This window comes from Pseudomonas saxonica (genome assembly GCF_007858365.1).
Taxonomy (GTDB): Bacteria; Pseudomonadota; Gammaproteobacteria; order Pseudomonadales; family Pseudomonadaceae; genus Aquipseudomonas; species Aquipseudomonas saxonica.
Genome location: NZ_VFIO01000004.1, coordinates 169,242 through 284,054 on the forward strand (window position 1 = coordinate 169,242; position 114,813 = coordinate 284,054).

Here is a 114,813-nt window from a genome sequence, read left to right on the forward strand (position 1 = left end):
CAATATGAAACCGACCGCACCAACTTCACTTCGCGCGGGTTCGACATCAACAACTTCGAATACGATGGCATAGGCGCGCCCTTCAGCGCCGGGTTGCTGAGTGGCGACCTGGACATGGCCGAATATCAACAGGTCGACATTCTCCACGGCGCCAACGGCTTGATGAGCGGCACGGGCAACCCCTCCGCCACGGTCAACTTTATCCGCAAGCGACCCACCTACACCCCGCAAGCCCAGGTAAAAGTCTCTGCAGGATCGTGGGATACACGCCGTATTGACCTCGACGTGTCCGGGCCTTTGACCGACAGCGGCAATGTACGCGGGCGTTTTATCTACGCCAACGAAACGGGCAACTCTTACCTCGACCGCTACTCACGCGAGAAAAACGTGCTGAGCGGCATGTTGGCGTTTGATCTGTCCGACGCGGACACCCTCACCGTCGGTCTATCAGACAGCAAGAGCAACTCCAATGGCAGCAGTTGGGGCGGGCTACCCTTGACCGATTACCAGGGCAACCTGATCCACTACAGCCGACGCGGCTCCAACGTGGGGCAGAACTGGAGCTACTGGGACGTGCATACCCTGCGCGCGTTCGCTGAACTGACCCACGACTTCGGCAATGGCTGGAAGAGCAAGCTGAACGTCACCGCAGTCGATCAGCGCCAGTCGGCCAATATGTATTATCTGATGGCGAACGATGAGAGCCAGCCTTGGCTGGCTGACCCAAGCCACACCAACGCCGATGAAAAACAACTGCTGGGTGAAGCTCAACTCAGCGGCCCCTTCAGTCTGGGCGGTCGCGAGCATGAGTTGACGCTAGGCGTGGATTACGGACGTTCGCGTCATAAAGAGCGTGGCTACTACAACAGTGTTGACGAGTTTATGCCGGCTGATCTGGGCCAGACCCTTAGCGGTAACGTGCCCAAGCCCGATTTGTCGTACACCGACGACGACACAAAAATGGCCAACTTCACCGACCGCCAAAAAAGTGTCTATGCCGGGGCGCGCTTCAACCTGACGGACCAACTGCACTGGATTGCCGGGGCGCGCATGCTCAGTGTCGACAGCGATGGCACCGATTACGGCCCGCCCCGTGATGTGCGTATTCACGGCAAAGTCACGCCCTACACCGGGCTGGTCTACGACCTCAACGATCAGTACTCCGTCTACGCCAGCTACACCAAAATCTTCAACCCGCAGTACGTGATAGACGCGCAGAGCAAAGTGCTGGCGCCGCTGGAAGGCAAAAGCTACGAAGTCGGGGTTAAAGGCAGCTTGCTGGATGAGCAACTGGACGTCTCGGCGGCGGTATTCAAAACCGACCAACGCAATGTCGCCGAAGCCACAGGTGAAATGATCGGTACCCAGTCGGTCTACCAAAGCGAGAACTTCAAAAGCCGCGGCATTGAATTGGAAGCCAGCGGCCAGTTGGCGCCGGGATTACAGGTACAAGGCGGTTACAGCTATGTCCACATTGAAGACCCGGATGGCGAAAAAGCCCGTCAATACGTACCGACGCACACCGTGCGTACCAGTTTGACCTATCAATTACCGGACATGCCCAAAGCCAAAATTGGCACCCGTGTGGCCTGGCAGAGCGCGATTCAAGTGGACAGTGACAGCCGCATTCGCCAGAACGCTTACGCGCTGGTTGATGTGATGGCCAGCTACGACATCGACTCGCATTGGAGCACGGCGCTGAACCTGAACAACGTCAGCAATCGCAAATACCTGATGAGCCTGTACAGCGGCGGTTCGGGTTTCTATGGCCCGTCGCGCAACGTCACAGCGTCGCTGAGTTACAACTTCTGACCTCAGCCTTGTGGTCATGGGGGAACGCATTACTCGTAGCCGCTGACGAGTAATGCGAGGCTGCGTTCGGCGGCGCAGCCGTCGTGAAACCTTTCAATTTGGAATGTCAGATACATCACGTTCATAGACCTTGCGGCGATTGCATCGTCGCACGCAGCCACGCGTTGCTCGTCAGATACTTCGAGGCTCAGGGCTCTTATGCAATCGCGGAATAAACAAATGAATAAATATGATTTATAGATATATAAATCACCTGCTATGTTCTCCTCACAGAAGCGAAAACGCTGACAGCAATTTGCACTAATTCACTCAAGGAATTGCCTAGATGCTGGTTGTGACACTCGGAGGAAGCCCCAGCCAACGATCCCGCTCCGGGGTGTTGCTGGATCGCGCTAAAAGCTGGCTCAACCAGCAAGGCGTCGAAGTAGTGAGTTATCAAGTTCGTGACTTCCCGGCTGAAGATTTACTGCATGCCCGCTTTGACAGCCCCCACATCATCGACCTGTTGCAGCAGATCGAAAATGCAGATGGTTTGGTGATCGCCACACCGGTCTACAAAGCCTCATTTAGCGGCGCCCTCAAAACGGTTCTCGACTTGCTGCCCGAGCGCGCACTGAGTCACAAGGTCGTCTTACCCATCGCCACCGGCGGTAGCATTGCCCACATGCTGGCCGTGGATTACGCACTCAAACCCGTGCTGTCTGCGCTCAAAGCCCAGGAAATGCTGCACGGCATCTTTGCCGAAGACAGTCAGATTGCCTACGGCGAGGGCAGCGCCCAAGCCCAGTTGGTGCCGGTGCTGGAACAACGGCTGAACGAGTCCCTGGAGCACTTTTACAGCGCGCTGGCCCGCCGTCCAAAACCGCTGGACCCGAACATTCTCAACGAACGTCTGATCACGTCTCGCTGGAGCATCTGAACGAAACACCCTCACCTTACTGAACCGCTAACGGCTCGGCAGGTGCTACCCGAATCTCGAATAACAAAAGGAGAGCGCCATGCGCCCTGTCATTTTGCGTCGTGGTCTGGTCGCCCTGTTAGTGGCGGCAGTGTCCCTCGGCGTTACCCTGCAAGCTCAAGCTGACACCGTACGCATCGGTTATCAAAAATACGGCACGCTGTTGTTGCTCAAGACTAAAGGCACGCTGGAAAAGCGTCTGGCCGAGCAAGGCGTGGACGTGCAATGGACCGAGTTTCCCGGCGGCCCGCAACTGCTTGAAGGCTTGAACGTAGGGTCTATCGACTTCGGCGTAACCGGCGAAACGCCGCCTGTATTTGCTCAGGCAGCCGGAGCTGATTTGCTTTACGTCGCTTATGAACCACCGGCTCCGACCAGCGAAGCGATTCTGGTGCCCAAGGATTCACCGATCACCTCGGTGAAAGACCTTAAAGGCAAAAAAGTAGTGCTCAATAAAGGCTCCAACGTGCACTACCTGTTGGTACGCGCCCTTGAGGACGCCGGCCTTAAATACACCGATATCCAGACAGTATTCCTGCCGCCTGCCGATGCCCGCGCAGCGTTTGAGCGGGGCAGTGTCGATGCTTGGGTGATCTGGGACCCGTACCAGGCCGCCGCGGAACAACAACTGCAAGCACGCACCCTGCGTGATGCCAGCGGCATTGCCGACAACCATCAGTTTTACCTGGCCACCAAACCCTTCGCCGAGCAGCACCCCAAGGTTATCGAAACCCTGGTCGACGAAGTGCGCAATGTCGGTGATTGGGCCAAAGCCCACCCTGAAGACGTGACGAAGCAAGTGGCGCCGATTCTCGGCCTGTCGCCTGAAATCACCCTGACAGCGGTAAAACGCCAAGGCTACGGCGCGCAATTTCTGACCCCTGAAGTGATCAACGCGCAGCAGAAAATCGCAGACACCTTTCACCAGCTCAAATTGATTCCAAAGCCGCTGGTGATTAAAGACGTGATCTGGACCCCTCCGGCCGCTGTGGCCACCGCTAACTAACGCTTGCAGAACCCCATTTAGGAGACCACTCCATGAGCCTCAATATTTTTTGGTTCCTGCCAACCCACGGTGACGGCCATTACCTTGGCACCAGCGAGGGTGCCCGCGCCGTAGACCACGGCTATCTGCAACAAGTAGCGCAAGCCGCAGATCGCCTGGGTTTTGGCGGGGTGCTGATTCCCACCGGTCGTTCGTGTGAAGATTCGTGGCTGGTAGCCGCCTCGCTGATCCCTGTGACTCAGCGCCTGAAATTTCTGGTGGCTCTGCGTCCAGGCATCGTTTCACCGACCGTTGCGGCCCGTCAGGCGGCGACACTGGATCGTCTGTCAGGCGGCCGCGCGCTGTTCAATCTGGTGACCGGCGGAGATCCGGAAGAACTGGCCGGCGATGGCTTGTTCCTCAGCCACGAAGAACGCTATCAAGCTTCGGTTGAGTTCACCCGTATCTGGCGCCGCGTGCTTGAAGGCGAAACCGTGGATTACGACGGTCAGCACATCAAGGTCAAAGGCGCCAAGTTGCTCTACCCACCGGTTCAGCAACCGCGCCCACCTCTGTACTTCGGCGGCTCGTCCGAAGCTGCGCAAGACCTGGCCGCCGAGCAAGTAGAAATGGTTCTGACCTGGGGCGAGCCACCTGCTGCCGTAGCCGAGAAGATCGAGCAAGTACGGGCCAAGGCCGCCAAACTGGGCCGCACCGTACGCTTCGGTATTCGCCTGCACGTGATCGTGCGTGAAACCAACGATGAAGCCTGGAAAGCCGCCGACAAGCTTATTTCGCATGTGGACGACGAGACTATCGCTCGCGCGCAGGCTTCACTGTCTCGCTTTGATTCAGTCGGTCAGCAGCGCATGGCCGCTCTGCACGGTGGCAGCCGCGACAACCTCGAAGTCAGCCCAAACCTGTGGGCAGGCGTGGGTCTGGTACGTGGCGGTGCCGGTACGGCGCTGGTTGGCGACGGCCCTACCGTGGCCGCGCGGGTCAAGGAATATGCGGATCTGGGCATCGACACGTTTATTTTCTCGGGCTATCCGCACCTGGAGGAATCCTACCGCGTGGCTGAACTGCTGTTCCCGCACCTTGATATCGAGCGCCCGGAGCTGCCGAAAAGTGCGGGTTACGTGAGCCCGTTCGGCGAAATGGTCGCCAACGATATTCTCCCCAAAGCTGCGTCGCAGAGCTGAGGCGGTCATGAGTACGGCGAAGGCGATCAGCCTTAATTCTATTGCTCACAAAGCAGCTCCCTGGGTATTGCCCGTGTTGCTGCTGGCGGTGTGGCAGTTGTCTGTGTCTGCGGGCTGGTTATCGACGCGCATCTTGCCGGCGCCCAGCGCCGTGTTTGCGGCAGGCGTCGAGCTGGTGCGCAGTGGCGAAATCTGGAAACACCTGGCCATCAGCGGCTGGCGAGCGGGTTTGGGCTTTGTAATCGGTGGCAGTATCGGTCTGGCCCTGGGCTTTATCACCGGCTTGTCGAAATGGGGCGAGCGCCTGCTCGACAGCTCGGTGCAAATGATCCGAAACGTTCCCCATTTGGCGCTGATTCCGCTGGTGATTCTGTGGTTTGGCATTGACGAGTCGGCGAAGATTTTTCTGGTGGCGCTGGGGACGTTGTTCCCCATCTACCTAAACACCTATCACGGCATTCGCAACGTCGACCCGGCACTGGTGGAAATGGCTCGCAGCTACGGGTTATCGGGTTTCAGCCTGTTCTGGCAAGTGATTCTGCCCGGAGCGCTGCCTTCGATTCTGGTTGGCGTGCGCTTTGCGTTGGGCTTCATGTGGTTAACGCTGATCGTGGCCGAAACTATTTCTGCCAGCTCAGGTATTGGCTATCTGGCGATGAACGCCCGGGAATTTTTGCAAACCGACGTCGTCGTGCTGGCAATTGTTTTGTATGCGGTGCTCGGCAAGTTGGCCGACAGCGCGGCCCGAGGTCTGGAACGCGTGTGGTTGCGCTGGCACCCGGCGTATCAAGTGGTTAAAGGCGGTGCAGCATGACAGCTCAACAACCTCCACACCTGCGCCAAGGTATCCCGCTGGTGGTGCAAGACCTGAAGAAGTCCTTTGGCGATCGTCAGGTCTTGAAAGGCATCGACCTGCACATCCCGGCGGGCCAGTTTGTCGCCATCGTCGGGCGCAGCGGTTGCGGTAAAAGCACCCTGATGCGTCTGCTGGCTGGCCTCGATCAACCTTCAGGCGGTGAGCTGCTGGCCGGCAAGGCGCCGTTGCAAGACGCTCGCGAAGACACGCGACTGATGTTTCAGGAAGCACGCTTGCTGCCCTGGAAGAAAGTCATCGACAACGTGGGCCTCGGACTCAAGGGCGAATGGCGGCCAAAAGCCCTCAAAGCGCTGGAAGAAGTAGGCCTGGCCGAGCGGGCGAATGAGTGGCCGGCAGCGTTATCGGGCGGGCAAAAACAGCGGGTGGCGTTGGCACGTGCCCTGATTCACCAACCCCGATTATTGCTGCTGGATGAACCGCTGGGTGCACTTGATGCGCTGACCCGAATTGAAATGCAGCACCTGATCGAACGCCTGTGGCGCCAGCATGGTTTCACCGTATTACTGGTGACCCACGACGTCAGTGAAGCGGTGGCCATTGCCGACCGCGTCATTTTGATCGAAGACGGCGAAGTGGGGCTGGACCTCACGGTTGAACTTCCGCGCCCCAGGGTGCGGGGCTCACATCGATTGGCCGCGCTGGAAACCGAAGTGCTGAACCGAGTACTCGCATTGCCTGGCTCGCCCCCTGAGCCAGAACCCGTTGCGCCGTTGCCCACGCAATTGCGCTGGGCGCAATAACCTCACTTTTCTATCCCAAGACAGGAATCGACACCATGACCATCAAAGCCATTAACGTTCGTAACCAGTTCAAAGGCCACATCAAGGAAATCGTGCTGGGCGACGTGTTATCAGAAATCGACGTACAAACAGCGTCCGGCATCGTCACCTCGGTGATTACCACCCGCTCGGTCAAAGAGCTGGAACTGGTGGTCGGCAGCGAAGTGATTGCTTTCGTCAAATCCACTGAAGTATCGATCGCCAAGCTCTAAACCGTGGCTTATCCCCAACCCCGAAAGGCGCGAGCCCTTCGGGGTTTTGAGGGCTCAGGGCCAGCGTTCAGTTCATGCCCGACTAAATAGCGCGGCCATTTCACGGAGCAGCACCTCGGCCTCAAGGACTTTATTGACCACCGCTTCACCCTCAGCGCGCGAAACGCCCAACCGGTCGAACAGGGCATCAGGCAAGGGCGCGCACGAGCCATGACCCATCCCCCGACTGCGCAGCAGCCCCAATGCAACACACACCAGATTAGGGTAGGGCGCATCATGACCCAGATAACCCGGGTCGTGCTGAAAGCGCACGGCAACGACCAATTCCTCCGGCATTCCCCAAAAGCGCATTAACCAGGCCCCCATCTGCTCGCGGCTGATGCCCAACAAGTGCTGCTCTATTTCGCTATGACTGGCGTGCGGATTGACCTCAAGGTGCCGGCAAATCAGTGAGAAGTGCGGCGGGAATACATGGGCCAGCAGCAAATAGCCAAAATTGTGCAGTAACCCCGCCAGGTAGGTCATGCCGACTTCCGGGCGTTGCTCCCGAGGCATGGCACGGGTCAGCCCTTCAATGACTGCGGCCGTGTAAATGGATTGCTGCCAGTAAGGCATGCTGGATTGCGGGTGATCTTTGGGTAAGCCCAAGCTCTTGTCCAACGACAAGCTCAACGCGAGGTTGACGACGACATCGACTCCCAACACACGAGAAATAGCGTCTTCCACCGAACGAATCTTGCTCTTCGGGGCGTAGTACGAAGATGACGCCCAGCTTAGAAGTTGCGCAGCTAAAGCCGGATCGGTTTCGACAACGCTCGTCACTTCGTCAATGGAGATGTCTGGATTGGCACGAAGCTGTATAAGCTTGCGGACGCTTTCCGCCAAAGGCGGTAACTCAATGGTGGCTTCAAGCCGCTGCTGAATGCGCCGCGTGGTGAACGCTTTAACCGCTCGGGTGATGGCTTCGCCATCGTCTACCGCCTGCTGAAGGCTGAGCCGGATAGCACTCAGCGGCTCCCCAAAACGGCCGACACTGGCTTTACTGAGCAAGCGCTTGAAGTCTTCAACTGTGATCTCCAGCAACAAGCCGGTTTCACCGCTGCTGATAAACAGCTGCGGTTGATGCAGGAGATGCTCTTCGTACAAGCAGGTGGAACCGGTCACTGTCGGCAGGCCCGGCAAGATGCGCAGTTGGTGCTTGGCGAGCAGCTCTGCAAGCCGGTCAGCTGCCACGGCCGTCATGTCTCGTCCAATCAAATCGGCGAGTCGATTGAGGTCGAGCAATTGGCTTTGGGCGAACATCACCATAAGCTCGCCGACCGAATCATGGAGCAATACCGTTTGCACCTTGCACGCCGGGTCAAGCCCAGGGTGGTCAATGACTTCCCGGTACGGGATGGACAACTCTGCTAACACCCGCTGTAGAGCGGGCGGCGTGCTCAAAGGGGTTGGCACGTCAGCGACGTCAGCTGTGGTTTGCATGGGGTCTTCTTAACTCAAAATGGTACAGCCATCACTGAATCGGCAGCGGGCTCATTTACTGAATGCTCATTTAAACTTGCCCGTATTGCTGACCATGGCGCAGCCAGCGGTCGAGCAGGGGACTGACATGGCTTGGCCAGCGTTCGAGCAAGGCCAGCGCCGCTTCGCGCACGGCCGGCAGCAGGTCGGCGTCACGCATCAAATCAGCCACTTTGAACTGCAACAGCCCGGTTTGCCGAGTGCCGAGCATCTCTCCGGGGCCGCGCAACTCCAGGTCTTTTTCTGCGATGACAAAACCATCATTGGTCTCGCGCATGATGCCCAAGCGTTGGCGCCCCACTTGCGACAGCGGCGGATGGTAGAGCAGCACACAGTGACTGGCTGCGCTGCCCCGGCCTACGCGCCCGCGTAATTGGTGCAATTGAGACAAGCCCAGGCGCTCGGGGTTTTCAATGATCATCAAACTGGCATTGGGAACGTCCACACCCACTTCAATCACCGTCGTGGCGACCAGCAATTGCAGTTCACCGGCCTTGAAGCGGGCCATGACCTCGGCTTTCTCGGCGGCCTTCATGCGTCCGTGGATCAAGCCCACACGCAGTTCGCCCAGCGCGCTGGTAAGGTCTTCAAACGTGGTTTCGGCGGCCTGGCAGGTCATCTCTTCGGATTCTTCGATCAGCGTGCACACCCAATAGGCCTGCCGCCCTTCAGCGCAGGCAGCACGCACCCGCTCAATCACTTCGACGCGCCGTGTGTCGACCACCAGCACGGTATTGACCGGCGTTCGTCCGGGCGGCAACTCATCGAGAATCGAAGTGTCCAGATCGGCGTAAGCACTCATGGCCAGCGTGCGAGGAATCGGCGTTGCAGTCATGATCAACTGGTGCGGGCACATCACCCCGCCCACACCTTTATTGCGCAGGGCCAGACGCTGCTGGACACCAAATCGGTGCTGCTCATCGATGATGACCAGTGCAAGGTTTTTGAACTGAACCTGATCTTGAAACAGCGCGTGGGTACCCACCACCATCGGTGCGCCGTTGGCGATTTGCTCCATGGCCGCCGTGCGCGCTTTGCCTTTGAGCTTGCCAGCCAGCCAGGCGACTTCGATGCCCAGCGGTTCCAGCCAGCGTTTAAAGCTGATGAAATGCTGCTCGGCGAGAATCTCGGTAGGGGCCATCAAGGCCACCTGATAACCCGCCTCCAAGGCTTGCAACGCTGCAAGCGCCGCCACCACCGTTTTACCGGCGCCGACGTCGCCCTGGATCAGGCGCAACATGGGTTCAGGCTGACAGAGATCGTAGGCGATTTCGTTGCCCACGCGAACTTGAGCCCCCGTGGGCGCAAAGCCTAGATTGGCGAGGAACTGAGCGGGCAGCTTTTTTGCCTTGGGCAGTACCGGCGCCTGCTGGGAACGCAGGCTCTCGCGCAGTCGTTGCTGAGAGAGCTGATGGGTCAGCAGTTCTTCAAACGCCAAACGGTGTTGCGCCCAGTGATGACCCAGTGCCAGCTCTTCCACATCGGCATCTGCCGGGGGCTGATGCAAATAGCGAATGGCTTCGTCCAGCGGGGCCAGTTGGTAGTCTTTAGCCAGTTCGGACGGCAGCCAATCGGGCAGGCTGCGAGGGCCCAGCATGGCCAGACTTTGCTGGCTGAGCTGACGCAGACGCTGCTGAGTCAGACCTTCGGTGGTCGGGTAAATGGGCGTTAGTGTGGTATCGACTGGCGGTGGCTCGTCACCGGTGATCGCGCGGTATTCAGGGTGATAGATTTCCAGACCTGAAGCACCCGGCCGTGCTTCGCCATAACAACGCACCTCAGTGCCACGTTTTAAACTTTCTTTTTGCGCGTTACTGAAGTGATAGAAACGCAGGCTCAAGCCGCCCGTGCCGTCATTAATGCGCACCAGCAAGCTGCGACGCTTGCCCATGACCACATCAGTGCCGATGACACGCCCCTCGACCACTGCATCCTGCCCCGGGCGCAAAGCGCCAATCGGCACGACGCGGGTGCGATCCTGATAGCGCAGGGGTAAATGAAACAATACGTCCTGCACGGTTTCGAGACCGACCTTGGCCAGCTTCTCGGCCATAGCCTCGCCCACGCCCTTGAGCGCGGTGACTGACACGTTCGACAACTCGGACATCGCCGCCGCTCTTAGGTCGCGGCAGGTGGCTTGGCCACCGAGCACAGACGGATGGAGTCAGCGAGGATTTCAATCGCCTTGGGCCGCGGAAAGCTGGCGCGCCAGGCAATCGCCACCGTGCGAAACGGCACCGGCGGGGTCAGCGGACGCACGGCCAGCACGCCGGGAGCATAGTGGTGACTGTCGACAGCCGACAACGGCAGGATGGAAATACCCAGCCCTGAAGCCACCATATGGCGGATGGTTTCCAGCGAGCTGGACTCGACGGTGGTATGGCTGGCGCCGTCCTTGCCTTTGGGCAGGGTCGGGCAGGCTTCAAGTACCTGATCGCGGAAACAGTGCCCTTCACCCAGCAACAGCAAGCTCTTGTCATTCAACAGGCTGGCGTCAATGGTGTCGCGCTTGGTCCAAGGGTGTTCACTGGGCATCAGCACGTAGAACGGCTCATCGTATAGCGGCAGGGTCAGCACATCGGCTTCCTGGAACGGCAGGGCGATGATGATCGCGTCCAGTTCACCATTGCGCAGTTTGTCGCGCAGCACATGGGTGAAGTTTTCTTCGATATACAACGGCATCTGCGGGGCTACCCGGTGCAGTTGCGGAATCAGGTGCGGGAACAGATACGGGCCAACGGTGTAAATGGCGCCAACCTTGAGCGGAGCCGTCAGCTGGTTTTTGCCCGCTTGGGCAATCTCGCGAATGCCTTGGGCCTGTTCCAGTACTTTTTGCGCCTGGGCGACGATACCTTCGCCGACCGGCGTGAGGCGCACAGCACTTTTGCTGCGCTCAAAAATCAGCACACCGAGTTCGTCTTCCAGTTTTTTCACGCCCACCGACAGCGTCGGTTGGCTGACATGGCAGCGTTCGGCAGCGTGGCCGAAGTGTTGCTCTTGGGCGAGCGTCACGATGTAACGTAATTCTGTAAGCGTCATAGCGGGCGTCCCTGTGGTTGCGGGCCAAGAATAGCGGCTGCAATCGATAGACGCACGTTATCAGACATTGTCCTTACAGCTAAAGCGGCTAATGGCTGTAAGGCGTTTTATCTGTAGGCCAAAAGCATAAAGGGCACCCTAAGGTGCCCTTTATTCGGTTAACGCCGACGTTTATCGATGGAATAAACGAACGGAGCCACGATTTCGATGGTGCCGTTGGTCAGCATCTCAGGCGGCGGCTTGGGCAATGGCTGTGCCCGTCGGATCATTTCCAGGGTGGCCCGGTCCAGATCTGCGTTACCAGAACGTCCTACCAACTCGTAAGACAGCACCTTGCCTTCGGCGTCTACCACGAAGCGCAGACGGTTCAGACCTTCCTTGCCTCGCGACTGCGCGGCAGCCGGGTACTTTTTGTACTTGCCCAAATGCGCCAGCAACGTACCTTCCCAACTGGCTTTGGCGGCCAATTGTTGAGCCGACGGGCCAGGGGCCGGTGCGGCAGACTTCTCAGTCGGTGCTTTGGTCGGTGTCGCGTCGCTCGGTTTCTCTTCTGAAGGCTTTTCTTTAACCGGTTCGGTTTTTTCCACAGGTTTTGGCGGCTGAGGCTTCTGCTTGGGTTTAACCGGTTTGGGAACAGCAATCTTCGGCTTGGGCGCTTCCGCCAGCTTGGGGATCGGCAACTCTTCCACGGGGGCCGGCGGTTGTGGTGGGGTCACCACTTTCGGCGGCGCAGGCGGCGGCGGTGCTGGCAACGGTGCCAGATCAACCATCATCGCTTGCGGTGGGAGTTCGACAGTCCGCGGGGTGGACCATTGCAGGGCAAGAATCACTGCCACTGCATGGATCGCCAACACCGCGGCCAAGCTGATTGCGTAACGCGTCATCTTTTGGCGCGCTATGGTCATTTCTTGGCTGCCGTCTCAAGTCCGACCAGACCTACCTTCAAATAACCCGCTGCGCGCAATGCATCCATCACGCTCATCAAGTCACCGTAGTCCACACCCTTATCGGCCTGGAAGAAGATGGTCGTGTCTTTGTTGTTGTGCGTCCTGGCATCGAGGGTGGGGCCCAGCGCTTCAACCGTCACCGGGTCTTCACCCAGATACAGACGCTGGTCAGCCTTGACGCTCAGGAACACGGGCTTCTCGGGACGCGGCGCCGGCTTGGCCGTCGACGCAGGCAGATCAACCTTGATATCCACGGTGGCCAACGGTGCGGCCACCATGAAGATGATCAGCAGTACCAGCATCACGTCAATAAAAGGGGTGACGTTGATTTCATGGTTCTCGGCGAGATCGTCATCGCCTTCTTTTAAATGCAGGCCCATGGTCTATTACCCCACTTTGACCATGTGCGGTTGCGAGCTGCGCTCGGGCGGCAAGTGATCGAGATCACGGCTTACCAACAGCAGCACTTCTGCCGACGCATCAGCCACTTGAGCTTTGTAGCCCGTGATGGAGCGAGCGAACACGTTGTAAATCACTACCGCAGGAATCGCCGCAACCAGACCCAATGCAGTGGCCAGCAGGGCCTCGGCAATACCGGGCGCTACGACGGCCAGGTTGGTGGTTTGGGTTTTGGCGATACCGATAAAGCTGTTCATGATGCCCCACACCGTACCGAACAGACCGACGAACGGGGCTGTGGAGCCGATGGTAGCGAGGATGCCAGTGCCGCTGCTCATGTTGCGGCCACACGCGGCCACCAAGCGCTCAAGGCGGAAGCTGACCCGCTCTTTGATGCCTTCTTTTTCGCGGCTATTGGCCGACAGGCGCATCTCTTCGAGGGCATCCTGCACCAGCAAGTGGGCAAGCGTGCCTTCTTTACCGGCCGTCTCGCTGGCTTCTTTCAGGGTGCGGGCTTTTTTCAGATTAGCGATTTCGATGCGCAGACGGCGTTTGGCGCCCAGCACTTCGAAGCCTTTTGCAATCCAGATGGTCCAGGTAATGATCGAGGCGATGGCCAGGCCGATCATGACGATTTTGACGATGATGTCAGCGTTCTTGTACATGCCCCAAGGTGACAGGTCGTGGGCCATGCCCAGGCTATTGTCTTCTTCGGCGACGATCTGCGGCGCGTCATCGGCAGGCGCTACGGCGCCCTCGGCCAAAGCAGGATCAGTTGCACCCGGGGTTGCAACAGGCGCCGGAGCGACAGATTCAGTTGCGGGCTGAACGGCTGGAGTGGCAGGCTCGTCTGCAAAGGCCGCAGCAGGTGCCAGCAACAGGCTGAACATCAGCGCAGCTAGCCCACGCCAAAGGCGTGCCGGGCTTAACAGCGGGGTTGGCGAAGCGTTGGGATGATTGCGTGTCATGCTAGCCGGACCTGAGAAAAGTATGAAGGTTTTGCCCTACAACGCGTCTTAAGACCCAGGGCAATTGATGCGTTATTATTGCAAGTAATTCTTGTTAACAAAAGCAATAGCCACTGTTTTTTTCGTCTGTCACTACCTTGGTAGTGCCTATCCACGTAGTTTTGTAACAATTTGTTAGGAATTTTGAGATGTCCAAAGCCTCAGTTCTGATTGCCGGATGCGGCGATATCGGCAGCCGTTTGGCCACTCAACTGCTGGACAAAGGGTGGCAGGTCTATGGGCTTCGACGCTCGATTGAACGGTTGCCGGCAGGTGTCACAGGGATCGCCGGCGACCTGTTCAGTGCACAGTGCCCCGCTCAATGGCCTAAAGGTCAGATCGACTATGTGGTCTATAGCGCTGCCGCAACCGACCATGATGAGGCGGGTTATCAGGCCGCGTATGTCGACGGGTTGACGCACACATTGAGTTGGCTCAAACAAAACGGTCAGCAGCCAAAGCGCCTGTTGTTTGTCTCCAGCAGCGGCGTTTATGGCCAGAAAAATGGCGAATGGGTCGATGAAATGTCTCCCGCCCAAGCGACCAGCTATTCGGGCCGGATCATGTTAGAGGCCGAGCAAGTAGCGTTGAAGAGTGGCATTCCTGCCAGCACCGTACGTTTGACCGGTATCTACGGCCCCGGCCGTGAATGGATGCTGGGGCAGGTGCGCAAGGGCTATCGCGTGGCTGTCGATCCGCCGCTGTACGGCAACCGGATCCATGCCGATGATGCGGCCGGCTTACTGGCCTTCTTGCTTGATGCAGATTTGCAAGGCAAAACCCTGGACGACTGCTACATCGGCGTCGACAACGACCCGGCTCCGCTGGCAGAGGTGGTGGGATGGCTACGCGAGCGTCTGGGCGTGACGGCATGGGCAGAAGAAGCCAGCGTACGCAGGGCGGGCAGCAAGCGTTGCAGCAATGCCCGCGCCAAGGCATTGGGATGGGAGCCGCGGTACCCGAGCTATCGCGAAGGGTATGGGGAGATTTTGTCTAAATAAAGAAGCTGCAAGCTGCACGTTTGCAGCTTGACGCTTACAGCTGCTTTTCCAACAACCATTCCCGTTTGCCGGGATACAACTGGGGCATTTCGTCAGGCTTTGCGGAGTCCAGCGCCTGGAATATTTCCAGCTGGCGACCTTTGCGTACAAAGATGTGGGCCGCACCCACTTCGTCCTGTTGCAACCAGAGGCTGTCGAACTCGCCACTCATCGACGCGCAGTCGCCTGACAAACACAAGGCGTAAGCATTGGCATCGGGCAGACCTTTCACTTGGCCATCGGCCAAAAATGTCACTTGATTACCTTGGCCCTTACCGCTGATTACACGCCACTGGCCGCCCAGATAGGCCGTCTTGAGCGCATGCTCGAAATGCGTGCCCAAGGGCGCATCGCTTGCCAGATTAACGTTCGAACGCATGAATGATTGTCGAGGGTCGTCATCGCTGGCCGCTTGAATCAATTGGTTGCCGTTGATGCTCAAGTCGGTAGACGTACCGCCATAAAAGCCGACCTGCCAGACACCGTCTTTCTCAGGCATCAGCTTGCCTTCAACCCACTCGAATCCATTGGTGTAATTGGCTTTGGCTTTTTGGGCGTCGATCGCCCATTCAAGGTTTGGCCCGTTAGCCAGCAAGGCTTCACGCAAGTTGCCACCTTTGGCTGCTTCATCAATTGCGGCCTGGTTGATCCATACACCACTGATATCGCGAGAGGCGGGGTCGCTGGCACAGCCACCCAGAAAAATGGCAAGCAGTGACATAGCGAGCGCATTGCGCATGGTGGAATCCTTTTAAAGCGGGGGAAGCAGGGGGGTTGGCGCAGCAGGAAGGCGCTGCGCCGAGGGGGTGTTACTCAATAACCAGAATGGCGTCCATCTCAACCTGCGAACCTTTGGGCAGGGCAGCAACGCCAATGGCAGCACGGGCCGGGTAAGGCTGTTCAAAGTACTGACCCATGATTTCGTTGACCTTGGCGAAGTGGCTCAAGTCGGTCAGGAAGATGTTCAGTTTGACGATGTCTTTGAACGAACCACCTGCAGCCTCTGCCACGGACTTCAGGTTTTCGAACACCTGAATGGTCTGGGCTTCGAAACCTTCAACCAGTTCCATGGTTTTTGGGTCCAACGGGATCTGACCGGACATGTAGACAGTATTGCCAGCTTTGATCGCCTGAGAGTAAGTACCGATAGCAGCAGGTGCCTTGTCGCTGGTGATAACAGTCTTGGACATGGGTGACTCCTTGTAATGGGATGGCTACGCACGCATACGTGTGATGCGGATAACCCCGGTTAGGGCGCGCAGTTTTTTGATCACGCGGGCCAGGTGCACGCGATCGTGCACGCTGACCACCAGTTGGACCACGCTGATACGACCATCGCGTTCGTCCATGCTGATTTTTTCGATATTACCGTCTGCCGCATTGACGCTGCTGGCCAGCAGCGCAATCAGGCCGCGCTGGTGTTCCAGCTCGACGCGCAACTCGACGTTAAATTCGCCAGTAACGTCCTTGGCCCACGAGAGCTGGATGCACTTCTCGGGGTTATGCCGGATTTCACTGATATTGCGACAGTTGTCCAGGTGCACCACCATGCCCTTGCCCGCAGACAGGTGACCCACAATCGGGTCGCCGGGGATTGGCGTGCAACATTTCGCGTAACTGAGCACCAAGCCTTCTGTACCGCGAATCGCCAGCGGACCTTCAGGGCTTGGCAACTGGTCGCCTTCGCCCAGCAGGCGACGAGCGACGACATAGGCCATGCGGTTGCCCAGCCCGATGTCTTCGAGCAAGTCTTCGATCTGCTCCAGGCGGTATTCCTGAAGCATGGCCTGAATGCGCTCGGCCGGAATCTTGTCCAGTGCGCTGTTAAAGCCATTGAGCACTTTATTCAGCAGGCGTTCGCCCAAACTGACGGACTCGGAACGACGCTGCAATTTAAGCGCGTGGCGAATGTGCGTACGGGCCTTGCCGGTGACGACAAAGTTGAGCCAGGCCGGGTTGGGGCGGGCGCCGGGAGCGCTGACAATCTCGACCGTGGAGCCACTTTGCAGCGGCTCGGACAGCGGTGCGAGCCGACGATTGATACGGCAGGCAATGCAGCTATTACCGACGTCGGTGTGTACCGCGTAGGCAAAGTCGACCGCTGTGGAGCCTTTGGGCAGCTCCATGATTCGACCTTTGGGCGTGAACACATAGACCTCGTCCGGGAACAGGTCGATCTTCACGCTTTCGATAAATTCGAGGGAGTTGCCTGCGCGCTGCTGCATCTCCAGCACGCCTTTGACCCATTGCCGCGCCCGGGCGTGGGTGCCGGTGTGTTGCTCGTCGCCACTGGACTTGTACAGCCAGTGGGCGGCAATACCGTTGTTAGCCATTTCTTCCATTTCGCGGGTACGGATCTGAATTTCAATCGGTACGCCATGCATGCCAAACAGCGTGGTATGCAGCGATTGGTAGCCATTGGCTTTGGGGATGGCGATGTAGTCTTTGAAGCGCCCCGGCAAGGGTTTGTACAAATTATGTACAGCACCCAGCACGCGATAGCAGGTGTCTACCTTGTCGACGATGATCCGGAACGCGTACACGTCCATGATTTCGTTGAAGGCCCGACGCTTGCCACGCATTTTTTTGTAAATGCCGTAGATGTGTTTCTGACGACCGCTGACTTCGCCCTGAATGCCATCAACGGCCAAACAGTGGCTGAGCGACTCTTCAATTTTGTTGACGATTTCTTTGCGGTTGCCCCGAGCGCGTTTCACGGCTTGGGAGATGCGCGCGGAGCGCATCGGGTACATCGCTTTAAAGCCGAGGTCTTCGAATTCGATACGAATGCTGTGCATACCCAGCCGATTGGCAATGGGTGCGTAGATTTCCAGGGTTTCCTTGGCAATCCGCCGACGCTTTTCGCCGGACAACACTTCGAGGGTGCGCATGTTATGCAGGCGATCAGCCAGCTTCACCAAAATAACGCGGATATCCCGCGCCATGGCCATGGCCATTTTCTGGAAGTTTTCAGCTTGGGCTTCGGCCTTGGTTTCGAAGTTCATCTGAGTCAGCTTGCTGACTCCATCGACCAGTTCAGCGACAGTTTCGCCAAACTGCGAAACCAGTGCTTCCTTGGCAATGCCGGTGTCTTCGATCACATCGTGCAGCATGGCCGCCATCAAACTTTGATGGTCCATATGCATGTCGGCCAGAATATTGGCGACTGCCAGCGGATGTGTGACATAGGGTTCGCCGCTACGTCGGCGTTGGCCGTCGTGGGCTTGCTCGGCGTAGAAGTACGCTCGTCGGACCAGATTGACCTGATCCGCACTGAGGTAAGTCGACAAGCGATCGGCGAGGGCGTCTATGCTCGGCAAGAGGGAGCCTCCTGCCAAAACTGTGAACCCTTCGCCGTGCTACGTCGACCGGGCATAGGCTTAGTTCGCCTCGTTGGACTCGTCCTCGAACGCTGCGAACAGCGGTTCGTCTTCGACGATTTCAGCGTTGGCGATAAACTCGTAGCTCATCAGGCCTGCAGCGATTTCACGCAGGGCAACGACGGTAGGCTTGTCGTTTTCCCACTCAACCAAAGGCTCTTTACCGCCTGTGGCCAGTTGACGGGCACGCTTGGTAGAGAGCATGACCAGCTCAAAGCGGTTATCCACGTGTTCTAGACAGTCTTCAACGGTTACGCGGGCCATGGTCTTCCTCGTAGCAAATGCAATATGCGCGCTGCCCGGATGGGCGAGCGGACTGAACAGTTTAAAAAATCACCAGCCATTAGGGAAGCGCTGATTTTTCAAGCCACTCTTCAAAACCTCTGTAAGCGCCAATGTAAAGCCCTTGCAGGGGTTTTGGGAAGTGCTGATTAACCCAGCAGTTCAGCCAGTAATTTGCCGAAACGCTGCTGCTGACGTTTTTGCTGGAGCCGATTGGCGTGAAAAATGGCCTTCAGATCTTCAAGCGCCAGCGCAAAATCGTCATTAATGATCAGGTAGTCGTAGTCGACATAGTGGCTCATTTCACTCACGGCTTCACGCATGCGCCCGTCAATGATTTCGTCGCTGTCCTGCCCGCGGTTGTTCAGACGCTCGCGCAGCGCTTGCTGGCTCGGCGGCAGGATGAAGATCGAGCGTGCTTGCGGCATCAACTTGCGAACCTGCTCGGCGCCCTGCCAGTCGATTTCCAAAATGAGGTCGTGGCCTTCATCCAGCGTCTGTTGCAAGTAGCTCTGCGATGTACCGTAAAGGTTGCCGAAGACTTCAGCGCGCTCCAGGAAATCACCGTGCTCAATCATTTTCACGAACGCTTCGCGTGAGACGAAGTGATAGTTTTCGCCGTCGACCTCGCCCGGACGCATGGCCCGGGTGGTGTGTGATACGGAAACGCGAATCTGCGGCTCCAGGTCGATCAATGCTTTGACGAGGCTGGTCTTGCCTGCACCCGAGGGCGCAGAAACGATATAAAGGGTGCCAGTGCTGTGGGTCATGTCAGGGGGAGCCTTACTCAATATTCTGTACTTGTTCACGCATTTGCTCGATCAACACTTTGAGGTTGACCGCCGCTTGGGTGCTGCGCGGGTCGAATGCCTTTGAGCCCAGTGTATTGGCCTCACGGTTAAGCTCTTGCATCAGGAAGTCGAGACGTCGACCGGCAGCGCCCGCAGACTTGAGCACACGGCGCACCTCCAGGATATGGGTGCTCAACCGGTCAAGCTCTTCAGCGACATCGCTTTTTTGCGCGAGCAAAACCATTTCTTGCTCAAGGCGCTGGGGATCAAGCTCGGCTTTCATGTCAGCAAAGCGATCAAGCACCTTTTGACGCTGGGTAGCGAGCATCTGCGGCACTAATTCACGCAGGGTTTCGACATCGCTTTCAATCGCGGTCAAGCGGTCGCTGATCAAGCGCGCCAGTTCCGCGCCTTCGCGCTCACGGCCGTTTTTCAACTCTTGCAAACCTTGCTTGAACAACGCCAGCGCTAGAGTGTTGAGCGCTTGCGGGTCACTGGCATCCGCGACCAGTACACCGGGCCACGCCAGCACTTCGAGCGGGTTCAGTGCCGCAGGCTGTTTGATCAGGCCGGCGATGGTTTCAGCGGCGGCCACCAATTGCGCAGCACGCTCACGGTCGATCTGCAGCGGCTTGCCTGTCGTTTCCTCAGTGAAACGCAAGGTGCATTCCAGTTTTCCCCGAGAAATACCTTGGCGCAGCGCTTCACGCACTGCCCCTTCCAGGTCTCGAAACGATTCAGGCAAGCGCAGGTGCGGCTCCAGGTAGCGGCTGTTGACCGAGCGCAACTCCCAGCTCAAGGTGCCTTGAGTGCCGGCACTTTCGACGCGGGCAAAGGCGGTCATGCTATGCACCATGGACGGTACCTCGCGATTCAATGAATTAAGCCTGATGGCTATTAAGGCGGCGGATTGTAACGCAGTGCGACGGGCTGCCCCAAATGACGTCCGTCGCAAAGGTGCATCCATGATGAGTGCGCCCCACCGGGGCCGCGACAGGGTGGCTTTTAAGGGGCCAAGCTAGAGGTGCTTTGCCCAACCGCCAAGCCGGCGCGAATCGCTGCCAGTGCCGCCTGATAATAAGCCTTACCCTCGGGCGACTCGGCAAAGGTGACGAATTCTTCCAGCTCAGGGTCAGACAGATCGCGATACACATAGAGCAACGTGTTATCCAGTTCGCCGCCAATTTGCTCCATCAAGCGCTGACGCTGACCATTGAGCATGCCGGGTGCCAAACCACCCCCCAACAAACCCGGAATCATTGCACTCAAGCTGTCTGCTGCAACGCCTGCAATGGCCAAGGTAATTTCTGCACCCGCTTCGCGGGCCGGCAATGCCCGGGACAAACGATTAATCAGCAACTGACGAGTGGCACTGGCCTCAATGCGTGGCAAGCCTCTTGCGTGCTTGGCCAATTGGTCGGGACGCGTGGCGAGCAGCTCCGCCGCCACAATTTTGCGCCCCACGGGCGACTGAAAAAAGGTCAGCGCAGGGGCTGGATTGGGCAGGTTTTTGCGCATCTGCTCTTTGGCCCGCTTATCCATAGCGTCAGGGTCAAAGCGCTGGTTGCTGTTATTCATCAACGCCTGATAGACCGCAGGCGGCAACGTATTGCGGTAACGCTCCTGAGTGGCACTGAGCGCGTCATTGAAATGCGCGCGCTGTTCTGGCCAGCCAGCGACCTGAAACAGGTCATCGAGGCTGTCTGCCCATGCGGGTAACGTACACAACATCATTAAAACGAATAACAAACGGCGCATGGGGGACTCCTGTCAGCAAGGCGCTATTGTCCGGGTGTGGCGTAGGACTTGTCGAGAATCCTCTTTGCCAAGAAGTTTTAAATAATCGGTCGAATTATTTACACATTGCCAGCTAGACGGAGCTGTCAGATTTTAAGGGGTGTGGATATTATGCGCCGCATGCAAATACCCTCTGATCATCCGCTGTTGCTACGCATTGTCGACGACCTGTACGCGCAGGGATGGTCACAGCAAAACATTTTTCTGCCCGAGGCTTTGACCCTCGAACTGGCGGCTGAGTGCCACAAACGCTCTGCCGAAGGTGAGTTGACCCCGGCGGCGGTCGGGCGCGGTCTTACCCAAGAGGTCCGAGAGGGTATACGCGGCGACCATATTCAATGGCTGGAGCCGGGAGAGGCTCTAGCCTGCGACAGTTATTTAGGCTTGATGGAAAGCCTGCGAATCGCCATGAATCGCAGGCTTTTTTTGGGCCTTGAAGACTTCGAAAGTCACTTCGCGCTTTACCCGCCCGGTGCGTTTTACCTTAAACACCTTGACCGTTTTCGCGATGATGACCGGCGCATGGTGTCGGCCGTGGTGTACCTCAATCAAGCGTGGTTGCCCGAGCACGGCGGCCAGTTGCGCATGTACCTTGAAGACAACGTCGATTACGACGTACTGCCGACCGGCGGCTGTCTGGTGGTGTTTCTGTCAGGTGAAGTACCTCACGAAGTCATGCCCGCAACCCGTGATCGCCTGTCATTGACCGGCTGGTTTCGCCGCCGCGCCACGGAGGTAGTCATATGAGGGAAAAACTGTTGGTCAGCCGCTGCCTGCTGGGTCATCGCGTGCGCTACGACGGCGGCGCCAGCGGCCCATATGCACAGTTGGCGCTGTGGCAAGACCAAGGCCGGGTGATTGCAGTCTGTCCGGAAGTCGCAGGGGGGTTACCCACACCACGCGCGGCTGCAGAAATCCCCGGTGGTCAAGGCGCCCAAGTGCTAGAGGGCTTGGCACCCGTGATCACCACCGACGCAGAAGATGTCACCGCCGCCTTTGTGTCTGGCGCTCGGCAAGCCTTGGCGCTGGTAAAGCAACACGGCATTCGCATCGCGATCCTCAAGGCCAACAGTCCGTCTTGCGGCAATATTCTGACCTATGACGGCAGTTTTAGCGGGGTCAAAGTCCAAGGCCAGGGCGTAACGGCAGCGCTGCTGAGCCAAGCCGGTGTGCAGGTATTCAACGAATTGCAATTGGCAGAAGCCGCCCAAGCGTTAGCAACCCTTGAGTCGCTGGCGAAGGCTGCTACGAAGATTGAGTTCAGGTAACATTCGCTACCACTTTGCCCAGGGATATTACGATGACTGACAAGCCTAAAACGCAGCCTTCGGACACGGCTGAAAGTGCCGATTCAGCACTGCACCATATCGTTGATGGCTTTTTGCATTTTCATCACGAGATTTTTCCCGAGCAAGAAGCCTTCTTCAAGAAACTTGCCACGGCGCAAAATCCACGGGCGATGTTTATTGCCTGTGCCGATTCGCGCATCGTCCCCGAGCTGATCACTCAAAGTGCGCCGGGTGACCTGTTTGTCACCCGCAACGTCGGTAACGTCGTACCGCCCTACGGGCAGATGAACGGTGGTGTTTCCACCGCCATTGAATACGCAGTACTGGCGCTTGGCGTGCAGCACATCATCATCTGCGGGCATTCGGATTGCGGCGCAATGCGTGCGGTCTTGAACCCCGCCAGCCTGAAGAAGATGCCGACGGTTAAAGCCTGGTTACATCACGTAGAAGTGGCTAAAACCATGGTGCAGGAGAACTGCAACTGTGCCAATGAAGCCGAAAGCATGCACGTACTGACCGAAGAGAACGTGATTGCCCAGTTGCAGCACTTGCGCACACACCCGTCGGTGGCATCACGCATGGCCAACGGGCAGCTGTTCATTCACGGCTGGGTATACGACATCGAAACCAGCGAAATCAAAGCGTACGATGCCGACAAAGGGGCATTCCTGCCGCTGGATGGCACCAGTCCGATTCCGAGTGCAACGCCTAAAGCGCGGTTCTGACCCAACCGATCAAAGCGTCAGCCCAATGCCTAATTGCTTGGACATGCACGGCCATTGGCTCCATGCGGTGCCAGTGGCCGGGCTGACGAGTTTTTTACGGTAGGCTTCGACCGTTTCCAGTGCAAAGTTTTCGTCGTCGAGCATTTCATCGACCGCGTGGTGCACGGCTTCGTCCAGCTGATTGGCAAACGCTTCACCGATCAATTGATGGGCGATGATATTGGCCACGGTCGTGTCCAGTGGTATCAAAGGCTGGCCGAAATGCTTGATATAGACGTCATTGACCTCTTCGACAAGCCGATGTGCCAGATACGCTTCGTCCAGCAAAGCCTCTAGCCCTTCGTGCCCCTTAAGCAACTCTTGAGCATCGGTAAAATAGTGCTCGGCGATGCGCAATACCGGGGTGATTTGCGATTCAATACCCGCCTTCTGCGCCACATCATTGGCAGCATCCAGCAAATCGGGCACTTGTTCGATGTACGCGCTGACAAAACGCGTCATCACTTCATTTTTGTCGAATTCAGGCAGTTCAATCGCGGCATGAAGCTGCGGCAATTGCGTGGCCAAATGCTTGGCGAGCAGGCCCGTTGTTGCCTCATGTGTTTGGGCACACAAGATCTGCGCACGGATGGCGGCGGTGTTCATGGGAACTCCAGGGGAGAAACGCTAGACAGGGAATAACTTTAAAAGTAGCCCTTAAAACGCAAAGGATATTTTTCAGGGGCAGTATTGTTATTCATTTTGTGACGCGGGAGTGAGTGCCATTTGTCGATGGGACTGTAATTGATTCATTTAACCCTCCTCAGTGCAGGGTTTATGTCGCTGTCTATACTCGATTCTAGAAAACGTTTTTCGATGATGCCCGACTGCCCGAGCAGACGAGGCCAGGCGCTCAAACCGCCCCCTTGTATAAAGAGCTGGCACCCAGGCATAGACCGGCGCACTAACAAGAAAAACCAAGGGGAACACCGCGATGCGACATCCAAAACTATGGATGGGGCTGTTGTTGTGGTCAGTTTTCAACCCGGCACACGCTGCCTGGACGGTGAACATGTCACCGGGCGCGACCGAGGTCAGCCACGCCGTATTTGATTTGCACATGACCATCTTCTGGATCTGTGTGGTCATCGGCATCATTGTGTTTGGTGCAATGCTGTGGTCAATAATCGTTCACAGACGCTCCACCGGTCAGCAAGCGGCTACGTTTCATGAGAGCACCAAGGTCGAAATTCTCTGGACGGTCGTGCCTCTGATCATCCTTATCGTGATGGCCATCCCGGCAACCAGAACCCTGATCAACATTTACGACAACAGTGATTCGGATATCGACATCCAGATCACCGGTTATCAGTGGAAGTGGCATTACAAATACTTGGGCCAAGACGTCGAGTTCTTCAGCAATCTGGCCACCCCTGCTGATCAAATCCACAATCAGTCCCCCAAAAGCGAACATTACCTGCTTGAAGTCGATGAGCCGCTCGTGCTGCCCACAGGTGCCAAAATCCGGTTTCTGGTGACCTCTGCCGACGTGATCCACTCGTGGTGGGTACCGGCGTTTGCAGTCAAACGCGATGCCATTCCAGGGTTTATCAATGAGGCCTGGTCTCGCGTCGAAAAGCCCGGCCTCTATCGCGGTCAGTGCGCCGAATTGTGCGGCAAGGATCACGGCTTTATGCCCATCGTGGTGGACGTCAAAACCCGCCCGGACTACGACGCCTGGCTCGCCGAGCGTAAAGCCCAGGCGGCGCAGCTCAAGGAGTTGACCAGCAAAGAGTGGACCCTCGATGAACTGGTGGCCCGGGGGGACAAGGTTTATCACACCACCTGCACGGCCTGTCATCAGGCTGAAGGGCAGGGCCTGCCGCCGATGTTCCCCGCGCTCAAAGGCTCGCCCATTGCCACGGGCCCTAAAGAAGACCACCTGCACCGCGTGTACTTTGGCAAGCCGGGCACGGCGATGGCCGCTTTTGGCAAGCAACTCTCAGAAGTCGATATTGCCGCGGTGGTGACGTACGAACGCAACGCCTGGGGCAACAATAAAGGCGACATGGTGACCCCAAAAGACGTGCTGGCGCTCAAACAGGCGCAAGCCAAATGAGCCTGCGGGCGCGCAACAACCGATGGCCCTTTGCAGGAGTCAGGACATGAGTGCGGTTATCGACGATCACACAGCAGCTGACCACGCCCACGGCCCTGCAAAAGGCCTTATGCGCTGGGTGCTTACCACCAATCACAAAGACATCGGCACGCTGTACCTGTGGTTTAGCTTCTGCATGTTTTTGCTGGGTGGCTCGTTTGCCATGGTGATTCGTGCCGAGCTGTTCCAGCCAGGCTTACAAATTGTCGAGCCCGCGTTCTTCAATCAGATGACCACCATGCACGGCTTGATCATGGTGTTTGGCGCGGTGATGCCGGCGTTTGTCGGGCTGGCCAACTGGATGATCCCCTTGATGATCGGCGCACCCGACATGGCCCTGCCGAGGATGAACAACTTCAGCTTCTGGCTACTGCCTGCCGCCTTTTTCATGCTGATCTCGACGCTCTTTATGGCTGGAGGCGGGCCGAATTTTGGCTGGACCTTCTACGCGCCCTTATCCACCACTTACGCACCCGAAAGCGTGACTTATTTTATTTTTGCCATCCATTTGATGGGTATTAGCTCAATCATGGGTGCGATCAACGTCATTGCGACCATCCTCAACCTGCGCGCCCCTGGCATGACACTGATGAAAATGCCGCTGTTCGTCTGGACGTGGTTGATCACAGCTTTTTTGTTAATTGCCGTGATGCCGGTGCTGGCAGGCGTGGTGACCATGATGTTGATGGACATCCACTTCGGCACCAGTTTCTTTAGTGCTGCGGGTGGCGGTGACCCGGTGTTGTTCCAACATGTGTTCTGGTTTTTTGGTCATCCCGAGGTGTACATCATGATTCTGCCGGCGTTCGGGGCCATTAGCGCGATCATTCCAACCTTCTCGCGCAAACCGCTGTTCGGTTACACCTCAATGGTTTATGCCACGGCGAGCATTGCCTTTCTGTCGTTTATTGTTTGGGCGCACCATATGTTTGTGGTGGGCATTCCACTCGTCGGCGAGCTGTTTTTTATGTATGCCACGTTGCTGATCGCGGTGCCGACCGGGGTCAAGGTGTTCAACTGGGTCAGCACCATGTGGCAAGGCTCGCTGACGTTCGAAACACCTATGCTGTTCGCCGTAGCCTTTGTGATTTTATTCACAATCGGCGGTTTTTCCGGGTTGATGCTGGCCATCGCCCCGGCTGACTTTCAGTACCACGATACCTACTTCGTGGTGGCGCATTTCCACTACGTTCTGGTGCCCGGCGCCATCTTCGGGATCTTCGCCTCGACCTACTACTGGCTGCCGAAATGGACTGGTCACATGTATGACGAAACGCTGGGTAAGCTGCATTTCTGGCTGTCATTTGTGGGCATGAACCTGACCTTCTTCCCCATGCACTTTGTGGGTCTGGCGGGCATGCCGCGCCGGGTGCCGGACTACAACCTGCAATTTGCCGACTTCAACATGGTGTCGTCGATTGGCGGGTTTATGTTTGGGACGACGCAGCTGTTATTCCTGTTTATCGTCATCAAATGCATTCGCGGAGGCCCGAAAGCGCCCGCCAAACCGTGGGATGGTGCTGAAGGCCTGGAGTGGAGCGTGCCTTCGCCCGCGCCCTATCACACCTTTACGACACCGCCCCGGATTGATTGAACGCTAGGCTTAAAGGCCCCCTCACCCTAACCCTCTCCCGGAGGGAGAGGGGACTAAAAGCAAAGCAGATGTGCGCAATGCCACAGATCAAGCTCCCTCGCCCTCCGGGAGAGGGGACTGAAAGCAAAGCAGATGTGCGCAATGCCACAGATCAAGCTCCCTCGCCCTCCGGGAGAGGGGACTGAAAGCAAAGCAGATGTGTGCAATGCCACAGATCAAGCTCCCTCTCCCTCCGGGAGAGGGTTGGGGTGAGGGGCTTTTGGGAGTAGACCATGAACACGTCAGCACCGATCAAACGCCTGGTTCTACGCCTGTCACTCATGGTGGTGGTGATGTTTGCTTTTGGCTTTGCACTGGTGCCGATCTACGACGTGATGTGCAAGGCCTTCGGCATTAATGGCAAAACCGCGGGCCAATATGAAGGTGAGCAAGTCGTTGATTCAAGTCGTCAGGTACGGGTGCAGTTTTTAGCCACCAACAACATCAACATGGTGTGGGAGTTCTACCCCAAGAACGATCAATTAGTGACCAACCCCGGCGCGGTCAACGAGATGATCTTTGTCGCCTTCAACCCCTCTGACCACCCAATGAAAGCTCAGGCGGTACCCAGTATCTCGCCTGCCGAAGCGGCCCAATATTTTCACAAGACCGAATGCTTCTGCTTTACCCAGCAAACCCTGCAACCTGGCGAGCGGATCGAAATGCCCGTGCGTTTTATTGTCGACCGCGACATGCCCAAGGAAGTGAAGCATCTGACGCTGGCTTACACGCTGTTTGATATCACCGCTGCCCGATAGGAGAACGCGCCATGGCAAGTCACGATCACTACTACGTGCCAGCCCAAAGCAAGTGGCCCATCATCGCCACGCTGGGGTTGTTGGTCACGGTGTATGGCCTGGCGACGTGGTTTAACGACCTGAAAGCGGCGCGGCCCGAGTCCCACGGCCCATTGCTGTTTTTTATCGGCGGCCTGATGGTTGCCTTCATGCTATTTGGCTGGTTCGGCGCGGTGGTTAAAGAGAGCCGAGCCGGACTTTACAGCGCGCAATTGGATCGCTCGTTTCGATGGGGCATGACCTGGTTTATCTTTTCTGAAGTGATGTTCTTTGTGGCGTTCTTCGGCGCACTGTTTTATGTACGGCATTTTTCCGGCCCTTGGCTGGGAGGCGAAGGCAGCAAAGGGGTGGCCCACATCCTCTGGCCAAATTTTCAATTCACCTGGCCGCTGCTGCATACCCCCGACCCGGCACTTTACCCCCCGCCCAAAGGCACCATCAGCCCGTGGGGCTTGCCGTTGCTCAATACCGTGTTGCTGGTCACGTCCAGTATCACCCTCACGCTGGCCCATCACGCCCTGAATAAAGGTCAGCGCGAAAAGCTGAAATTCTGGCTCGGTGTAACGGTGTTGCTGGGTATCGGTTTTTTGGGCTTTCAGGCTGAGGAATATCTTCACGCTTACAAAGAACTGGGGCTGACGCTGGGCTCCGGTGTTTATGGCGCCACCTTCTTTATGCTCACCGGCTTTCACGGCGCACACGTCACCATCGGTGCCCTGATTTTGCTGGTGATGCTGATCCGCATCGCTCGCGGGCATTTCAATGCCGAGCACCAGTTCGGTTTTCAGGCGGCGACGTGGTACTGGCATTTTGTAGACGTGGTGTGGCTCGGGTTGTTTCTCTTTGTTTACGTGCTGTGAGCCGGGGTGGCCATGTCGCGCTTTCGCCCCGGTGTCATCCCCACGCTGGTCGTCATGGCGCTACTGCCCATATTGGTGTCTCTGGGCTTTTGGCAGCTAAGCCGTGCTGAGCAAAAACGTGTGCTGTTAACCCGCTATGCCGAACGCCAGCACGCCGCACCGCTGACAGTGGATCAAGTCATGGCCAACGCTGAGCCAGTGTTTCGACGGGTGCAGTTACGCGGGCATCTCGACGCCGAGCACAGCCTGTTGCTGGACAACCGGATACGCGACGGACAGCCCGGCGTAGAACTGCTGCAGCCGTTTCAAGACCAAGCCAGTGGTCAATGGGTCCTGCTCAATCGCGGCTGGCTACCCTGGCCCAGTCGCCGTACGCCTCCCGTGTTCAGCACGCCGCAAGACACTCTGGATGTTCTGGGCTGGGTGTATGAATCCCCAGGCGCTGTGTTCCAGTTACAGGCTGATCCGCTGGCCGCGCCGTGGCCACGTCTGATCACGGCGGTAACGCCCGCCGCACTCTGGGCCGAATTGGGCCGCGAAGGCTTTGCCGATGAAGTGCGTTTAGCGCCTGGCATTGGCGCTTATCAAGCCGACTGGCCTCTGATATCCACAGGCATGGGCCCGGAAAAACACACCGCCTATGCCGTGCAATGGTTCGCGATGGCGCTGGCTTTGCTGGCGCTATATGGGTACTTCGGTTGGCATCACGCGCAGGAGAAAACTCATGGCAAGCGCCATCAATCACTCTGATACCGCTCGCTCGCCCGACCCGATCAAACGGCGGCGGGGGCGTTTGCAACTGCTCCTGATTTTGCTGCTGACTCTGGGTCCAATGGTGCTGGCCACAAGTATGTACATGCTCAAATTCTGGGTACCCGAAAGTCGCAGCTATCACGGCGAAATGATTGGCAACGGGCAAGGACGCGCAGCGTTGGGCGTCACCAGCGATGAGCAGCGCTGGCAGTTATTGGTGACCGCCCCGCAAGGATGTGACGCGGATTGTCAGCAGTTGGTCTACCTGGCCCGCCAGCTTCAAATCGGCCTGGGCCGCGATGCCTCACGGGCGACCCATGCGCTGGCGGTGGGGCAGGCACTAGACGCTGCTTATGCCGCCCGGTTGCAACGTGAATACCCGCAACTACAGCGCTATACCCTGCACATGCCGACTTATACACAGGGCGCAGAAGGAAATGGCGCAGCGCAACTGTGGATCGTTGATCCGCATGGCAATCTGGTGTTGCGCTACGACCCTCAGGTCAAGGGCAAAGACGTGCTCACCGATCTGCGCCACCTGCTCAAGCTGTCCAATATCGGATAGGGAGGCCATGTCATGGCCAAAGCTGGATTTCGCCTTGCCCTGCTGGCCACTGTAGTGGCCATGATGGTCGTATTGCTCGGTGCCTACACGCGACTGACCCATTCAGGCTTGGGTTGTCCGGACTGGCCAGGCTGTTACGGATTTATCAGCGTGCCCAGCACGGACGCGCAATTAGCCCATGCCGAACTGCACTTTCCTGAAGCGCCGGTTGAGGCGGCAAAAGGGTGGAGCGAGATGGTTCATCGTTATTGCGCCGGCACCCTGGGATGCTTGATCCTGCTATTGGCAGTACGCGCCTGGAAGCAGCGAAAACGGCACGATCAGCCGCTCAAACTACCGCTGTTTATTCTGCTCGTGGTGATCATCCAGGCAGCATTTGGCATGTGGACCGTGACACTGAAATTATGGCCGCAAGTAGTCACAGCACATCTCATGGGAGGTTTTGCGACCTTGAGTCTGCTGTTTTTGCTGACGTTACGCTTGTCCGGGTGGTTGCCTGCTCTGGCCATACCAAGACGTTTGCAACGCTGGGCGACGGCGGGCCTGGTGCTGGTCATCATCCAAATTGCGCTGGGTGGCTGGGTCAGTTCCAACTATGCCGCCGTGGCTTGCGTCGACCTTCCTACATGCCATGGCCAGTGGTGGCCAGCCGCCGATTTCACCAATGGCTTCCACCTGACCCAACACATCGGCCCCAACTATCTGGGCGGTCAACTGGACAGCGAAGCACGCACTGCCATTCACCTCGCTCACCGACTCGGGGCGGTGCTGCTGACGCTGGTATTGCTAGGGTTGGCCTGGCAACTGCGCAAAGTCGGCATGCCACGATTGGCAGGGCTTGTGCTACTGGTGCTGGCTGTACAAATAAGCTTGGGCTTGAGCAATGTACTGTTCGGCCTGCCTTTGGGGTTGGCGGTGGCACACAACGCGGGTGGGGCCGCCTTGATGCTCACATTGGTGCTGGTCAACTACCACGCACGTACGGCGTTTGTCCGAGTCAGGGGCGGACACTTTCTGCAATGGGCATAGGTGCTGTACCGTTGCGCTTAATCGATGACTACCCAGTGTTGAACCTTATGACTAAAACGCAAAAAACTGTCTATATCCTCGTCGCGTTGGTGGCATTGGTCATGGGCCTGACGTTTAACAAAATGATGTCGAGTAAACAGCAAGGCGATAACACGTCGTTGATTGATGCTGGAATCATTTTGCTGCCGCAAAGCCGTCATTTGCCGGCGATCGAACTGACTAACCAGGACGGCCAGCCGGTGGCGATAAACGAGCTGAAAGACAAATGGAGCCTACTGTTTTTTGGCTACACCTTCTGCCCTGATATCTGCCCGACCACCCTTGCACAGCTGCGCCAGATCAAAAGCGAGCTGCCTGAGGCCGTGCGGGACAAAGTGCAGATTGTGCTGGTCAGCGTCGACCCTAACCGCGATACACCCAAGCAGCTCAAGCAATACTTGGGCTATTTCGATCCGCAGTTTGTGGGCCTGACACCAAGATCTATTGAGGAACTGCAAACCGTGGCGAATGCGCTGAGCATTCCGTTTATACCGGCGGACACCAGCAAACCGGGTTACACCGTTGATCACAGCGGCAATTTGGCGCTGATCGGGCCGGACGGCACACAGCGAGGGTTTATCCGCGCACCGCTCAACACACAGAAAATGGTCGACCAATTGCCGGAGTTGGTGAAGCGAAAATAAACGAGAGAACTGTAGTCGCTGCCGCAGGCAGCGACTACAAGGCAATGCTTAGAACGCGGGAACGATAGCGCCTTTGTATTTCTCGTTAATGAACGCTTTCACTTCCGGGCTGTGCAGTGCGGCAACCAGCTTTTTCATAGCATCCGAATCTTTGTCATCCGGGCGCGCCACCAGAATATTCACGTAAGGCGAATCGCTGCCTTCGATGACCAGCGCATCTTTCTTCGGATCAAGCTTGGCTTCCAGCGCGTAGTTGGTGTTGATCAGCGCCAGATCGACCTGGGTCAGCACGCGTGGGATGGTGGCCGCTTCCAGCTCGCGAAACTTCAGGTTTTTAGTGTTTGCATTGATGTCTTTGACGGTGGACAGGATATTGGTCGAGTCCTTGAGCTTGATCAGACCGGCTTTGTCCAGCAACAGCAAGGCACGACCGCCGTTGGTGGCGTCGTTCGGGATCACAACCGTGGCGCCGTCAGGCAGATCGTCCAGTTTCTTGTATTTGCTGGAGTAAGCACCCAGCGGCTCCAGGTGAACAGCTGCAACGCTGATCAGGTTTGTACCCTTGGCTTTGTTGAACTCGGTCAGGTACGGCTGGTGCTGGAAGAAGTTAGCGTCCAGACGCTTTTCGGCCACTTGTACGTTGGGCTGAATATAGTCGGTGAATACCTTAACTTTCAGGTCCACGCCTTCTTTGGCCAGCGCAGGTTTCACGAACTCCAGGATCTCAGCGTGAGGTACCGGGGAAGCGGCGACCGTCAGCGTGTCAGCAGCATGAACTGAAAACGCCGCAACAGCGGCCACAGCAGCAATTAACTTCTTCATTCAGCAACTCCTTATGAACACCTGATTTCAGGCGCCTGCCAGCACGGGGCTGGCGGTTACGTTTATTAACGATAGGTCGCGCTTATTTGCGCGAAAAGTGCACTACCAGTCGATCGCCAACGGTTTGCAGAATCTGCACCAGAATCAGCAGCAGCACTACCGTGACTATCATTACGTCAGTCTGGAAGCGTTGATAGCCGAAGCGAATGGCCAGATCACCCAGCCCCCCTGCGCCGACCGCGCCCGCCATGGCGGTGTAACCCACCAAGGTAATGGCCGTGACGGTAATCGCCGCATAAATGCCGGGGCGCGCTTCAGGCAACAAAGCACTGGTAATAATCTGACGCGTGCTCGCGCCCATAGCCTGCGTGGCTTCAATGATGCCGCGGTCCACTTCACGCAGTGCCGTCTCTACCAGACGGGCGAAGAAGGGTGTCGCGCCCACTACCAACGGTGGAATGGCACCGGCAACGCCCAGCGAGGTGCCGGTAATCAATATCGTCAGCGGGATCATCACAATCAGCAGGATGATGAACGGCAACGATCGCAGAATATTGACCATCAGCGACAGCACCGAATACACGGCCTTTTGCTCGAACAATTGGCGCGGGCTACACAGAAACAGCAGCACGCCCAGCGGCAGACCGAGCAGGATGGTGAACAGCAGCGAGCCGCCGAGCATCATCAAGGTGTCACCCGTGGCCAGCCAGATTGCAAGCCAGTCAATATTGGCGAAGAAGCTCAATAGGGATTCCATTAGCGCAGCACCTCCATATGAACGTCAGCCGCTGTGAAGCGCGCAAAAGCGGCCTCCATGTCGCCACCGGTGATGGCGAGGGTCAGTTGCCCATAAGGGGTGTCTTTGATTCGGTCGATGCGGCCAGCCAAAATGCTGTAGTCCACGCCTGTTTCGCGAGCAATCGTACCCAGCAACGGTGCGTAGGTGGCTTCGCCCTGGAAAGTAAGGCGCACGATGCGACCCGGTACATGGGCAAAATCGTCGCGCTCCTCACTTTCGTCGATTTGCTCATCTTCCTGCACAAAACGCTTGGTCGTCGGGTGGGTAGGGTGCAAGAACACTTGCGACACCGGGCCTTGCTCGACGATCACGCCCGCGTCCATCACCGCCACTTCATCGCACACACGACGGATCACATCCATTTCATGGGTGATCAGCACAATGGTCAACTTCAGCTCGCGATTGATCTCAGCCAGCAGTTGCAACACAGAGGCCGTAGTTTGCGGGTCGAGGGCACTGGTGGCCTCGTCGCACAGCAACACTTTGGGCTTGGTGGCCAACGCACGGGCAATGCCCACGCGCTGTTTTTGACCGCCTGACAGCTGCGCCGGGTATTTCTTGGCATGGTCGGACAAACCCACTCGCGCCAGCAACTCAGCCACGCGCGCATCAATGGCGCTGCGGGACAACTCACCGGCCAGCATCAAAGGCATCGCGACGTTATCAGCCACGGTCTTGGACGCCAGCAGGTTGAAGTGCTGGAAGATCATGCCCACTTGCTGGCGAAAGCGTCGCAGGCCGTTGGCATCCATCGCTGTCACGTCTTCGTTGTCGACAATGATTTGCCCGCCGCTCGGCGTTTCGAGGCGGTTGATCAGGCGCAGCAGGGTACTTTTACCCGCGCCGGAGTGGCCAATCAGGCCAAATACCTGGCCGCTCTCAACACGCAATGTCGTGGAGTGCAGCGCGGGAATGTCCTTACCGGCGACCCGGTAAGTTTTATGAACGTTATGGAACTCAATCACGTAGCGAACCTTGTGGGGCGCGAAAATAGAAGTCAGCAGTTAGCCGGGCGCGCATTTTAGCCTGTCCGTATAGAGGTTCTTAGCATTTATTTGCGCTCGAACCTTTGATTTAGCAATAAGACGACTAAAGGTCAGAAAAAAGGAACGACGTCAGACGCCATCAGTCACTAGTTCAGCCACTCGCATCCCGCCTCGGGATATTTGTCTACAAAGCCCAAACCGTGGGGCTTTCGCCAACAAGGAGTTATGTCTGATGAGCAGCAAAAAACCGTCTTCCGGCAAGAGCCAAATGGCCGGAACCGACACCCTGGATCGTAGTAACACCAACGTCAAACTCGACAGCCTCGAAACCTTTCGTGACGACGCAACCGATCAAGCGCTGCGAACCAATCAGGGGGTGAAAATTGCTGATAACCAAAACACCCTGAAAGTCGGTGCTCGCGGCCCGTCGTTGCTGGAAGATTTCATCATGCGTGAAAAAATCACGCATTTTGACCACGAACGTATTCCAGAGCGCATCGTGCATGCCCGGGGTACGGGGGCGCACGGCTACTTTGAGACCTATAAATCCCACAGCGCGCTGACCAAAGCCGGTTTCCTGCAAGACCCGGTAAAGAAAACGCCCGTGTTCGTACGCTTTTCGACAGTACAAGGCCCTCGGGGCTCCGGCGATACGGTGCGGGATGTTCGCGGGTTTGCCGTCAAGTTTTTCACCGACGAAGGCAACTTCGATCTGGTGGGCAACAATATGCCGGTATTTTTCATTCAGGATGCGATTAAGTTTCCCGACTTCGTACACGCGGTCAAACCAGAGCCCCATAACGAAATCCCCACCGGTGGCTCTGCCCACGACACTTTCTGGGATTTTGTATCGCTGGTACCCGAGTCGGCGCACATGGTGATTTGGGCCATGTCTGACCGCGCCATTCCTAAAAGCCTACGCAGCATGCAAGGTTTCGGCGTACACACCTTTCGGCTGATCAATGCTGAGGGCAAGTCGAACTTCGTCAAATTCCATTGGCGTCCAAGTGCGGGCACCTGCTCGCTAGTGTGGGACGAAGCGCAAAAACTGGCAGGCAAAGACACCGATTACCATCGCCGAGATCTGTGGGAGTCGATTGAAACTGGTGATTATCCTGAATGGGAGTTCGGCGTTCAGATCATTTCGGAGGAAGACGAGCACAAATTCGACTTCGACATTCTTGATCCGACCAAGTTGATCCCCGAGGAACTGGTACCGATCACTCCGCTGGGCAAGATGGTGCTCAACCGCAATCCCGATAACTTCTTCGCAGAGACTGAACAGGTCGCTTTTTGTCCGGGGCATATCGTGCCGGGTATCGACTTCTCCAATGATCCGCTGCTGCAAGGTCGTCTGTTCTCGTATACCGATACGCAGATCAGCCGTTTGGGTGGGCCGAACTTCCACGAAATCCCGATCAACCGGCCTGTTGCGCCTTTTCACAACAACCAGCGTGATGCCCAGCATCGCAGCACGATTCATAAGGGCCGTGCGTCCTACGAGCCCAATTCCATTGATGGCGGCTGGCCGAAAGAAACACCACCTGCCGCTAAGGACGGGGGGTTTGAAAGCTACCCGGAACGCATCGACGCCAACAAGATTCGTCAACGCAGCGACTCGTTCAGCGATCACTTCTCTCAGGCCCGGCTGTTTTTCCACAGCATGAGCAAGCACGAGCAAGAACACATCATCGCGGCCTACAGCTTTGAACTGGGCAAAGTCGAGCGTGAACACATTCGCGCACGGCAGGTGAACGAGATTTTGGCCAATATCGACCTTGAGCTGGCCAAGCGTGTTGCAGAAAACCTGGGCTTGCCCGCACCGAAAGCCGGCACAGTCACTGCGCGCAAGGTCTCCGTGACCGAATCGCCGGCGCTGAGCCAAGCCAACCTGCTGCCGGGAAACATCAAGACGCGCAAGGTGGCGATTCTGGCCGCTAACGGTGTTGATGGTCAGGCTATCGAAGCGCTCAAACAGGCCCTGGCCGCTGAAGGTGCGCACGCCAAATTGCTGGGGCCGACTTCAGCACCGGTAAAAACGGCTGATGGCAAATTGTTGCCGGTGGATGCCTCGATGGAGGGCATGCCGTCAGTGGTTTTTGACGCGGTGTACGTGCCAGGTGGCGCGGCGTCGATCAAGGCATTGAGTGGCAACGGGGTGGCGCTGCATTACGTGCTTGAAGCCTATAAGCACCTAAAAGCCATTGCGTTGCACGGGGACGCTAAACAGCTGCTGGATGTACTGCATCTGCAGGCAGATGAGGGGTTGTTGGCGATCAAGGATGCCAAGGATCTGAAAGCTTTCTTTGCCGCAATTGCACAGCATCGCGTATGGGCGCGGGAGCCTAAGGCCAAGGCCATTCCAGCCTAAGAAACAAAAAAACCCGTAGCCGATGAAGACGGCTACGGGTTTTTGCGGTGAGCAATATTACGGTTTGCTGGGAATCAGCACCATTTGCGCAGGCACATGGCGAATGATCTGGCGGTCCAGCTTGAGATCAAACTGCGGGTCCAACTTTTTAACCCGCTTGCTGATCAACGTTGCAAGCCACGGGTAGTCGGCAGTACGGGGTACTTGCAACGTTACAGCGCACTGATAGTTGACGATGTCTTGCGCGATCAAGTCCAGTTGATGGCGAAGTTTCTTAATATCGGCGATGTTCAATGCCACGGTGGTGCTTTCAGCGGCAGGGTCAAGCACCTTGGCCGGTGGCCGCGCTTCGGCGGCTTTAAGTGCTGCCTCGGCTTCATCCAGCTCAGCTTTACGGGCATGGGCAATGGCGCTATTAACACCACTGGTCAGCGCCGGTGCTTTGGGCATTAACGTACGAGCACGGCTAAGCGCCGTGGCTGCGGCGTTGACATCACCTTTTTGCAGGAAGATCTGGCTGCGTTGCAGGTAGGCCTCAGCCAGCTGACGCTGATACTGCACCCACTGAGGATCGTCCGGCGACTGCGCTTGCAAGGCAGCCAGCTCATCTTCGGCAGTCGCCAGTTCACTGCTGGCCAGGTTTTGCTCCAGCTGTGCGATGGCCGCAGCACGCTGTTGCTGCGCGAGCTGGTCGGCAGTCGGTGTGCTTTGGCAGGCCCCCAGCAGCAAGGAAAATGCGGCAAGGAGCAAATAACGGGAGTTAAACAGCTTCATTCCTGCGGCTCTCTAAGTGCGCAAAAAACGAGCAAGTCTACACCCCTCGACGGGGCAGAACAAAACTCAGCAAAAACAGTGCAGCGGCACACACCACAATCGATGGCCCCGCAGGTGTGTCTTTGAACCATGACAGCGCAAGGCCACCACCCACGGCCATCATGCCCAGTACGCTCGCCCCCAAGGCCATCTGCTCAGGGGAGCGGGCGTGCCGTTGGGCTGCAGCCGCCGGGATGATCAGCAGCGAAGTGATCAGCAACACACCGACAATCTTCATGGCCACGGCAATCACAATGGCGATCAACAGCATCAGCGCCAAGCGAAGTGCCGCTACCGGCAGACCTTCAACAGTCGCCAGCTCTTCATGCACGGTAATGGCCAGCAGTGGACGCCAGAGCGCCACCAAGACTGCCAGAACCACCACACTGCCACCGATGATCCACATCAAATCATTAGGGCTGATGGCCAAAAGATCGCCAAACAAGTATGCCATCAGGTCGATCCGGACTTCATGCATGAAGCTTAGTACGACCAGTCCGAGGGACAAGGTGCTGGGTGCGAGAATTCCGAGCAAGGTGTCAGAAGCCAAAGGCTGGCGCTGTTGCAGGGTGACTAATATCACGGCCAGCAAAAGACAGCCAACGGTAACGGCGATGGTCGGGCTTACATCCAGCAAAAAGCCCATCGCCACGCCGAGCAAAGCAGCGTGGGACAGTGTGTCGCCGAAATAAGCCATTCGTCGCCACACCACAAACGAGCCCAAGGGTCCCGCAACTATCGCCAAAGCCAAGCCTGCCAGCAGGGCGTACAACAGAAAATCAGCCATGCTTGCAGCCTTCTCCATGAACGTGGGCGGACGCCGTCGGGGCGTCTTCGCTGACCACCGAGCCATGCAAATCATGGGCGTGGTCGTGATGGTGATGATAAATCGCCAGGCTTTGCGCGTTTTTACCGAACAGTTCCACGAATGCAGGGTCATTGCTGACTTGCTCGGGATGACCCGAGCAGCACACGTGGCGATTAAGGCATACCACCTGATCGGTGGTGCTCATCACCAAATGCAAGTCATGAGACACCATCAGCACACCGCAGCCATGGCGGTCGCGAAGGCGGGTAATCAAGCTGTACAGCTCGGCCTGACCCGCCACATCCACCCCCTGAACGGGCTCGTCCAGCACCAACAGTTCAGGCTTGCGCAGCAATGCACGCGCCAGCAAAACGCGCTGCATTTCGCCACCAGAAACACTTTGCACCGGGCTGTCGATGACCTTTTCGGCGCCGACTTCTTTCAGCGCAGCCAACGCTTGAGCCCGATCAACCCCCGGCACCAAACGCAAAAAACGCAGCACCGACAAAGGCAGCGTCGGATCGACATGCAGTTTTTGCGGCATATACCCAACGCGGAGCTTGGGCTTGCGCCATACGCTACCGCTGGTCGGTTTTAGCAGCCCCAGAACGGCTTTGACCAATGTGGTTTTGCCTGCCCCATTCGGGCCGATCAACGTCACGATCTGCCCCGGCTCAACGCTTAACTCAATATTATCGAGTACGTTTTGCCCGGCGAAGGTCACGCAAACCTGTTGCAGATGAATCAATGCAGCGCTCATCAGGCCTCCCGGCAACCCGAACACAACCCCACCACTTCCACAGTTTGGGTTTCGACAGTAAAGCCGACATCTCGTGCACTGTGGATGATTGCGTCGCTGATGGACTTTTGCTCAAGCTCAATGGCGGCATGACAGTTACGACAAATCAGGAACTGGCCCTGATGCGCGTGCTCTGGATGACTGCACCCCATAAAGGCATTAAGCGAAGCAATGCGATGCACCAGGCCGTTTTCCAGCAGGAAATCCAGCGCCCGATAAACGGTCGGAGGCGCTGCACGACGACCATCCTGCTCGCTAAGCACGGCCAAAATATCGTAGGCACCCAACGGCTTGTGGCTTTGCCAGACCAGCTCCAGCACGCGACGACGCAAAGCGGTCAGGCGCAGCCCTTTCTGTGCACATAGAGCATCCGCTTCAGACAAGGCGCTGTGCACACAGTGGGAATGATCATGGGGACGACTGGCAAGGGGGGTAGTAGGCATGGGCGGCGACGATTTCCGAGAGAGACGTTATTATGTTACCTGTTTAAACCACTCTGAGTGATCATCGTGCCCCGTCTTTTTGCGATATTTATTGCTTTGTCCGCCAGTTTACTGGTGGTTAGCCCGGCTCAGGCCCAGGTGACCGTGCTCACCAGCATCAAGCCTTTGCAGCTGATAGCCGCAGCAGTACAAGAGGGTGTGGGTCAGCCAGAAGTGCTGCTGCCGCCTAATGCGTCGCCGCATAACTACGCGCTGCGTCCATCCGACGTACGGCGCGTGCAAGATGCCGACTTGCTCTACTGGATCGGCCCGGACATGGAAGGATTCCTGCCACGCGTTATCAAAACGCGTACAAAACCCTCGGTCTCCGTGCAAACCCTGCCAGAGCTCAAGCTTCGTCACTTTGCCGAAGATAGCCATTCGCACGCAGAAGATGCAGCCGAACATGACCACGATCATCGTCCGGGCACTCTGGATGCGCACTTGTGGCTGGCACCCGACAATGCCCGTGTGATCGCAGCAAAGATGGCTGCCGATCTGAGCCAGCAAGACCCGGCCAACGCCGCCAAATACCAAAGCAATCTCAAGGCTTTCAATCAGCGCCTGGATGCTCTGGATGCGCGCCTCAGAACCCGTTTGGCCGGGATTGCCGGCAAACCGTTCTTTGTCTTCCATGAGGGCTACGATTACTTCGAAAGCGCCTACGGCCTTCAACATGCAGGCACGTTTAGCGTGGCGTCAGAAGTACAGCCGGGGGCCCAGCACGTAGCGGCCATGCGTAAGCGATTGCAAGAAGCGGGCAAGACCTGCGTGTTCAGTGACCCGCCATTGCGCCCGCGTCTGGCTGAAACCCTGACCGCCGGCCTGCCGGTGAAGTTGGCGGAGCTTGATGCATTGGGGGGCTACACCGAGGCCACCGCACAAGGTTACGAACACTTGCTGGAAAAACTGGGCAACGACTTGGCGGGCTGCCTGGAAAGCTTGTAATACCCCGTAGCCGCTGCCTGGGTTTACAGCGCAAACGGCAGTTGAATCTTGACTGCCTGATGCGCCGCCAAACGTGTTTCAAACTCTCGCGGATCATGTATCAGCACATCCTGACCGGCAAACGTATGCGCGGCGATCAGGCGTGACAGCCAGAAGCGAACGCAGGCCACGCGCAGCATTGTTGGCCACAGTTCGGCTTCGCTGGCGGTGAACGGACGCAGCGCTGCATAAGCGCCCAGCAGGGCGCGGGCTCGCGGCGCATCGATCTGGCCGTGTTCATCGGCGCACCAGTCATTCAGCGCAATCGCGACGTCGTACAGCATCGGCCCGGAACAGGCGTTGTAAAAGTCGATCAGGCCGGTGAGATGCGTCCCTTCGAACATCGCATTATCGCGAAACAGGTCGCCGTGCAGGTTGGCTCGGGGCAGGGCCATGATCTGTGCTTGGCGAGCGGTAATTTCGTCCAGCGCCTTTTGCAGCAGCTCAGCGGCCGCAGGCTCCAGATCGGCTTTGAGCGCCGGGCCTTCGGCCAGCATCCAGTCCAGGCCTCGATCCGTTTTGCGCTCCAGCACATTGTCACGCGTAGCCAGATGCAAATGCCCCAGCAGCTCGCCCACCTGTGCGCAATGCTGCGCATTGGCGTCGCGAATGTGTTTGCCCGCCAGGCGCGGCTGCAGCAATGCCGGTTTGCCTTTGAGTTCGCGCAAAGCCTGACCGTCCACGGTGCGCAAAGCGAAAGGTACTGGCAGGTCAGCGTCATGCAGCACGTCCAGCAGCTCAATAAAGAACGGCATCTCTTTGACTGGCCCGCGCTCAACCAGTGTCAGAACATACTCACCCTGCTCAAGGCTGATGAAATAGTTGGTGTTTTCGCTACCCGCGGCAATCCCCTGAAAATCGAGCAGGCGGCCGAGATTGTAAGGCGCAAGGAAGGTTTCCAACTCAGGACGAGTCAGTGGCGTGAATACAGACATGATTTAGATTGCCAGTACGGGCGCCGCGTTAAGGCGGCGCCAATTAAAGTTAAGACGCTACTTCCATTCGAAGATTTTCCACGAAGGAATCAGCATATCCGGCTGGTCGGAACGGATGAAATTGGCATCAGTACCATCAGCACGCACTAAAAAGTACGGCGGCGCTCCTTTTGGGGTGACCTTGATGGCATATAGGAAACCGTTTTGACGGTATTCCTGAATGGTTTTATCGCCTTCCGTGCGAATCGTGACTTCTGGATCATCGGCTGCAAAGGTTAACAGCGGAGTGAGTGCAAACAAACCGGTCAGCAACAGTCGATTAAGTGTACGCATGATAACCTTGTCCCTTTGTCGTCATTGGTCCGGACATTCTAGCGCCGGACTCGCCGAAAAGGTTGATCCTGCTCATGAGCCAAGCACCCCTCGTCCTGGTGGACGGTTCTTCATATCTCTACCGCGCTTTCCACGCGCTGCCGCCGCTGACTACCTCCAAGGGTATGCCGACGGGTGCCGTGAAGGGCGTGTTGAACATGCTCAAAAGCCTGCGCAAACAGTACCCGGACAGCCCGTTCGCCGTGGTTTTCGATGCCAAGGGCGGGACATTTCGTGATGACATGTACGCCGAATATAAAGCCAATCGCCCAAGCATGCCTGATGACATGCGGGTTCAGATCGAGCCTTTGCACGCCAGCGTGATCGCGCTGGGCTTCCCGTTGCTGTGCGTTGAAGGCGTTGAGGCTGATGACGTCATCGGCACACTCGCCCGCAGCAGCGCTGCCGCAGACCGCCCGGTAGTGATCTCGACCGGCGACAAGGACATGGCGCAACTGGTCGATGGCCACATCACGCTGGTCAACACCATGACCGGCAGCACGATGGACGTTGAAGGCGTCAAAGAGAAATTTGGCGTCTCACCTGAGCAAATCATCGATTACCTCGCCTTGATGGGCGACTCGTCGGATAACATTCCGGGCGTCCCGGGCATTGGCCCAAAGACCGCATCTGGCTTGCTGGTGGGCGTCGGTGGTGGCTTGGTGGACCTGTACGAAAAACTCGATATCGTGCCGACCTTGCCAATCCGCGGCGCTAAAAACCTGCCGGCCAAGCTCGAAGAGCACCGCGAAATGGCCTTTCTGTCGTATCAACTGGCGACGATCAAAATTGATGTGCCACTGGATATCGGCCTGGAAGACTTGCACCTCAAAGAGCCCGACTGCGAAAAACTGATCGAGTTGTACACCGAGCTGGAATTCAAAAGCTGGATTGCTGAAGTCGAGCGTGAGGCCAAGCGTGCCGGTCAGGTGATCGTTCAAGAAGCGCCTGCGGCCCCGACTGAGGCGCAAACCCAGTACGAAACCATCCTTGATAAAGCGCGCTTTGAGGTCTGGCTCAAGAAGCTCAGTGACGCCACGCTGATTGCTTTCGATACCGAAACGACCGGACTGGATGCCCAGCAAGCACAATTGGTCGGCTTGTCTTTTGCCGTGAAGCCGGGTGAAGCGGCCTATATTCCGTTGACCCACTCTTATATGGGTGTGCCGGAACAACTCGACCGCGACACCGTGCTGCGCGCACTCAAACCGATCCTGGAAGATCCGCGCAAAGCCAAGGTCGGTCAGCACGCCAAGTTCGACATTAATATTCTGGCCAACTGCGCCATTGGCGGTGATCAGGCATGCGGCATTATGGTGCAGGGCGTTGCCTACGACACCATGCTCGAATCCTACGTGCTCGACTCGACAGCCACGCGACACGACATGGACAGCCTGGCGCTCAAATACCTGGGCCATGGCACCACCAGCTTTCAGGACATTGCCGGCAAAGGTGCCAAGCAGCTGACCTTTGACCAGATTTCACTGGAGCAGGCAGGCCCGTACGCGGCTGAAGATGCTGATGTAACCCTGCGTCTGCACCACGTATTGCATGAAAAGCTGACCGCAATTCCAAGCCTGAACACTGTTCTGACCGAAATCGAGATGCCGCTGGTGCCCGTGCTGGCGCGTATCGAGCGTCAGGGAGCGCTGGTGGATGCCAACCTGCTGGGCATTCAGAGCGTTGAACTGGGCGATAAGATGGTCGCTCTGGAACGTGAGGCTTTTGCGATTGCCGGCGAAGAATTCAACCTCAGCTCACCCAAGCAATTGGGTGTGATCCTGTACGAGAAGTTGGGGCTGCCAATCCTCAGCAAGACCGCCAAGGGTCAACCGTCTACCGCTGAAGCGGTGCTGGCTGAACTGGCCGAGCAAGACTACCCGCTGCCTAAGGTGCTGATGCAGTACCGCTCGATGAGCAAGCTGAAAAGCACTTACACCGACCGATTGCCAGAGCAGATTAATCCGCGCACAGGTCGGATTCACACGTCTTACCATCAGGCCGTCACAGCGACCGGTCGCTTGTCCTCCAGCGATCCAAACTTGCAGAACATTCCGATTCGTACGGCGGAAGGACGCCGGATTCGCCAGGCGTTCATAGCCCCTAAAGGCTACAAATTGCTGGCAGCGGACTACTCGCAAATCGAACTGCGGATCATGGCGCATTTAGCCAAGGATGCCGGTTTACTGAACGCCTTCCGTAATAACCTGGACGTGCACAGTGCAACGGCCGCTGAGGTTTTTGGTGTTGAACTCAGTGATGTCACCACTGATCAGCGCCGCAGCGCCAAGGCCATTAACTTTGGCTTGATCTATGGCATGAGCGCGTTTGGCCTGGCCAAGCAGATTGGCGTCGACCGTAAACAGTCACAAGCCTATATCGACCGTTATTTCGCTCGGTATCCGGGTGTACTGGACTACATGGAGCGCACGCGCACCCAAGCCGCCGAGCAGGGTTATGTCGAGACTATCTTTGGCCGCCGCTTATACCTGCCAGAGATCAACGCAAAAAACCCGGCGCTGCGCAAAGGTGCGGAACGTACCGCAATCAACGCTCCGATGCAGGGCACTGCGGCCGACATCATCAAGAAAGCCATGGTGTCTGTGGATAACTGGCTGACGGCCTCAGGCATTGATGCCCGCGTTATCTTGCAAGTACACGATGAATTGGTACTGGAAGTGCGCGAAGACTTGGTCGACCAAGTACGCGAAGAAGTACGTAGCCACATGAGCAAAGCGGCGACACTGGATGTACCGCTGGTGGTTGAAGTGGGCGTGGGCAACAACTGGGATGAAGCGCACTAAGCCGAATTCGTTTTTGCGCGAGCCTTGTTGACACTCTGTTGCCGCTCAATCGGCAGCAGAGTATCAACCCACTATTCTTTTGGCTTTTTGAACACGTAAAAAAGATTCGGCTCACTCACTACATAAACCGTTCCTTCTTCGTCCATCGCAACGCCCTCAGCCTGGGGCACTGATTTCTCCAGGCCATGCCTGCCTTTTTTAAGCGACAGCGTGCTGACTGGTCGCCCGTCCAGATTTAGCTCCAGTAACAGCTTGGACTCATCTGATAACGCCAATAAATGCCCACTGCGCTCATCGAACTGCAGACTCGACAAGTCCCGCACAAACAATCGTGCATCTCGTCGTGGATTGCTCACCACATGGGTCGCATAAGGCTGTTGGGGGTTGTCATGAGGGAAGCCACGCACTTCGTATATCAGCATCGGGTCGCGTTCTTTGGCCACGAATAAACGCTTGCCCGCCGAGTCATATGCCAACCCTTCAAACCCTTTATTGCCAGAGGGGTTAATCCCCAACGTCAATTGTTCGGCTTGGGCCGCATCAAGGGTGTGCGTGTTGTCGTCAATGGTCACTTTGATTAGCCGCTGTTGACGCTCGTCGGTAATGACATAGGTGTTGGGACCAATGAACTCCACAGCCTCAGCATCACCAAAACCGACCAACCCGATACGGCGTAACACCCGACCATCAAGGGACAGCTCCACCAGTTCACTTTTCTGGTTGGTGACGGTAAATAGGCTTTTTCGCAGCGGGTCATAAGTCAAAGCGGACACATCGTCCTCAAGGCCATCAATTTTCTTGCCTTGTATGACGGCACGGTAGTCACCCAAATTGATCGCCGAAGCATCTGTGGACTGCCACAGCAGGCTGATTTGAAACCACGTACGTTCGAATAGACGAAAATGTTGCGCCACGAAGCCGGCAACCAACATGGCCACCAGCATGAGACAAAGAACCAGAGGACGTGGACGGCGCATGGGGGTCGAACTCTTAAATCAGATCAGAGGCGATAAATATCACGATAGCCTGAATTCAACCTTAAACCTTCAAAGCCAACCTGTAACACCAACTACTTGGCCTTCTTTTCGAAGCGATAAAACAGATTGGGCTCGCTCACCATATACAAGGTGCCATGCTCATCAATCGCCACGCCTTCAGCGCGGGGGATAGTGTCTTTCAAACCATTGAAACCGCGCAGCAACGTCATGAAACTCACCTGCTCGCCCAGCTCATCAAGCTCCAGCAACATATGAGAGTCGGCCGACAGCACCAGCATGTGGCCGGTTCGCGGGTCAACGCTCAACGCTGAAAGATTGCGCAGGTCCAGTTCATCGCTGGGTACTTTCTGCTTTTCTCCGGTAAGTACCTGGCTGCCATTGCTTTTCCAGACAAACAATTGCGGCGGTCGCTCTTCACCGAGGACTAACTGCTGGCGTCGCGGATCCCAGGCAACGGCCTCAAAGGCTTTGTTCTGGTTTTTCGAAGGGCCTAAATCGTACTTGGGGAAATCATCAATATTCAACGCCGTGGTGTTCGCATCGACCTTAACGATGCTCAGCATGTGCTCACGCTCATCGACAATGGCCAGCAGACCGTTTTCCATGACCGTTAAACCTTCAGGGTTACTCCAACCCACCAAAGGCATTTTACGGAGCACCTCCCCGTCTAGGGTCAACTCCACCAGAAACGGGTTTTTACCCATGACTGAAAACAGGGTTTTAGTCAGCGGGTTATATGCCAGATCAGACGCCTCGTCTTTTTCCATGCCCGGCAACGGTTTGGCATCAATCACCGCGACATAGTCAGGCAACCACACGCTTTCATTTTGCTCTGAAGTGCTTTCAAAGCGCTCAAGTACCCACAACGCTCCACGGTCATCCCAATGCATGAAGAACGCTACCCCGTAGAGCAGTGCACCCAACAAAAAAAGCCAGTGATACCAACGCAGGCTAGAGCGCATGGATCGGCGCACGGGAGGGGTTTGCTGTGGGTTTGCGGCCATTTGAATGATCATCCGGAAAATGAGACAACTACTGAGTACTCATAGCGGGCACGCTGCTCGCGCACCTATTATGCCGATCAAAATGTGAAATAAATCGTAAAAGCTCAATGCCCAAAGCCGGAGCGGCTTTTGAGGGCGATCTAAAGCAACACAGGCAAAACGCATCGACTGCTCAGTTTAAGACCGCACTGTACTTCTATCAGTTACAGATTTTGCATCTAGATATATATCGTTTATTTATTTACGTTTTCTCCACACCAAAAAACCAAAAGCACTAAGCCAGTAGGAATCGTCTGAATCAAACGACGACATTTATATTCATTCCTTCCCGGCTTGACACTCATGCAAAGAGCCTCTTATCTAATAAGCACAACTGGCCAAACTGTATCAAGAACATTTAATCAGCACTTAATAGCTGCTCGCCCGGCACAAGATCTAAATGATCGCACCGGGCGACACTCACCTTCTTCACACCTTGTGAACCCTGTACAGGCGTGGCCCGTTACCCATCAGCACGACAGGAACTCAAAACAATGCCCTTCACGTCCCATGCCAATAAATTAGCCGCACCGACTCTTTCCACTCCTGGAAAAAACACTATTTGTGCCCGCGCAGCAGAACAATTATTTATTCACATAACACCGTATATAAATATGGAGGAAGGGGATTTAATCGAACTCTTCTGGGACGGTTGTTATGTAACCTCGCAACAAATTTCCAAGAATGATATAGGTCAGCCTCTGGCTCTTAGAGTGCCCGAAAGTTTCATTCAAAACGGTACAGCGCGTCTTTATTATCGCGTCATGCATATAGGCAGTAGCCCGGCTTTATCTGCTCAACTTAAAGTGCTGATTAAGCTCGATTGCCCCGGCGGGCATGCCATCGGCGAAGAAAATCAGGGGTTGGCGCCTTTGATGATCCCGGAACCCATTCAGCGCTATGGGGTAAATCCCAGCCAGATGAAGCGCGGGGTACCCGTTAGCATTGAACCCTACCGCAACATGGCCGTTGACGATGAAATCACCTTGCTATGGGGTGATGTGCGCATGGACCTGCCCAAACTACGCAAGGCCGATGTTGACCAGCCCATCAGCGTATTCGTGCCGCCGAATATCATTCAAGAGGCCGGGGAAGACCCAAAACTTGAAGTCACCTACTGTGTGATTGACCGCGTGGGCAATAACTCACGCTGGGCCCCCGCACGAACGCTCAAAATCGGTGCCAATAAATACTATGTGAACCCCGCACCGCGCGAAGTCTTGTATGCAGCAGAGCCGCGACCTAATTGGCGTAGTTAGGCCCATAACTATTCATCTATGCATATTCCTAAAAGTTAGTTCTTTTAATTTTTATAATCACTTAGGGTATATACACCGGGCCACCGGACTCTCTTGCTTTGTATCCGCGCCGCGAAAGCGGCGCTCCAGTAAACGTGAGGTAGGTATGGCCCGTAAAACAATCACCCTTGTGCATAACGCCAGGGCATTGAGTGCAGCCAAGGAGCGGTACTAATGTCCAACTTGGCCGATGCACATCTGCAAAGCGACCTGGATGTCGCACCCCTGTTGCTCGAAGCGCATCACCTGCGCACAGACAACGATGCCCTTCAAGCGGCTCATGAACTGGCAAGCGCCGCACGTGAGCAAGCAGGCAAGCGGGATCAGCAGCGAAAGCTACCGTGGTCTCTGATCGAACAATTCACCCGCAGCGGTCTGGGCAGTATTTCCATTCCCCGCGAATTTGGCGGACTACAGGTTTCGTTCGTCACCTTGGCCGAAGTGTTTGCCATCATCTCGGCAGCCGACCCGGCGCTGGGGCAAATTCCTCAAAATCAGGTGGGTATTCTCAATCTGATTGCCAGCACCGCCACCCAAACGCAAAAAGAACAGCTTTTCAGCCACGTTCTCAAAGGTTGGCGAATTGCCAATGCTGGACCGGAGCGGGGCAGCAAAAATACCCTCGATTTAAAAGCACGCATCACCGCCGACGGCGATGATTTCGTGATCAATGGCCAGAAGTTTTACTCCACGGGTTCGCTGTTCGCTCACTGGATTGCCGTCAAGGCACTCAATGACGACGGCAAACAAGTGATGGCCTTCGTCCGTCGTGGCACACCGGGCCTGCGCGTGGTTGATGACTGGTCCGGTTTTGGCCAGCGCACCACCGCCAGCGGCACCGTGCTGCTGAACAACGTACGGGTCGATGCTGAGCTGATCATTGATAACTGGCGCCTGAACGAAACCCCAAATATTCAAGGGGCCGTCTCGCAATTGATTCAGGCAGCCATAGACCTTGGCATCGCTCGTGGCGCCATCGACGACACGTTGAGCTTTGTGCGCGAGCGATCCCGCCCCTGGATTGACGCCAATGTCGAACGCAACAGCGATGACCCTTATGTCATTGCCGACATCGGCAGGTTGAAGATTGAGCTGCATGCCGCCCAAGCGCTGCTGCACAAAGCGGGGCGCGTGCTCGATCAGGTCAGTGCTGCCCCGATTGATGCGCAGGCCGCCGCTCGCGCCTCGATTGCCGTCGCCGAAGCCAAAGTGCTGAGCACCGAATTGTCCCTGCTGGCCAGTGAAAAGCTTTTCGAACTGTCCGGAAGCCGCGCCAGCCTTGCCGAATTCAATCTGGACCGGCACTGGCGTAACGCTCGGGTTCACACCCTCCACGATCCGGTGCGCTGGAAGTATCACGCCATCGGCGCCTATCGCCTCAACGGTACGTTGCCTGCCCGGCATTCCTGGATCTGACCTCGGAGTCCATCCTCATGACACTGATATCCAAACAGGTTCCGGTCATCCGTAGCGATGCCGAGGCCCTGAATGTCGCCCGTGAGCTAGCGGCCTATTTCAAACGCGAAAGCGTTGTTCGTGATCGCGAGAGGCGCTTGCCCCATGACGAGCTCGAACTGTTTTCCCACACAGGCCTGTGGGGCATTACGGTGCCCAAGGCCTACGGCGGCGCTGGCGTCTCCAATGTCACGCTGGCGCAGGTCGTGGCGCTGATCGCCGCCGCTGATGCCTCTTTGGGGCAAATCCCGCAAAACCATTTTTATGCACTCGAAGTTCTTCGGGTCAACGGCTCTGAGACGCAAAAAAGCCGGCTTTACGCTGAGGTATTGGCTGGCCAACGCTTCGGCAATGCTCTGGCTGAGTTGGGGACTAAAACTGCACACGAGCGCACCACTCATCTGGTGGCCGCTGAAACCGGTTACCGCATCAATGGACGAAAGTTTTACGCCACCGGGGCGCTCTATGCGCACCGCATCCCGACCTCGGTCGTGGATGACCAAGGCGTTCACCTGTTGGCCTTTGTCAGGCGCGACAACGAAGGGCTAAACGTCATCGACGACTGGAGCGGGTTTGGTCAACGCACCACTGGCAGCGGATCGGTGGTGTTCGACAATGTGTTTGTAGCTCGCGAAGACGTGATCCCTTTTCAGAGTGCTTTCGAACGTCCTACGCCCGTCGGCCCGTTAGCCCAGATTCTGCATGCGGCCATCGATACCGGTATTGCTCGCGCGGCCTTTGAAGATTCACTGCATTTTGTCCGCACTAAAACCCGGCCATGGATCGACGCTACCACCGACATCGCCAGCGAAGACCCCTTGACCCTCAAAAGTTTCGGCCACTTGAGCGTGCGTCTACATGCCGCCGAAGCGCTGCTGGAGCGTGCAGGCGAATACCTCGACACGGCGCAGGCCAACCCCACCGCCAAGACCGTCGCCGAAGCGTCCATCGCGGTCGCTGAAGTGCGTGCTCTGAGCACTGAAATATCTTTGGCCGCCGGTAGCACGCTATTTGAACTGGCCGGCAGCCAGGCGACGCTCGCCGAACACGGCCTGGATCGTCACTGGCGCAACGCCCGTGTGCACACTCTGCATGATCCTGTGCGCTGGAAGTATCACGCCGTGGGCAATTACTACCTCAACGGCGAAAATCCACCGTTGCGGGGGACGATCTGATGAGCAAAAAGAAAATCTTGATCAACGCCTTCAACATGAATTGCATTGGCCATATCAACCACGGCATGTGGACTCACCCACAAGACACGTCCACGCAGTTCAACACGCTGGAGTACTGGACAGAGCTGGCGCAGCTCCTGGAGCGCGGACTATTTGACGGACTTTTTATTGCCGACATCGTGGGCGTCTATGACGTTTATCAACAATCGGTTGATGTTCCGCTCAAAGAGTCCATTCAGTTGCCGGTCAACGACCCGTTGTTGCTGGTTTCAGCCATGGCTGCCGTCACCAAAAACCTCGGCTTTGGCCTGACCGCTAACTTGACCTACGAACCTCCCTATTTATTCGCACGCCGCATGTCGACCCTTGACCACCTAAGCCGGGGCCGGGTGGGCTGGAACATTGTTACCGGCTATCTGGACAGCGCCGCCAAGGCCATGGGCCTGACGGAGCAAGTCGAACACGACAGGCGCTACGACCAGGCCGATGAATATCTCGAGGTGCTCTACAAACTGTGGGAAGGAAGCTGGGAAAACGATGCGGTGCTGAATGATCCGGTACAACGCATCTACGCCCAACCCGACAAAGTGCACAAGGTCAAACACGCGGGTGAGTTCTATCAGGTTGAGGGTTATCACTTGTGCGAGCCATCACCTCAACGCACACCCGTGTTGTTTCAAGCAGGCAGCTCAGAACGCGGCCTGACGTTTGCCGGACGCCATGCCGAATGTGTGTTTATCAGCGGTCAAACTAAAGCGGCGACTAAAACTCAGGTCGATAACGTACGCGCCAGCGCTGTGGCGGCGGGCCGTAATCCTGATGACATCAAACTGTTTATGGGCCTTAACGTCATCGTTGCCCCCACCGAAGCAGAAGCCCTGGCCAAGCGCGATGAATACCTGGGTTACGCCAGCGCCGAAGCCGGTGTGGCGCATTTTTCCAGCTCCACCGGCATCGACTTTGCCGACTATGAGCTGGATGAGCCGATCCAGTACGTGAAGAACAACGCCATTCAATCGGCGACCAAAATGTTGCAAAACAACGACTGGACGCGCCGCAAGCTGTTGGAGCAACACGCGCTCGGCGGGCGTTACATGACCCTGGTGGGTTCGCCGGAGCAGGTCGCTGACGAACTGGAATCGTGGATTTCGGAAACCGGCCTCGATGGCTTCAATTTGACCCGCATCGTCACGCCACAAAGTTACATCGACTTTATCGACCTGGTGGTGCCTGAGTTACAACGCCGGGGGTCCTACAAAACGGCGTACGACACCGGCAGCCTGCGGCAAAAGCTGTTTGTAGAGGGCGACGCACACTTGCCCCAGCGGCATACCGGCGCCGCATTCAGACACCACGCGTAACCCGTTTTAGCACTGACTGGAAACCAACCATGAACAAAAAGCACATCACTTACCCAGTCAAGGCACTGGTTCTGGCACTCGGCTTGTTTAACGGTCTGGCGTTCGCCGATACGGCGCCGCTCAAGGTGGGCACCACGGCGGCCTTTGCCATCCCGCTGGAAACGGCAGTGGCCGAAGCCGATAAACAAGGCCTGAAAGTTGAGTTAGTGGAATTCACTGACTGGATCGCCCCCAACGTCAGTCTCGCCAGCGGCGATATCGACGTGAACTATTTCCAGCACATTCCGTTTCTGGAAAACGCCAACGCTGCCGCTGGCTTTGATCTGGTGCCTTACGCAAAAGGCGTGATCAATAACGTGGGTTTGTATTCAAAAAAATACAAAAGCATTGATGCTTTACCACAAGGCGCCACTGTCGCCATTGCCAACGATCCGATCAACAGTGGCCGCGGATTGCAGCTGCTGGCCAAGGCAGGGCTGATTACCCTCAAACCCGGTGTCGGCTACAAAGCCACTGAAGAAGACATCATCGCCAACCCGAAGAAGCTCAATATCCTCCAGGTGGAAGCCGTACAGCTGGTTCGTGCGTATGACGATGCCGATCTGGTGCAGGGCTATCCGGCCTATATTCGCCTGTCCAAGACCTTTGATGCCGAGTCCGCCTTATTGTTCGATGGCATTGACCACCCCGAATATGTCATTCAGTTCGTCATCCAGCCAAAAAACAAAGACGACCCGCGTTTGGTCAAGTTCATCGATATTTATCAGCACTCACCCGTAGTCAAAGCCTCGCTGGATAAAACCTACGGCACCCTGTATCAACCAGGCTGGGGAGGTTAACCATGAGTGTGGCCATTGCTCGCGAGCGGCTCGAGCCGCAGCCCGGCGCGAACCTCACCGAGTTGCACCCGCAACTGAGCAGCGCACACGTGCGCTTTATTAACGTGGGCAAAACGTATGAGGGTCGGCAAGGGCCGGTCAACGCCCTCAAAGGCATTGAACTGGCCATTGCGCGCGGTGAAATCTTCGGGGTCATTGGCCGGAGCGGGGCGGGTAAATCTTCTTTGATTCGCACCATAAATCGTCTTGAACAGCCCAGCAGCGGCCGGGTGCTGATTGATCAGATCGACATCAGCGACTTCGATGAGAACAAGCTGGTCGCGTTGCGCCGTCAGACCGGCATGATCTTTCAGCACTTCAATCTGATGTCAGCCAAGACGGTATGGCAGAACGTTGAATTACCGCTCAAGGTGGCGGGCGTGCCCAAACTTCAGCGCGAACAGAAAGTGCGCGAGCTGCTCGAACTGGTGGGCTTGCAGGGCAAACACACGGCCTATCCGGCGCAGTTGTCGGGAGGTCAAAAGCAGCGCGTCGGTATTGCAAGGGCTCTGGTGCACGACCCGTCGATTTTGCTCTGTGATGAGGCCACCTCGGCCCTCGACCCGGAAACGACCCAGTCGATTCTCGGCCTGCTGCGTGAAATCAATCAGCGGCTGGGCCTGACCATCATTTTGATTACCCATGAGATGGCGGTTATTCGCGATATTTGCCACCGCGTGGTGGTACTCGAACAGGGACAGATCGTAGAGCAAGGCCCTGTGTGGCAGGTGTTTGGAGACCCACAGCACGCCGTCAGCAAAACCCTGCTCGCACCTTTGCAAGACAGCTTGCCCGAAGCGCTGCACGGGCGCATTACGGCGCAACCGGCTTCGGAAAAGTCGAGTGTGATATTGCGTCTTCGCTTTACTGGCAACCAGACCCAAGAGCCGGATCTAGGGGCGTTATTCAGCGCACTCGGCGGGCAAGTTCGTCTGCTGCACGGTGGCGTTGAACACATTCAAGGGCATGCGCTTGGCCAGCTGTTGCTCAGTGTGAGCAGCACAGCGTTGAGCTCAGAACAATTGCGCCAGCGCGCCGAGCATTGGGCTCAACACGTCGAGGTAGTCGGTTATGGGGTTTGATCGTTTATGGCAAGGGGTGATCGACACCTTTCTGATGGTCGGGGTGTCGTCGCTGATTGCATTGGTTCTAGGCATTCCACTGGCGGTGATCCTGGTCACCAGTGATAAAGGCGGCATTTACCAGGCACCCGCGCTGAATAAAGCACTGGGCGCGTTTGTGAATTTATTTCGCTCAATTCCCTTTCTGATTCTGATGGTGGCGTTGATCCCTTTCACCCGCATGATTGTCGGTACAACCTATGGCGTATGGGCGGCCGTTGTTCCACTGACCATCGCCGCAACACCGTTCTTCGCACGCATTGCCGAAGTCAGTCTGCGCGAAGTGGATCACGGTTTGATCGAAGCCGCACAGGCAATGGGCTGCAAACGCCATCACATCATCTGGCATGTGCTGTTGCCTGAAGCGTTGCCGGGCATCGTCGGTGGTTTCACCATTACTCTGGTGACGATGATCAACTCATCAGCCATGGCTGGCGCAATTGGTGCAGGCGGCTTGGGCGACATTGCCTATCGCTACGGTTATCAGCGGTTTGACACGCAAGTCATGCTCACCGTGATCGTTTTGCTGGTGGTGCTGGTCGCCGTGATTCAACTCGGCGGCGACCGTTTAGCCCGGGTACTCAACAAACGTTGACGTATCAGTACCAGCGCGCCTCGCCTGGCGGACGCTTTTTGAAGCGCTTCATGCTCCACATGTACTGGCTCGGATAGGCCCGCACATATTTCTCGACCACTTTGCTCATCGCTGCGCAGGCGGTTGCCGTGTCAGTGCTGTACATCTCTTCTGGTGCGGCCTCCAGAATCACTTTGAAACCTGAGCCGTCGGGCAGGCGCAGGGCGTGCAGGAAAACACCGACTGCTTTACCGCCTGCCAGCATGTTCGGCACAAATTTGCTGGTGAGCGCCATGGTGCCCAGAAAGGGCACAAAAATACCGGCCGATTCGGCGGGTTCCGGGTCAGCCGGAATGCCCACCTGGCCGCCTTTACGCACCTCTTTGATGACACTCAAGATGCCTTCTTTGGTTGACGCCGCGACACGGTTACCTAACTGAACGCGCTGCTTTTGTAGCAGTTCGTCTACCGCCTTGAGCTTGGGCGGGCGGTAAAAAATGATCGGCTTGCACTGGCTGCAATAAAAGTGATTAAGCACTTCCCAGTTGCCCAAGTGACTGGTGATTCCCACCACGCCCTTGCCTGAGGCCAGCGCCTCTTTGAGAACGTCCAGGCCTTCGACTTCGCGCACCAGATCAATTGAACGCTGCGCCGGCCAGATCCATGCGCACGCGCTCTCGGTCAGGCTTTTACCGATGTCTTTAAGGCTTTGCCCGACCAGTTGCTCGCGGGCGACCGGGTCCATTTCCGGAAAGCATTTAGCCAGATTGATGCGCACCACCTCGCGTGAGCGATTGGGCAGCTTCCACATCAGCCAGCCGATGGCTGAGCCGACACGTTGCACGGCGCCCCAAGGCAGCATGGCAAACAATCGTAAAGCCCCGACCAGCAGGGCACCTTTAAACTTTTCCACAGAATAATCTCTCGAAAATACGCGTAGCAGCTGCCGAAGGCTGCGTTCGGTTGCGAAGCAATGGTAAATGCCGAGTCAATGTCACACTGCCGCACGCAGCTTTCGGCAGCTGCTACGGGTTGAGTGTGTGCCAAAAACAAGCATTCTAACCGCCGTTCGCCAGTTCGGCGTAACGGTCACAATACGTGGCGTGGTCCATCACCATGCCGCTGGCCTGCATGAAGGCATAACAAATAGTCGGCCCGACGAACGTGAACCCGGCTTTTTTCAAGGCTTTGCTCATCGCTTCAGCCTCAGGCGTTACCGCCGGAAATTCATCCCGTTCGGTGAAATGATTGATCTTCGGTTTGCCCCCCACGAAAGACCATAAAAACTCGACCGGGTCTTTCAACGCTAGCCAGGCTTGGGCATTGCGGCGGGCGCCGGTCACTTTGAGACGGTTACGAATGATCCCCGGATCTTGCAGCAACACCTCAATTTCGGCATCGCTCATAATCGCCAAGCGCTGCACATCGAAGCCGAACATGACCTTGCGATAATGTTCACGTTTCTTTAAAACCGTGATCCATGACAACCCCGCCTGGAACCCTTCGAGTAATAACAACTCGAACAAACCATGCGCATCGCGCAACGGCACGCCCCACTCTTGATCGTGATAGGCCACATACAGGGGGTCATCCGAACACCAGAAACAACGTGCCATAAAGGCTCCAAGAGGTGGAGGCGCGACCGAATCGGGTATACTCCCGCTCTTTAAATCGCAGCCCAAGAAACAGGTGAATTTGTGAGCCAGCCTACGCCAGCAGTGCGTACCTTCCAAGACTTGATCCTCGCCCTCCAGCAATACTGGGCCGAGCAAGGTTGTGTGGTGCTTCAGCCCTACGATATGGAAGTGGGCGCCGGCACATTCCATACCGCCACGTTTTTGCGCTCCCTGGGCCCAGAAACCTGGAACGCCGCTTATGTGCAGCCCAGTCGTCGCCCGACTGACGGCCGCTACGGCGAAAACCCGAACCGTTTGCAGCATTACTACCAGTTCCAGGTAGTTCTCAAGCCGAATCCGCCTAATTTTCAGGAGCTGTATCTGGGCTCGCTGAAACATATCGGCCTCGATCCGCTGGTGCACGACATCCGTTTCGTTGAAGACAACTGGGAATCGCCGACACTTGGCGCCTGGGGTCTGGGCTGGGAAATCTGGCTCAACGGTATGGAAGTCACCCAATTCACTTACTTCCAGCAAGTTGGCGGTATTGAGTGCTACCCGGTAACCGGCGAAATCACCTATGGCCTTGAGCGTTTGGCGATGTACCTGCAAGGTGTCGATTCCGTCTACGACCTGGTCTGGACTGACGGCCCTTTCGGCAAAGTGACCTATGGCGATGTGTTCCATCAAAACGAAGTCGAGCAGTCGACTTACAACTTTGAACACGCCAACGTCGACAAACTGTTCGAGCTGTTCGATTTCTACGAAAGCGAAGCCAAGCGCCTGATCGAACTCGACCAACCGCTGCCGTTGCCTAGCTACGAAATGGTCCTGAAAGCCTCGCACACCTTCAACTTGCTGGATGCCCGTCGTGCCATTTCCGTCACGGCGCGTCAGCAATACATCCTGCGTGTGCGTACCTTGGCGCGTGCGGTCGCACAGGCCTACCTTGAAGCTCGCGCCAAGCTGGGCTTCCCGATGGCTCCACCCGATTTGCGTGATGAAGTGTTGGCTAAGTTGGAGGCTGCACAATGAGTGCTCAAGATTTTCTGGTTGAACTGGGCACTGAAGAACTGCCGCCAAAAGCCCTTAACACCTTGGCTGACGCCTTTCTGGCCGGCATTGAAAAAGGCCTGCAAAGCGCCGGTGTAAAGTTCAGTGCTAAAAAAGTCTACGCTGCACCGCGCCGTTTGGCCGTGCTGCTGACCCAGCTCGAAACCCAGCAACCGGACCGCAGCATCAACATTGATGGCCCGCCACGTCAGGCAGCCTTTGATGCAGACGGTAACCCGACCCAAGCCGCCCTTGGCTTCGCCAAAAAGTGCGGTGTCGACCTGAGCGAAATCGACCAGAGCGGTCCAAAACTGCGCTTCAGCCAGGTGATCGTCGGCAAGCCGACCGCCAGCCTGTTGCCAACCATTGTCGAAGACTCCCTGAACGACCTGCCCATTCCCAAGCGGATGCGTTGGGGTGCACGCAAGGTTGAGTTCGTGCGTCCAACCCAATGGCTGGTCATGCTGTTAGGCGACGAAGTAATCGATTGCACGATCCTCGCGCAAAAGTCCGGTCGCGATTCCCGTGGTCACCGCTTCCACCACCCGGAAAATGTGCGCATCAGTGCGCCGGCCAACTACGCCGAAGACCTGCGCAAAGCTTACGTGCAGGCTGATTTCTTTGAGCGTCGCGAGCTGATTACCAAGCGTGTGGAAGAGCTGGCGACCCTGCAGGAAGGCACCGCAATCGTTCCGCCGGCACTGCTCGACGAAGTAACGGCGCTGGTTGAGTGGCCCGTACCGCTGGTGTGCTCGTTTGAAGAGCGCTTCCTGGAGGTTCCACAAGAAGCCTTGATCACCACCATGCAGGACAACCAGAAGTACTTCTGCCTGCTGGACGCTGAAGGCAAATTGCTGCCGCGCTTCATCACCGTGGCCAACATCGAAAGCAAAGACCCGCAGCAGATCATTTCCGGTAATGAGAAAGTGGTCCGCCCGCGTCTGACCGATGCTGAGTTCTTCTTCAAGCAAGACAAAAAACAGAAGCTCGAAAGCTTCAACGAGCGTCTGCAAAACGTCGTGTTCCAGGCGCAATTAGGCAGCGTCTATGACAAAGCCGAGCGCGTGTCCAAACTGGCTGCGTTCATCGCAGCACGCATTGGCGGCGACGCACAACGCGCAGCCCGCGCAGGGTTGCTGTCCAAGTGCGACCTGGCCACTGAAATGGTTGGCGAGTTCCCGGAAATGCAAGGCGTTGCCGGTTACTACTACGCGCTGAACGACGGCGAGCCAGAAGACGTTGCCTTGGCGTTGAACGAGCAGTACATGCCGCGTGGCGCGGGCGCCGAGTTGCCAAGCACCCTGACAGGCGCTGCGGTAGCTATCGCTGACAAACTCGACACACTGGTTGGCATTTTCGGCATCGGCATGTTGCCCACCGGCAGCAAAGACCCGTATGCACTGCGTCGTGCGGCGCTGGGTATCTTGCGCATTCTGATCGATAAAAAACTCGACCTCGACCTGACCGACGCCGTTAAATTCGCCGTGAGCGCATTCGGGGCCAAGATCAAATCAGCCGGTTTGGCAGATCAAGTGCTGGAATTCATCTTCGATCGCCTGCGGGCGCGTTATGAAGACGAAGGCGTGGATGTGGCCACTTACCTCTCGGTACGTGCACTCAATCCTACTTCGGCATTGGACTTCGACCAGCGCGTGCAAGCCGTTCAAGCCTTCCGTCAATTGCCGGAAGCTGAAGCACTGGCAGCAGTGAACAAACGCGTTTCTAATTTGCTGAGCAAAGTCGAGGGTACGGTTTCAACTCACGTTGAAGCGCGCTACTTCGACAATGCCAGCGAGTTCTCGTTGTTCTCGGCCATTCAGAAAGCCGACGAAGCCGTACAACCAATGGCTGCTGCTCGCCAGTACAACGAAGCGCTGACACGTCTGGCCTCGCTGCGCGAACCTGTGGATGCATTCTTCGAGGCGGTAATGATCAACGCAGAAGACTCGAGCGTGCGGGCAAACCGCTATGCCTTGCTGGCACGTCTGCGCGGTCTGTTCCTCGGCGTTGCCGATATTTCGCTGCTGGGCTAAGGGGCTGCTGTTGAAACTGCTGATTCTCGATCGGGACGGAGTGATCAATTACGACTCCGACGCTTACATCAAGTCAGTTGAGGAGTGGATCCCACTGCCCGGCGCGATCGAGGCCATTGCGCAGTTGAGCAAAGCCGGCTGGACGGTGGCGATTGCCACTAACCAGTCCGGCATTGCCCGCGGCTACTACGATATCGCCACGCTCGACGCCATGCATGCCCGTTTACGGGCGTTAGTGGCGGAGCAGGGTGGCGAAGTCGGCCTCATTGTTTACTGCCCTCACTGCCCTGATCAGGGCTGTGACTGCCGCAAGCCTAAGCCTGGCATGTTGCGCACCATTGCCGCGCATTACGATGTCGATTTGATCGAATGTTGGTTCGTGGGCGACAGTTTAGGTGACTTGCAGGCTGCAGAAGCCGTCGGTTCTCAGCCAGTTTTGGTAAAAACCGGAAAAGGCCTGAAAACTTTAACCAAAGTATTACCGGTTAATACTCTAGTATTTGACGATCTGGCGGCAGTTGCCGCAGAACTTATCAACAAATAAAACCGCTTTGAACCTTTGCCTGCCTCCTGAGTGCAGGCCCTGTTCGGGCAGGTTTTAGTCAGCAACGGTAAAAGTCGCTATGTCGATCCTGCAGGCCATCAGAACTTTTTTCTTTTACCTGCTGTTGGGTACCAGTTCTTTGTTGTGGTGCTCGCTGAGCTTTTTTGTCGCCCCCTTCCTGCCGTTTCGTGCGCGTTATCGGTTCATCAACGTGTACTGGTGCCGGTGTGCGCTTTGGCTGACACGGGTGTTTCTAGGCATCAACGTCAAGGTCACCGGTGCTGAAAACATCCCTGAGCGCCCTTGTGTCATTTTGGCCAACCACCAAAGTACCTGGGAGACATTTTTTCTCTCGGCTTACTTTCAGCCGTTGAGCCAGGTGCTTAAACGCGAGTTGCTCTACGTGCCGTTTTTTGGCTGGGCGATGGCGATGCTGCGTCCGATTGCCATTGACCGCGAGAACCCGAAGGCTGCGCTCAAGCACATCGCAAAAAAGGGCGATGAGCTACTCAAGGACAACATTTGGGTGCTGATTTTCCCTGAGGGCACTCGCGTTCCCTATGGTCAGATCGGCAAGTTTTCCCGTGGGGGGACTGCTCTGGCGGTCAATGCTGAGTTGCCGGTACTCCCGATTGCCCACAACGCGGGCAAGTTCTGGCCCAAGACCGGTTGGGCTAAAAAGTCTGGGACCATTGAGTTGGTGATTGGCAAACCTATGTATGCCAACGGCACAGGGCCACGCGCAATCGCTGAGCTAAATGATCGGGTACAAGCCTGGAATGAAAATGCTCAAAGGGCCATGGGCTCCTTGCCGCCTGTAGCCGTGCAGGAAAAAACAGAAGTGATCTGAAAAATTGTGGATAACTTGTGCGCAAGTTTTTTATTTCGCTAAAAAAACATTCATAAGCTGATGATTTATAAGCTAATTTATGAATATTCTTTTTCAGTGAAAAACGTGCATAAGTTTTTCTGAGCCATAAAAAAACCGACTTTAAGTCGGTTTTTTTCTGCTTGTGATTTCCCTCATCGAGTCACCCCTCTCCCGTCGGGAGAGGGGGAAACCGGCGTTGTCTCAAACCTTATCAATATTCACGTTTTTGGTTTCCTTGAGGAACAGTATCCCGACCACCAGACTGACGCCCGTAATCACAACGGGGTACCACAACCCGTAAAAAATATCCCCGGTGTAGACCACCAAGGCAAAGGACACGGTCGGCAGGAACCCGCCAAACCATCCATTACCAATGTGGTAGGGCAGGGACATCGAGGTATAACGGATGCGCGTCGGGAACAGTTCAACCATCACGGCCGCGAGCGGGCCGTAAGTCATGGTCGCGATAAGAGTCAGCAGCACCATGATCAGCACCACCATCGGCTGGTTCACCGAACTTGCATCAGCCTTGGCCGGATAACCCGCGTCTGTGATCGCCGCGCGCAAGGCCGCTTCGTCAAAGCCACTGATTTTCTGCTCACCGATCGACACTTCGACGCCAGCACCAGAAGCTGCAGGTTGCGAGGTGTAAGGCAAACCTTGTTTCACCAGAAAGGTTTTAACCTTGTCACACGGGCTGTCAAAACGCGCCTTGCCCACAGGGTCAAACTGAAAGGTGCAGGTGGATGGGTCGGCCATCACCACAATCGGTGATTGGCGACTGGCCGTGTCAATCTGTGGGTTCGCGTAATGACTCAGCGCTTTGAACAACGGAAAGTACAGCACGGTGGCCAGTAACAGACCCAACATCAAAATGGGCTTGCGCCCTACGCGGTCAGACAGCCAGCCGAAGAAGATGAAGAAGGGCGCACCAATCACCACGCTGATAATCAGCAGCATATTGGCTTGAGCCGGGTCCATCTTGAGCATCTGAGTGAGGAAGAACAGCACGTAGAACTGCGCCGTATAGAACGTCACGGCTTGGCCTGCGTTAATGCCGAACAGGGCGATCAGCACAATTTTCAGGTTTTCCCATTTACCGAACGATTCACGAATCGGCGACTTGCTGGTTTTACCTTCGGCCTTCATTTTGGCGAAGGCGGGCGATTCATGCATGCTCATGCGGATCCAGGTCGAGATGCCCAGCAGCACAATGGACAGCAGGAACGGCAAGCGCCAGCCCCAGACCTCAAACTGATCACCCGTAAGGTAGCGGCAGCTGAGCACTACCACCAACGACAGCAACAAGCCCAAGGTGGCGGTCGATTGTATCCAGCTGGTATTGAAACCGCGTTTGCCAGGCGCTGCGTGTTCGGCCACGTATGTCGCGGCCCCGCCATATTCACCGCCCAGCGCCAGCCCTTGAAGCATTCGCAGCAGCACCAGCATGATCGGTGCTGCGATACCGATGCTGGTGTACGTCGGCAGCAAGCCAACAGCAAAGGTCGATAAGCCCATCAGAATGATGGTCATGAGGAAGGTGTATTTTCGCCCGATCATGTCGCCCAACCGGCCAAACACCAACGCCCCGAATGGCCGCACCAAAAAACCGGCGGCAAAGGCCATCAAGGCAAAGATAAACGCAGTGGTGTCGTTAACGCCGGCAAAGAACTGCTTGCTGAGAACTGTCGCCAGGGCGCCATACAAGAAAAAGTCATACCACTCGAAAACGGTCCCGAGGGATGACGCAAAAATAATCTTACGTTCTTCACGGCCGGTTGTTCCCTTGGCGGGAGCGGCGGTTTGTGCAAGTGAATCCGACATATTCAATGCCCTCGGCCTTGTTAGGCCACAGTGATTATTGTTGTTGTCCACTGTCGGTTTCGGATGACTGCGCCCGAAACCACGACCGCCTTCAGGCGACCGGTATTACTGTTTCACGTGTGTTGTCTGTTTCTTTCGTGTGGATAGGCGCTGCAAGAATCATCTGCGCAGCTTTTTCCCCAATCATCAGGGTAGGTGAACACGTATTGCCTGACACAATATTTGGCATGATTGACGCATCGGCAACTCTCAGCCCCGCAACACCGTGGACGCGTAACTCGGCATCCACCACCGCCTCAGTGTCCTGGCCCATGCGGCATGTACCCACCGGGTGAAAGATCGTGGTACCTATGCGGGCTGCGGCTTTGTGTAACTGCTGCTCAGTTTGCAACTCAATACCCGGTAAATACTCTTCGGGACAGAAGGCCTGGAGAGCAGGGTGGGCGACGATTTTTCGGGTAAGGCGGATGGCATCGACGGCAACCTTTAAATCGTCGGGATGGCTCAGGTAATTAGGGTCGATCAAGGGGGCGTCGTCAGGATTGGCGGAGCGAATATCAATACGCCCACGACTTTTGGGCCGCAAGTTACACACAGAGGCCGTGAACGCCGGGAAGGTGTGTAACGGTTCGCCAAAGCGCTCAAGTGAAAGAGGTTGGACGTGATACTGCAAATTGGCGGAGGGTTGCTCGGGATCAGATTTAACGAAGGCCCCGAGTTGGCTCGGAGCCATCGCTAGTGGACCACTGCGGTCGTAGGCATAACGCAGGCCCATACCGACTTTGCCCCACACGCTATTCGCTACTTGGTTAAGGGTGCGGGCGTTGCTCAGTTTGAAGATCAGCCGCAGTTGCAGGTGATCTTGCAGGTTGCCGCCAACGCCGGGCAGTTCGTGCTTAACCGTTATCCCCAGGCTTTCCAGTAGTGGTCGTGGGCCAATACCGGAGCGCTGCAAGATGCCCGGGGAGCTGACTGCTCCGGCACACAGAATGATTTCCCGGCGCGCCGTGAATATCGTCTCGGCACCTTTCCAGCGGGCGCATACCTGTGTGGCGCGAAGATTTTCAAGCAGCACCTTGTCGACTTGAACATGGGTCAACACAGTCAAGTTCGGGCGCTTGAGCACGGGCCGCAGAAACGCCTTGGAAGCATTCCAGCGCACACCGGCACGTTGATTGACCTGAAAGTATCCACAGCCCTGGTTATCGCCGGTGTTGAAGTCGGCTACCGTGGGTATGCCGCTTTGGGCAGCAGCCTCCCGGAAGGCATCCAGAATCGACCATGAGTAGCGCTGTTGCTCAACCCGCCATTCGCCCCCCGCACCGTGCAAGTCCGAGTCGCCGCCGTAGTGTTTTTCGCTGCGTTTAAACAGCGGTAAAACATCTTTCCAGGCCCAGCCCCGATTGCCTTGCTCGGCCCAACGATCGTAATCGCCTGCCTGACCGCGCATGTAGATCATGCCGTTGATTGACGAGCTGCCGCCCAATACTTTGCCTCGGGGGTAACTCAGACTACGCCCCTGCAAACCGGCCTGCGCCTCAGTTTTGAAGCACCAGTCGGTGCGCGGATTGCCGATGCAGTAGAGGTAACCCACAGGGATATGGATCCACGGGTAGTTGTCTTCTCCGCCCGCTTCAAGCAGCAGCACGTTATTTTTGGGATCAGCCGACAGCCGATTCGCCAGCACAGAACCTGCGGGTCCTGCGCCCACTACGATGTAGTCGTACACCTGATGGCTTGATGTCATGCAACACCTTTTTTTTATTCTTGTCCTGCACCATCGTATTGATTAATTTCGAGTTTGAAACGCGTGATTTCGCCCACGGCATGTGCGTTTTTGCACAGCCAATCGTATAGCGCTGGGGAATGACATGTTCGACTGGAACGACCTGCGGTACTTTCTGGAGCTGCACCGAGGAGGCCGCCTGCTCAGCGCGGCTAAACGGCTGAATACCACCCACAGTACGGTAGCGCGCCATATAGAGCAGATTGAGCAACACCTTGGCGCGGCATTGTTTATCCAGCACGCTCAGGGATATGAACTGACACCGGCAGGGCAGGCGCTGCTCAAACATGCCGAAGCGATGGAGAACGTCGCCTTGCTGGCACAAGAAGAAATCAGCCAAGCTATCGCGCCCTTGGGCAAAATCCGCCTTGGCGTCACTGAAGGCATTGGGATCATGTTTATTACTCCGCGGCTGGGCGGGTTATTCGAACGCTACCCCGGGCTGGAAGTCGAGCTGGTTGCCGTTCCGCGTTTTGTCAGCATCCTCAACCGTGAAGCTGAAATCAGCATCCACCTTGAACGCCCCAATGCCGATCTGTTGATAACTCGCAAACTCACGGATTACCGCCTGGCGCTTTACGCCAGCCAGCAGTATCTCGATAAAGCACCGCCGCTCGATACCCGTGAAGACTTGGCAAATCATCAATGGATTGGCTACGTCGATGATTTGTTGTTCAGCCAGGAATTACTATTCCTTAACAACTTCTGCCGCACGCCTACCGTGACCTTTCGCAGCACCAGCGTCATCGCGCAACAACACGCCGCCCGCGCAGGGCTGGGGATCGCCGTGCTACCTAATTACATGGCCAGCAACGACCCGCAACTGGTTCGTGTATTGCCTGAAGAAGCGGTACAACGCAGTTACTGGATCAGTACCCGGCGCGAGTTGCACAAGTCCGTGAGGTTAAGGGTGGTGTGGGATTACTTGCTGGAACTGTGTGCCAAGGAACATGAGGTGTTATTGGCCCGGTGAAAGTTCTACCTGACAGCGCGGTCTTATCCACACATAAAAAAACCCCGCCCTGTCAGGTGACGGGGCGGGGTTTTTAAGCTGTGGATAAGTTGCTATCCCAAGCCTCTACGCATCAGAAGTCCAAATTGGACACTGCCAGTGCGTTGCTCTCGATGAACTCACGACGCGGTTCTACGGCGTCACCCATCAAGGTGTTGAAGATCTGGTCGGCGCCAATTGCATCTTCAATGGTGACTTTCAGCATGCGACGCACACTTGGGTCCATGGTGGTTTCCCAGAGTTGATCCGGGTTCATTTCGCCCAGACCTTTATAGCGCTGGATGGTATGGCGCTTGGTGCTTTCTGCCATCAACCACTCAAGTGCTTCCTTGAACTCGGTCACTTGTTTGCGACGTTCGCCACGCTGAATGTAAGCGCCGTCATCGAGCAAGGTGCTTAGCTGCGCGCCCAGAGTCACAACGGTTTTGTAGTCGTTGCTGCCGAAGAAGTCGCGGTTGAACGTGATGAAGGTCGAGTGGCCGTGAGAGATGACTTCAACCTCTGGCAACCAGACATTACGCTCGCGGTCTTCGCGCAGGCTGGCTTTGTAGACCAGACCCGACTTCTCGACCAGACGCAGGCGAGCTTCGTACTTGACCATCCACTCTTGCATGGCAGCATGGTCGCCCAGTTGCTCAAGGGTAACGGCTGGCAGATAGATGAAGTGCTCGGTCAGTTCCTGTGGGTACAGGCGCGACAAACGCTTGAGGGTCTTCATCACCATACGGAAATCGTAGACCAGACGCTCCAGCGCCTCGCCCGAAATACCCGGTGCTTCTTCATTCAAGTGCAGGCTGGCGTCTTCCAGAGCCGACTGGGTCATGTACTCTTCCATGGCCTCATCGTCTTTGATGTATTGCTCTTGCTTGCCCTTTTTCACTTTATACAGCGGCGGCTGAGCGATGTAGATGTAGCCACGCTCAATCAGCTCCGGCAACTGACGGAAGAAGAACGTCAGGAGCAGGGTACGGATGTGCGAACCGTCGACGTCAGCATCGGTCATGATGATGATGTTGTGATAACGCAACTTGTCGATGTTGTACTCTTCGCGGCCAATACCGCAGCCCAGCGCCGTGATCAAAGTGCCCACTTCTTGCGAAGAGATCATCTTGTCGAAGCGAGCTTTCTCAACGTTCAGGATTTTACCTTTCAACGGCAAAATCGCTTGGGTACGGCGGTTACGTCCCTGCTTGGCGGAGCCGCCAGCAGAGTCACCTTCCACAAGGTACAGTTCGGACAGCGCCGGGTCTTTTTCCTGGCAGTCGGCCAGCTTGCCGGGCAGGCCCGCGATGTCCAGCGCGCCTTTACGGCGGGTCATCTCACGAGCCTTACGCGCAGCTTCCCGCGCACGAGCAGCATCAATCATCTTGCCGACGATCAACTTGGCTTCGTTCGGATTTTCCAACAGGAAGTCGGAGAAGAACTTGCCCATTTCCTGTTCAACTGCGGTCTTCACTTCGGAAGAAACCAGTTTGTCTTTGGTCTGGGAACTGAACTTGGGATCCGGCACTTTCACCGAAATAATCGCGGTCAAACCTTCACGGGCGTCGTCGCCTGTGGTCGCAACCTTATGCTTCTTGGCCAGACCTTCAGCTTCGATGTAGGTATTGAGGTTACGCGTCAGGGCAGAGCGGAAGCCCACCAAGTGCGTACCACCATCGCGCTGCGGAATGTTGTTGGTGAAGCACAACAAGTTTTCGTTGAAGCTGTCGTTCCACTGCAGGGCGATTTCTACGCCGATGCCGTCTTCACGCTGAACGTTGAAGTGAAACACTTGGTTGACCGGGGTCTTGTTAGTGTTCAGGTAATCAACGAACGCACGCAAGCCGCCTTCGTACTTGAACAGTTCTTCCTTACCGCTGCGCTCATCCTTAAGGACGATACCCACACCGGAGTTGAGGAAGGACAGTTCACGAATGCGCTTGGCAAGGATGTCCCAGCTGAAGTGAATGTTTTTGAACGTGTCAGCCGATGGCTTGAAGTGGATCTGAGTACCCGTCGTTTCGCTCTCGCCAACGATCGCCATCGGTGCTTGCGGCACGCCATGGACATAGGTCTGTTCCCAGATTTTGCCGCTACGGCGAACGGTCAGCACCAGCAATTCGGACAGGGCGTTTACAACGGATACACCTACACCGTGCAGACCGCCAGAAACCTTATAGGAGTTGTCATCGAACTTACCGCCGGCGTGCAGTACGGTCATGATGACCTCTGCTGCGGATACGCCTTCTTCTTTATGCACATCCACCGGAATGCCGCGGCCGTTATCGCGCACGGTAATGGATTCATCCGGGTGAATGGTGATGGTGATGTCGTCGCAATGGCCAGCCAGCGCTTCGTCGATGGAGTTATCGACTACTTCAAACACCATATGGTGCAGACCGCTGCCATCGTCAGTATCACCAATGTACATACCGGGACGTTTGCGTACGGCATCCAGGCCTTTCAGCACTTTAATGCTCGTTGAGTCGTACGTATTTTCTTCGCTCAATGCCTTCACTCCCGATGGTCGTGGGTCTGGGTGATACAGCCCTGTTCCACGTGGAACAGGGCAACTGGCGTTTCCGTCTGCCAGCCTTCCCTCAATAATTCGTGATCTACACAGGTGATAAAGACCTGGCAGCGTAAGTCTTCCAACAAGCGACACAGTGCATGACGATGCTGCTCATCCAGCTCGGACGGCAAATCATCTACCAGATAAATACATTGGCCCCGCCGTGCTTGGCTAACCAAGTGGCCTTGAGCAATACGCAACGCACAGACCACCAGCTTTTGCTGACCCCGCGACAAGATTTCAGCGGCGTTGTGTGCACCGATTTTTAGGCGCAAATCAGCTCGTTGTGGCCCAGCCTGGGTATGGCCCATTTGCTGATCGCGGTGGACGGACCCGGCGAGTACGGCGCTCAGCTCACGGTCTTTGTCCCACCCTCGGTAATAACTCAGCGTTAGCCCTTCCAGCTCAAGCAACTCGCTCAAGGTCTGTTCAAAGACTGGTTTCAAGGCTTTGATATAGGCGCGGCGGTATTCATCTATTTCAGCACTGGCCAGGCACAGTTCTCTGTCCCAGGCCGCTTGTGAAACGGCGTCAAGTGTACCATGCCGCAGCCATGAGTTCCGCTGCCGTAGGGCCTTCTGTAGGCGCTGCCAGGTAGACATAAAGCGTGGTTCAACATGGAACACACCCCAGTCAAGAAATTGCCTACGGATCTTTGGAGCGCCTTCCAGCAGGCGAAAGCTGTCCGGGTTGATCAACTGCAGGGGCAGGATCTCAGCAAGTTGCGCAGCACTGCGAGCATTTTGCCCATCAATACGAATTTGGAAATCGCCCTGACGGTCTCGCGAGATACCCAGCGCACTGTGTCCGCCTTCCGCCAGTTCAACCTGACCAAACACGGTACATGTCTGCTGTTCGTGTTGAATCACAGGGTTTAGACGCACACTGCGAAAAGAACGTGCCAACCCCAGCAGGTGGATAGCTTCAAGCACGCTGGTTTTGCCGCTGCCGTTGGCGCCGTACAAAATATTGATGCGGGGGGAGGGTGAGAAGGTCACCGGGTGCAGGTTACGCACCGCGGTGACTGTGACACGACTGAGGGACATCTAGCGTAGGCTGTGCATAAGTTACAGGCGCATCGGCATAACGACGTAAGCCGAGTCGTCGTTATCGGACTCTTGCACCAGGGCGCTGCTGTTGGAGTCAGACAGAATCAGACGCACTTGTTCAGTGGTCATCACTCCCAACACGTCCAGCAGGTAGCTCACGTTAAAACCGATTTCCAGCGAGCCGCCGTTGTAGTCAACGCCTACTTCTTCTTCCGCCTCTTCCTGCTCCGGGTTATTGGCCTGGATTTTCAGTTGACCGTTGGCCAATTGCAGACGAATACCGCGGTATTTTTCGTTGGAAAGGATCGCAGTGCGGCTGAAAGCTTCTCGCAACGCCTGGCGGTCGCCGATCACGATCTTGTCGCCGCCTTTAGGCAGGACGCGTTCGTAATCCGGGAACTTACCGTCAACCAGTTTAGAGGTGAAAGTGAACTCACCGGTGGTCGCACGAATGTGATGAGCGCCCAGCACAATGCTTACTTCGCCGTCGGGTTCAGTCAGCAAACGGGCCAGTTCAAGGATACCCTTGCGTGGGACGATCACTTGGTGACGGTCTGGCTGACCAATGTCGGCTTTCATCGAGCACATGGCTAGACGGTGACCGTCGGTCGCCACCGCACGGATGATGCCGGCAGATACTTCCAGCAGCATACCGTTAAGGTAATAGCGCACGTCTTGCTGAGCCATGGCAAAGCTGGTTCGCTCGATAAGGCGACGCAGTTTGCTTTGCTGAAGGCTGCAGGTCAGCGAGCCCGGGCCTTCTTCAACGGTCGGGAAATCATTGGCTGGCAATGTCGACAGCGTAAAACGGCTACGACCTGCTTTAACGACCAGCTTCTGGTCATCAAGCTTGATATCGATCAGCGCATCGTTAGGCAAGCTTTTGCAAATATCCATCAGCTTGCGTGCGGGTACGGTGATTTCGCCAGGTTCAGCCGGCTCTTCAAGCTGTACGCGACCAACCAGTTCGACTTCAAGGTCGGTACCGGTCAGCGACAGTTGCTGGCCTTCGACAACCAACAGCACGTTGGACAATACCGGCAAGGTCTGGCGGCGTTCAACGACGCCTGCGACCAGTTGCAGGGGTTTCAACAGGGCTTCGCGTTGAATGGTGAAATGCATGGTCTAGTCCCTTGCCTTAATTAGCTGCGGTGTTGTCATCAGGTTGTCAGTGTTCGCAGCAGGTTCTTGTAGTCCTCACGGATGTCCGCGTCGGATTCCTTGAGTTCGTTGATCTTACGGCACGCGTGCAAAACAGTGGTGTGATCACGACCGCCAAACACATCGCCGATTTCCGGCAGGCTGTGGTTGGTCAACTCTTTAGAAAGTGCCATGGCGACCTGTCGAGGTCGCGCCACCGAGCGCGAGCGGCGCTTGGAGAGCAAGTCCGAAATTTTGATCTTGTAGTACTCAGCAACTGTGCGCTGGATGTTATCCACAGACACCAGCTTGTCTTGCAGCGCCAGCAGGTCTTTAAGGGATTCGCGAATCAGCTCGATGGTGATATCACGACCCATGAAGTGCGAGTGCGCAATCACGCGCTTGAGCGCGCCTTCCAGCTCACGCACGTTGGAACGGATGCGCTGTGCAATAAAGAAGGCGGCATCGTGAGGCAAGTCGACTTTGGCCTGATCGGCCTTTTTCATCAGGATCGCCACACGTGTTTCAAGCTCAGGCGGTTCGACCGCTACGGTCAAGCCCCAACCAAAGCGTGATTTCAGACGCTCTTCGAGACCTTCGATCTCTTTAGGGTAACGGTCACTGGTCAGAATCACTTGCTGACCGCCTTCAAGCAATGCGTTGAAGGTGTGGAAAAACTCTTCCTGAGACCGTTCTTTACGGGCAAAGAATTGAATGTCATCGATCAGCAGTGCATCCACTGAGCGGTAGAAGCGCTTGAACTCGTTGATCGCGTTGAGCTGCAAGGCCTTGACCATGTCCGCTACAAAACGCTCCGAGTGCAGGTACACCACCTTGGCATTCGGGTTCTTCTTTAAGAGGTGGTTGCCCACCGCATGCATCAAGTGAGTCTTACCCAGACCAACGCCGCCATAGAGAAAAAGCGGGTTGTAACCGTGTTTAGGGTTATCCGCGACTTGCCACGCCGCAGCGCGAGCCAGTTGGTTGGATTTACCCTCAACGAAGTTTTCGAAGGTAAACGTACGGTTCAGATAGCTGGTGTGCTTAAGCGCACCTTCAACTTGAACGGTACGTTGCTCTGCGCGCACAGGTGCCTGTTGCGAACTGGCACCCGCCATCGGATCAAAGCTGGCACGCGAAGGTTCTTCGCTGGCTTGCGTCGTTTGCTTGGAAGCGGGCGCTGGTGTGGCCGTTGAGCTGGCCGGAGCACTCGGTGCCGGTGCTGAAACCGGAGCCTGCTGAGAAGCGGATGCAGCCAAGGGAGCATTAGGTGCTGCACGAGGTGCCGAGCTGCGCTTGCTGCCTATTAATAAGGACAGCGCTGGCGCCATGCCATTGCTGTGCTCGTTCAGCAGCTCAAGCAAACGGCTCAGGTACTTCTCATTGACCCAGTCGAGTACAAATCGATTAGGCGCATACACACGCAACTCGTCGCCTTCGGCTTCGACTTGTAGTGGACGGATCCAGGTGTTGAATTGCTGGGCAGGCAGCTCTTCGCGCAAAAGCTCTACGCACTGCTGCCAAAGTTCCACTGACACGGATATCCCCTAAGTTGAAAGCCGGTGAGGCAAAAACAGGCGCCATTGTAACGATCACTCGCGCACTTATCCACATGTAGGTTGCTTGCTTATAAGGAGATCTTCAGTTTTTCACGGCAAAAAAAGCGACAAATGGTATGTGCATAAGCTCTGTGGATAAGCGAGCCTAAGCCCATTGCACAAGTGGGGTGGAAACGCTGTGCGTAAGTCGCCTGTGGATAAAACGGCTTTCCATGCACAGCTTTTCCGAGGGTGCAGCACAGGCAGAGCACGGCTTGTGGACAACTTTGTCATCCTCTGTAAGCCTTGATTTTTAAGGCTTGCAAAGAGTTATCCACAGATAACCGCTCCCTTAAGAGTAGTTACATCTTTAAAAGAGCTTTAAATACTTTGTTTTTTTATTTCTATAACTGGCTAAGCATGAGCAAGGCTAAACAGGCCAACATCTATTTAGCAGGAAAGGTTGGTTGGAAATTGACCTATGGGCCTGCATTCTCTAGAATCGCCGGTCTCTTAAAACGGGGGCCATTCCGGCCCGTTGTGGACGAACCAGGTAGCACGACATGAAACGTACTTTCCAACCAAGCACTATCAAACGCGCCCGCACTCACGGTTTCCGTGCTCGCATGGCAACTAAAAACGGCCGTGCAGTCCTGTCGCGTCGCCGCGCCAAAGGCCGTGCACGTCTGGCAGTTTGATAATCAGACAATGGTGGTGAGTCAGGACTTCAGTCGGGAAAAGCGGTTACTCACTCCCCGACACTTCAAGGCAGTCTTTGACTCCCCCACCGGCAAGGTACCGGGGAAAAATCTCCTGCTCCTTGCGCGTAGCAACGAACTGGATCACCCCCGCTTGGGGTTAGTGATCGGTAAAAAGAGCGTAAAGCTCTCCGTTGAGCGCAATCGCCTTAAGCGTTTGATGCGTGAATCGTTTCGTCTCCACCAGGATTTACTGGTTGGTTGGGATATCGTTATCGTCGCGCGCAAAGGTTTGGGTGACGTAGAGAACCCCGAATTGATTCAGCATTTTGGCAAACTCTGGAAGCGTCTGGCCCGTAACACGCCAGTTCCAGCGGTGAAGTCCGAAACTGTAGGGGTAGGCAGTCCTGATGCGTAAACTGGCACTCGTTCCGATCCAGTTTTATCGTTATGCCATTAGTCCTTTGATGGCCAGCCACTGCCGTTTCTACCCCAGTTGTTCCTGCTACGCGTTGGAAGCCATCGAAAATCATGGCGTTCTTCGCGGCGGCTGGCTGACCTTTCGTCGTTTAGGTCGCTGTCACCCGTGGAATCCCGGTGGTTACGACCCGGTTCCACCTATCCCTACCTCCCGTTCTTCTTCGATGGCCGAGTAATCATGGATATTAAACGCACGATCCTGATCGTCGCTCTCGCAGTCGTGTCCTACGTTATGGTTCTCAAATGGAACCAGGACTACGGTCAAGCTGCCCTGCCGACTCAGAATGTTGCCGCCAGCAGCACCACCGCGCCGGCTTTGCCCGACACGGCTACAGGTAACAATGCTGCTAACAGTGCCGATGTCCCGAGCGCCAATGCTGATACCAGCACGCCAACCGAAACACCGGTTGCAGCTGCAAGCAAAGACCTCATCCATGTAAAAACGGATGTTCTGGATATCGCGATTGATCCACAGGGTGGTGACATTGCCCAGTTGCGACTGCCGCTTTACCCACGTCGCCAGGATCGCCCGGATGTTCCATTCCAACTGTTCGACAACGGTAACGAACGTACTTATCTGGCACAAAGTGGCCTGACTGGTACTGATGGCCCGGATGCACGCGCAGGTGGTCGACCGGTTTTCAGCACTGAGAAAAAGACCTATGAACTGGCTCCAGGCCAGGATCAGATGGTTGTTGATCTCAAATTCAGCGAAAACGGCGTTAATTACATCAAGCGCTTCACACTCAAGCGCGGTCTTTACGATGTACAAGTCACTTATTTGATTGATAACGAGAGCGGTAAGCCGTGGAACGGCAATCTGTTCGCGCAATTGAAACGTGACGCCAGCTCCGATCCTTCTTCCAGCACCGCTACCGGCACAGCGACTTACCTGGGCGCCGCCCTGTGGACAAGTTCTGAGCCGTACAAAAAAGTGTCGATGAAAGATATCGACAAGGGCCAGCTGAAAGAAACCGTTCAAGGTGGCTGGGTTGCCTGGTTGCAACACTACTTTGTGACTGCGTGGATTCCTCAGAAAGGCGATAACAACGTCGTTCAGACCCGCAAAGACAGCCAAGGCAATTACATCATCGGTTTCACTGGCCCAACGTTGACCGTTGAACCAGGCAAAACCGGCGAAACCAGCACAGTTCTGTACGCAGGTCCAAAAAGCCAGGCGGTACTCAAAGAGTTATCCCCAGGCCTTGAACTGACTGTCGACTACGGCTTTCTCTGGTTCATTGCTCAGCCTATTTTCTGGCTGCTGCAACATATCCACAGCATTGTGGGTAACTGGGGCTGGTCAATCATCTTCCTGACCATGCTGATCAAAGGGATTTTCTTCCCTCTGTCGGCGGCCAGCTACAAGTCGATGGCTCGCATGCGCGCCGTGGCACCAAAACTGGCTGCTCTGAAAGAGCAGTTTGGTGATGACCGCCAAAAAATGTCGCAAGCGATGATGGAGCTGTACAAGAAAGAGAAGATCAATCCACTGGGCGGCTGTTTGCCGATTCTGGTGCAGATGCCGGTCTTCCTGTCCTTGTACTGGGTACTTCTGGAAAGCGTTGAAATGCGTCAAGCGCCGTTCATGCTCTGGATTACCGACTTGTCGATCAAAGACCCGTTCTTCATTCTGCCGATCATCATGGGCGCAACCATGTTCATCCAGCAGCGTCTGAACCCGACTCCTCCGGATCCGATGCAGGCCAAGGTCATGAAGCTGATGCCAATCATCTTCACGTTCTTCTTCCTGTGGTTCCCGGCTGGTCTGGTGCTGTACTGGGTTGTGAACAACTGCCTGTCCATCACTCAACAGTGGTACATCACGCGTAAAGTTGAAGCGGCTACCAAAAAAGTCGCTGAGTAACTTACTCTGATAAGCACCACTCAAAACGCCCCCTAGTGGGGCGTTTTGCTATCTGTCACTTTCTATTTTGAGGCCTGTTTATGAGTGTTCCGGCTGAAACCATTGCCGCTGTGGCGACCGCTCAAGGGCGAGGTGGTGTGGGGATCGTGCGTATTTCCGGGCCACTCGCCAGTGTTGCGGCGCAAGCGTTCAGTGAACGTGAACTGAAACCTCGCTACGCCCATTACGGCCCGTTTTACGGCGAAAACCGTGAAGTGCTGGATGAGGGCATTGCGCTGTATTTCCCCGGCCCCAATTCCTTTACCGGCGAAGACGTGCTGGAGCTGCAAGGTCACGGCGGCCCAATCGTTCTCGATATGCTGCTGCAGCGCTGCATTCAACTGGGTTGCCGCTTGGCTCGCCCCGGCGAATTCAGTGAACGTGCGTTTTTGAACGACAAGCTCGACCTTGCCCAAGCCGAAGCGATTGCCGACTTGATCGAGGCCAGTTCTGCACAGGCAGCACGTAACGCATTGCGTTCCTTGCAGGGCGCTTTCTCACAGCGTGTGCATAACTTGACCGAGCAATTGATCGGTTTGCGTATCTATGTCGAAGCGGCGATTGATTTCCCGGAAGAAGAAATCGACTTTTTAGCGGATGGCCATGTACTTGGCATGCTGGACAAGGTGCGCGAAGAGTTATCCACCGTTCAGCGCGAAGCCGGCCAAGGTGCCTTGCTGCGTGATGGCATGACCGTGGTGATTGCCGGGCGTCCGAATGCCGGTAAATCGAGCTTGCTCAATGCCCTGGCCGGACGCGAAGCGGCGATCGTGACAGAGATTGCCGGTACCACCCGCGACGTGTTGCGTGAACATATCCACATTGATGGCATGCCGCTGCATGTGGTGGACACTGCGGGTCTGCGCGACACCGATGATCAGGTGGAAAAAATTGGCGTGCAGCGAGCACTCAAAGCCATTGGTGAGGCCGACCGTGTATTGCTGGTGGTTGATGCCACGGCACCGGAAGCCGATGACCCATTTGCCCTGTGGCCAGAGTTTCTTGAACAGCGCCCGGATCCGGCAAAAGTGACGTTGATCCGTAATAAGGCCGATCTGAGCGCAGAAACCATTGCCCTCGAGGTCAGTGACGATGGCCATGTAACGATCAGCCTGAGCGCAAGATCAACGCAGGGACTGGACTTGCTGCGTGAACACCTCAAGGCGTGCATGGGCTACGAGCAGACCTCTGAGAGCAGCTTCAGCGCCCGTCGCCGCCACCTGGAGGCATTGCAACACGCCAGCAACGCTTTGGAGCATGGTCGAGCACAGTTGACTCTGGCGGGGGCTGGAGAGTTGCTGGCTGAGGATTTACGCCAGGCGCAGCATTCACTGGGTGAGATTACCGGGGCATTCAGCTCGGATGATCTGCTGGGACGAATCTTCTCCAGTTTTTGTATTGGTAAATAGCGCGTTGATTCACAGGGCTGCCTAGCAGCCCGTCGCTGCCATCGGCGGCGACTACACCGGTTTAGTCCTACCGCTTCCCCCCTCTTAACATAACCGTTCATCTGTTCGATCCCTGTCGACCTTCCATTCGCTTGGTGGATTTATCCACCGAGGTGCATTCGGCTGCCTATTTTTCAAGAATATGAGCGAAAAGACCGGGATAAGCTCTGTGTATAACTGCCCTTCAGGTCAGTGGGTAAGTAGGCCTGAAAACTGAAGATAACCGCCCCTGTGGATAAGCACCTGTTTTACCCACAGGCTTAAACCACTTATTCACGCCCCTCATTGGCACATGACCACAGACTTTTGAATCTCTGTACAGTACGTAAAATATGCTCTGTAGCAATCTATCCACAGAAATGTGCCTCAGTAGAAATAAACATAAAAACAAAGCTTTATAAATTTCTTCTCTATTTATTTATCTATCTTGCCCTTATCCACAGCTGGTTAAATTTTGTGCAAAGGGTTCTTTAAGAAGGGCGAAGTCCCTATACTTCGCGGTCTATCCAAAAACCCCTAGTAACAGGCACGAGGTGCGTGGTGAATTTCCCTTCCCGTTTTGCAGTGATCGTCATCGGCGGCGGTCACGCCGGAACCGAGGCTGCACTTGCTTCAGCACGCATGGGCGTAAAAACCCTGCTGTTGACCCACAACGTGGAAACCCTCGGGCAAATGAGCTGCAATCCTGCGATTGGCGGGATTGGTAAAAGCCATCTAGTAAAAGAGATCGATGCCCTCGGCGGGGCAATGGCGATTGCCACCGATAAAGGCGGCATTCAGTTCCGTGTACTCAATGGCCGAAAAGGCCCGGCCGTGCGCGCAACCCGTGCACAGGCTGACCGCATTCTCTACAAGGCGGCAGTACGGGAAATTCTGGAAAACCAACCGAACCTGTGGATATTTCAACAGGCGGCTGATGACTTGATCGTTGAACAGGATCAAGTGCGTGGCGTAGTGACCCAAATGGGTCTGCGGTTCATGGCGGATGCTGTTGTGTTAACCACCGGTACGTTCCTCGGTGGACTTATCCACATTGGCATGCAGAATTATTCCGGTGGCCGAGCCGGTGATCCTCCTTCGATCGCATTGGCTCAGCGCCTGCGTGAGTTGCCATTGCGGGTCGGTCGCCTGAAAACCGGGACGCCGCCGCGAATTGATGGACGTTCGGTAGATTTCTCGGTCATGACCGAGCAACCAGGCGATACACCGATTCCAGTGATGTCGTTCATGGGGAACAAGGAACAGCACCCGGCTCAAGTCAGTTGCTGGATCACCCATACCAATGCCCGCACCCATGAAATCATTGCCTCCAACCTTGATCGCTCGCCGATGTATTCGGGTGTAATCGAAGGTATTGGCCCACGTTACTGCCCTTCGATCGAAGACAAGATCCATCGCTTTGCTGACAAGGAAAGCCATCAGGTCTTTATCGAGCCGGAAGGTTTGACTACTCACGAGCTGTACCCGAACGGTATTTCGACGTCCTTGCCATTCGATGTACAAATCCAGATTGTTCAATCGATTCGCGGCATGGAAAACGCTCACATCGTGCGGCCGGGTTACGCCATCGAATACGACTATTTCGATCCGCGCGACTTGAAGTACAGCCTCGAAACCAAAGTGATTGGAGGTTTGTTCTTTGCAGGGCAGATCAACGGCACGACGGGTTACGAAGAAGCGGGTGCCCAAGGTTTGCTCGCTGGCGCTAACGCCGCACTGCTTTCGCAGGGCAAGGAAAGCTGGTGCCCGCGTCGCGATGAGGCGTATATCGGGGTATTGGTCGACGACCTGATTACATTGGGTACTCAAGAACCGTATCGGATGTTTACCTCACGTGCTGAATACCGCCTGATTCTGCGTGAAGACAACGCTGATATGCGCTTGACTGAAAAAGGCCGCGAGTTGGGTCTGGTTGACGACGCCCGTTGGGCCGCTTTCTGCACTAAGCGTGAAAGTATCGCGCTCGAAGAACAGCGTTTGAAATCTACATGGGTGCGCCCGGGCACTGAGCAGGGTGATGCCATTGCAGCCAAATTTGGCACGCCGTTGACCCATGAATACAATTTGCTGAATCTGTTGACCCGTCCAGAAATCGACTATGCAGGTTTGGTCGAAGTAACAGGCCAGGGCGCTGAAGATCCGCTGGTCGCCGAGCAGGTCGAGATTAAAACCAAGTACGCCGGTTACATTGATCGTCAACAAGACGAAATTGCCCGTTTACGCGCCAGTGAAAACACCAAACTGCCTGTGGATATCGATTACACGAACATTTCCGGGCTGTCGAAAGAGATCCAGAGCAAGCTGGGGGCCACGCGTCCCGAGACCCTGGGTCAGGCTTCGCGTATTCCGGGTGTGACACCGGCAGCAATTTCCCTGTTGATGATTCATCTGAAAAAACGCGGCGCTGGCCGCACGTTGGAGCAAAACGCTTGAGTTCGCTGGTCACTGCACAAAACGCCGAAGAGTTATCCACAGGTGCACGCCAACTGGGCGTCGCGCTGACTGAAAACCAGCATGAGCAATTGCTGGCGTATTTGGCCCTGTTGATCAAATGGAATAAGGCTTACAACCTCACGGCTGTGCGTAACCCGGACGAAATGGTTTCTCGCCATTTGCTCGACAGCCTGAGTGTGATGCCGTTTATCGAAAACGGCCGTTGGTTGGATGTTGGCAGTGGTGGGGGGATGCCTGGCATTCCCCTGGCGATCCTGTTTCCCGAATCGCAGGTCACTTGCCTGGACAGCAACGGTAAGAAAACCCGCTTCCTGACCCAAGTCAAACTTGAGCTTAAGCTGGAAAACCTGCAAGTTATCCACAGCCGCGTTGAGGAGTACCAGCCTGAGCAGCCGTTCACAGGAATTGTGTCCAGAGCTTTCAGCAGCATGGAGAACTTCACTAACTGGACGCGCCACTTGGGCGACGGTGAAACACGCTGGTTGGCAATGAAGGGCGTTCATCCGGCCGATGAGCTGGTAGCATTGCCGTCTGATTTTCGTCTCGATGGCGAACACGCCTTGACCGTTCCGGGTTGCCAAGGCCAACGCCATCTGCTGATACTGCGCCGCACGGCATGATTGGGAACGCAAGCAAGAATGGCTAAGGTATTCGCAATAGCGAACCAAAAGGGTGGTGTGGGTAAAACCACCACCTGTATCAACCTCGCAGCATCGCTGGTCGCGACCAAGCGACGCGTGCTGCTCATCGACCTCGATCCACAAGGCAACGCCACCATGGGTAGCGGTGTGGATAAACATGGTCTTGAAAACTCAGTTTATGACCTGTTGATCGGGGAATGTGATCTGGCTCAGGCCATGCATGTCTCCGAGCACGGTGGCTATCAGCTTTTGCCCGCGAACCGCGACCTGACCGCGGCTGAAGTCGTTCTGCTTGAAATGCAGATGAAAGAAAGCCGTCTGCGTACAGCATTGGCGCCTGTTCGCGAGAGCTATGATTTCATCTTGATCGACTGCCCGCCGTCACTCTCGATGCTGACGTTGAACGCTCTGGTCGCTGCCGACGGGGTAATTATCCCCATGCAGTGCGAATATTTTGCACTGGAAGGTTTGAGCGACCTTGTGGATAACATCAAGCGAATCGCCGAGTTGCTGAACCCGAATCTAAAGATCGAAGGTTTGCTTCGCACCATGTTTGATCCGCGTCTGAGCCTGATGAACGATGTGTCGGCTCAGCTCAAGGAACACTTCGGTGAGCAGCTCTACGAGACTGTGATACCGCGCAATATCCGCCTGGCCGAAGCACCGAGCTACGGCATGCCAGCGCTGGCGTATGACAAAAATTCCCGTGGCGCGATTGCCTACCTTGCCCTGGCCGGCGAGCTGGTTCGCCGCCAACGTCGAACCTCCCGCACTGCTCAGCCTACTTAAGGAAATCCCATGGCCGTCAAGAAACGAGGTCTCGGACGCGGACTGGATGCACTGCTAAGCGGTCCTACAGTCAGCTCGTTGGAAGAGCAAGCGGTCAAGGTTGATCAAAGTGAGTTGCAGCACCTGCCACTGGATCTGATTCAGCGTGGCAAATATCAGCCACGTCGTGACATGGATCCGCAAGCGCTTGAAGAGCTAGCCAATTCAATCAAGACCCAAGGCGTGATGCAGCCAATCGTGGTTCGCCCGATTGCTGATAATCGTTTTGAGATCATTGCCGGTGAACGCCGCTGGCGTGCCAGCCAGCAGGCGGGCAAAGAGACTATCCCTGCGATGGTGCGCGATGTGCCGGATGAAACCGCGATTGCGATGGCGTTGATCGAAAACATCCAGCGTGAAGACCTCAATCCGATTGAAGAGGCCGTGGCCTTGCAGCGTTTGCAGCAAGAGTTCCAGCTGACTCAGCAACAAGTGGCTGACGCTGTGGGTAAGTCCCGAGTGTCTGTGGCTAACTTGTTGCGATTGATTTCATTGCCGGAAGTGATCAAAACCATGCTCTCCCATGGTGACCTGGAAATGGGTCATGCGCGGGCATTGCTTGGTTTGCCAGAACCTCAACAGGTTGAAGGGGCGCGACATGTTGTCGCACGTGGCCTGACAGTGCGTCAGACCGAAGCCCTTGTTCGCCAGTGGTTGAGCGGCAAACAAGAAGCTGCTGAACCCGTTAAGGCCGATCCTGATATCACCCGGCTCGAACAGCGACTGGCTGAGCGCCTAGGCTCTGCGGTGCAGATTCGCCACGGAAAGAAGGGAAAAGGCCAATTAGTGATTGGTTACAATTCTCTTGATGAGCTTCAAGGAGTGCTTGCTCACATCCGCTGAAACATTTCCCTATGTAGCGCGCAGTCGGAAATCACTACCTGACAGTTGAATAGGGGCCTCGTCGCCCCTATACTCTGCGCGCATTTTGTCGGCACAAATTATGCCAAGTTAATACTTTTTGGTAGCCGACCTTTGAGGAGCATTGTGATGGAAACCCGCACGCCAAACCGCTTGCCGTTCCATCGCTTAGCGGTTTTCCCGGTTTTACTGGCTCAATTTGTCGTTTTATTGCTGGCAGCTCTGGGGCTGTGGCAGTGGCATGGAGTCGTCGCCGGATATTCAGGACTCTGCGGAGGCCTGATAGCTTTGCTACCCAATGTGTATTTTGCTCACAGGGCATTCCGGTTTTCCGGCGCTCGAGCAGCGCAAGCCATCGTCCGGTCGTTTTACGCTGGCGAGGCAGGCAAGTTAATTTTGACGGCAGTGCTGTTCGCGCTGACGTTTGCAGGTGTGAAGCCATTGGCGCCGCTCGCTGTATTCGGCGTATTCGTGCTGACCCAATTGGTCAGTTGGTTTGCTCCCCTGCTAATGAGAACAACACTTTCGAGACCTTAGGGCGTTTGAGGCAACCATGGCAGAAACAACCGCTTCGGGCTATATCCAGCACCACTTACAGAACCTGACCTTCGGGCAGCTACCTGACGGCGGCTGGGGCTTTGCTCACACCGTTGCAGAAGCTAAACAGATGGGCTTTTGGGCATTCCACGTCGATACACTTGGCTGGTCTGTCTTTGTCGGCCTATTGTTTGTCCTCGTATTCCGCATGGCGGCCAAGAAGGCAACTTCCGGTCAACCAGGCGCACTTCAGAACTTCGTAGAAGTACTGGTGGAATTCGTTGATGGCAGTGTCAAAGACAGTTTCCACGGACGCAGTGCAGTTATTGCACCGTTGGCGCTGACTATTTTCGTTTGGGTGTTCCTGATGAACGCCATCGACTTGATCCCGGTTGACTGGATTCCTCAGTTGGCCATCCTGATCACAGGCGATGAGCACTTCCCGTTCCGTGCCGTACCGACGACTGATCCTAACGCTACCTTGGGCATGGCCCTTTCGGTATTCGCTCTGATCATCTTCTACAGCATCAAGATCAAGGGCATCGGCGGCTTCATTGGCGAATTGACCCTGCATCCTTTCGGTAGCAAGAACATTTTTGTTCAAGCGCTGCTGATTCCGGTGAACTTCCTGCTCGAATTCGTGACGCTGATTGCCAAGCCAATCTCGCTGGCACTGCGTCTGTTCGGCAACATGTACGCTGGCGAACTGGTATTTATCCTGATCGCCGTAATGTTCGGCAGCGGCCTGCTTTGGCTTAGCGGTCTGGGCGTGGTGCTGCAATGGGCGTGGGCTGTATTCCACATCCTGATCATCACCTTGCAAGCGTTCATCTTCATGATGTTGACCATCGTTTACTTGTCGATGGCACACGAAGAGAACCACTAAGGCCCGTCTCGGCGAGTCTGGCGCCTTCCCGCTCCCCGGCGGAAAGGCGTCGCAAAATGATTTTGTTTTACCGCTTTAATCTAAAAACCTAAACCATACGACGTAAAAGTCGGGAGGAAAGATGGAAACTGTAGTTGGTCTAACCGCTATCGCTGTTGCACTGTTGATCGGCCTGGGCGCACTGGGCACCGCAATTGGTTTCGGCCTGTTGGGTGGCAAGTTCCTGGAAGGCGCTGCGCGTCAACCAGAAATGGTTCCAATGCTGCAAGTTAAAATGTTCATCGTTGCCGGTCTGCTCGACGCCGTAACCATGATCGGTGTTGGTATCGCACTGTTCTTCACCTTCGCTAATCCCTTCGTTGGTCAACTCGCTGGCTAATCACTCGATAATTCGAGTTGATTGAAGTGATAGACAACGAACGAGCGAGGTGTTGGCGTGAACATTAATGCAACCCTGATTGGCCAGTCCGTTGCGTTCTTCATCTTTGTACTGTTTTGCATGAAGTTCGTGTGGCCTCCGGTCATCGCGGCATTGCAAGAACGTCAGAAGAAGATTGCGGCTGGATTGGACGCTGCTAACCGAGCAGCTCGCGACCTGGAGTTGGCCCAAGATAAAGCGGGTCAGCAACTGCGCGAAGCTAAGGCTCAAGCAGCTGAAATCATTGAGCAAGCCAAGAAACGCGGTACTCAGATCGTAGACGAAGCCCGTGAACAGGCTCGCGTTGAAGCTGACCGTGTGAAGGCTCAGGCTCAGGCCGAGATCGAACAGGAACTGAACAGCGTTAAAGACGCCCTGCGCGCCCAATTGGGTGGCCTGGCTGTTGAAGGTGCTGAGAAGATCCTGGGTGCCACAATCGATCAAAACGCGCACGCGGAGCTGGTTAATAAACTGGCTGCTGAAATTTAAGCGAGGGCGATCATGGCAGAATTGACCACGTTGGCCCGACCTTACGCTAAGGCAGCCTTCGAGCACGCCCAGGCCCACCAGCAACTGGCCTCTTGGTCAGCCATGCTCGGCCTGGCTGCAGCAGTGTCGCAAGACGACACTATGCAGCGCGTGCTCAAGGCCCCGCGACTGACGAGCGCAGAAAAGGCCGCCACGTTTATTGACGTGTGCGGCGACAAGTTCAATGTAGAAGTACAGAACTTCATTAACGTCGTTGCCGAAAACGACCGTCTCCCGCTTTTGCCGGAGATTGCCGCTCTGTTTGACCTGTACAAGGCTGAACAAGAGAAGTCGGTAGACGTAGAAGTGACCAGTGCTTTTGCATTGAACCAAGAACAGCAAGACAAACTCGCCAAGGTTCTCAGTGCACGACTCAACCGGGAAGTGCGCCTGCAAGTTGCGGAGGATGCCAGCCTTATAGGTGGTGTCATCATCCGCGCCGGCGACCTGGTTATCGATGGCTCGGTTCGCGGAAAACTCGCAAACCTTGCCGAAGCATTGAAATCTTGAGTTTGAAGGGGCAGCAGAGCAATGCAGCAACTCAATCCTTCCGAAATAAGTGAAATTATCAAGGGCCGCATCGAAAAACTCGATGTGACCTCCCAAGCCCGTAACGAAGGCACTGTCGTCAGCGTATCTGACGGCATTGTGCGGATTCACGGTCTGGCCGACGTAATGTACGGCGAGATGATCGAGTTTCCAGGCAGCGTCTTCGGTATGGCTCTCAACCTGGAGCAAGACTCTGTAGGTGCCGTTGTATTGGGCGCGTACACGACTCTGGCTGAAGGCATGAGCGCCAAGTGCACTGGCCGCATCCTGGAAGTTCCGGTTGGTAAGGAACTGCTGGGTCGCGTTGTCGACGCACTGGGTAACCCAGTTGACGGCAAAGGTCCGCTGAACAACACCGAGACTGATGCAGTCGAGAAAGTTGCTCCAGGCGTGATCTGGCGTAAGTCGGTAGACCAGCCTGTACAGACTGGCTACAAGGCTGTCGATGCCATGATTCCTGTCGGCCGTGGCCAGCGTGAGCTGATCATCGGTGACCGTCAGATCGGTAAAACCGCTCTGGCGATCGACGCGATCATCAACCAGAAGAACAGCGGCATTTTCTGTGTATACGTAGCGATCGGTCAGAAGCAATCGACTATCGCCAACGTGGTTCGCAAGCTGGAAGAAAACGGCGCGTTGGCTAACACCATCGTCGTTGCTGCCAGTGCTTCCGAATCCGCAGCGCTGCAGTTCCTGGCACCGTACTCCGGTTGCACCATGGGCGAATACTTCCGCGACCGCGGTGAAGACGCGCTGATCGTTTATGACGATCTGTCCAAGCAAGCAGTGGCTTACCGCCAGATTTCCCTGCTGCTGCGCCGTCCACCAGGCCGTGAAGCTTACCCAGGCGACGTGTTCTATCTCCACTCCCGTCTGCTGGAGCGCGCATCCCGCGTTTCCGAAGAGTACGTAGAGAAGTTCACCAACGGCGCAGTGACCGGCAAAACCGGTTCCCTGACCGCACTGCCGATCATCGAAACTCAAGCTGGCGACGTTTCCGCGTTCGTTCCGACCAACGTGATTTCCATCACTGACGGTCAGATCTTCCTGGAATCGGCCATGTTCAACTCCGGGATCCGTCCTGCAGTGAACGCCGGTGTTTCGGTATCCCGTGTGGGTGGTGCCGCTCAGACCAAGATCATCAAGAAGCTGTCTGGTGGTATCCGTACCGCTCTGGCTCAGTACCGTGAACTGGCGGCATTCGCCCAGTTCGCTTCTGACCTGGACGAAGCGACCCGTAAGCAACTTGAGCATGGTCAGCGCGTTACCGAGCTGATGAAGCAGAAGCAATACGCACCAATGTCGATCGCTGACATGGCGCTGTCGCTGTATGCCGCTGAGCGTGGGTTCCTGACTGACGTCGAAATCACCAAGGTCGGTAGCTTTGAACAAGCGCTGATTGCTTACTTCAACCGCGATCACGCCGAGCTTATGGCGAAGATCAACGTTAAAGGTGACTTCAATGACGACATCGATTCTGGCATCAAAGCCGGTATCGAGAAGTTCAAGGCCACCCAAACCTGGTAAGCCGCAGCGGGAGTCGCAAGGCTCCCGCTTGCTAACCTGATAGGTGTTACATGGCAGGCGCAAAAGAGATTCGCAGTAAGATTGCGAGCATCAAAAGCACGCAAAAAATTACCAGCGCCATGGAAAAAGTGGCGGTCAGCAAAATGCGCAAGGCACAAATGCGCATGGCTGCTAGCCGTCCTTATGCGGAGCGCATCCGCCAGGTTATTGGGCATTTGGCCAACGCCAACCCGGAATACCGCCACCCCTTCATGATTGATCGCGCTGTAAAGCGTGCCGGTTATGTGGTTGTGAGCAGTGACCGTGGTTTGTGCGGTGGTTTGAATACCAACCTGTTCAAGGCTTTGGTCAAGGACATGGCGGTAAACCGCGAAAACGGCGTCGAGATTGATCTGTGCGTGGTCGGCAGCAAAGGTGCGGCTTTTTTCCGTAACTTCGGCGGTAACGTCGTCGCTGCAATCAGCCATCTGGGTGAAGAACCGTCGATCAATGATTTGATCGGCAGCGTTAAGGTGATGCTGGATGCATACTTGGAAGGCCGTATTGATCGCCTGTCCGTGGTATCCAACAAGTTCATCAACACCATGACGCAACAGCCGACTGTGGAGCAGTTGATTCCACTGGTGGCGACCCCGGATCAAGAACTCAAGCACCACTGGGACTACCTCTACGAACCAGATGCCAAAGAGCTGCTAGACGGCTTGATGGTGCGTTACGTGGAGTCGCAGGTGTACCAGGCGGTGGTCGAGAACAGTGCAGCTGAACAAGCTGCGCGGATGATCGCAATGAAGAACGCCACTGATAACGCCGGTGATTTGATCAGCGATTTGCAGCTGATCTACAACAAGGCGCGTCAGGCTGCGATCACCCAAGAGATCTCGGAAATCGTCGGCGGCGCTGCCGCGGTTTAACGGTTCAAATATTCAGAGGATCCAGCTATGAGTAGCGGACGTATCGTTCAAATCATCGGCGCCGTGATCGACGTGGAATTTCCACGCGAAAACGTACCGAGCATCTACAACGCGCTGAAAGTACAAAGCGCGGCCGGAACCACTCTGGAAGTTCAGCAGCAGCTGGGCGACGGCGTGGTTCGTACCATTGCGATGGGTTCCACCGAGGGCTTGAAGCGCGGTCTGGAAGTCACCGACACTGGCGCAGCCATCTCCGTACCAGTAGGTAAAGCTACCCTGGGCCGGATCATGGACGTTCTGGGCAATCCGATCGACGAAGCTGGCCCGATTGAAACCGAAGAGCGTTGGGGCATTCACCGCCCTGCACCGTCCTTCGCTGAACAAGCGGGCGGCAACGACCTTCTGGAAACTGGTATCAAGGTTATCGACCTGATCTGCCCGTTTGCAAAAGGCGGCAAGGTTGGTCTGTTCGGTGGTGCCGGTGTAGGCAAAACCGTAAACATGATGGAACTGATCCGTAACATCGCCATGGAACACAGCGGTTACTCTGTGTTTGCTGGTGTGGGCGAGCGTACCCGTGAGGGTAACGACTTCTACCACGAGATGAAGGATTCCAGCGTACTGGATAAAGTGGCACTGGTTTACGGTCAGATGAACGAGCCGCCGGGTAACCGTCTGCGCGTAGCACTGACTGGCCTGACCATGGCCGAGAAATTCCGTGACGAAGGTAACGACGTACTGTTGTTCGTTGACAACATCTACCGTTACACCTTGGCCGGTACTGAAGTATCCGCACTGCTGGGCCGTATGCCTTCTGCAGTAGGTTACCAGCCGACTCTGGCTGAAGAGATGGGTACTCTGCAAGAGCGCATCACTTCGACCAAAAACGGTTCGATCACTTCGATCCAAGCGGTATACGTACCTGCGGATGACTTGACTGACCCGTCGCCTGCGACCACGTTTGCCCACTTGGACGCTACTGTCGTTCTGTCCCGTGACATCGCTTCCCTGGGTATCTACCCAGCAGTAGATCCACTGGATTCGACTTCGCGCCAGCTGGATCCGAACGTTATCGGCCAGGAACACTACGACACCGCTCGCGGCGTTCAGTACGTGTTGCAGCGTTACAAAGAACTGAAGGACATCATTGCGATCCTGGGTATGGACGAGCTGTCGGAAACCGACAAGCAGTTGGTATCCCGCGCTCGTAAGATCCAGCGTTTCTTGTCTCAGCCGTTCTTCGTGGCTGAAGTCTTCACTGGCGCTTCGGGTAAATACGTTTCCCTGAAAGACACCATTGCAGGCTTCAAAGGCATCCTCAACGGTGACTACGACCACCTGCCAGAACAAGCGTTCTACATGGTCGGCGGCATCGAAGAAGCGATCGAGAAAGCCAAGAAACTGTAATTCGAGCGCCCGGCAACGGGCGCTAATCAGGTTGAGGCAATCAGATGGCTAATATGATGACAGTCCATTGCGATATCGTCAGCGCGGAAGGAGAAATCTTCTCCGGTCTGGTTGAGATGGTGATTGCACACGGCAGCCTGGGCGATCTTGGTATCGCTCTGGGTCACGCTCCGCTGATCACTGAACTCAAGCCAGGTCCGATTCGCCTGATCAAACAGGGTGGGGAAGACGAGGTGTTTTACATCTCGGGTGGTTACCTCGAGGTTCAGCCGAACATGGTCAAGGTTCTTGCCGACACCGTGCAACGCGCCGCCGACCTGGATGAAGCCTCCGCTCAAGAAGCCGTTAAGGCTGCTGAGAAGGCGCTGAATGAAAAAGGCGCAGACTTCGATTACGGAGCTGCTGCTGCACGACTGGCCGAGGCCGCAGCTCAGCTGCGCACCGTCCAGCAGATCCGCAAGAAGTTTGGCGGCTAAGCCTCCTGCTTATTGCGTGATTGATTAAAAAGGGTAGCCTCGGCTACCCTTTTTCTTTTTCCGCGAATTACTTTTGGTCGCAGCCGCTGACCACCCAGGATTGGTAGCCAGTTATGTCTCTCGATATCGTTATTCTCGCAGCAGGCCAAGGCACTCGCATGCGCTCGGCTTTGCCCAAGGTTTTGCACCCCGTAGCCGGTAATTCAATGCTGGGGCATGTTATCCACAGCGCCCGGCAGCTTAATCCAACCGGTATCCACGTGGTGATCGGTCATGGCGCAGAGTTGGTTCGTGAGCGTTTGGCGGCTGATGACCTTAATTTTGTGCTGCAAGACAAGCAGTTGGGTACCGGCCATGCCGTGGCTCAGGCGCTGCCATTTTTGACAGCAGAGAATGTGCTGATCCTTTACGGTGATGTTCCGCTGATTGAAGTGGAAACCTTGCAACGCCTGCTCAAGCAAGTGGGGCCTCAGCAGTTGGGGTTATTGACCGTCAATCTGGCCGACCCTACCGGTTATGGCCGAATCGTTCGGGATGAGCAAAACACGGTATGCGCCATCGTTGAGCATAAAGATGCCACGGATGCGCAGCGTGCCATCAAGGAAGGCAACACAGGCATTCTTGCTTTGCCGACTCAGCGTCTGGCTGACTGGATGAGCCGCCTGTCGAACAACAATGCTCAAGGCGAGTACTACCTGACTGACGTGATTGCCATGGCGGTTAACGATGGTTTGGTCGTGGCGACTGAGCTTGCTCTTGATCCGATGGAAGTGCAGGGCGCCAATGACCGCAAACAATTGAGTGAATTGGAGCGGCATTACCAACTGCGCGAAGGCCGTCGGCTAATGGCCTTGGGTGTCACCCTGCGTGACCCGGCCCGGTTTGACGTGCGCGGCGAGGTGACGGTAGGCCGTGATGTGCTTATCGACATCAATGTGATCCTCGAAGGTCGCGTGGTCATTGAAGACAACGTTGTGATTGGCCCGAACTGCGTGATCAAAGACAGCACGCTGCGTAAAGGGGTTGTGGTCAAAGCCAACAGCCACCTGGATGGCGCCGTGATGGGCGAGGGCAGTGATGCAGGTCCATTTGCCCGGCTCCGTCCAGGCAGCGTGCTTGATGCTCGCGCCCATGTGGGTAACTTCGTCGAATTGAAAAATGCCCATCTGGGTGAAGATGCCAAGTGTGGCCATCTCACCTATCTGGGGGATGCCGAAGTCGGACCACGCACCAATATTGGAGCGGGCACTATCACCTGTAACTACGATGGCGCCAATAAGTGGAAAACCGTGTTGGGGGCTGATGTATTTATTGGCTCCAATAACTCTTTGGTTGCACCTGTGGATATCTCAAGCGGTGCAACCACCGCTGCCGGTTCGACGATTAGCCAGAATGTTGAGCCAGCGCAATTGGCGGTCGGTCGTGCACGCCAACGTAATATCGACGGATGGAAGCGACCGGTTAAACAGCCAAAGCCTTGATTTCTAGGGGCTGGGCGGCTTGCAAAAGAGTTATCCACAAGCGAATTAGCCCGGCCCTGCTTAAATCAAGTCATCGTATAACTGTTTAAAATCAATAAGTTATCTTAAGCCTTATCCACCACCTGTGGATAAGGCTTATTTTTTTGGTTACCTTTTAGCGATCAAACCCCTGTGTATGCAGAGTAAAGCAGAGTTATTCACAGAAAATATCGGCAACAATTTGTTGACGAGCATTTCGAGATAGGGTTTCATTGCTTTCGTTATCTTTCGAACCGAAACTTAATTTCGCTATGTCCAAACGTAATACGCCACAGCGCAGACACAACATATTGTCCTTACTCGCTGAGCAAGGTGAAGTGAGTGTGGATGAACTGGCCAAGCGTTTCGAAACCTCTGAGGTTACGATTCGCAAGGACTTGGCTGCGCTCGAAAGTAACGGCCTTCTTCTTCGTCGCTATGGTGGCGCCATCACCATGCCCCAAGAGTTAGTCAGTGAATCGCCGCAGCCCATCTCTCTTTATAAGCAGGCCATTGCCCGAGCTGCGGTTGGCCTGATTAAAGAGCATGCGCGCATCATCATTGACAGCGGCAGCACCACCGCATCGATGATTCCACAACTGGGCCTACAACCGGGCTTGGTGGTGATGACTAATTCTTTGCACGTCGCTAACGCCCTGAGCGAACTGGAACATGAGCCGGTGTTGCTAATGACCGGCGGTACCTGGGATCCCCACTCTGAGTCTTTTCAGGGGCAGGTCGCTGAACAGGTGTTGCGCTCTTACGATTTCGATCAACTGTTTATCGGTGCGGACGGTATTGACCTGCAACGTGGCACGACAACCTTTAATGAGTTGTTGGGCCTCAGCCGGGTCATGGCTGACGTCGCGCGCGAAGTGATCGTGATGGTCGAGTCAGACAAAATTGGTCGAAAAATACCCAATCTGGAACTGCCCTGGAGCAGCGTCCACACCCTTATTACCGATGATCGCTTGCCCCTTGAGGCTCGCGAACAAATTCAGGCCCGGGGCATAACGCTGTTATGCGCCGAGCTTAACTAGGAGAACCTTATGTGTGGAATCGTTGGCGCAGTCGCTGAACGTAATATCACGGCCATTCTGCTGGAAGGCCTGAAACGTCTTGAATACCGCGGTTATGACAGCGCCGGTGTTGCTGTATTTACCAACAACGGCACGCTTGAGCGTTTACGCCGAAACGGCAAAGTGGCCGAACTTGAACAAGCGTTGGCTGGCGAACCGTTGGTTGGCCGTTTGGGAATTGCCCACACTCGCTGGGCTACCCACGGTGCTCCGTGCGAGCGAAATGCCCACCCACACTTTTCGGGTTCCGATCTGGCTGTAGTCCACAACGGCATTATCGAAAACCACGAGGCCTTGCGCGAGCGGCTAAAAGGTTTGGGTTATGTGTTTACTTCAGACACTGATACCGAAGTCATTGCGCACTTGCTGGACCACAAGCTCAAAGAGCAAAGCGATCTGGCCGCTGCGTTGAAATCGACGGTTAAAGAATTGCACGGAGCTTACGGTCTGGCTGTGATCAGTGCCAAGCAACCTGACCGTCTGGTGGCTGCACGCAGTGGTAGCCCGCTGGTGATAGGACTGGGATTGGGCGAGAACTTCCTGGCCTCCGATCAATTAGCCCTGCGACAGGTTACTGACCGCTTCATGTATCTGGAAGAGGGCGATATTGCCGAAATTCGCCGTGACAGTGTTCACATCTGGGATGTGAACGGGCAGACCGTCGAGCGCGAAACCGTGCAATACCGTGATGGTGCCGAAGCTGCCGATAAAGGTGAATACCGTCACTACATGCTCAAAGAAATTCATGAGCAGCCTGCGGTGGTTCAACGCACGTTGGAAAACCGTCTGGGTCACGACCATGTACTGGTACAGGCTTTCGGTCCACAAGCCGCTGAATTATTCGCCAAAGTTCGCAACGTACAAATCGTAGCCTGCGGTACCAGCTACCACGCAGGTATGGTTGCGCGGTATTGGCTCGAAAGTCTGGCAGGTATTCCGTGCCAGGTTGAAGTGGCCAGTGAGTTCCGCTACCGAAAAGTGGTGGTACAGCCAGACACGCTGTTCGTAACAATCTCTCAATCGGGTGAAACCGCAGACACCCTGGCTGCACTGCGTAATGCCAAAGAACTGGGCTTCCTCGGCAGCCTGGCGATTTGCAACGTGGGCATCAGCTCATTGGTTCGTGAGTCTGATCTGACGCTGTTGACACAAGCCGGCCGTGAAATTGGCGTTGCATCGACCAAAGCGTTCACCACTCAGCTGGTTGGCTTGTTACTGCTGACACTGTCTCTTGGCCAAGTTCGCGGCACGCTGGAAGCGGGTGTTGAAGCGCAACTCGTTGAAGAATTGCGCCGCTTGCCCACGCGTCTGGGTGAAGCGTTAGCGATGGATACCACCATCGAGAAAGTCGCTGAATTGTTTGCTGATAAACATCACACACTGTTCTTGGGTCGCGGGGCTCAGTTCCCGGTGGCGATGGAAGGCGCGCTCAAGCTCAAAGAAATTTCGTACATCCACGCTGAAGCATATCCGGCAGGCGAGTTGAAGCACGGCCCTCTGGCGCTTGTGGATAACGACATGCCAGTGGTGACGGTGGCGCCGAACAATGAATTGTTGGAAAAATTAAAATCCAACCTCCAAGAAGTTCGTGCTCGTGGTGGTGAGTTGGTGGTGTTCGCTGATGAACAAGCGAATATGAGCGATGGCGAAGGCACTCATGTCATCAATATGCCGCACATCCACGATGTGCTAGCGCCAATCCTCTACACCATCCCGTTACAACTGCTGTCTTACTACGTTGCTGTGCTTAAAGGTACAGACGTCGACCAGCCTCGCAACTTGGCTAAGTCGGTGACGGTGGAATAAACCATCAGCAACAATAAGCTGCAACCGCCCTTGACTCTACCACTAGGGGCGGACTGTACCCTGAAAGCTCAAATTTTCTGGATGCAGTGATGATGAGCAAGCGAGTACTCATGATTCTGGATCACCCCTCAACCGATAGTTTCTGTGGTGCCTTGGCCGGCGCCTATGTCGAGGCGGCAAAAAACGCCGGCCATGATGTGCGACTGCTACGACTGTATTGGTTGCAGTTCGACCCTGTATTGCACGATGGGTACAATCAGGTTCAACTGCTGGAGCCTGATCTGGTGTAGGCCCAGACCTATATAACCTGGGCTGAGCACCTCGCGTTCGTCTATCCGATCTAGTGGGGTGGCATTCCGGCCTTGATGAAGGGATTTTTCGACCGAATATTCCTGCCTGGTTTCGCCTCCAAATACCGTGAAGGCAAAGCCTTTCCCGATAAGCTCCTGAAGGGCAAAACCGCGCACTTACTGGTGACCATGGATACGCCATCGTGGTACTACAAATGGGTGTGCCGGATGCCTGGTTTGCAGCGTCGTCGTTTACCGGCGATGCTGGCTTCGCCCCAGTTGTGTGCCCCCCGCCAAAAAACTGGAGCTGATGGCCCAGATCGAGGGATTGAAGAAGGTATACGCCGGGCTGGAGGAGTTCGAAACGAGCCTCAAGGACGCCCAGCATCAATGCCAGTTTGAACACCTGCCCAAAATCGTTTGAGCGACCCTGTTGCATGACCTGACAGATCGTTAGGCGCTGCCCGTGTACACCGGCATTAAAGGGTTACTTATTCATTCAGGCCGGCGTAGTCCGTATAAACCCCTAGCTCAAGGCTCTATCGTTCTTTGATCGATCGGGCTGTCCTGTTCAAAATAGGCAATCCCGGAGTCTTCAATATTGATCATAAAGGCGAACATCGTCATCAGAGCCAATAGTGGCAAGCAATTCTGCGCATAAACACCCGCAGCGATTTCATCAGCAGATGAAGTTATGGTAATGGCACGATGGAAAAGTTAATACGCAGCACGACTAAATGCGCAAACATAGCAAGAGTAATGACTCTGCTTTGAATGAAAATTCACGTAATCAAACTGAAAAGTGGTGCCCAAGATTTTCAGAGTAATGTGTGCAATTTATACGTACATAGTTCTGAAAATCACGTGTCACTGAGAACGCGGACCCCGGTATCAACAATATATTCTGTTTCTCAAGTTTATCTATTAAAGGCTGCAAACAAGGAAGTTCAGGATGATATGCCCAAATGAACATACCACCCTGTGGAATGATATCAAACCGCCAACCCCGCTCAATCAGTGATTGCTGTGTCTGAACTTGTTGTTTAATCAAGCGCTGCTGAACATTTTTCATGTGCCGTGCATACGTGCCATCCGCAAGAATAGTGTTAACGAAGCGTTCGCAAAATGCTGGTACGGCTACACAAGTTAACATTTTTAGGCGGGTCAGTGGTTCTATCAGCTCTTGCGAGCAGGCAATGTAGCCTACCCGCAACGATGCAGATAAACATTTGGAAAAGCTGCCGATATAAATGACTCTCTCGATATTGTCCAGCTCAGCGAATGTTTGGCGAACGGTGGGGCTGAAATCACCGTAAACGTCGTCTTCTACTACGAAAAAGTCGTGCTCCAATGCTAAACGTAGAACCTTGAATGCGTTATGCGGGCTGATATTGCCGCCCGTTGGGTTATGAAAGGTGCTGTTGCAGAAAAAGGCTTTAACGCTGTGCCGAGCTAGATGGCTTTCCATTTCATTAATATCCGGCCCATCTTGAGTGCGACGTATGCCTATAACATTCCCTCCTGCTAATTGGATCAACCGAATCAAATTGCCATTACCGGGCTCGTCCACAAATACATGATCCCCTGGTTTGATCAGTAATCGAGCTACTAAATCCAAAGCCTGTGTCGCACCTATGGTAGTCAGTAGCTGATTAGGGTGAAGGTCAACACGGGTCAAGCGCTTCATGTGTACGCACAGTTGTTTGCGCATGGGGAGATAGCCCGATATGTCGCCATATTCAGCTAATGAGCTTTGCTCCAACCGCGCTGTACGCCGAATGGCTTTGGCCAGCAATTGCGTATCTCGCCATGTAGGCGGAAGCCAGCCGCAACCCAGCTTGGTGTATTGCGGACCTCCTTGTAGGAGCCTAAATAATGGATCCCCCTTCATACATTCGGGTTCACGGCTGTTAGCGGATTTTCCTACCCTGCTGGTAACAAAATAGCCTCTACCGGGAGAGGCAGACAATATCCCTTCACTCACCAGGCGCGTATAGGCAGAAACTATCGTGTGGTATGTGAACGTAGCCTGTGAAGCTAGTTTTCTGATCGACGGCATGCGTTGTCCAGCGGGCCATTCACCTTAATTAATGCGCTGTATAAGTGTGTGATATAGGGCATCTTTACTCATGATGGCTCTAACCAACTGATAGGAAATGCAGCCTAACAGTTAATCGAAAAGCGTGTCGACTGTGTGCAAATGGGCGCCACGTTAATGCGAGGATGTAGTCACTAACACGCACGTTGGTAGAAGGGATGTCTACGCTAGCCCTCAGAAATCAGAAAACTTGATATTGAGTACCTGACGTTTATGGATATACATTTTGCAACAACTTCAAAATTTCTTGAAGCATCTGATCAAGAGCCATTTAAGCTGGTACATAATCTCATCATTGCGGCCTTACTCGAATGCAGCTCGATTGAAGAATTCAGTCATATTAAAAAAACATCAATGCTTGAAAATGTTACTCAACAAGTGTACGAAGATTTATTGGCATTTTCGCGCAAGGATCCTGCCGCTTACTTTGACCCAATATTCATCGCGAAAACCTACACTTCCTTCGCGGCAATCATGCACTATCGTTTAGCCAACTGGATTTATATTCATTCAAGAAATACTCACCCATCGTTTGAACAATGTCTCGCGGCTATTATTTCTAGGCGTGGAAAACTTCTATCTGGCGCGGAAATTAACTTTCGTAGCACCATTGGCGCCCGATTTATAATTGATCATGGCGTAGGTACGGTGATTGGCGAAACGGCAATCATTGGTGATGATTGCTACCTACTCGGAGGGGTGACGTTAGGCGCTCGGGGTATCAGTAGTAATCCTTCTGTTCTACGTCATCCAAAAGTTGGAAACCGTGTTCAGATCGGTGCATTTGCGAGCGTGTTAGGGGCCGTTAATATTGGCGATGATGTACTAATCGGGCCTGGTTGTATCGTTACTCACGATATTCCTTCTGGTGCTCGGGTACAGGTTAAGTCCGCCTTGCAGGTGGTGTTGAGAACATGAATATTCCAACTGACGGCATTTTACGCAATACCAAAAAAATATATTACAACGATCAGTATTTAATGTCAGCGCATACGAAAGTAGCCCGTGTGCATTCAGAGGCCATTGAGTTAACCAGTACGGTTGCTTACCCTGAAGGAGGAGGACAGGAGGCTGATAGGGGAACAATTGAATTACCCACAGGTGTAGTGCGGTTTATCTGGGTCAAAAAACTCTACGGGACACCTATAAGGCTAGATGGATTCAAAGGGGGTACATTGGGTGGCGTCATTCTGCATGTTATTCATCCAGATGATTTGCACCGGCTCGATCAAATAATGGAAGGTATGAATGCCCAAGTAACTATTGATATCGTACGTCGTGAAAGGTTGACCTTATCACACACCGCCAGTCATTTCTTATATGCAGCTGCCATCAGTCTGCGCGAAGAGCTTAAACAATGGACACTTGGCTGCCACATTAAAGAGGCGTCTTCACGTTTTGATTTTTTTGTCGAAGATTCAATTAGGTCTGATGAGGTTATCGAAATAGAGCGAAGAGCCAATACGTTGATTGATTGCAATGATGTCATTAGGCACTGCGCGGTTGAAGGGGTCGAGGATGCGCGTATGTGGACATACCAGGGAATCAATATTCCCTGTGGTGGAACTCACTTGGAGTCTCCTCTCTTAATTGGCCACTTGAATGTTCGAAGAAAACGCTTGGGCAAAGGCAAAGAGCGGCTAATCTGCGAATTTCCAAACGCAGAGATAGATGTGTCCCGCTACCATAAGCGTGAACTACCATGAGTAAACTTCCTCGACGAACATACCTTTATTTTGCAGCGCAATCGATTAACTTAACAACCGCAGTAATGTCAGTCACGATGTCAGCTATAGTGGGCTCCGCATTGGCGCCCACAGCAATTTTGTCTACAGTACCATATGGTTTCCAATTTCTTTTCGTCATGTTGGCCACGTATCCCGCTTCCAAGTTAATGAGCAAAATCGGCAGAAAAAAATCGTTTATTCTCGGATCGCTACCACTTGCGCTCTCTGGCTGTATAGGTTTTTTCGCAGTCGAGAATCAAAACTTTTTAATGTTGGTTATCAGTCACTCTGCACTTGGCTTGTATATTTCATTTGCGAACTTTAATCGGTTTGCCGCCACTGACAATGTTGATCAAACATTAAAAGCTAAAGCCATCTCGTTGGTGGTGGCCGGTGGCGTCATAGCCGCCGCGGTTGGGCCCACACTTACAGAAATTCTCAGAGATCTAGGCGGCTTTGCCCTTTTTTCACTGTGCTATGCCTCATTTATTGGATTGGCTGCTCTGTCATTACTGATAGCCATTTGTCTGCCGAAGGACCTTGTTGTTACTAAAGAAGAACAAAATAAAAAAATAGCTTCGGGCCAAGGTAAAGACTTATATACCACACCTATTGTAATTGCCATGGCGGTAGCTGCACTGGGTTATGGCATCATGAACCTGCTGATGATCCAAGCTTCGATGCACATGAAACACACGCATGAAAGCTTCTCTGACGTCCGTCTCGCGATTCAATGGCATGTGTTTGCCATGTTTGCTCCGTCTTTCTTTACCGGTAATATCATTCAAAAAATTGGCATAAAAAATACAATCTGCACAGGGCTTTTTATTTTGCTGGGGTGCACTGTCCTAAATACAGGGGCAAGTAACTATGCTGTTTTGTCGTTATCTCTGATCCTTCTGGGGCTAGGCTGGAACCTCACTTATGTTGGGGGAGGTGCCTTGCTTTCTCAATCCCTTCAAGACCATCCTTTTGCTATTCAGATGCAAGGGAAAAATGATTTGGCAATTGCTATATTGGCAACAATCGGAGCTTTTACACCCGCTCTATTACTGAGCACGGTTGGTTGGGGAGGCACTAATATAATTTGCATGGTTTTATGCGCGCTACTGCTAGTGATTATTTATATTAAATTAAATAAAGGAACACATGCTCTTTGCTCCATAGAGCGGGGCAGGAAATGAATAAAATTATTAAAGTATGTGATCGGTTATTCACCAAGTTGGAAATGAATAACACTGGTGGTAGTCACAAATACCGTGCTGCTTGTTTGATTATCGAAGATGCACTCAATAAAGGTAACATTGTTCCAGGTGTAACTACAGTTATTGAAAAAACAGGTGGTAACTTTGGATTTGGTTTAATAGCTGCCTGTTATCGGCATGGAATTCCAGTAGAGTTGGTTGTTGGTTTAGGCTTTAGTCCGGCTAAAAGGGACCTTCTTGAAAGCGTTGGTGCTCAACTCGTCGGTAAAGATCTTTTGCTGTTAGGCGCTTCTCCAAAAGACGTAGTTAATATCTACTTGGAAAACCAAGACCAGTTGGGTAAGTCTTACTATTATACCGACCAGTTTAGTAATCGTATTGCTATCGATGCTTATCGTTATCAGACAGCCCCTGAGCTAGCTTCCCAACTTATAGAAGAGGGCGTCGGTCATAAATTACTGTTTGTTGGATGTGCGGGTACTGGGGCGAGCTTTACGGGTGTCACTTCAGGACTCAAAGATCATGGCTTCGATGTATCGACTGTTCTGGTCGATCCTTTTGGATGTGATTCTAAAAAAGGTATTTTTTCAGATCATCGCCTAGAGGGTATGGCAGTGGGAGTTTCACCGCCATTTTTGGATGGGTCATTAGTTGATAGGCAAAGCCAGGTGGAGCATACAGAAATGCTGGCTGCACAAGCCTGGTTTTATAGACTAACCGGTCTAGATATTGGTTACACCTCTGCTGCATGCATATCAGTTGCTCAACGCTTGGTCAGTCTTCCGGAGTATGCAGACACCACGTGCATAACAATTGCTTATGACGCAGGGGTTTGGTATCAGAATTAACGAAAATTCAGTCACGTGGCCAGTCTGTGACTAGACGCTCAATCAAAGAAGAATAGATAAATCCTTTTCACAATAACTATCATTCTTCAGGCTGTTATCAACACTCCGATTGCCAGTCGATGATAGCCCGGTTAATGACCTGCCTAGGCCCCTGCTTTAATGGCTCTTGATAGCCCAGCCCATTCGTTTCCGTATCGGTGAAAAAAATGTGTCTGTATCCCCCTTGGTCGGGAGCCTTTAGTGCTGGGCTGGAGTTTTATCAAGATCACAACACACTCAACCCGCGCCGGGAGTCTTTTGGTTTTTAGGGACTAAAAGACATATTCGTCTACGCTACCTATTTTAGGGTGAAGCGACTGACTGACTGACTGATAGGTAGGCTCAATTCAGTAATTCGCCTGTGTCTTGTTTCTTTACTGAGGCGTTTGTATGTTCAAAAAAAATTTTAAGCAGGCACGTACCCGAGCCGTTTTTTTAACCACTTGTCTTGCCGCTTCAGTGGTAAACGCCGCTACTGACACGACGTATCCAGATGCTGCTGCCAGCAACCCTGCAACAATGGGCTGGATGGTCGGTTCGCCTCCGCCGCCGGACCGGATCATTCGCTTTGCCGATGGCAGTTATTTCAAGTTCCCGGCCATGCGTTGGAGCGTCTCAAATTTCCGTCAATTAATGCCCACCACCAATGTTTCACGAGGTTTGAATGCCCCGGTTCCGTTAGCCCAGGCGTTACGTACCGATATCGACAAATTGACGTTTACGCCTTTAGGTAGCAAGCAACCCATGACATGGGAGCAATCGCTTGCGGCCAACTACACCGATGGCATCGTGGTGTTGCATCGCGGGAAAATTGTTTACGAACGTTATTTCGGTGTACTCAACCCGCAAGGTCAACACGCGGCAATGTCGATGACCAAATCAGTTGTGGGCACAATGGGTGCCATGCTGGTAGCCGATGGCACCCTGGATGCCAATAAGCATATTGCTGACTACGTGCCTGAGTTGGCCAAGTCGGCATTTGGTAATGCGACTCTGCGCCAAGTGTTGGACATGACCACGGGACTTGATTACAGCGAAGATTATGCCGACCCGGATGCTGAAGTCTGGAAGCACTCGATGGCGGGCAACCCGCTGCCAAAACCCAAGGGTTACACCGGCCCACAAACCTACATGGAGTATTTGCAAACCGTCCAACCTCTGGGTGAGCACGGGAAAGCATTTGCTTATAAAACGGTTAACACCGATGTACTGGGTTGGGTGATTGCCCGAGTGACTGGACGGAATGTCGCTCAGTTGTTATCAGAAAAAATCTGGCAGCGCCTGGGGGCTGAGCAGTCCGCCTATTTCACCGTCGACTCGATTGGCACGCCTTTCGCGGGAGGGGGTTTGAATACCGGGCTGCGCGATATGGCACGGTTTGGTGAAATGATCCGCAATGAGGGTCAGTATTTGGGGCAGCAAATTGTGCCCAAGTCAGTCATTGATGATATTCGTGCCGGAGGGGATAAAGCAGCTTTCGCCAAAGCTGGCTATGACTTGCTCAAGGGTGGCAGCTATCGAGATATGTGGTGGGTCACTCATAATCCAGACGGTGCTTTTATGGCTCGCGGCGTTTACGGGCAACGCACGTACATCGACCCCAAGGCCGAGATGGTCATCGTGCGTTATGCCTCCAATCCTGTTGCCAGTAACGCGGCAAACGACCCGGTCACCATTCCGGCCTTTGAGGCGGTGGCACAGCTGCTGATGAAGCATCCAGACTAAACGCGAGCTCTAACTTACGGCTTTAGGCTTACATGACACTGACAGTTACAGTTCTTCGTCTACCCTATAGTTTCAACGCCTGAATGAAGGAGGACTTACTGATGCTCGCGCAACTGCCACCAGCCTTACAGAAACTTCAGCTTCCATTACGCCTAAAGCTTTGGGACGGACTCGAGTTTAATCTCGGTCCTTCACCCAGTGTCACCATTGTGGTCAAGGATCCACAAATCGTGTCTGAGTTTACGCACCCCAGTCTTGACCTTTTGGGCACTGCGTTTGTTGAAGGGCGACTCGAACTCGAGGGCTCCATTAGCGAAGTGATTCGAGTCTGCGATGAACTGAGCCAAGCGTTAGTGGAAGACGAAGGCCAGGCGCCGGTACGCACCGTCCATGACAAGGCCATGGATGCGGCGTCCATTTCTTATCATTACGACCTGTCCAACGAGTTTTACCAGTTATGGCTCGATCGAGACATGGCCTATTCCTGCGGTTATTTTGAAACGGCCGAAGAAAGCCTTGATGAGGCACAGCAGGCAAAATTCCGTATTTTGTGCCGCAAGCTTCGCCTAAAACCCGGTGAGTACTTATTGGATGTGGGCTGCGGCTGGGGTGGTCTGGCACGGTTTGCAGCGCGTGAATTTGGGGTCAAGGTGTTTGGTATTACCTTGAGCAAAGAACAATTGGCTTTGGGGCGCGAGCGCGTTAAAGCCGATGGTCTGCAGGACAAGGTTGATCTGCAACTGCTTGATTACCGTGATCTGCCCCAGGATGGCCGATTCGACAAAATTGTTAGCGTAGGTATGTTTGAGCATGTGGGGCACGCTAACCTGCGCGAGTACTGTGAAATTCTGTCCAAGGCAGTACGTGAAGGTGGTTTGGTGATGAACCATGGTATTACCGCCAAGCACACGGACGGTCGTCCTGTGGGCCGTGGGGCAGGGGATTTCATCGATCGCTATGTATTCCCCAACGGCGAGTTGCCGCATCTGTCCATGATGACGGCCGAGATCAGTGAGGCCGGGCTGGAAGTGGTCGATGTCGAAAGTTTGCGCCGGCATTATGCGCGCACGCTGGAGCACTGGAGTCAGCGCCTGGAAAACAATCTTGAGGCCGCGGCCAAGTTAGTCCCCGAGAAAACCTTGCGGATTTGGCGGTTGTACTTGGCCGGCTGTGCGTACGCTTTTGCCCACGGCTGGATTAACATCGATCAAATTTTGGCGACTAAACCCTACGCAGATGGGTCACTTGAGTTGCCACTGACACGAGATGATATTTATCGCTGAGGCTGAAATTGCCACGTGATAGGGACCGGATTCTCGACCGGGTTGGTTTCCTGGATGAAGGTTCCGTATTGCAACGGGATGTTCTGATCCACTTGAGCAAGGGCTTTCTGTTTGAATGTCAGAGAGCCTTTTGTAAAGGTCAGATCGTGTCGGGCAACATTCCCGCCCCAATCGGGTGAGGGCAGTGAGATGTAGCTGACGCTATATTGAGCATCGGTAAAATCCCCCTCGACCACATAGACGCCGTAGTGGTTTTCACCTGGAGAAATGATTTTGTATAGGCCGTTGTCGTAGTAATACAACACGGCCTCTTCAAATGGTTTCTCGCTGTACATCTTTTTATAGTGAAGTCGATGGATGTAGGTGGGCTTTCCAACTTCTACGGCAATCGTGGGTTGGGTCGCTACCACCGCGGGTTGGGCGTGGGCGAGTGAGGTCACGCTGAATAACAATCCCATCAACGATAATTTCATCTTTTGTCCCTATGCACATAATGAGCGGCCGGTTTGGCCGGGCCGCTCAGCTTAGGTAATGAAGATGAAAACGTCTGGGCTGTACTCAGCTTTCAGCCATGACCTACTCAAAACACTGATTTTGCCTACGCAGTCTATAAGACTGGCGAGACCAAACGTGCCACGCGCATCGCCAATTGTTGTAAGCGGTGGGTCGCTTTTATATCCGCTTCGGTTATCTCTTTAGCCAGCGCAAAATCATCGAGCAGCATGTGTTCAACTTCTGTGGCGAACGCATCGTCTACGGTGAGTAGCATCACTTCAAAGTTAAGGCGGAACGAGCGGTTGTCCATATTGGCACTGCCAATGGCGCTGATTTCGTTATCGATTAACACCACCTTCTGATGCACAAACCCGGGCTGGTATCGAAAGATTTTTACACCCGCGCGCACGGCTTCAAAGGCATACAAGCTTGACGCTGCGTAGACAATTTTGTGATCCGGTCGAGACGGTATCAAAATGCGCACATCTACCCCGCGTAACACGGCCAGCCTCAAGGCAGAGAACACCGCCTCATCAGGTACGAAGTAAGGGGTTGTAATCCACACCCGTTCGTTAGCCGCGTGAATGGCTTCAACAAAAAATAGGGAGCACGTTTCATAAGGATCGGCAGGACCGCTGGCTAGAAATTGGCACAGTACGCCGCCTTCCGGATAGCTTTGTGGAAGGATCAGTGGTGGTAATTTCCGAGCTGCCCAAAACCAGTCCTCAGCAAATGATTCCTGCAAACAGGCCACCACCGGCCCACTGACTTCAACATGGGTATCTCGCCAAGGGGACAGCGGCGGCTTGGCCCCCAAGTACTCATCCCCTACGTTATGGCCACCTACAAACCCTTTGGTGCCATCGACCACAACGACTTTACGGTGATTGCGAAAGTTGACCTGGAATCGGCTGATCCATCCGCCGCGGGTGGCAAATGCCTGAGCCTGTACACCGCCTGCGCGAAGTGTCTCGGCATAAGCATTGGGTAAGGAGTGGCTTCCAATGCTGTCATAGAGCAGGTGGACAGCGACGCCTTGTGCGGCTTTTTCCAGTAGCAGGGCATGTAACTTCATGCCTAGTTCGTCATCGTGGATGATAAAAAACTGAACCAGCACCACTTCTTTAGCTTCGCGAATGGCGCCGAAAATAGCGTCAAACGTTGCCGTGCCATTAATCAGCAAGCGCACTGAGTTGTTTGCCAGGCAGGGCATACGTCCCAATCTTGGCATCGCCCTGAGAGATGTATAGGCAGCAGACTTTCGGGCGGCCAGGGCTTCTTCAACCCAGGGCCTCCAGTTCAGATCAATGATCGCTTCACGCATTTCCTGATTGGCATCGCGACGAGCGCGAATGTAATCGTCGAATGTGCTGCGGCCAAAAATCAGATAGGGGATCAAGGTGAAGTAGGGAATGAAGAAAAGAGACATTGCCCAAGCTATTGAGCCCTGCGCCGTTCTGACGGTGAGTATTGCATGCACAGCAGCAATTAAGCCTAGGCTGTGGACCAATAAAATTAGGTATCCGAAAAAGTGCGGGCCTAGATAATCCATGCGTATCCTTGCTCCTCAAAGTTCAATGCTTAGTACAACAGACCATGTTCTGCTATGAATGTCCTAATACTTTACGGCTGCAACCTCGGCCAATTTTCAGCGTCTAATACGGATAATCCCGTAGGAGTGACTCGATGAATGTTCGTCTGCTTGGACTAATTTTGGCCGGTGGTATTTCTCTCCCAATGGCTGCTCAGGCCCAGATGCTACAACCCGGTCTCTGGGAAGTGACCTCCAGTAACATGCAAGTAGATGGCCAGCAGTTGCCTGATTTGCAGCTAATGCTTGGCCAGTTACAGAGCATGATGACGCCTGAGCAAAAAGCGCAGTTGGAGAACCAGGGTCTGACTATGGGGGGCAAAGGCGTTCGAGTATGTCTAACGCCTGAGCAGGTTCAGACCAACGATATTCCGTTGACTGACCCCAAGTCCGGTTGTACTCAGCAGATTACTGAGCGTAGTGGAAATCAGTGGAAGTTTCGCTTTAGTTGCCCAAAAGCTCAGGGGGCAGGCGTTGCAACTTTTGCCGGCGATCGTGAGTTCACCACGCAGGTGAGTGGTACGTTCAATGCGACTGGTATTCAGCAAAAAGGCAGTATGGATACGCGCGCAGTTTGGCTAGGACAAAACTGTGGAGCTGTTAAACCACGCGCCTGATGCAATGTAGTTCGGCAGCTTAATACGCTGCTGAACTCCTGATATCAAACATCCCCATCCCAGCGACTCTCCGCCACGGCATCATGGCTGTGCAAGCTTTCAGCATGTACCACTTTCAGATGAAAACTCTTCACATCCTGGAGAGTTTTGAGTGCCCCGTTCAAACGCCGCGCGGCATCCTCGCAGAACATTAGATTCTGGCCATTGGCCAAGGCGAAGGCCTGCTCATCTGCGCGCTTAACCGCAGTTTGTACGGCCGTCCCCAAGGCGCTTTCAGCCGTATCAATCATCAAGTTGATCGGTAACTCCTCCGTATCGACATTGAGTGCAACCTTTAGGTGAGCAGTGCTTCTCTGACTATGTGGTGTCGCTACGATCCCTTCAGAACTGCCTAACCACGAGAGCACATCGGCATGCAGTAATGCTCGATTGGCAAAGTCCTCTATAAATTGCTGCTGAATCAATTGGCGAGCCAAAGCTGCTGAGCAGGGGCATGTTGATGAATAGTTCACTTCGACATTTAGTTCCACGTGGAACATTCCATTTTTCAAGGATGCGTCGATACACACCGGATAGCTTTTCCAGCCACTCAGTGGGCTGACCAGTGCGGGCCGTTTCAGCATTACTTGAGTGTGGAGCCGTAGATAAGCGCAGATGGATAAGTCGTCGTGACTATCCAGAAATTGCTGAAGAATTTCTTTTAAAAGTGGCGGGTTCAAGGGCTGCGAGTCGAGTACTTCTAGCGCTAAATATAGGCGCGACATATGAATCCCGCGTGCCTCTCCGTCATCCAGGCTGACTCCTGCATCGGCAGTGGCTGTATTTTTCTGTCCATTAATAAACACGGGTAGTGCAATGCCGCACATACCCACCCAGTTTAGTGGCAGCGCTTGAAGGGTGTTTTGTGAGGCAACATCGGGAAGGGTTAAGGCATTCATAAGGAGCACCAGTCAGAAAATGGGTTTGTTACAAGATAACAATAACGGCGAAATGTATTGTTATAATGTATCATTATTCGCAGCCAATGATGGCTGTGACTCGAAGCGGGCGTTTTGACCTGCTAACCCTGATGAGGAACTCCCATGCCCAAACGCCTTCCGGTGACAGTGTTGTCAGGTTTTCTCGGTGCAGGAAAAAGCACTCTGCTGAATTATATTTTGCGCAACCGCGACGACATGCGCGTGGCAGTTATCGTCAATGACATGAGTGAAATCAATCTGGATGGCGGCGAGGTTCAGCGTGATGTAACGCTGAATCGAGCAGAAGAAAAACTGGTTGAAATGAGCAACGGCTGCATCTGTTGCACCTTACGTGAAGACTTGTTGGAAGAAGTCAGCAAGCTGGCAAAAGAGGGTCGGTTTGATTATTTATTGATCGAATCAACGGGGATCTCAGAACCCTTGCCCGTGGCGGAAACTTTTACCTTTCGCGACGATGCGGACCAAAGTCTGAACGATATAGCGCGACTGGATACCATGGTCACTGTCGTTGATGGTCTTAACTTTTTGCTGGATTTTCAGGCGGCTGAAAGCTTGGCATCCAGGGGTGAAACGCTGGGTGAAGACGATGAGCGCTCAATTACCGATTTATTGATTGAGCAAATTGAATTCGCTGACGTTATTTTGATCAGCAAAATTGATCTCATCAGCCGTTGTGATCGCGAAGAGTTGATTGCCATTCTTGAGCGGTTGAACGCTCAGGCAGAAATCATTCCAATGGTGATGGGCGAAGTACCCCTCACCAAAATCCTTAACACGGGGCGCTTTGACTTTGAACGCGCGGCTGAGGCTCCGGGTTGGCTAAAAGAGTTACGTGGTGAGCATGTGCCCGAAACCGAGGAGTATGGAATTGCTTCAACGGGCTATCGTGCGCGGCGTCCATTTCATCCAGAACGTTTTTTTAATTTTATCGACCGCCCTTGGAGTAACGGAAAATTACTGCGCTCCAAAGGTTTCTTCTGGCTTGCCAGTAAGTATCAGGAAGCGGGGAACTGGTCGCAGGCAGGCGGTTTGATGCGTTATGGATTTGCTGGCCGGTGGTGGCGTTTTGTAGCACGTGATCAATGGCCCCAAGACTTGGATGCCAAGGCAGAAATCCTTCAAAAGTGGCTGCCTGAGACGGGCGATTGTCGTCAGGAGCTGGTGTTTATCGGTCAGCATATCGATTTTAACCGTCTGAAAATTGAACTCGATGCCTGTTTGCTCACGGATGCAGAAATGACATTGGGTGTTGAGGGGTGGGCACTCCTGAACGATCCTTTTGGCGAGTGGCATGATGAGGTGGCGGCATGATCAATGCGCCCGTGCTTAACGCTGTGCCGCGACCTCAGCAGGTGAGCGGTCACAGCCCAGAAATTCTTGCGGGTGTTCTCGACAACTCAACTAACCTGAGTATTTGGCAGCGCCAACTACCCGTCCATATTGTCAATTTTGCAACGCTGTTGTTGTCTTTAGAGGAGCCCTTGAGTGACGCAATTAGCCTGAATATATCAGACGAACGGTCATGCCCGAGCCTCATACACTTGGCTTCTCGTTTTAAAGACCTGGAAGGCTTTGAAGGGTTTATAGCCGACATTGAGTGGCTGGTCAGTGCATATGCGTGCCTGCTGGGCGCGAAACGCATAGGGCTGCGTCTCAGGGCCTTGGATAAGGCTATGTGCCCACGGTTTCATGTCGATCATGTGCCAGTACGACTTATTACCACCTATGCGGGGCCGGGGAGTCAGTGGTTGAAGGAAGGCGTGTTGGAGCGTCGGCTTTTAGGTCAATTACCTGCCGAATCTATAGAAATTGCACAGATTGAAGTCATCAAGACAGGCGAAGTGGCCTTGCTCAAGGGAGAGAAGTGGCAAGGCAACGAAGGTTTTGGGCTTATTCATCGTTCGCCGACTGTAGCAGTGGGTGAGCGCCGCCTGATTTTGACCCTCGATTGGCTTGCTTAAATACGCGCTCTCGTCAGCTGAAGTCGCTGCCTTCGTTCCCGGCAGCGACAAGTTGTGTATTGAGGCATATTGATTGCTTCGATCAACACAGAAGCTGGCAATAATGCTGCAGAACATTCCTACCCATGTGATTGCCGGGCCATTGGGTGCTGGTAAAACCAGTCTGATTCAGCATCTGATGGCCCACAAACCTGCTCACGAACGCTGGGCAGTTCTGGTCAATGAGTTTGGTCAAATTGGCCTGGACGCGGCGCTGATGAGCCAGGGGGACGACACCATTGGTATTGCTGAAGTGGCTGGCGGATGCATCTGTTGTGTCAATGGTGCACCCTTTCAAATTGGCCTGAGCCGCTTGTTGCGCAAGTCTCGTCCCAACCGGCTCTTTATTGAACCGTCGGGTTTAGGCCATCCCATACAAATTCTAAAGCAACTCAGTAAGGCTCCCTGGCGAGGCGTTCTGGCTTTGCAACCCTGCGTCATGGTGCTCGATGCGCAAGCGATGGCGCAGGGCAAGCGCTTGCCTGAAACCCAGCAAAAAGCCCTCGAAATCGCCGGTTTAGTGGTCATGAATAAATCTAATAGTGTCCAAATCGAGCAACGTGAACAGATTGCATACAGCCTGCCAAAGTGCCCTGTTTTATGGGTTGAACATGGCTGCATCCCTTTAAATACGCTGCCTGCAGCCGGTATGAATTGTATTCATCCTGTGGATAAGTCGTTGATTTATAAGGATTTAGTTCATGTTAATGGTCTATTTATGAAGCCTGAAATCCCTATTGTGACGACTCAGGCTGAGGCTGAAGGCTGGAGTATTGGATGGCGCTGGCATCGGGCCGCGCAGTTTGATTCAAGTCAGTTGCGCCTGTGGCTCGAAAGCCTCGATTGGCGTCGTGCGAAGCTGATTGTCCGCACCTCTACGGGCTGGTTTTCAACTAATTCTGTGGATAACGTCATTGAGCATTGGAAATCCACTGAGTGGCGCACGGATTCGCGCATTGAGCTCATCTTTAACCACCCCCAAGACGCGGAACGCCTAAAAAATGGCCTGGAAAATTGCCTGGTGCGGCCCGAGAAATGAGGTGTGTAGGGGGGAGGGCTGTAGGGCGTCGGTCTTTAAATGCTGATTATTAGTGGGTTCTGTGCTGGTAAAATTGTCCTACAATAAAAACTGTATGGCACCTATTCTTGTGATAGAACCATTCGAAATGGCTCTATCTCAATGCTTTCAGGCGTTATTAAGTGACGTTCACAGGTGCTCGTGCAGAGTTATCCACAGGCATTGCGCCTGTTCGATATCAGTGAGGGGTTTTACGGTGTTCCTGACGCCATTGGCTTAACTCAATGACGTTGGCGCTGGGAGGGATTTCACTAACATCCGGCTCAGACCCGTTTGGGATCGGGTAGGGTGGCAGGTCAATTTTTGCACTATGAGCCCCGAATTGGGTGATGGTCCCGGTATGGCGATGTTCACCTGTGACGGTGAACTCAAAGTTATACACACGGGCCAGGCGTTTGCGGCCATGAGCATCGGCAATAAAGCCGATTTTCTTAAGCGCAACGTTTTCATCCAGCAATTCGATATCAAGATTCTTGCAGTGCTGTTTGACCCGCGCCAGTGCACGTTCACGCAGGCCGTGGTTGTGCCATAGCCAGGCGGCACCTGCGGCTAATAGCATCAGCACAAACATATTTCCAAGGGTCAGCATTAACGTGCGCTCCAACAGATTGGGTTCAGCTTAACTGCGTCTTCAGTCTGTCGTATAGGTTGTGTTTAGTCGCATACTGCGCGGCTTGAATCCATCCGCAGTCTGGAATCCGGCATGAAACGTACACCTCATCTACTCGCCATCCAATCTCACGTGGTTTTCGGCCATGCCGGAAATAGCGCTGCCGTGTTTCCTATGCAGCGCGTCGGGGTAAATGTCTGGCCCTTGAACACCGTACAGTTTTCCAATCACACGCAGTATGGCCAGTGGGCAGGTGAAGTGCTTGCCCCTGAGCAGATTCCGGCGTTGGTTGAGGGTATTGCGGCTATTGGCGAGTTGGGCAACTGTGATGCCGTTCTGTCCGGCTATTTGGGCAGTGCCGCTCAAGGTCGGGCAATTCTTAGTGGCGTAGCACGTATCAAATCAGTAAACCCGCATGCGTTATACCTCTGTGATCCGGTAATGGGGCACCCTGAAAAAGGTTGCATCGTAGCGCAGGAGGTCAGTGATTTTCTGCTTGAAGAGGCCGCTGCTATGGCCGACTTTCTGTGCCCTAATCAGTTGGAACTGGATAGCTTTTGCGGTCGTCACCCGCAATCATTACTGGATTGCCTGGCGATGGCCCGCAGTTTGCTGTCACGCGGTCCCAAGGCGGTATTGGTGAAGCATTTGTCCTATCCCGGTAAGCCGACAGATAATTTCGAGATGCTGCTGGTGACCGCAGAGGGCAATTGGCACTTGACCCGTCCATTGCTGGCGTTTCCGCGTCAGCCTGTGGGTGTAGGCGATCTGACCTCTGGGTTGTTTTTAGCGCGTGTGTTGCTAGGCGACAGCCTTGTGGCTGCATTTGAATTTACCGCCGCTGCGGTGCATGAGGTCTTGCTGGAGACTCAGGCCTGCACCAGCTATGAGTTGCAACTGGTGCGTGCTCAGGACCGTATCGCTCATCCGCGAGTGCGGTTTGAGGCAGTACCTATCAACCTGTAGAGAGGCGAGTCGGACTGTAGGGAGCGACTGTGTTCGCACCCTACAAAGAGTTTTTACATCGTGTCGTCTTTCAATTCCTGATAGCGTTTTTCCAGCTCTTGACGGATCTGGCGACGCTGTTTGCCCTGAATAAAGCGGCGTTTGTCTTCGCTGTTTACGGGTTGCAAGGGCGGCACGGCAGCTGGTTTACGATCGTCGTCCACGGACACCATAGTGAAAAAGCAGCTATTGGTGTGGCGTACAGAGCGTTCACGAATATTTTCAGTAACGACTTTAATGCCGACTTCCATCGAGGTGTTGCCGGTGTAATTGACCGACGCCAGGAAGGTCACTAGCTCGCCGACGTGAATAGGCTCGCGAAATATCACTTGGTCTACTGACAAAGTGACCACATAACGGCCGGCATAGCGGCTGGCGCAGGCGTAAGCGACTTCGTCGAGGTACTTGAGCAGGGTTCCGCCGTGAACATTGCCTGAAAAGTTGGCCATGTCCGGGGTCATCAAGACCGTCATCGAGAGTTGGGCGTTTCCGGGTTCCATAGCAGCAGGCTCGCGGTAGTGTTGCAGCATTGAAATGGGTACCTCTGCGGATACTTGTCGAGTTTTGAAACAGTCATTAACGGGACGTTGTTGCTTTAGCAGCCGTCACGCTCATCTGTATCTGTTTCCATATATTGCACTGCCTTTCTAGAAGAAGTCGCGGTGTTAACCTGCAAAAGCCCGATAAGCGGGTAATTCCTACAACACAAACGGTCTATACACACAGTCATAAAGACTGCGTCCGACGTTCTGTGGCAGCGAAACACTCAAAAGGAGCACCACGCCATGCATGCCATCAGTTTTATTCAGGATCTGGCAGTGATCATGCTGGTCGCAGGTGTGGTGACAATTCTTTTTCACCGATTCAAGCAACCCGTGGTGCTTGGCTACATTGTGGCCGGATTTATTATTGGCCCACATACCCCGCCTTTTGGCTTGATTCATGATGAGCAAACGATCAAGACCCTTGCTGAACTGGGGGTGATTTTCCTGATGTTTTGCCTGGGCCTGGAGTTCAGCCTTCGTAAGCTATTCAAGGTAGGGGCCACGGCTTTCATCGCAGCGTTCATGGAAATTACGCTGATGATCTGGATTGGCTACGAAATTGGCCGCTGGTTCGATTGGAACACCATGGACTCGCTTTTTTTGGGCGCGATTTTGGCCATCTCTTCGACCACGATCATCGTTAAGGCCCTTAATGACCTCAAGATGAAAAACGAGCGCTTTGCGCAGCTGATTTTTGGCGTGTTGATCGTTGAGGATATTTTGGGTATCGGAATAATTGCGTTGCTGTCGAGCATTGCGGTGAGCGGAAGCGTGAGCCCTGAAGAGGTTTTTTCGACCGTCGGCAAACTTTCTTTATTCATGATTGTGGCATTGGTCATAGGCATCTTGCTGGTACCAAGGGTGCTGGCGTATGTGGCCCGCTTTGAAAGTAATGAGATGCTGTTGATCACCGTGCTAGGCCTGTGTTTTGGCTTTTGCCTGTTGGTGGTCAAGCTGGAATACAGCATGGTGCTCGGCGCGTTTTTGATCGGCGCTATCATGGCTGAATCACGACAACTGCTGAAAATCGAGCGCCTGATCGAGCCTGTGCGGGATCTATTCAGTGCGATTTTCTTTGTCGCGATAGGCCTCATGCTCGACCCGGTCATTCTGTGGGAGTACGCCCTGCCAATACTGGTCATCACCTGTGCGGTGGTCCTGGGCAAGATGCTTTCTTGCGGGTTGGGAGCCTTTATCGCCGGTAATGACGGGCGCACCTCGTTGCGAGTCGGGATGGGGCTGTCGCAGATTGGCGAGTTTTCTTTCATCATCGCAGCGCTGGGTATGACGTTACAGGTCACCAGCAGCTTTCTGTACCCCGTAGCGGTCGCTGTGTCCGTGTTGACGACCCTGATGACCCCTTACTTGATTCGTGCCGCAGACCCGCTCTCGCTCAAGCTGGCGCAGGTCATGCCCAAGCGTGTGTCTCGGGTTTTGGGGATGTACGGCGAATGGCTTCGCAGTATTCAGCCGCAGGGGCAGGGCGCGCTTCTGGCTGCCATGATCCGCAAAATTCTGCTGCAGGTTGGGGTTAACCTGGCGTTGGTGATCGCTATTTTCTTTGCCGGTGGGTATTTCGCGCCAAGAATCGCCGAGTATTTACAGGGTTGGATGATTAAATCGAGCTGGCAACACGGGCTGATCTGGGGAGCTGCCTTGTTGTTGTCATTGCCGTTCCTGATCGCGGCTTATCGCAAGCTCAAGGCGCTTTCGATGTTGCTGGCAGAGATGGGGGTCAAGCCGGAAATGGCAGGGCGCCATACACAACGAGTACGTCGGATCATTGCTGAAGTCATCCCGATCCTGTCGTTGCTGGTGATATTTCTACTGTTGTCAGCGTTGTCGGCCAGTATTTTGCCCACCAATGAGTTGCTGATCGGGATTGCGGTTGTGGCGGCGGGGGTTGCTGCGGTGTTGTGGCGCTGGTTTATTCGGGTTCATACGCGCATGCAGGTGGCGTTGCTGGAGACGCTTGATAACCATAAAGAGGGCGGCCATTGATGGTGCCCTGCGCTCTGTAGAAGCGAGCAAGCTCACGGTCGTGTTGCGGGAGCCTTGCGCTCGTTTCTACAGAGTTTCACTGCATGCAGGTATCAGCTTTCCAGCCAGACATCCCGGGCCCAGTGCCAGACCGATTCCCAAGTTTCTTCGGTCACCAGTTCTTCTTCGCCAGACCACAGCACCACAGTGCCGTCTTCTTCAACACAGTAGTAGTCGTCGCCGTCCTGACAAATCGGGATCAGTTCGCGGGGCACGCCCAGATCCCATGCAGTGGCTGCCACTTCAGGCAGGTAGGTATGGGACTGTGGATCCGTCACGGTAACGGGCTCCAGGCTGCCATACACCACGTCGCTGACGGTCAGCAAAAACTCTTTGAAGACAAACGGAATGTCGATGAACAGTTGTTCTTCGATTTCTACCAGTTGGTCTTCATCTGGCAGTTCCAGGGGAACCGGCACAGGCTCATTCTTTTCACGTAGTTCTTCGATGATCTCTTCCACGACCTCTATCCTCATACTCTATGGCGCGGTTTTATAAGACGCGCTTTATACAGTAGCTTGTTATAAGTGCAATCGTGAAATGCAAAGCCCCGGACAAGTCCGGGGCTTTGATTACAACATGTGATATGCGCAGATCAGCCGTTTTGGCGGATACCGGCCACCAGCCAAGGCTGGTTCTCACCTTGCTGGCGCTCCATGTTCCAGCTCTCGCTGAAAGCTTCGCCCTGATCAAAACGCGATGTTTTCGAAATACCGCTGAATGTCAGTGTGGCGATGGTCTTGTCGGCGCGATCATCCAGGCCGTCCAGTTGCACGGTCAGGTTGTCGATGTAGGTGGACTGGAAGCCATCACCCAGATCAGCGCGCTCACGCTTGAGGAAATCAAGCATTTGCGGTGTAACAAACTCGGCGATTTTATCCATTTCGTTGGCATCCCAATGCTGCTGCAGGGACTGGAAATGGTTACGTGCAGCGTCCAGGAAGTTCTGCTCGTTGAACCAGGCCGGAGCATTGATCACCGGGCGTGCTGCCGGGGCGGCTGAACCACCGCCGAAGATCGACGATGTGGCTGGCTTGGCATCGAACACTTCCCGTTGCATCGAGGCTGGGCCCGCTGGAGCCATCATGTCAGCCGCCTGGTGCTTGCGGCGACGGGCGGCAATGAAGCGGAAGATCAGGAAGGCAATGACCGCCATGATCAAGATGTCGAAGAACTGCATGCCCTGGAAGCCACCGCCCATGAACATGGATGCAAGCAGGCCACCGGCAGCGAGGCCAGCCAGAGGGCCTAACCAGCGCGAAGCACCACCGGCTTTAGCGGCAGCGCCTGCAGCAGCAGGGGCTGCAGCGGGTGCGGCTTGACGAGTTTGGTGGCTAGGGGCCGAGCCAAAGCTTTTGCCACCGCCAAAGCGTTTGGCGTTAGCGTCGAGGCTCATCGTTAAACCGATGCACAACGCCATGGCGATGCTAAGAAAACGTTTCATAAAGGGAATTCCCATTTGTGGATGACACGCGCGCCATGTTGCACAGGTGAAGGTTGGCTGGCTAGCGGTGAAGTGTTTCGGGCTTTTGCCTAATAGCGTGTAGGAGACTTCTGTTTAATTTGTAGTCGATGTCTCTGGCATCCCAGCCAAAGCCAATGAAGCTACAAAAGGTTTAGCGTTTTAACGCCAGTAGCACGACACCCCCTGTAATCAGTCCGATGCCGGCCCATTGTCGCAGGTCGAGTTTTTCACCCAAAAGCAGTACGCCAATGATAGCCACCAGCACCACGCTAAGCTTGTCCACAGGCGCAACCAGTGACGCTGGGCCCAGTTTCAAGGCGCGGAAATAGCACAGCCATGACGCCCCTGTCGCCAATCCTGATAGCAGCAGGAACAGATAGCTGCGCCCGGAAATTGAACTCAACGACTGGTATTGGCCCGTGGCATAAACAATCAACGCCAAACTGGCCAGTACCACGACGGTGCGTAGTAACGTGGCGAAATCAGAATTGACATGCTCGATACCCACCTTGGCAAAAATCGCAGTCAGCGCCGCAAAGGTGGCCGACAGGAGGGCCCAGAATGTCCAGGAAGAAAAGAAACCTGAGCCCATATTACCCACCTTATCGTCAGCTAGCTGTCCCGCGGCTGTCAGACCGCTTCAAGTTTGGCGTAGCCCATCATTAGCCACTTGCTGCCTTCCGGGAAGTTCACTTGAACCCGTGCCTGGGCGCCAGCGCCTTCGAAATTCAGGATCACGCCTTCGCCGAACACCGCGTGACGGACCAGTTGACCCAGCTTGAACTCGGTTTCGGGAATATCCGAACCGCCAAACAAGGTGCTGGCGCTTTGCT

The 114,813-nt window shown here is 54.8% G+C and carries 110 protein-coding genes and 2 pseudogenes (2 of these 112 running past the window's edge); 69 read left to right on the forward strand and 43 right to left on the reverse strand.

Features of this window, described 5'->3' with window-relative positions; translation table 11 throughout:
• The 7 genes from FJD38_RS13115 to FJD38_RS13145 all read left to right on the forward strand — a co-directional run.
• Positions 1-1,812 carry the 3' portion of a TonB-dependent siderophore receptor gene (locus FJD38_RS13115; protein WP_240890935.1) on the forward strand. Its footprint begins 291 nt before the window's first position, so 1,812 of the gene's 2,103 nt are visible here — the last part of the coding sequence; its start codon lies off the left edge, out of view; its stop codon occupies positions 1,810-1,812.
• Between the two features lie 325 nt (positions 1,813-2,137).
• Positions 2,138-2,731, forward strand: a complete 594-nt coding sequence (gene ssuE, locus FJD38_RS13120; RefSeq protein WP_122786171.1) for an NADPH-dependent FMN reductase — start codon at positions 2,138-2,140, stop codon at positions 2,729-2,731.
• A 79-nt stretch (positions 2,732-2,810) separates the two neighbouring features.
• The gene (locus FJD38_RS13125) at positions 2,811-3,776 is read left to right on the forward strand and encodes a sulfonate ABC transporter substrate-binding protein (RefSeq protein WP_146385680.1); all 966 of its coding nucleotides are present in this window, start codon (positions 2,811-2,813) and stop codon (positions 3,774-3,776) included.
• 32 nt (positions 3,777-3,808) lie between these two features.
• Positions 3,809-4,957 carry an FMNH2-dependent alkanesulfonate monooxygenase gene (gene ssuD, locus FJD38_RS13130; protein WP_122786169.1) on the forward strand — a complete coding sequence of 383 codons (1,149 nt, stop codon included), beginning with the start codon at positions 3,809-3,811 and terminating at the stop codon, positions 4,955-4,957.
• 7 nt (positions 4,958-4,964) lie between these two features.
• Positions 4,965-5,771: an aliphatic sulfonate ABC transporter permease SsuC gene (gene ssuC / locus FJD38_RS13135; RefSeq protein ID WP_146385682.1), complete on the forward strand. Its 807-nt coding sequence runs from the start codon at positions 4,965-4,967 to the stop codon at positions 5,769-5,771.
• Positions 5,768-6,574 carry an aliphatic sulfonates ABC transporter ATP-binding protein gene (ssuB, locus tag FJD38_RS13140; protein WP_146385684.1) on the forward strand — a complete coding sequence of 269 codons (807 nt, stop codon included), beginning with the start codon at positions 5,768-5,770 and terminating at the stop codon, positions 6,572-6,574. Before ssuC ends, ssuB begins: the two co-directional genes overlap by 4 nt.
• A 35-nt stretch (positions 6,575-6,609) precedes the next feature.
• Complete coding sequence (locus FJD38_RS13145) at positions 6,610-6,825, forward strand: TOBE domain-containing protein (RefSeq protein WP_003444581.1); 216 nt, start codon at positions 6,610-6,612, stop codon at positions 6,823-6,825.
• A 72-nt stretch (positions 6,826-6,897) separates the two neighbouring features.
• Here FJD38_RS13145 and FJD38_RS13150 read toward each other — a convergent pair whose 3' ends face one another.
• From FJD38_RS13150 to exbB, 6 genes are all read right to left on the reverse strand, one after another.
• The gene (locus FJD38_RS13150; RefSeq protein ID WP_146385686.1) at positions 6,898-8,307 is read right to left on the reverse strand and encodes an aminoacyl-tRNA deacylase and HDOD domain-containing protein; all 1,410 of its coding nucleotides are present in this window, start codon (positions 8,305-8,307) and stop codon (positions 6,898-6,900) included.
• Between the two features lie 70 nt (positions 8,308-8,377).
• Positions 8,378-10,453: an ATP-dependent DNA helicase RecG gene (recG, locus tag FJD38_RS13155; protein WP_146385688.1), complete on the reverse strand. Its 2,076-nt coding sequence runs from the start codon at positions 10,451-10,453 to the stop codon at positions 8,378-8,380.
• An 11-nt stretch (positions 10,454-10,464) separates the two neighbouring features.
• Entirely contained in the window at positions 10,465-11,385 is a 921-nt protein-coding gene (locus FJD38_RS13160) for a hydrogen peroxide-inducible genes activator (RefSeq protein ID WP_122786164.1), read from the reverse strand.
• 158 nt (positions 11,386-11,543) lie between these two features.
• Positions 11,544-12,290, reverse strand: a complete 747-nt coding sequence (locus FJD38_RS13165) for a TonB family protein (RefSeq protein WP_122786163.1) — start codon at positions 12,288-12,290, stop codon at positions 11,544-11,546.
• A complete protein-coding gene (exbD, locus tag FJD38_RS13170; RefSeq protein WP_122786162.1) occupies positions 12,287-12,712 on the reverse strand; it encodes a TonB system transport protein ExbD in 426 nt (141 codons plus the stop codon). Before exbD ends, FJD38_RS13165 begins: the two co-directional genes overlap by 4 nt.
• A 6-nt stretch (positions 12,713-12,718) precedes the next feature.
• Entirely contained in the window at positions 12,719-13,699 is a 981-nt protein-coding gene (exbB, locus tag FJD38_RS13175) for a tonB-system energizer ExbB (RefSeq protein WP_146385690.1), read from the reverse strand.
• A 188-nt stretch (positions 13,700-13,887) separates the two neighbouring features.
• Between exbB and FJD38_RS13180 the strand changes: the two genes are divergently transcribed.
• Positions 13,888-14,739 carry an SDR family oxidoreductase gene (locus tag FJD38_RS13180; protein ID WP_122786160.1) on the forward strand — a complete coding sequence of 284 codons (852 nt, stop codon included), beginning with the start codon at positions 13,888-13,890 and terminating at the stop codon, positions 14,737-14,739.
• 34 nt (positions 14,740-14,773) lie between these two features.
• Here FJD38_RS13180 and FJD38_RS13185 read toward each other — a convergent pair whose 3' ends face one another.
• From FJD38_RS13185 to FJD38_RS13215, 7 genes are all read right to left on the reverse strand, one after another.
• Positions 14,774-15,517 carry a putative periplasmic lipoprotein gene (locus FJD38_RS13185; RefSeq protein ID WP_122786159.1) on the reverse strand — a complete coding sequence of 248 codons (744 nt, stop codon included), beginning with the start codon at positions 15,515-15,517 and terminating at the stop codon, positions 14,774-14,776.
• A gap of 70 nt (positions 15,518-15,587) precedes the next feature.
• The gene (locus FJD38_RS13190; protein WP_122786158.1) at positions 15,588-15,968 is read right to left on the reverse strand and encodes a RidA family protein; all 381 of its coding nucleotides are present in this window, start codon (positions 15,966-15,968) and stop codon (positions 15,588-15,590) included.
• A 24-nt stretch (positions 15,969-15,992) separates the two neighbouring features.
• Positions 15,993-18,098, reverse strand: coding sequence for a bifunctional GTP diphosphokinase/guanosine-3',5'-bis pyrophosphate 3'-pyrophosphohydrolase (spoT, locus tag FJD38_RS13195; protein ID WP_122786157.1), 2,106 nt, complete (start codon positions 18,096-18,098; stop codon positions 15,993-15,995).
• A 60-nt stretch (positions 18,099-18,158) separates the two neighbouring features.
• Positions 18,159-18,422, reverse strand: a complete 264-nt coding sequence (gene rpoZ, locus FJD38_RS13200) for a DNA-directed RNA polymerase subunit omega (protein WP_003437783.1) — start codon at positions 18,420-18,422, stop codon at positions 18,159-18,161.
• A gap of 167 nt (positions 18,423-18,589) precedes the next feature.
• On the reverse strand, positions 18,590-19,210 hold the full coding sequence (gene gmk, locus FJD38_RS13205; RefSeq protein ID WP_122786156.1) for a guanylate kinase: 621 nt from the start codon (positions 19,208-19,210) through the stop codon (positions 18,590-18,592).
• 13 nt (positions 19,211-19,223) lie between these two features.
• Positions 19,224-20,087, reverse strand: a complete 864-nt coding sequence (locus FJD38_RS13210; RefSeq protein WP_122786155.1) for a YicC/YloC family endoribonuclease — start codon at positions 20,085-20,087, stop codon at positions 19,224-19,226.
• Between the two features lie 149 nt (positions 20,088-20,236).
• Positions 20,237-20,989, reverse strand: coding sequence for a DUF2059 domain-containing protein (locus FJD38_RS13215; RefSeq protein WP_146385692.1), 753 nt, complete (start codon positions 20,987-20,989; stop codon positions 20,237-20,239).
• Positions 20,990-21,139: 150 nt separating this feature from the next.
• Between FJD38_RS13215 and FJD38_RS13220 the strand changes: the two genes are divergently transcribed.
• Genes FJD38_RS13220 through FJD38_RS13230 form a run of 3 tightly spaced genes read left to right on the forward strand, consistent with a single transcriptional unit; the run spans position 21,140 to position 23,042 of the window.
• Positions 21,140-21,775 carry a 2OG-Fe(II) oxygenase gene (locus FJD38_RS13220; RefSeq protein ID WP_122786153.1) on the forward strand — a complete coding sequence of 212 codons (636 nt, stop codon included), beginning with the start codon at positions 21,140-21,142 and terminating at the stop codon, positions 21,773-21,775.
• Positions 21,772-22,296, forward strand: coding sequence for a 2-thiouracil desulfurase family protein (locus FJD38_RS13225; RefSeq protein WP_146385694.1), 525 nt, complete (start codon positions 21,772-21,774; stop codon positions 22,294-22,296). Before FJD38_RS13220 ends, FJD38_RS13225 begins: the two co-directional genes overlap by 4 nt.
• A gap of 32 nt (positions 22,297-22,328) precedes the next feature.
• Positions 22,329-23,042, forward strand: coding sequence for a carbonic anhydrase (locus tag FJD38_RS13230; protein WP_122786151.1), 714 nt, complete (start codon positions 22,329-22,331; stop codon positions 23,040-23,042).
• Between the two features lie 9 nt (positions 23,043-23,051).
• Here the strand turns inward: FJD38_RS13230 and FJD38_RS13235 are convergent, their stop codons facing one another.
• The gene (locus FJD38_RS13235; protein ID WP_122786150.1) at positions 23,052-23,687 is read right to left on the reverse strand and encodes a hypothetical protein; all 636 of its coding nucleotides are present in this window, start codon (positions 23,685-23,687) and stop codon (positions 23,052-23,054) included.
• 328 nt (positions 23,688-24,015) lie between these two features.
• Between FJD38_RS13235 and coxB the strand changes: the two genes are divergently transcribed.
• From coxB to FJD38_RS13275, 8 genes are all read left to right on the forward strand, one after another.
• Entirely contained in the window at positions 24,016-25,140 is a 1,125-nt protein-coding gene (gene coxB / locus FJD38_RS13240; RefSeq protein WP_146385696.1) for a cytochrome c oxidase subunit II, read from the forward strand.
• A 46-nt stretch (positions 25,141-25,186) separates the two neighbouring features.
• On the forward strand, positions 25,187-26,773 hold the full coding sequence (gene ctaD, locus FJD38_RS13245) for a cytochrome c oxidase subunit I (protein ID WP_146385697.1): 1,587 nt from the start codon (positions 25,187-25,189) through the stop codon (positions 26,771-26,773).
• 272 nt (positions 26,774-27,045) lie between these two features.
• Positions 27,046-27,570 (forward strand): cytochrome c oxidase assembly protein, encoded by a 525-nt coding sequence (locus FJD38_RS13250; protein WP_122783467.1) that lies wholly within the window; start codon positions 27,046-27,048, stop codon positions 27,568-27,570.
• Between the two features lie 11 nt (positions 27,571-27,581).
• A complete protein-coding gene (locus tag FJD38_RS13255) occupies positions 27,582-28,469 on the forward strand; it encodes a cytochrome c oxidase subunit 3 (RefSeq protein WP_146385699.1) in 888 nt (295 codons plus the stop codon).
• A gap of 12 nt (positions 28,470-28,481) precedes the next feature.
• On the forward strand, positions 28,482-29,219 hold the full coding sequence (locus FJD38_RS13260) for an SURF1 family protein (protein WP_146385701.1): 738 nt from the start codon (positions 28,482-28,484) through the stop codon (positions 29,217-29,219).
• Positions 29,194-29,787 (forward strand): hypothetical protein, encoded by a 594-nt coding sequence (locus tag FJD38_RS13265; protein ID WP_146385703.1) that lies wholly within the window; start codon positions 29,194-29,196, stop codon positions 29,785-29,787. Before FJD38_RS13260 ends, FJD38_RS13265 begins: the two co-directional genes overlap by 26 nt.
• A 12-nt stretch (positions 29,788-29,799) precedes the next feature.
• On the forward strand, positions 29,800-30,816 hold the full coding sequence (locus tag FJD38_RS13270; RefSeq protein WP_146385705.1) for a COX15/CtaA family protein: 1,017 nt from the start codon (positions 29,800-29,802) through the stop codon (positions 30,814-30,816).
• Between the two features lie 47 nt (positions 30,817-30,863).
• Entirely contained in the window at positions 30,864-31,499 is a 636-nt protein-coding gene (locus FJD38_RS13275) for an SCO family protein (RefSeq protein WP_122783573.1), read from the forward strand.
• Between the two features lie 48 nt (positions 31,500-31,547).
• On the opposite strand, the gene FJD38_RS13280 is transcribed toward FJD38_RS13275, so the two are convergent.
• The 3 genes from FJD38_RS13280 to FJD38_RS13290 form a co-directional block, all read right to left on the reverse strand.
• Positions 31,548-32,321, reverse strand: a complete 774-nt coding sequence (locus tag FJD38_RS13280; protein WP_122783472.1) for a MetQ/NlpA family ABC transporter substrate-binding protein — start codon at positions 32,319-32,321, stop codon at positions 31,548-31,550.
• Positions 32,322-32,403: 82 nt separating this feature from the next.
• Positions 32,404-33,078, reverse strand: coding sequence for a methionine ABC transporter permease (locus FJD38_RS13285; RefSeq protein WP_146385707.1), 675 nt, complete (start codon positions 33,076-33,078; stop codon positions 32,404-32,406).
• On the reverse strand, positions 33,078-34,085 hold the full coding sequence (locus FJD38_RS13290; protein WP_146385709.1) for a methionine ABC transporter ATP-binding protein: 1,008 nt from the start codon (positions 34,083-34,085) through the stop codon (positions 33,078-33,080). The genes FJD38_RS13285 and FJD38_RS13290 overlap by 1 nt, the downstream gene beginning before the upstream one ends.
• A gap of 199 nt (positions 34,086-34,284) precedes the next feature.
• Between FJD38_RS13290 and katE the strand changes: the two genes are divergently transcribed.
• Positions 34,285-36,477, forward strand: coding sequence for a catalase HPII (gene katE / locus FJD38_RS13295; protein ID WP_146385711.1), 2,193 nt, complete (start codon positions 34,285-34,287; stop codon positions 36,475-36,477).
• 57 nt (positions 36,478-36,534) lie between these two features.
• Here katE and FJD38_RS13300 read toward each other — a convergent pair whose 3' ends face one another.
• From FJD38_RS13300 to FJD38_RS13315, 4 genes are read right to left on the reverse strand one after another with little or no spacing between them, the layout of a single operon-like run.
• Entirely contained in the window at positions 36,535-37,251 is a 717-nt protein-coding gene (locus FJD38_RS13300; protein WP_122783476.1) for a PA5502 family lipoprotein, read from the reverse strand.
• A 37-nt stretch (positions 37,252-37,288) separates the two neighbouring features.
• Positions 37,289-38,077, reverse strand: a complete 789-nt coding sequence (gene znuB, locus FJD38_RS13305; protein ID WP_122783477.1) for a zinc ABC transporter permease subunit ZnuB — start codon at positions 38,075-38,077, stop codon at positions 37,289-37,291.
• On the reverse strand, positions 38,070-38,858 hold the full coding sequence (gene znuC, locus FJD38_RS13310) for a zinc ABC transporter ATP-binding protein ZnuC (protein ID WP_122783478.1): 789 nt from the start codon (positions 38,856-38,858) through the stop codon (positions 38,070-38,072). Before znuC ends, znuB begins: the two co-directional genes overlap by 8 nt.
• The gene (locus FJD38_RS13315; RefSeq protein WP_122783479.1) at positions 38,858-39,340 is read right to left on the reverse strand and encodes a Fur family transcriptional regulator; all 483 of its coding nucleotides are present in this window, start codon (positions 39,338-39,340) and stop codon (positions 38,858-38,860) included. The genes znuC and FJD38_RS13315 overlap by 1 nt, the downstream gene beginning before the upstream one ends.
• A gap of 66 nt (positions 39,341-39,406) precedes the next feature.
• Here FJD38_RS13315 and znuA point away from each other — a divergent pair, with 66 nt between their 5' ends.
• Positions 39,407-40,327 (forward strand): zinc ABC transporter substrate-binding protein ZnuA, encoded by a 921-nt coding sequence (znuA, locus tag FJD38_RS13320; RefSeq protein WP_146385713.1) that lies wholly within the window; start codon positions 39,407-39,409, stop codon positions 40,325-40,327.
• 23 nt (positions 40,328-40,350) lie between these two features.
• Here znuA and FJD38_RS13325 read toward each other — a convergent pair whose 3' ends face one another.
• Both FJD38_RS13325 and FJD38_RS13330 read right to left on the reverse strand, forming a co-directional pair.
• The gene (locus FJD38_RS13325; RefSeq protein WP_122783480.1) at positions 40,351-41,301 is read right to left on the reverse strand and encodes a homoserine kinase; all 951 of its coding nucleotides are present in this window, start codon (positions 41,299-41,301) and stop codon (positions 40,351-40,353) included.
• Positions 41,302-41,358: 57 nt separating this feature from the next.
• On the reverse strand, positions 41,359-41,634 hold the full coding sequence (locus FJD38_RS13330; protein WP_122783481.1) for a DUF2782 domain-containing protein: 276 nt from the start codon (positions 41,632-41,634) through the stop codon (positions 41,359-41,361).
• Positions 41,635-41,708: 74 nt separating this feature from the next.
• Here FJD38_RS13330 and polA point away from each other — a divergent pair, with 74 nt between their 5' ends.
• A complete protein-coding gene (polA, locus tag FJD38_RS13335; RefSeq protein ID WP_146385715.1) occupies positions 41,709-44,477 on the forward strand; it encodes a DNA polymerase I in 2,769 nt (922 codons plus the stop codon).
• Between the two features lie 71 nt (positions 44,478-44,548).
• Here polA and FJD38_RS13340 read toward each other — a convergent pair whose 3' ends face one another.
• The gene (locus FJD38_RS13340) at positions 44,549-45,454 is read right to left on the reverse strand and encodes an SdiA-regulated domain-containing protein (protein WP_146385717.1); all 906 of its coding nucleotides are present in this window, start codon (positions 45,452-45,454) and stop codon (positions 44,549-44,551) included.
• 92 nt (positions 45,455-45,546) lie between these two features.
• Entirely contained in the window at positions 45,547-46,479 is a 933-nt protein-coding gene (locus FJD38_RS13345) for an SdiA-regulated domain-containing protein (protein ID WP_122783575.1), read from the reverse strand.
• Positions 46,480-47,012: 533 nt separating this feature from the next.
• Here FJD38_RS13345 and FJD38_RS13350 point away from each other — a divergent pair.
• The 7 genes from FJD38_RS13350 to FJD38_RS13380 all read left to right on the forward strand — a co-directional run bounded on the left by FJD38_RS13350 (position 47,013) and on the right by FJD38_RS13380 (position 54,401).
• Positions 47,013-47,777, forward strand: a complete 765-nt coding sequence (locus FJD38_RS13350) for a hypothetical protein (RefSeq protein ID WP_122783484.1) — start codon at positions 47,013-47,015, stop codon at positions 47,775-47,777.
• A gap of 213 nt (positions 47,778-47,990) precedes the next feature.
• Positions 47,991-49,232: an SfnB family sulfur acquisition oxidoreductase gene (locus FJD38_RS13355; protein WP_122783485.1), complete on the forward strand. Its 1,242-nt coding sequence runs from the start codon at positions 47,991-47,993 to the stop codon at positions 49,230-49,232.
• 17 nt (positions 49,233-49,249) lie between these two features.
• Positions 49,250-50,446 carry an SfnB family sulfur acquisition oxidoreductase gene (locus FJD38_RS13360; RefSeq protein ID WP_122783486.1) on the forward strand — a complete coding sequence of 399 codons (1,197 nt, stop codon included), beginning with the start codon at positions 49,250-49,252 and terminating at the stop codon, positions 50,444-50,446.
• Positions 50,446-51,807, forward strand: a complete 1,362-nt coding sequence (locus FJD38_RS13365) for an LLM class flavin-dependent oxidoreductase (protein ID WP_122783487.1) — start codon at positions 50,446-50,448, stop codon at positions 51,805-51,807. Before FJD38_RS13360 ends, FJD38_RS13365 begins: the two co-directional genes overlap by 1 nt.
• Before the next feature lie 29 nt (positions 51,808-51,836).
• Positions 51,837-52,646, forward strand: coding sequence for a MetQ/NlpA family ABC transporter substrate-binding protein (locus FJD38_RS13370; protein ID WP_146385719.1), 810 nt, complete (start codon positions 51,837-51,839; stop codon positions 52,644-52,646).
• A 2-nt stretch (positions 52,647-52,648) separates the two neighbouring features.
• Positions 52,649-53,767, forward strand: a complete 1,119-nt coding sequence (locus tag FJD38_RS13375; RefSeq protein WP_146385721.1) for a methionine ABC transporter ATP-binding protein — start codon at positions 52,649-52,651, stop codon at positions 53,765-53,767.
• Complete coding sequence (locus FJD38_RS13380) at positions 53,757-54,401, forward strand: methionine ABC transporter permease (RefSeq protein ID WP_122783490.1); 645 nt, start codon at positions 53,757-53,759, stop codon at positions 54,399-54,401. Before FJD38_RS13375 ends, FJD38_RS13380 begins: the two co-directional genes overlap by 11 nt.
• Before the next feature lie 4 nt (positions 54,402-54,405).
• On the opposite strand, the gene FJD38_RS13385 is transcribed toward FJD38_RS13380, so the two are convergent.
• Both FJD38_RS13385 and FJD38_RS13390 read right to left on the reverse strand, forming a co-directional pair.
• Positions 54,406-55,293: a lysophospholipid acyltransferase gene (locus FJD38_RS13385; protein ID WP_122783491.1), complete on the reverse strand. Its 888-nt coding sequence runs from the start codon at positions 55,291-55,293 to the stop codon at positions 54,406-54,408.
• Positions 55,294-55,438: 145 nt separating this feature from the next.
• Positions 55,439-55,996: a DNA-3-methyladenine glycosylase I gene (locus FJD38_RS13390; RefSeq protein ID WP_146385723.1), complete on the reverse strand. Its 558-nt coding sequence runs from the start codon at positions 55,994-55,996 to the stop codon at positions 55,439-55,441.
• Between the two features lie 81 nt (positions 55,997-56,077).
• Here FJD38_RS13390 and glyQ point away from each other — a divergent pair, with 81 nt between their 5' ends.
• From glyQ to FJD38_RS13410, 4 genes are all read left to right on the forward strand, one after another.
• On the forward strand, positions 56,078-57,031 hold the full coding sequence (gene glyQ / locus FJD38_RS13395; RefSeq protein WP_019828634.1) for a glycine--tRNA ligase subunit alpha: 954 nt from the start codon (positions 56,078-56,080) through the stop codon (positions 57,029-57,031).
• A complete protein-coding gene (gene glyS, locus FJD38_RS13400; RefSeq protein WP_122783493.1) occupies positions 57,028-59,082 on the forward strand; it encodes a glycine--tRNA ligase subunit beta in 2,055 nt (684 codons plus the stop codon). The genes glyQ and glyS overlap by 4 nt, the downstream gene beginning before the upstream one ends.
• 4 nt (positions 59,083-59,086) lie before the next feature.
• Positions 59,087-59,626 carry a D-glycero-beta-D-manno-heptose 1,7-bisphosphate 7-phosphatase gene (gmhB, locus tag FJD38_RS13405; protein ID WP_167654269.1) on the forward strand — a complete coding sequence of 180 codons (540 nt, stop codon included), beginning with the start codon at positions 59,087-59,089 and terminating at the stop codon, positions 59,624-59,626.
• Between the two features lie 79 nt (positions 59,627-59,705).
• Entirely contained in the window at positions 59,706-60,476 is a 771-nt protein-coding gene (locus FJD38_RS13410) for a lysophospholipid acyltransferase family protein (RefSeq protein WP_122783495.1), read from the forward strand.
• Between the two features lie 222 nt (positions 60,477-60,698).
• Here the strand turns inward: FJD38_RS13410 and FJD38_RS13415 are convergent, their stop codons facing one another.
• Complete coding sequence (locus tag FJD38_RS13415) at positions 60,699-62,321, reverse strand: MFS transporter (protein WP_122783496.1); 1,623 nt, start codon at positions 62,319-62,321, stop codon at positions 60,699-60,701.
• Between the two features lie 91 nt (positions 62,322-62,412).
• Positions 62,413-64,068, reverse strand: a complete 1,656-nt coding sequence (locus tag FJD38_RS13420) for a GMC family oxidoreductase (protein WP_146385727.1) — start codon at positions 64,066-64,068, stop codon at positions 62,413-62,415.
• A gap of 124 nt (positions 64,069-64,192) precedes the next feature.
• Here FJD38_RS13420 and FJD38_RS13425 point away from each other — a divergent pair, with 124 nt between their 5' ends.
• Positions 64,193-65,080 (forward strand): LysR family transcriptional regulator, encoded by an 888-nt coding sequence (locus FJD38_RS13425; protein ID WP_146385729.1) that lies wholly within the window; start codon positions 64,193-64,195, stop codon positions 65,078-65,080.
• A 112-nt stretch (positions 65,081-65,192) separates the two neighbouring features.
• Here the strand turns inward: FJD38_RS13425 and gyrB are convergent, their stop codons facing one another.
• The 4 genes from gyrB to dnaA are packed head-to-tail and all read right to left on the reverse strand — an operon-like array spanning position 65,193 to position 71,400.
• Positions 65,193-67,610, reverse strand: coding sequence for a DNA topoisomerase (ATP-hydrolyzing) subunit B (gyrB, locus tag FJD38_RS13430; protein WP_122783499.1), 2,418 nt, complete (start codon positions 67,608-67,610; stop codon positions 65,193-65,195).
• Between the two features lie 5 nt (positions 67,611-67,615).
• Positions 67,616-68,719 carry a DNA replication/repair protein RecF gene (gene recF, locus FJD38_RS13435; protein ID WP_122783500.1) on the reverse strand — a complete coding sequence of 368 codons (1,104 nt, stop codon included), beginning with the start codon at positions 68,717-68,719 and terminating at the stop codon, positions 67,616-67,618.
• A 21-nt stretch (positions 68,720-68,740) separates the two neighbouring features.
• Positions 68,741-69,844 (reverse strand): DNA polymerase III subunit beta, encoded by a 1,104-nt coding sequence (gene dnaN / locus FJD38_RS13440; RefSeq protein ID WP_122783501.1) that lies wholly within the window; start codon positions 69,842-69,844, stop codon positions 68,741-68,743.
• A gap of 38 nt (positions 69,845-69,882) precedes the next feature.
• Positions 69,883-71,400 carry a chromosomal replication initiator protein DnaA gene (gene dnaA, locus FJD38_RS13445; RefSeq protein ID WP_122783502.1) on the reverse strand — a complete coding sequence of 506 codons (1,518 nt, stop codon included), beginning with the start codon at positions 71,398-71,400 and terminating at the stop codon, positions 69,883-69,885.
• A 563-nt stretch (positions 71,401-71,963) separates the two neighbouring features.
• Between dnaA and rpmH the strand changes: the two genes are divergently transcribed.
• From rpmH to FJD38_RS24755, 23 genes and pseudogenes are all read left to right on the forward strand, one after another.
• On the forward strand, positions 71,964-72,098 hold the full coding sequence (gene rpmH, locus FJD38_RS13450) for a 50S ribosomal protein L34 (protein ID WP_003213577.1): 135 nt from the start codon (positions 71,964-71,966) through the stop codon (positions 72,096-72,098).
• A gap of 16 nt (positions 72,099-72,114) precedes the next feature.
• The gene (gene rnpA, locus FJD38_RS13455) at positions 72,115-72,516 is read left to right on the forward strand and encodes a ribonuclease P protein component (RefSeq protein ID WP_199750893.1); all 402 of its coding nucleotides are present in this window, start codon (positions 72,115-72,117) and stop codon (positions 72,514-72,516) included.
• Entirely contained in the window at positions 72,509-72,754 is a 246-nt protein-coding gene (gene yidD / locus FJD38_RS13460) for a membrane protein insertion efficiency factor YidD (RefSeq protein ID WP_048402126.1), read from the forward strand. Before rnpA ends, yidD begins: the two co-directional genes overlap by 8 nt.
• Positions 72,755-72,756: 2 nt before the next feature.
• On the forward strand, positions 72,757-74,445 hold the full coding sequence (gene yidC / locus FJD38_RS13465; protein ID WP_146385731.1) for a membrane protein insertase YidC: 1,689 nt from the start codon (positions 72,757-72,759) through the stop codon (positions 74,443-74,445).
• A gap of 80 nt (positions 74,446-74,525) precedes the next feature.
• The gene (gene mnmE, locus FJD38_RS13470; protein WP_146385733.1) at positions 74,526-75,893 is read left to right on the forward strand and encodes a tRNA uridine-5-carboxymethylaminomethyl(34) synthesis GTPase MnmE; all 1,368 of its coding nucleotides are present in this window, start codon (positions 74,526-74,528) and stop codon (positions 75,891-75,893) included.
• A 579-nt stretch (positions 75,894-76,472) separates the two neighbouring features.
• Positions 76,473-78,365, forward strand: a complete 1,893-nt coding sequence (gene mnmG, locus FJD38_RS13475; RefSeq protein ID WP_122783576.1) for a tRNA uridine-5-carboxymethylaminomethyl(34) synthesis enzyme MnmG — start codon at positions 76,473-76,475, stop codon at positions 78,363-78,365.
• Positions 78,362-79,006, forward strand: a complete 645-nt coding sequence (rsmG, locus tag FJD38_RS13480) for a 16S rRNA (guanine(527)-N(7))-methyltransferase RsmG (RefSeq protein ID WP_122783506.1) — start codon at positions 78,362-78,364, stop codon at positions 79,004-79,006. The genes mnmG and rsmG overlap by 4 nt, the downstream gene beginning before the upstream one ends.
• Before the next feature lie 18 nt (positions 79,007-79,024).
• A complete protein-coding gene (locus FJD38_RS13485) occupies positions 79,025-79,816 on the forward strand; it encodes a ParA family protein (protein ID WP_122783507.1) in 792 nt (263 codons plus the stop codon).
• A 9-nt stretch (positions 79,817-79,825) separates the two neighbouring features.
• Positions 79,826-80,698: a ParB/RepB/Spo0J family partition protein gene (locus FJD38_RS13490; RefSeq protein ID WP_122783508.1), complete on the forward strand. Its 873-nt coding sequence runs from the start codon at positions 79,826-79,828 to the stop codon at positions 80,696-80,698.
• A 147-nt stretch (positions 80,699-80,845) separates the two neighbouring features.
• Positions 80,846-81,253 carry a F0F1 ATP synthase subunit I gene (locus FJD38_RS13495; protein ID WP_003437994.1) on the forward strand — a complete coding sequence of 136 codons (408 nt, stop codon included), beginning with the start codon at positions 80,846-80,848 and terminating at the stop codon, positions 81,251-81,253.
• A 16-nt stretch (positions 81,254-81,269) separates the two neighbouring features.
• Positions 81,270-82,139: a F0F1 ATP synthase subunit A gene (gene atpB, locus FJD38_RS13500; RefSeq protein WP_122783509.1), complete on the forward strand. Its 870-nt coding sequence runs from the start codon at positions 81,270-81,272 to the stop codon at positions 82,137-82,139.
• A 121-nt stretch (positions 82,140-82,260) separates the two neighbouring features.
• Complete coding sequence (gene atpE / locus FJD38_RS13505) at positions 82,261-82,518, forward strand: F0F1 ATP synthase subunit C (protein ID WP_002555987.1); 258 nt, start codon at positions 82,261-82,263, stop codon at positions 82,516-82,518.
• A gap of 57 nt (positions 82,519-82,575) precedes the next feature.
• A complete protein-coding gene (locus tag FJD38_RS13510; RefSeq protein WP_048373561.1) occupies positions 82,576-83,046 on the forward strand; it encodes a F0F1 ATP synthase subunit B in 471 nt (156 codons plus the stop codon).
• A 12-nt stretch (positions 83,047-83,058) separates the two neighbouring features.
• The gene (locus FJD38_RS13515; RefSeq protein ID WP_122783510.1) at positions 83,059-83,595 is read left to right on the forward strand and encodes a F0F1 ATP synthase subunit delta; all 537 of its coding nucleotides are present in this window, start codon (positions 83,059-83,061) and stop codon (positions 83,593-83,595) included.
• 21 nt (positions 83,596-83,616) lie between these two features.
• Positions 83,617-85,161, forward strand: coding sequence for a F0F1 ATP synthase subunit alpha (gene atpA / locus FJD38_RS13520; RefSeq protein WP_122783511.1), 1,545 nt, complete (start codon positions 83,617-83,619; stop codon positions 85,159-85,161).
• A 50-nt stretch (positions 85,162-85,211) separates the two neighbouring features.
• Positions 85,212-86,072, forward strand: coding sequence for a F0F1 ATP synthase subunit gamma (gene atpG / locus FJD38_RS13525; protein WP_122783512.1), 861 nt, complete (start codon positions 85,212-85,214; stop codon positions 86,070-86,072).
• Between the two features lie 27 nt (positions 86,073-86,099).
• Complete coding sequence (gene atpD / locus FJD38_RS13530; RefSeq protein ID WP_122783513.1) at positions 86,100-87,479, forward strand: F0F1 ATP synthase subunit beta; 1,380 nt, start codon at positions 86,100-86,102, stop codon at positions 87,477-87,479.
• Between the two features lie 56 nt (positions 87,480-87,535).
• Complete coding sequence (locus FJD38_RS13535; protein ID WP_122783577.1) at positions 87,536-87,955, forward strand: F0F1 ATP synthase subunit epsilon; 420 nt, start codon at positions 87,536-87,538, stop codon at positions 87,953-87,955.
• 113 nt (positions 87,956-88,068) lie between these two features.
• A complete protein-coding gene (gene glmU / locus FJD38_RS13540) occupies positions 88,069-89,436 on the forward strand; it encodes a bifunctional UDP-N-acetylglucosamine diphosphorylase/glucosamine-1-phosphate N-acetyltransferase GlmU (protein ID WP_122783514.1) in 1,368 nt (455 codons plus the stop codon).
• 290 nt (positions 89,437-89,726) lie between these two features.
• Positions 89,727-90,494, forward strand: coding sequence for a DeoR/GlpR family DNA-binding transcription regulator (locus FJD38_RS13545; RefSeq protein WP_122783515.1), 768 nt, complete (start codon positions 89,727-89,729; stop codon positions 90,492-90,494).
• A gap of 9 nt (positions 90,495-90,503) precedes the next feature.
• Positions 90,504-92,339: a glutamine--fructose-6-phosphate transaminase (isomerizing) gene (gene glmS / locus FJD38_RS13550; protein ID WP_122783516.1), complete on the forward strand. Its 1,836-nt coding sequence runs from the start codon at positions 90,504-90,506 to the stop codon at positions 92,337-92,339.
• Positions 92,340-92,428: 89 nt separating this feature from the next.
• Positions 92,429-92,881 (forward strand): annotated as a pseudogene (locus tag FJD38_RS24655) (NAD(P)H-dependent oxidoreductase); the annotation flags it as partial.
• 31 nt (positions 92,882-92,912) lie between these two features.
• Positions 92,913-93,053, forward strand: coding sequence for a hypothetical protein (locus FJD38_RS24755; protein WP_244302728.1), 141 nt, complete (start codon positions 92,913-92,915; stop codon positions 93,051-93,053).
• Positions 93,054-93,419: 366 nt separating this feature from the next.
• Here the strand turns inward: FJD38_RS24755 and FJD38_RS13560 are convergent.
• Positions 93,420-94,760: pseudogene (locus FJD38_RS13560) on the reverse strand (aminotransferase-like domain-containing protein).
• Positions 94,761-94,940: 180 nt separating this feature from the next.
• Here FJD38_RS13560 and FJD38_RS13565 point away from each other — a divergent pair.
• The 6 genes from FJD38_RS13565 (at position 94,941) to cfaB (ending at position 101,554) form a co-directional block, all read left to right on the forward strand.
• Complete coding sequence (locus tag FJD38_RS13565) at positions 94,941-95,645, forward strand: serine O-acetyltransferase (protein ID WP_146385735.1); 705 nt, start codon at positions 94,941-94,943, stop codon at positions 95,643-95,645.
• On the forward strand, positions 95,642-96,433 hold the full coding sequence (locus tag FJD38_RS13570) for an alanyl-tRNA editing protein (protein WP_146385737.1): 792 nt from the start codon (positions 95,642-95,644) through the stop codon (positions 96,431-96,433). The genes FJD38_RS13565 and FJD38_RS13570 overlap by 4 nt, the downstream gene beginning before the upstream one ends.
• Positions 96,430-97,638, forward strand: coding sequence for an MFS transporter (locus FJD38_RS13575; protein WP_146385739.1), 1,209 nt, complete (start codon positions 96,430-96,432; stop codon positions 97,636-97,638). Before FJD38_RS13570 ends, FJD38_RS13575 begins: the two co-directional genes overlap by 4 nt.
• A complete protein-coding gene (locus FJD38_RS13580) occupies positions 97,635-98,507 on the forward strand; it encodes a pyridoxal-phosphate dependent enzyme (RefSeq protein ID WP_146385741.1) in 873 nt (290 codons plus the stop codon). Before FJD38_RS13575 ends, FJD38_RS13580 begins: the two co-directional genes overlap by 4 nt.
• 429 nt (positions 98,508-98,936) lie before the next feature.
• Positions 98,937-100,271, forward strand: coding sequence for a serine hydrolase domain-containing protein (locus FJD38_RS13585; RefSeq protein WP_146385743.1), 1,335 nt, complete (start codon positions 98,937-98,939; stop codon positions 100,269-100,271).
• A 101-nt stretch (positions 100,272-100,372) separates the two neighbouring features.
• Positions 100,373-101,554: a C17 cyclopropane fatty acid synthase CfaB gene (gene cfaB, locus FJD38_RS13590; RefSeq protein WP_122783518.1), complete on the forward strand. Its 1,182-nt coding sequence runs from the start codon at positions 100,373-100,375 to the stop codon at positions 101,552-101,554.
• Here the strand turns inward: cfaB and FJD38_RS13595 are convergent.
• The gene (locus FJD38_RS13595) at positions 101,545-102,027 is read right to left on the reverse strand and encodes a hypothetical protein (protein WP_208727517.1); all 483 of its coding nucleotides are present in this window, start codon (positions 102,025-102,027) and stop codon (positions 101,545-101,547) included. The two genes, cfaB and FJD38_RS13595, sit on opposite strands and share 10 nt — an antisense overlap.
• Before the next feature lie 134 nt (positions 102,028-102,161).
• The gene (gene cls / locus FJD38_RS13600) at positions 102,162-103,601 is read right to left on the reverse strand and encodes a cardiolipin synthase (RefSeq protein WP_146385745.1); all 1,440 of its coding nucleotides are present in this window, start codon (positions 103,599-103,601) and stop codon (positions 102,162-102,164) included.
• Between the two features lie 134 nt (positions 103,602-103,735).
• Here cls and FJD38_RS13605 point away from each other — a divergent pair, with 134 nt between their 5' ends.
• Positions 103,736-104,257, forward strand: coding sequence for a DUF3617 domain-containing protein (locus FJD38_RS13605; RefSeq protein ID WP_146385747.1), 522 nt, complete (start codon positions 103,736-103,738; stop codon positions 104,255-104,257).
• Positions 104,258-104,301: 44 nt separating this feature from the next.
• Here the strand turns inward: FJD38_RS13605 and folE2 are convergent, their stop codons facing one another.
• Entirely contained in the window at positions 104,302-105,195 is an 894-nt protein-coding gene (gene folE2, locus FJD38_RS13610; RefSeq protein WP_146385749.1) for a GTP cyclohydrolase FolE2, read from the reverse strand.
• Between the two features lie 144 nt (positions 105,196-105,339).
• Between folE2 and zigA the strand changes: the two genes are divergently transcribed.
• The 3 genes from zigA to FJD38_RS13625 all read left to right on the forward strand — a co-directional run bounded on the left by zigA (position 105,340) and on the right by FJD38_RS13625 (position 108,276).
• On the forward strand, positions 105,340-106,548 hold the full coding sequence (gene zigA, locus FJD38_RS13615; protein ID WP_146385751.1) for a zinc metallochaperone GTPase ZigA: 1,209 nt from the start codon (positions 105,340-105,342) through the stop codon (positions 106,546-106,548).
• On the forward strand, positions 106,545-107,198 hold the full coding sequence (locus FJD38_RS13620; protein WP_146385753.1) for a DUF1826 domain-containing protein: 654 nt from the start codon (positions 106,545-106,547) through the stop codon (positions 107,196-107,198). Before zigA ends, FJD38_RS13620 begins: the two co-directional genes overlap by 4 nt.
• A gap of 103 nt (positions 107,199-107,301) precedes the next feature.
• A complete protein-coding gene (locus tag FJD38_RS13625) occupies positions 107,302-108,276 on the forward strand; it encodes a CobW family GTP-binding protein (protein ID WP_146385755.1) in 975 nt (324 codons plus the stop codon).
• 217 nt (positions 108,277-108,493) lie between these two features.
• Here the strand turns inward: FJD38_RS13625 and FJD38_RS13630 are convergent, their stop codons facing one another.
• On the reverse strand, positions 108,494-108,904 hold the full coding sequence (locus FJD38_RS13630) for a DUF3301 domain-containing protein (protein ID WP_146385757.1): 411 nt from the start codon (positions 108,902-108,904) through the stop codon (positions 108,494-108,496).
• 114 nt (positions 108,905-109,018) lie between these two features.
• Here FJD38_RS13630 and pdxY point away from each other — a divergent pair, with 114 nt between their 5' ends.
• On the forward strand, positions 109,019-109,891 hold the full coding sequence (gene pdxY / locus FJD38_RS13635) for a pyridoxal kinase PdxY (protein WP_122783526.1): 873 nt from the start codon (positions 109,019-109,021) through the stop codon (positions 109,889-109,891).
• 53 nt (positions 109,892-109,944) lie between these two features.
• On the opposite strand, the gene FJD38_RS13640 is transcribed toward pdxY, so the two are convergent.
• A complete protein-coding gene (locus tag FJD38_RS13640) occupies positions 109,945-110,430 on the reverse strand; it encodes an acyl-CoA thioesterase (RefSeq protein WP_122783579.1) in 486 nt (161 codons plus the stop codon).
• Between the two features lie 285 nt (positions 110,431-110,715).
• Here FJD38_RS13640 and FJD38_RS13645 point away from each other — a divergent pair, with 285 nt between their 5' ends.
• Positions 110,716-112,476 (forward strand): cation:proton antiporter, encoded by a 1,761-nt coding sequence (locus FJD38_RS13645; protein WP_122783527.1) that lies wholly within the window; start codon positions 110,716-110,718, stop codon positions 112,474-112,476.
• Positions 112,477-112,568: 92 nt separating this feature from the next.
• Here the strand turns inward: FJD38_RS13645 and FJD38_RS13650 are convergent, their stop codons facing one another.
• The 4 genes from FJD38_RS13650 to uvrD all read right to left on the reverse strand — a co-directional run.
• The gene (locus FJD38_RS13650) at positions 112,569-112,976 is read right to left on the reverse strand and encodes an SMI1/KNR4 family protein (RefSeq protein ID WP_122783528.1); all 408 of its coding nucleotides are present in this window, start codon (positions 112,974-112,976) and stop codon (positions 112,569-112,571) included.
• Between the two features lie 134 nt (positions 112,977-113,110).
• Positions 113,111-113,959, reverse strand: coding sequence for a Tim44 domain-containing protein (locus tag FJD38_RS13655; RefSeq protein WP_146385760.1), 849 nt, complete (start codon positions 113,957-113,959; stop codon positions 113,111-113,113).
• Between the two features lie 172 nt (positions 113,960-114,131).
• Positions 114,132-114,572 (reverse strand): EamA family transporter, encoded by a 441-nt coding sequence (locus FJD38_RS13660; protein WP_122783530.1) that lies wholly within the window; start codon positions 114,570-114,572, stop codon positions 114,132-114,134.
• 38 nt (positions 114,573-114,610) lie between these two features.
• Positions 114,611-114,813: the end of a DNA helicase II gene (gene uvrD, locus FJD38_RS13665; protein WP_122783531.1), read on the reverse strand. It continues 1,981 nt past the right edge of the window; only the last 203 of its 2,184 coding nucleotides appear in the window; the start codon falls outside the window, past its right edge; its stop codon occupies positions 114,611-114,613.

Excerpts from the sequence above, each read along its gene's own strand:
- ssuE (WP_122786171.1), top strand. The coding sequence starts at position 2,138 with ATGCTGGTTGTGACACTCGGAGGAAGCCCCAGCCAACGATCCCGCTCC.
- FJD38_RS13125 (WP_146385680.1), top strand. The coding sequence starts at position 2,811 with ATGCGCCCTGTCATTTTGCGTCGTGGTCTGGTCGCCCTGTTAGTGGCG.
- ssuD (WP_122786169.1), top strand. The coding sequence starts at position 3,809 with ATGAGCCTCAATATTTTTTGGTTCCTGCCAACCCACGGTGACGGCCAT.
- ssuC (WP_146385682.1), top strand. The coding sequence starts at position 4,965 with ATGAGTACGGCGAAGGCGATCAGCCTTAATTCTATTGCTCACAAAGCA.
- ssuB (WP_146385684.1), top strand. The coding sequence starts at position 5,768 with ATGACAGCTCAACAACCTCCACACCTGCGCCAAGGTATCCCGCTGGTG.
- FJD38_RS13145 (WP_003444581.1), top strand. The coding sequence starts at position 6,610 with ATGACCATCAAAGCCATTAACGTTCGTAACCAGTTCAAAGGCCACATC.
- FJD38_RS13150 (WP_146385686.1), bottom strand. The coding sequence starts at position 8,307 with ATGCAAACCACAGCTGACGTCGCTGACGTGCCAACCCCTTTGAGCACG.
- recG (WP_146385688.1), bottom strand. The coding sequence starts at position 10,453 with ATGTCCGAGTTGTCGAACGTGTCAGTCACCGCGCTCAAGGGCGTGGGC.
- FJD38_RS13160 (WP_122786164.1), bottom strand. The coding sequence starts at position 11,385 with ATGACGCTTACAGAATTACGTTACATCGTGACGCTCGCCCAAGAGCAA.
- FJD38_RS13165 (WP_122786163.1), bottom strand. The coding sequence starts at position 12,290 with ATGACCATAGCGCGCCAAAAGATGACGCGTTACGCAATCAGCTTGGCC.
- exbD (WP_122786162.1), bottom strand. The coding sequence starts at position 12,712 with ATGGGCCTGCATTTAAAAGAAGGCGATGACGATCTCGCCGAGAACCAT.
- exbB (WP_146385690.1), bottom strand. The coding sequence starts at position 13,699 with ATGACACGCAATCATCCCAACGCTTCGCCAACCCCGCTGTTAAGCCCG.
- FJD38_RS13180 (WP_122786160.1), top strand. The coding sequence starts at position 13,888 with ATGTCCAAAGCCTCAGTTCTGATTGCCGGATGCGGCGATATCGGCAGC.
- FJD38_RS13185 (WP_122786159.1), bottom strand. The coding sequence starts at position 15,517 with ATGCGCAATGCGCTCGCTATGTCACTGCTTGCCATTTTTCTGGGTGGC.
- FJD38_RS13190 (WP_122786158.1), bottom strand. The coding sequence starts at position 15,968 with ATGTCCAAGACTGTTATCACCAGCGACAAGGCACCTGCTGCTATCGGT.
- rpoZ (WP_003437783.1), bottom strand. The coding sequence starts at position 18,422 with ATGGCCCGCGTAACCGTTGAAGACTGTCTAGAACACGTGGATAACCGC.
- gmk (WP_122786156.1), bottom strand. The coding sequence starts at position 19,210 with ATGACCCACAGCACTGGCACCCTTTATATCGTTTCTGCGCCCTCGGGT.
- FJD38_RS13210 (WP_122786155.1), bottom strand. The coding sequence starts at position 20,087 with ATGGTGCATAGCATGACCGCCTTTGCCCGCGTCGAAAGTGCCGGCACT.
- FJD38_RS13215 (WP_146385692.1), bottom strand. The coding sequence starts at position 20,989 with ATGCGCCGTTTGTTATTCGTTTTAATGATGTTGTGTACGTTACCCGCA.
- FJD38_RS13220 (WP_122786153.1), top strand. The coding sequence starts at position 21,140 with ATGCGCCGCATGCAAATACCCTCTGATCATCCGCTGTTGCTACGCATT.
- FJD38_RS13225 (WP_146385694.1), top strand. The coding sequence starts at position 21,772 with ATGAGGGAAAAACTGTTGGTCAGCCGCTGCCTGCTGGGTCATCGCGTG.
- FJD38_RS13230 (WP_122786151.1), top strand. The coding sequence starts at position 22,329 with ATGACTGACAAGCCTAAAACGCAGCCTTCGGACACGGCTGAAAGTGCC.
- FJD38_RS13235 (WP_122786150.1), bottom strand. The coding sequence starts at position 23,687 with ATGAACACCGCCGCCATCCGTGCGCAGATCTTGTGTGCCCAAACACAT.
- coxB (WP_146385696.1), top strand. The coding sequence starts at position 24,016 with ATGCGACATCCAAAACTATGGATGGGGCTGTTGTTGTGGTCAGTTTTC.
- ctaD (WP_146385697.1), top strand. The coding sequence starts at position 25,187 with ATGAGTGCGGTTATCGACGATCACACAGCAGCTGACCACGCCCACGGC.
- FJD38_RS13250 (WP_122783467.1), top strand. The coding sequence starts at position 27,046 with ATGAACACGTCAGCACCGATCAAACGCCTGGTTCTACGCCTGTCACTC.
- FJD38_RS13255 (WP_146385699.1), top strand. The coding sequence starts at position 27,582 with ATGGCAAGTCACGATCACTACTACGTGCCAGCCCAAAGCAAGTGGCCC.
- FJD38_RS13260 (WP_146385701.1), top strand. The coding sequence starts at position 28,482 with ATGTCGCGCTTTCGCCCCGGTGTCATCCCCACGCTGGTCGTCATGGCG.
- FJD38_RS13265 (WP_146385703.1), top strand. The coding sequence starts at position 29,194 with ATGGCAAGCGCCATCAATCACTCTGATACCGCTCGCTCGCCCGACCCG.
- FJD38_RS13270 (WP_146385705.1), top strand. The coding sequence starts at position 29,800 with ATGGCCAAAGCTGGATTTCGCCTTGCCCTGCTGGCCACTGTAGTGGCC.
- FJD38_RS13275 (WP_122783573.1), top strand. The coding sequence starts at position 30,864 with ATGACTAAAACGCAAAAAACTGTCTATATCCTCGTCGCGTTGGTGGCA.
- FJD38_RS13280 (WP_122783472.1), bottom strand. The coding sequence starts at position 32,321 with ATGAAGAAGTTAATTGCTGCTGTGGCCGCTGTTGCGGCGTTTTCAGTT.
- FJD38_RS13285 (WP_146385707.1), bottom strand. The coding sequence starts at position 33,078 with ATGGAATCCCTATTGAGCTTCTTCGCCAATATTGACTGGCTTGCAATC.
- FJD38_RS13300 (WP_122783476.1), bottom strand. The coding sequence starts at position 37,251 with ATGAAGCTGTTTAACTCCCGTTATTTGCTCCTTGCCGCATTTTCCTTG.
- znuB (WP_122783477.1), bottom strand. The coding sequence starts at position 38,077 with ATGGCTGATTTTCTGTTGTACGCCCTGCTGGCAGGCTTGGCTTTGGCG.
- znuC (WP_122783478.1), bottom strand. The coding sequence starts at position 38,858 with ATGAGCGCTGCATTGATTCATCTGCAACAGGTTTGCGTGACCTTCGCC.
- FJD38_RS13315 (WP_122783479.1), bottom strand. The coding sequence starts at position 39,340 with ATGCCTACTACCCCCCTTGCCAGTCGTCCCCATGATCATTCCCACTGT.
- FJD38_RS13325 (WP_122783480.1), bottom strand. The coding sequence starts at position 41,301 with ATGTCTGTATTCACGCCACTGACTCGTCCTGAGTTGGAAACCTTCCTT.
- FJD38_RS13330 (WP_122783481.1), bottom strand. The coding sequence starts at position 41,634 with ATGCGTACACTTAATCGACTGTTGCTGACCGGTTTGTTTGCACTCACT.
- polA (WP_146385715.1), top strand. The coding sequence starts at position 41,709 with ATGAGCCAAGCACCCCTCGTCCTGGTGGACGGTTCTTCATATCTCTAC.
- FJD38_RS13340 (WP_146385717.1), bottom strand. The coding sequence starts at position 45,454 with ATGCGCCGTCCACGTCCTCTGGTTCTTTGTCTCATGCTGGTGGCCATG.
- FJD38_RS13345 (WP_122783575.1), bottom strand. The coding sequence starts at position 46,479 with ATGGCCGCAAACCCACAGCAAACCCCTCCCGTGCGCCGATCCATGCGC.
- FJD38_RS13350 (WP_122783484.1), top strand. The coding sequence starts at position 47,013 with ATGCCCTTCACGTCCCATGCCAATAAATTAGCCGCACCGACTCTTTCC.
- FJD38_RS13355 (WP_122783485.1), top strand. The coding sequence starts at position 47,991 with ATGTCCAACTTGGCCGATGCACATCTGCAAAGCGACCTGGATGTCGCA.
- FJD38_RS13360 (WP_122783486.1), top strand. The coding sequence starts at position 49,250 with ATGACACTGATATCCAAACAGGTTCCGGTCATCCGTAGCGATGCCGAG.
- FJD38_RS13365 (WP_122783487.1), top strand. The coding sequence starts at position 50,446 with ATGAGCAAAAAGAAAATCTTGATCAACGCCTTCAACATGAATTGCATT.
- FJD38_RS13370 (WP_146385719.1), top strand. The coding sequence starts at position 51,837 with ATGAACAAAAAGCACATCACTTACCCAGTCAAGGCACTGGTTCTGGCA.
- FJD38_RS13375 (WP_146385721.1), top strand. The coding sequence starts at position 52,649 with ATGAGTGTGGCCATTGCTCGCGAGCGGCTCGAGCCGCAGCCCGGCGCG.
- FJD38_RS13380 (WP_122783490.1), top strand. The coding sequence starts at position 53,757 with ATGGGGTTTGATCGTTTATGGCAAGGGGTGATCGACACCTTTCTGATG.
- FJD38_RS13390 (WP_146385723.1), bottom strand. The coding sequence starts at position 55,996 with ATGGCACGTTGTTTCTGGTGTTCGGATGACCCCCTGTATGTGGCCTAT.
- glyS (WP_122783493.1), top strand. The coding sequence starts at position 57,028 with ATGAGTGCTCAAGATTTTCTGGTTGAACTGGGCACTGAAGAACTGCCG.
- FJD38_RS13410 (WP_122783495.1), top strand. The coding sequence starts at position 59,706 with ATGTCGATCCTGCAGGCCATCAGAACTTTTTTCTTTTACCTGCTGTTG.
- FJD38_RS13415 (WP_122783496.1), bottom strand. The coding sequence starts at position 62,321 with ATGTCGGATTCACTTGCACAAACCGCCGCTCCCGCCAAGGGAACAACC.
- FJD38_RS13420 (WP_146385727.1), bottom strand. The coding sequence starts at position 64,068 with ATGACATCAAGCCATCAGGTGTACGACTACATCGTAGTGGGCGCAGGA.
- FJD38_RS13425 (WP_146385729.1), top strand. The coding sequence starts at position 64,193 with ATGTTCGACTGGAACGACCTGCGGTACTTTCTGGAGCTGCACCGAGGA.
- recF (WP_122783500.1), bottom strand. The coding sequence starts at position 68,719 with ATGTCCCTCAGTCGTGTCACAGTCACCGCGGTGCGTAACCTGCACCCG.
- dnaN (WP_122783501.1), bottom strand. The coding sequence starts at position 69,844 with ATGCATTTCACCATTCAACGCGAAGCCCTGTTGAAACCCCTGCAACTG.
- rpmH (WP_003213577.1), top strand. The coding sequence starts at position 71,964 with ATGAAACGTACTTTCCAACCAAGCACTATCAAACGCGCCCGCACTCAC.
- yidD (WP_048402126.1), top strand. The coding sequence starts at position 72,509 with ATGCGTAAACTGGCACTCGTTCCGATCCAGTTTTATCGTTATGCCATT.
- yidC (WP_146385731.1), top strand. The coding sequence starts at position 72,757 with ATGGATATTAAACGCACGATCCTGATCGTCGCTCTCGCAGTCGTGTCC.
- mnmE (WP_146385733.1), top strand. The coding sequence starts at position 74,526 with ATGAGTGTTCCGGCTGAAACCATTGCCGCTGTGGCGACCGCTCAAGGG.
- FJD38_RS13485 (WP_122783507.1), top strand. The coding sequence starts at position 79,025 with ATGGCTAAGGTATTCGCAATAGCGAACCAAAAGGGTGGTGTGGGTAAA.
- FJD38_RS13490 (WP_122783508.1), top strand. The coding sequence starts at position 79,826 with ATGGCCGTCAAGAAACGAGGTCTCGGACGCGGACTGGATGCACTGCTA.
- FJD38_RS13495 (WP_003437994.1), top strand. The coding sequence starts at position 80,846 with ATGGAAACCCGCACGCCAAACCGCTTGCCGTTCCATCGCTTAGCGGTT.
- atpB (WP_122783509.1), top strand. The coding sequence starts at position 81,270 with ATGGCAGAAACAACCGCTTCGGGCTATATCCAGCACCACTTACAGAAC.
- atpE (WP_002555987.1), top strand. The coding sequence starts at position 82,261 with ATGGAAACTGTAGTTGGTCTAACCGCTATCGCTGTTGCACTGTTGATC.
- FJD38_RS13515 (WP_122783510.1), top strand. The coding sequence starts at position 83,059 with ATGGCAGAATTGACCACGTTGGCCCGACCTTACGCTAAGGCAGCCTTC.
- atpA (WP_122783511.1), top strand. The coding sequence starts at position 83,617 with ATGCAGCAACTCAATCCTTCCGAAATAAGTGAAATTATCAAGGGCCGC.
- atpG (WP_122783512.1), top strand. The coding sequence starts at position 85,212 with ATGGCAGGCGCAAAAGAGATTCGCAGTAAGATTGCGAGCATCAAAAGC.
- atpD (WP_122783513.1), top strand. The coding sequence starts at position 86,100 with ATGAGTAGCGGACGTATCGTTCAAATCATCGGCGCCGTGATCGACGTG.
- FJD38_RS13535 (WP_122783577.1), top strand. The coding sequence starts at position 87,536 with ATGACAGTCCATTGCGATATCGTCAGCGCGGAAGGAGAAATCTTCTCC.
- glmU (WP_122783514.1), top strand. The coding sequence starts at position 88,069 with ATGTCTCTCGATATCGTTATTCTCGCAGCAGGCCAAGGCACTCGCATG.
- FJD38_RS13545 (WP_122783515.1), top strand. The coding sequence starts at position 89,727 with ATGTCCAAACGTAATACGCCACAGCGCAGACACAACATATTGTCCTTA.
- glmS (WP_122783516.1), top strand. The coding sequence starts at position 90,504 with ATGTGTGGAATCGTTGGCGCAGTCGCTGAACGTAATATCACGGCCATT.
- FJD38_RS13565 (WP_146385735.1), top strand. The coding sequence starts at position 94,941 with ATGGATATACATTTTGCAACAACTTCAAAATTTCTTGAAGCATCTGAT.
- FJD38_RS13570 (WP_146385737.1), top strand. The coding sequence starts at position 95,642 with ATGAATATTCCAACTGACGGCATTTTACGCAATACCAAAAAAATATAT.
- FJD38_RS13575 (WP_146385739.1), top strand. The coding sequence starts at position 96,430 with ATGAGTAAACTTCCTCGACGAACATACCTTTATTTTGCAGCGCAATCG.
- FJD38_RS13580 (WP_146385741.1), top strand. The coding sequence starts at position 97,635 with ATGAATAAAATTATTAAAGTATGTGATCGGTTATTCACCAAGTTGGAA.
- FJD38_RS13585 (WP_146385743.1), top strand. The coding sequence starts at position 98,937 with ATGTTCAAAAAAAATTTTAAGCAGGCACGTACCCGAGCCGTTTTTTTA.
- cfaB (WP_122783518.1), top strand. The coding sequence starts at position 100,373 with ATGCTCGCGCAACTGCCACCAGCCTTACAGAAACTTCAGCTTCCATTA.
- FJD38_RS13595 (WP_208727517.1), bottom strand. The coding sequence starts at position 102,027 with ATGAAATTATCGTTGATGGGATTGTTATTCAGCGTGACCTCACTCGCC.
- cls (WP_146385745.1), bottom strand. The coding sequence starts at position 103,601 with ATGGATTATCTAGGCCCGCACTTTTTCGGATACCTAATTTTATTGGTC.
- FJD38_RS13605 (WP_146385747.1), top strand. The coding sequence starts at position 103,736 with ATGAATGTTCGTCTGCTTGGACTAATTTTGGCCGGTGGTATTTCTCTC.
- folE2 (WP_146385749.1), bottom strand. The coding sequence starts at position 105,195 with ATGAATGCCTTAACCCTTCCCGATGTTGCCTCACAAAACACCCTTCAA.
- zigA (WP_146385751.1), top strand. The coding sequence starts at position 105,340 with ATGCCCAAACGCCTTCCGGTGACAGTGTTGTCAGGTTTTCTCGGTGCA.
- FJD38_RS13620 (WP_146385753.1), top strand. The coding sequence starts at position 106,545 with ATGATCAATGCGCCCGTGCTTAACGCTGTGCCGCGACCTCAGCAGGTG.
- FJD38_RS13625 (WP_146385755.1), top strand. The coding sequence starts at position 107,302 with ATGCTGCAGAACATTCCTACCCATGTGATTGCCGGGCCATTGGGTGCT.
- FJD38_RS13630 (WP_146385757.1), bottom strand. The coding sequence starts at position 108,904 with ATGCTGACCCTTGGAAATATGTTTGTGCTGATGCTATTAGCCGCAGGT.
- pdxY (WP_122783526.1), top strand. The coding sequence starts at position 109,019 with ATGAAACGTACACCTCATCTACTCGCCATCCAATCTCACGTGGTTTTC.
- FJD38_RS13640 (WP_122783579.1), bottom strand. The coding sequence starts at position 110,430 with ATGGAACCCGGAAACGCCCAACTCTCGATGACGGTCTTGATGACCCCG.
- FJD38_RS13645 (WP_122783527.1), top strand. The coding sequence starts at position 110,716 with ATGCATGCCATCAGTTTTATTCAGGATCTGGCAGTGATCATGCTGGTC.
- FJD38_RS13655 (WP_146385760.1), bottom strand. The coding sequence starts at position 113,959 with ATGAAACGTTTTCTTAGCATCGCCATGGCGTTGTGCATCGGTTTAACG.
- FJD38_RS13660 (WP_122783530.1), bottom strand. The coding sequence starts at position 114,572 with ATGGGCTCAGGTTTCTTTTCTTCCTGGACATTCTGGGCCCTCCTGTCG.